This is a genomic window from Mucilaginibacter sp., assembly GCF_039921305.1.
In the GTDB taxonomy this organism is placed as follows: Bacteria; Bacteroidota; Bacteroidia; order Sphingobacteriales; family Sphingobacteriaceae; genus Mucilaginibacter.
The window spans coordinates 1-98,386 of the sequence record NZ_JBDSCA010000027.1; the positions used below are offsets into that span (position 1 = coordinate 1).

Consider the following 98,386-nt stretch of genomic DNA (forward strand, 5'->3'; position numbering starts at 1 on the left):
CAACAAATCCTAAATCACCATCCGCGTCAACAACCAAAGCTTCCGGCTTCAAGCTTCCCGCTTCCTGCTCTTTTTTGTCTTGATTCTTGGCTCTTGATTCTTGAGTCTCAAAGAAACCCAGGTGCCTGGCAATCTTATCCAGCGCAGCCATCTTATTATGAAGTTTTATCTTAGTAACCGCGCCAACAATATATCCATCCGGCTCCGCGATGTTCCTCGTCTCCAAAAAACTAATAGCCGCCATCTCAGTCTCGGTCAATTCGCAAGCCGGTTTCAAATCACCACGCTCATCATAATAATTAGCCATGCTGCTAAACGCTATCTTAGCATACTCCCGCAGTATCATATCGTGCGTAATTTCCATCCGGTCACTCCGCTCCTGCATCCTCATCCGCAAATACTCCTGTATTTTAGGGTAGTGTAAAAGCTCACCCTTCCGGGCTGTATTCTCACTATATCCTGCACTAATAGCGCTCCGGTAAGCATTAAAGCTAACCAGGTATTCATCACAAAAGCAAACCTGTTGCTCGCTCAAATTTGGGGTAACACGTATCATAAAATATATAATTAAATTGGTTTAAAAATTTCAGAAAAGAAAAGCCGAATGGCAAAACAAACGCATCAACACAAAAGAAATAAAAAACTGTGTCATTGCGAGGTACGAAGCAACCGCACGGAGAAGAGCGGCTATAAAAGTTCACAACCAACCAAAAGCGTTGGTCTTGTGCGATTCCCCTCTTGAGAGGGGCGGAGGGGTGTGTTTAACCAGACGACAAATTCGTCAACCAAAGGCTATTCCCTCACCGCAAATCATCAAACTCAATCGATCTGAGTCTATAATTACAAAGATACGTAACTATCTAATAATAAACAAGATAATAACCAAAATTACCATAATAACAATTAACTCACAATTCAAAATCTTATATTATTTGGATTTTGGATAAATAAGTATATTTAAAAAATTACGAAGATGCTTTGATGAAAGTGATTCATCTATTTTTGCAGAGTCAGAAGTACGCCACGCACCTTGCCGGCGCTGCATACTTGCGCCAATGGGGGGCCATCTTTTGATACTTTATTTAAAAAATATACGGATGCGGGCAAAACTAACGAAGAAGTATATCAGGAAATAATAAACGCAGCAAAGAGACCTGATCCGGCAGCAAATGCGAAATATAAGAAGTAATGAAATTAAAAGATAATCCAATCGGGTTTAAAGAAATAGTTGTGGTTGATAGTTGTGATTTTGAAGAGTTTTATCTTTATGCGGAAAAGTTAAAGAGTCATTTAGGTATAGTTTATACAAAGCAAATTGATGATTTTGACTCATTATATTGGCAGTTTGTTTTTGAAGACTCGATAATAGTTTTGTCATATGATACATTTTTGGGTATTAGTATCTATCCTCAAGACGGTAATAAATCTACGCTAATTGATAATCAAAGAATAGAGGAACTTTATAAATTAATCAAGTCATTATAATAATATGTATTTAACACCCCCTTAACTGGCGCAAGTATGCAGCGGTTGAAATGAGCGGGAGGGTACTTGTGCCTCTACAGCAGCAATAATTTTCCCTGTTTCATCTGTTTAAATGAAATTCTATTAGGTCCCTGGTCCCCTCCAATACGACTTGTGACTGTGTAAGTGATGTTGGGTTTTAATTTTAGTACGTAATCGTATACTACAGAGTCATAAGAGATTGTTGTACATGCGATCAGATTTTTTTTGTTAAAATATATAATAAAAGGAGTGCCTTCCAAGATTATACTACTGGAGTCGTTTTTAATTTCAAGGTTTTTAAATCCATGACTTGTACAGCTTACTATCGCCTGCTTTTTAATGTCGATGTATACCATTAGGTTCTCCGCAAGAGTACATCGTGATAATTAGGAGAAATAAACATGCCGTAGTTAAATCCTTCTTAATCATAAGAGAGTATTTGATTTGTGAATATTAATCGTAGGCCAAATAAGTTTTTTCTGATTATTAAGTTACTGAATTTAGTGTCGATGTTATGCTCTAAATGATATAAGCCGCTTTTAATAAATATTTTTTTTGAGTTTGGCGGGATCGATAAGAAATCAGTAGCCATGTTAGAGGATTCATTTGTTGTGATGGTTTTTGAAATGAAAGGTTTATCGTCGATCAAAACTATTACCTGGCTGTTGTTAAAGCCGCTCTCAAATACCAATGAGGAATTGGCTTTAGTGTTGGTTCCTTCTGAATCATAATAAACCTGGCCCATCCAGCATAGTTTATAGCCTAAGATGCATAAGACTAACACTATAATCAGTGTGAATTTTATAAGGGTGTTTTTCTTCATTAACAATTGATCTGTTTCATTACCCCGAAATATACTTCCCAAAAGGTATCCTACTAATCACATACACTAACATCAGCGATAAGCCCAAGCTGTTCGAAGTCTCTGACTTCGAACCAATATGCCTGTAGTCTCCGACTACAGTAAAAGCCCCTAACTAACATAAGTATGCCGCGTTGGGAATAAGCCCCAGAGTACTTGTCACATAACCAACATATTTTTTACCCCGAAACATACTTCCCAAAAGGTATCCTACTAATCACAAACACTAACATCAGCGATAAGCTAAAACAAACAATAGCGATGCAAGGAATGCTTACCCAGGGGTTGTAGAGTTTGTAATTCATATCAAGATAGTCGTTCAATAGCGTGAGTATCAAAGCGTGACTTAAGTAAATGCCGTAATTGTATTTCCCCGCAAAATCGCGGAAGCTGATAATTATCCCGGGCACTTTGGGAACCCATAAGCGGCCCAGCATAAATACGCTTGTAGCCATTAATACGATAGGCGGACTCAATGGCTCGTATAGCAAAGTGCTGATGCCGTTGTAATGCTGATAAAGTAAATAGGTGCCAAGGCTAAATCCGCATAAGCAGGCTAAAAATACAAATGCCCATAAGCCAACGCGTTTATTGGGTAATGGCTTAAAGGCGAGGTAATGGCCGAGTACCAAATAGCCAACAAAGCCTTCAAAATAGCGTAGATCTAACGATGGTTTAAACCTTGACAAATAAGGCTGACCCAATAACATAACGATGAACCAAACGATGAGGAAGTAAAGTATCTCGTTTGGAGTAGCATTGCGAACAAATTTACTGATGATGGGTACGAATAAGTATAAGCCAATAAGCATGTATACGTACCAAAGGTGGTATGAGCTTCCGTATTTCAGCAGGTGTAATGCTTGTTGAATAGTTTTCCAGTTGAGGCCTGTGTAGGTTAAATCTTCGTTGTAAAACTCGTAGCTTATGTAGATGCAACTCCAGAACAGAAATGGGATAACGATGCGGACGAGGCGCTTTTTCAGGAAATCGCTTAACTCATATTCGCGGTGTAACAGTAACGCCCCGCTTATCATTACAAAAACGGGTACTGCAAAGCGGGTTAAAGTATTATAAAAATCGCCAATGAGCCAGATGGATAGCGGGCCTTTGTTATAGGTTTCTAATACCGGCGATGTGGTGTGCAATATAATAACGGCGAACAAGGCGATAACCCTGAGGTTGTTTATCCACTCGATATTCTCTGTTTTGGTTGCTGCCACTCTGCAATTTAATTTTGTTAAAAATAGGATTATTAAGCGGAATGGACGATTTGATGTGCAAATTGTTATTTCCGGAATAATTATCTCAAAAATGTTACACAAAGTTTAATTTTCATTTTGATTTCATGTTGGCACTGTAGGTTTATATCATAATTATAGAGAAACCCTATTTAACTTATTTTTAAACTTAAATCATTATGAAAAGATTATCCAGACTTAACTGCTTACTACTCTGCGGATTTTTTGCTTTAACGGCATTGTATTCCTGCCAAAAAGCCAACGTAAAAAGTACCGACACCGAAGATGCCAAACTTGATATAGCTATTTCGGCGGCGCAGGCTATACAGATAACTAATGCAGGTGCATCGTTAGCAGGTTCATCAACCGATGCTATTTATGCTGTTAACGCTTATCCGGCAGGAGGCAAAAAAGATTCGGTAACGTTTGCCAGTTTACCGGCAGCAATAGGTGTTTATTTAACCGCGAATTATGCCGGTTATACCGTTCAAAAAACATTTAAGGTTTCAACAGCGGCCGGTGTGCTTGATGGTTATGTGGTTGTTATACTATTTAACGCCAAGCCGGTAGCTTTAAGGTTTGATGCTACGGGTACTTTTGTTTCTGTACTTAAACAATGCGAACGCCATGATATGGGCGGTGGCCCGGGATGGCACGAAGGTGGCCGTTTTGGCGATCGTGATGGTAAGCACCGCGATACGGTTGCGTTATCTGCATTGCCAACGGCTGTTAAGGCTTACTTTACTGCCAATTATGCAACTGATACCCTGCTGCACGCGGCTTTGAATATGGATGGTAGTTATTCGGTTATCAGCGCTAATAAGGCTTTGTATGTTACTACGGTTTCGGCAACGGGCACTTTGCTTAGTCGTATCCAGATCTCTCCTCGTCCGGATAGCCGCACCGCAGTTACTGAGAGTGCTTTATTATCGGCCATTACTACTTACTTAACCACAACCTTCCCGGGTTATGTGTTTGATAAGGCTTTTGTAGAAAAAGCAGGTACAACAGTGATAGGCTATGATGTATTCATCACGGTGAACGGAACAAGGCATGCGTTGTTGTTTGATGCCACAGGCAAATTTTTTAAGAGTATTTGTATACGATAGTTAATAATAGATGGTTAGTTAGAACCCGGCATTTCTATTGTGCCGGGTTTTTTTGTGAGATGGTATGCTTACAGCTTCATCTCATTTTCATAAAGGGCGGGTACTTTTGTATTGTTAAAAGTATGCTCTAAACAAAAATCTATATGCTTAATTTAAATTCTCTTTCCCCTATAATGGTTGTTCATAGGCGCTTAACGCGCCTGGCGGGCAATGCTTTCGAGATCAGTGTGGTTGCAGGTGATAAACAATGGGCCGAAGAGCGGATTGATAACGCGGTTGCCGAAATTAACAGGGTGTTTGATTTACTATCTGTATCAGATATGGATAGTCCGATCAACCAGATCAACGCTAATGCTGGTATTAATGCTGTTAAAGTTGATCAGGAGGTTTTTAATCTGGTGAACCGCTCCCTCAAAATATCCGATCTAACCCGTGGCGCTTTTGATATTACACATAATTACCACAATGTGATTATGGATGCTAAAAAGAGTACTATCTATTTATCTGAACCAGATATGCAGATCAATCTGGGCAGTATTGTTAAAGGTTATGCTACAGACAGGGCTAAGTACGTATTGCAAATGCAAGGTGTGTTAAGCGGCGTAGTTAACGCTTTTGGCGATATGATAACCTGGGGAAGCCAACCGGGTAACAAACCATGGACGATAGAAGATGCCTCTCCCAACCAGTTATTTGGCGGCCCATCAAACCTGAATATCAGCAATATGGCTATTTCAACATTAGGTAAATTAGAGTATCATATAAATGATGCTGGCGTGATGGACGAGTTTGTACTTAACCCTAAAACGGGTTTGCCATTGCATAGTTTTGATAGTGTAAGTGTGTTTAGCCCGAGTGCTGAGTTGGCGGCAGCTATGTCGGCGCCGGTTAAGGTGATGGGGGTTAAAATGAGTTTGAACTTATTTAACAAACTCAACCAATTGGTTTGCGTAATAGTTAACAAACGCAAAAAGGTTTATACCTCAAAAAGTATAAGCCTGATGATGTTTTAACAGATGTTCCTTTTTAATTACGAGTACCCTATTGTTTTTTTAAATTAGCATCGCATATAATGTGGGTGCTATTTTTTTATTGATTAAACTAAAATAATTTTTAAGTATCAGGTGTAGATGATAAAGCGGTTGGTAAACATATTTTTGATGATGATGTGCATGCAATGCGCATCATACGCGAAATCTGTTTGCGGCAGGGCATCTGTACTCAATATTGCCGAAATTAATTTAAGCGCTGCTCCGTCTTATTTTTCGGTTACGGATACTACCAAAAAAAAGATCAAAGAAATCCCACAAGCAAAACGACAAGCCAAACCCGAGAAGCTGGTACTTACACCGCTTGATACATTAGGTAACCGAGGTAAAGTTAAGCCGCAAAGGCAACGAAGGCCCGATGGTTTGGTGCGCCCTCCGGAAATACCGAGAAGGAATAATTAATGTTGGATAAGTAAAATATAACCGATGAGATATATTATCGCTTTGCTTTTTTTGGTAACCCTGGGTTCGGTAAATACGTTTGCCTGGTCGGCGCGTAGTTCAAAGTTAGGTAGTTTGAGCTTGCAGGCAGATTCGGATAGTACATCTAAAAAACAATCGCTATCGGTAGGGGTAAGTTATGGTAGCGATGCCAGCTTTTTTGGCCGTACCAACCAGGTTAAATATCCGTTTTATACGGCCGATGCGATATACAATACCAAATTCGGAATGTTTGTATATGGTTCAGCCTGGAAGGTTATCAAATCAATACCTACTGTTGATGAGTTTGACCTTGGTTTGGGATACTCTTATAAATTATCAAAAAACTTTCAAGGCTCTATAAGTTATACCAGATTTTTATTTAATAATGATACCCAGATATTAAAATCGGCATCGTCAAACGATATTAACTTTAAGAATACTTTTGATTGGAAGATACTGAAATCGGGAGTTACAATGGATTACCTTTTCGGCAAGTCCGACGATTTTTTTGTGACCATTAGCCAGTCGCATTATTTTGAGAGCAGCTTTGGGGTATTTGATAATAAAGATTATTTAACTTTTACGCCCGCTTTTAATGTGATATTAGGTACACAGAATTTTGTGCAACGCTTTTCGCGGGATCATAATTACTTTGGGAATATGAACGCGATCGGGCCGGGTGGCCCAGGCGGTTATGTGCCACCACCAATACCACCAAACGAAGACGATTACCGTAATGCCAACCGCAATTTTGCTGTGCTAAATTATAATTTTAAGATACCTGTAGCTTATAACAGGCCGCATTACACGTTGGAGGCTTCGTACAAATATTCTATCCCAATTAATGTGCAGGGTTATCTAACAACCAAAAACCAGTCGTTTTTTAATTTAACTTTCTATTACGTTTTTTATTGATCAGTTATGAATGTTTTGATAGTTGAGGATGAGGTATCGCTGGCGCGTGAACTGGAAATATTCCTGAATGGTGCTAATTACATATGCGAGACAAGTCATAACGGCAAAAGCGCATCAGAAAAGATAGCGGTTAATTTATACGATTTTATATTGCTTGATCTGGGTTTGCCTGATTGTGATGGTCTTGATCTGCTTAAAAAAATAAAGACCCATAACGCCGAAGCTGCCTGTTTAATATTAACAGCACGTACCGAAGTTAACGACCGGATAAAAGGGCTTGACCTGGGAGCAGATGATTACCTGCCAAAACCCTTCAGTATGCTTGAGTTACAAAGCCGTATGCAGGCCATTACCCGCCGCAAATTTGGTTTAAAACATACTATAATAAATTTAGGTGAGTTTGTAATTGATATGAACGAGCGTAGCATTACACATAATGGCAATACGGTAAGCGCTATCACCAAAAAGGAATATGATTTGATAGCTTACCTCATCCTACATAAAAACCGTACCCTAACCCGCCCGCAATTAAGCGAACATATTTGGGGCAGTGTAGTGAACGATGATTATGATTCGAATTATATTGATGTCCACATAAAAAATATCCGCAAAAAGTTGAGTGTTTACGCGCAGCCCGAGTGGCTGGAAACCGTGCGCGGGTTAGGTTATAAAATTAAAATGTAAGCAATTTGGCACTAAAGCTTCAAACCAAACTTACGCTGTTCAATACCCTGTCAAAATTGGTTATTGTGCTTTTGTTTGTGCTATTGCTGCCTATCCTGATCAAAAATATTAATCATACTTATAACGATGGTCGCTTCCGTAAACAGCAGGCTAAATTGTTGCAAATTGTTAAAGACCAGGGTATAGGGTATTATATTCAGAATGATGAGGCTTATGGCGCTTATCTCCCTTTAAAGGAAGAGTACATCAGTTTAGAAGCGGATTCCAGCGCTCACTTAGATACTATCCGGAACGAAAAGCGGAAGGTTGAGAAAGATACTATTGAGTACCGCATTTTGAGCCATTCGTTTAAAGTCAATAATAAAACCTACCTGCTCGAAATTGGCAAGAGCGTGAACACACTTGACGAAACCAGCGGCCCTTTGCAAAGTATTGCCTTGCAAATATTGCTTGGAATGATATTGCTCACCATATTGGCCGATTTCTTTTTCTCCAATTATATACTTGGTCCGTTATATACCATTATCAAAACCAAGCTTATTGGGCATAAGTTCCCCAACTTTGGTTCGTATGAGGAAGTTAAAACCAGTACCTCCGATTTTCAATATCTGGATCAAAGTATCCATCAGATGATAGAAACCATTGAAAGCACATTCCAAAAGGAGCGTGAGTTTATATCAAATGCATCGCACGAGTTGATGACGCCTATTTCAATTTTGCAATCTAAAATTGAGAACATGTTTAACCGGGAAGATATTATTGATGACGTAAAAGTGCGCCTGCTTGAGATGCAGAAGATTTTGAACCGGTTAAAAAGTATCACAAAAACCTTATTGCTAATATCGCAGATAGAGAACGAGCAGTTTATTAAGGATGATACTATTGGTATAAAAGAGCTTTTGCAGGATATTTATGATGAGATCTCTATTCGTTTAGAAGAGAAGAATATTGCGTTGGATATTGAGATCGCGGAGGATGTGGCCTTGGTTAATGTAAATAAGTTTTTGCTGTATAACTTGTTTTTTAACCTGATCAATAACGCTATCAAATATAACAAAGAGGCGGGTTCAATTATGGTTAAAGGCTTTCTGCAGGGTGGCAGATTGATAGTGGAAATCAAAGATACCGGCATCGGTATATCCGAAGAGCAGTTGCCATTCATTTTTAACCGGTTCAAAAAATTCAGACAATCCTTACAGCAAGAGAGTTTTGGCCTGGGCTTACCTATTGTAAAATCAATTGCCGATTTCCATAAGATCACCATTACGGTAACTTCCGAATTAAATATGGGTAGTACGTTTACACTGGTCTTTCCTGCTTAACCGAGGGATGGGAACGATATTCCCTTGATCTTACGGAAAAGCTCTACCGCGTATAGATCGGTCATGCCGGATACAAAATCTAATACGGTTTGAATTTTTGAATAATCGTCAGTGGCCTTGGTGAGGAATTGTTTGGGTATCAATTCAACCAGTTTGCTGTGATATTTAGAATTGTTGACGAGGTAAGCCGGGATAAACTCTTCCAGCAGCCCGCCCATTACTTTATAACCCGCCACTTCTATCTGTACAACAGACGGATAGTTATAGATCTTTTTAACCGATACACCACTTATCTTTTTCATGATGGAGCGAAAGGGTTCGTCTAATACATCGATCAATGAGTGGTTAAAATCGCCTTTCATAATGCTGTCCTGTTCTTTGTAAAATATATCAGAACATTCCTTGATCAACGAATTAATAGCCCGGGCGCGCATATAGCTTACTTTAGCATCTTCATCATCCATATCAGCAAGGTATTTTGGCATGTTGGCACTGTTGCAAAGTGGGAGTAACAAGTCTTCAACTTCCTGATAGGATAGAATGTTTAAACGATGCGCATCTTCCAGATCGATGATGTTGTAACAGATGTCATCTGCCGCTTCAACCAGGTAAACTAAGGGGTGGCGTTTGTAAACTACAGGGCTATCCTGCACTTTGGCGATACCTAACTCCTGGGCTACCTTTTCAAAATCTTGCTGTTCGGATTGAAAGAACCCGTATTTTTTTTGATGCAATTGAGCCTTGTTCCCACCAATAACCGATGCGCATGGGTATTTGGCTATAGATGCCAGTGTGCTATAAGTCAAAGCGAAGCTACCATTGCCACGGCCATTAAAGGGGTGTATCAATATGCGTAAGGCATTGGCGTTACCTTCAAAATTGATCAGATCTTTCCATTGATGTTCGGTAACACGGTCTTTGTAAATTTTGCCGGGGCCATCGGTAAAGTAATAAGATATAGCGGCTTCGCCCGAATGGCCGAAAGCCGGGTTGCCCAGATCGTGCGCCAAACAGGCCGCAGCTATAATATCACCAACTTCGGCAAGGAGTGGCAGGCGGGTATCAATAGCCGGTTCCTGCGATTTTATTTTGTTGTAGAATATCCTGCCCAAAGAGCGGCCAACGCTGGCTACCTCTAAGCTATGTGTTAAACGGTTATGTACAAACACACTTCCCGGCAAAGGGAAAACCTGGGTTTTATTTTGAAGTTTACGGAAAGGGGAGGAGAAGATCAACCGGTCATAATCCCGTTGAAATTCGGAACGGGCATCGGCCTGGTCAGCATTATACCTATCCTCGTAACCCCATCGTTTTGCCGAAAGCAATTGTTCCCAGTTCATCATATTCATAAAGCCCAATATTAAGCAAAATTGGCAAATTTATGCAGATTACTTAGTAGCTGGTTGTGCTTGTGCTTCGGCCTTAGCTTTCTTTTTGAAAAAACCTTTTAGTAAAAAGTTATGCTGTACGGCTTCAAGGTCATCATTCAATTTAATGCTGCTTTGATTCAGGTAGTTTAGCGTGCCTTTCATTTGCTCGGCCTGTTTAGGGTCGTTTAACAGCACGCCTAAAACATTATCGGTTGTATTGAGCTTATTGCTGGCACGGTTTAAGTTTTCGGTAAGGGTACTTGCATTAGCCGTAGTTTGGCGCAATTGTGCTATCGCGATCTGTAATTGACGGAAGGTAGCGGTATCGGTTAACAGCTTATCAGCCAGGCCACCTTTGGTGTTCATCTTATCCGAAAAGGTATGTAACTGGCCAGCCATTTTTGCGGTGCTGCTGGTGGTTGATTGCAGATTGCCTACTATCGTTTTAAAACGGATAGCGAGCGTGCTGTCTGCCATAAGTGCGCCAACCAAGCCTTTGCCCTGTACTATCTGGTTGCTTAATTTTTTAAAATTGGTAGTAATAGCCAATAGGTTATCATTATTTTTTTGCAGGGTTTTCATAATATCATCGGTTGATATGCTGTTTTCAACCTGTAGTACATCCCCATCTTCAACCACAGGCGCGTTGGGGCTGCCCGGTTCTATCACAATGATCTTGTTACCGATCAATCCATCCGAACTTAGTTTAACACCCGCGTTGCGGTGTATATAACTTTGTACGCTTTGGTCAACATCCATATTAACGGCAACTTGTGCAACACCGGTAAAACGGATGGAGCTTATAGTGCCCACTTTAACACCCGAAAACCAGATGTTGTTACCCTTTTTTAATCCTTCCACATCGTTAAATATGGCGGTTAGGTGTATGTTTTTCACAAAGGTTTTTTGCTGCCCGCCCAAAGTGAATATGCCCAATATAATGAGTGCAATGCCCAGGAATATAAATACTCCAACTATAATGGCACGCTTATTTTCGTCTTTTTCCATGTGTCTCTACTTAATAAAATTATAATCGTAAAAAGGTTTCACCCTTTCATCGTCGGTATCAAAAACTTCTTCAAAACTGCCCTGGCGTTCAAACTTTCCGTCCAGCAGCATGGCAACCCTGTCGCCGGTCATTTTAGCGCAGGTTAAATCGTGTGTAATAATGATAGACGAAGTTTTGTACCGTTGCTGCACCTCGTTGATCAGGCTATTGATCTCGATAGATGTTATCGGATCTAATCCGGCTGTGGGTTCATCATACAGCATTACTTCGGGGTTCAATATCAAAGTACGTGCAATACCTATCCGCTTACGCTGACCGCCCGATAGCTCCGCTGGCATTTGGTTAATGGCCTGTAACAATCCCACAGCATCAAGCGTGCCTTCTACAGCATCGTTTATTTCCTTCCGGGATAATTTTGTCCGGTTACGTACCAGCGGGAACTCCAGATTTTTACGCACCGTCATACTATCATACAAGGCGCTGTTCTGGAAAGAAAAACCTATCCGTACCCTTATCTCTTGTAATTGCTTTTCGGTAATGTGCGTTATTTCCTGGCCAAACACTTTTACCTCGCCGGCATCAGGTTTTAATAGCCCGCATATGATCTTGATCAAAACGGATTTCCCGGTTCCCGACCGGCCTAACACTGCCAGGTTTTCGCCCTGGTACAGATCAAGGTCGATGCCCCGGAGAACAGTATTCTGCTCAAAAGATTTTTCTAACCCCCTGATGGTGATAACCGGATCTTTATGCGCTATTGTTGTTTTTATTTTAACCATACTTTACGCTTAACGCAGCCATCCAAATATCTGTACAACAATAACCTCCTCAATAAAAACCAGAAACATGGCAGTTACAACCGCTCCGTTTGCCGCTTTACCCACACCTTCCGTTCCGCGTAGCGCATTATAACCCTGGTAGCAACCTACTATACCAATAGTAAAACCAAACACAAGCGATTTAGTTAGCGTAGCCCAAAAATCAATAAAGGTAATTGGGTCAAAAGCGTTTTGCATAAAAGTGGTAAAACTGATTCCTTCGTTTTGAGCTACATTTAAATAGCCTCCTAACAGAGCAATAAAAGCGGTATATGTGGCCAGCAAAGGTACCGTGATAGATGTAGCTATAACCCGTGTGCAAACCAAATATTTAAAGGGTTTGGTGCCAGATACTTCCATGGCATCTATCTGCTCGGTAACCCGCATTGAACCCAATTCGGCACCGATGCTTGAACCTACTTTACCAGCAGCTATTAAAGCGGTTACCAACGAAGCCAGCGCACGCAAAATAGCGATAGATACCAGTGAGGGTAACCATGATGTAGCCCCTATAGTTACCAACGATGGCCTTGATTGTTTGGTAAATATCCACCCAACAATAAAACCGGTTACTGTTATTAGTGTAAAAGAGCGTACGCCAACATCATAACATTGTTTAATAACCTCTTTAAACTCGTAAGGAGGCATAAACAACTCTTTAAAAAAGCGCGCTATAAATTTGCTTACCTTATATAAGGTAATAAACATACCCGTTAACCACCTGTAAAATGATGAATGTTTTTTGACTGTAATTGCGCTGGTTGAACCCGACATTAATTGTGATTGTGTTGATTACTACGGTACTTTACAAAATAAACCGCATGTTGTTTTATATTTTAGCCTGATACTTAATTTAAGACTTAATTATGGCAATAATGTTAAACTATGCAACGGCATTTATTTTAATATCAATTAATTAGCCACTCCATTACTACTAATACGAACGGGCTCTTTGTATGCCTGTCAAGTTGGATTAACGGGCGCAAATTTAAACGGATATGTTGGTATAATATTCGGTTTCGTGTCAAAAATGAAATATCATTATTCTTAATCACTTAAATAATTGCATATTGCGGCATGTCTGCTCACAAACTGCCTTTTTCTAAACAGCTTGCTTATGCTGCGGGTATGATGGGCTGGAGTATCATGACGAATATCATCATCGTGATGATACCCTACTTTTATTTAGCTCCGTCAAACTCGGGCCTCATGCCGCTTATACCGCAGATCATGGTCTTTTTTGGTTTAAACATTATGAGTATCATACTTGCATCTGGCCGTTTGGTTGATGCTTTTTATGACCCGTTTTTGGCCTCTTTGAGTGATAAAAGTCAGAATCCCAAAGGTAGGCGTATTCCTTTCATGAAATATGCTATTATACCGGCTGTTCTATTTTGTTGCCTTACCTTTCACCCTTTAGTTACGGGACAAAGTATGCATAATGCCTGGTGGCTGATATTTACTCTGGTAGGCTTTTTTATGTCTTCTACAAGTTACATAATCCCTTACAATGCGTTGTTGCCCGAACTTACCGAAACGGCCAAAGAAAAAGTTAAGTTATCATCTTTTCAGCAGATTGGTTTTGTTCTCGGCATGATATTCTCGGCTCTGGTTAACAATTTTGCTGATTTGATACAGCATTTTGGCCATGTTGGCAATCGTACAATTGCATTGCAATATACTATTTGGGGGCTTTGTGTTTTTGCCGGTATAGTAATGTTGATTCCGGTTTTTGCCATCGACGAAAAGTTATATTCCAGCAGCAAGCCGTCACATTTGCCTTTGTTTAAGGCTATAAGCGCTACCTTTAGTAACCGCAATTTTAAATATTACCTGATATCTGATTTTTCATATTACATGGCCATTAGTATTATCTCAAGTGGTTTACTGTTTTTTATAACGGTGTTGCTGCATCTTCCTAAATCAATGGGGGGATTACTGGTGGGGGTTATGGTAGTTGTATCTGTAATGTTTTACCCTCTTATTAATTTTATATCGGCAAAGTTTGGTAAAAAGCCATTGGTATTAGTGTCGTTTTTGATATTGGCACTTGTTTATGTAGCCATATATTTTTTAGGATTATTCCCGATATCGGCTAAAGTGCAAATTTATACGCTTGTTATTTGCGCTGCTTTTCCGTTAGCTGCCTTGGGGATACTACCTAATGCCATATTAGCCGAGATAGCTCAAAACGATGCCGAAAAAACCGGTGAGAACCGCGAAGGGATGTTTTTTGCGGTAAAGTACATGTTTGTTAAGCTGGGGCAAACATCGGGTATTGCCTTGTTCGCTTTCTTAACTATTTATGGTATAGATGAGGGGCACGATTATGGTTTGCGCCTCAACGGAATTTGCGGTTTTGTGCTTTGTTTGCTGGCATTGGCATTTTTTAGCCGTTTTAAGGAAGTTAAGCCAGTTAGGCAAGAGGAATAAGCTACTGCTTCCTTGCCGACTTTTCCCAAACCGCGCTTTGCGATTTTTTGAAGTAGCGGATTATACCAGCCAATACCGCGTAATTCATTACACAAAAATAGTAGGGGATAAAGAGTATCTTGATGCGAAGCTCGCGTTTCTCTAATATAAAGCCTAATGCCGCCATGGCGTAAAATAGGATTTGCGCGGCCAATAAAAGCTGGTAAAATACCAAACCTTCACAAGCTAATGCTATGTTTAGAATGAACGAGAGGATAAGCAGGAATGGTGTAATAGTCCAGCGTAAAACGCGGTGACTGATGTATTGGAACGAGAGTAGTGGGTAAGCAAAAGGGTTCAGTAATTCTTTTAACCAGATGATGGATTGAATACCACCTGCCGCGATACGTACCTTTCTTTTTAATTCTTCGGTTACGTTGGCCGATGATGTTTCGAGGGCGTAGGCTGATGCATCATAAACTATGCGGTAGCCCTGTTTGGCTATCAGCATGGATATCATAAAATCATCCAGAATGGCATCAACAGATACGGGTTTGTAGAATGCGGTACGCACGCTGAATAATTCTCCGGCAGCGCCTACTACCGAATATAATTCAGAATCCCATTTTTTGAGTGTTGATTCGTATTTCCAATAGAAACCTTCACCGGCGGCGCTGGCATCAGCATTTTCATCAACCTGAACACGCTTTTCGCCGGCGACTGCACCCACGGTTTGATCGGCATAATGGCGGCATATGTTTACGATGGCATCTTCGTTTAAAAAGGTGTTGGCATCGGTGAATACAGTAATTTCGGTATTCACATTTTTCATGGCGCGATGGATGGCCACTATTTTACCACTCCGGGCGGGCTCGTGCATTAATTCGATCTGAGGGTATTCGCGGATGATATCCGGCGTACGGTCGTTAGAGCCATCAGTAATGAACAGGAATTTGAGCTTGCCTGCGGGGTATTTCAGTTCAAGCGTGTTCTTGATCTTTTCGGGCATAAAATGCTCCTCGTTGTAGGCGGCTACTACCAGGGTGCAGGTGGGGAGCAGATCATAGTTCACCTCCATTTCGCGGGGTTTGCCTTTTACCATCCGCTTAATACGGATGATGATATAGAGCAAAATTCCATATCCCACGAAAGTGTAAATAACTATGAAAAGGCTAAGCCATAAAGTAATTTCCATGCCCGGTATTTAAATATTGTATCCTAATTTTTTACTGTTTTTGCCTTGTGCAATATTCCACCAAATGGCGCGGAAAAGTACCGGTATAAAGCTAAAGTTTTTTTGTTTGATGTATACCAGTATGTTGCGCGGTACTACCAATAGCATAAAGTATACGTAAAATACCAGGGCTTTGTTCAGCGGTGCATTGCGGCGGATGAAAAGGATGCGATTACGGTTCATGAAGAACTCTTTAAGCGGGCTTCCTTGCCCTACCGACACCGATTCTTTATGGTAGATCATCGCGTCGGTATTAACCCAGGCCTGGTAACCAGCGCGTTTGATGTGCTCGTTCCAATCCATCTCTTCGTAATAAAGGAAGAAGTTTTCGGTCATTAATCCGGCTTTATCTACGGCTTCTTTACGGAGCATCATGGCGGCGCCGTGGCAAAAGCCTGTGGGGGCGCTGATATGATCGTACTGGCCCTTATCTTTTTCAAACTGACCCACGCATTTGTTGGCGCAGGTGTAATAATTCATCGGCGTAAAGCCAACGTATTGTAAGGTATCAGGGTATTGATGGTAGATTATTTTGGGTGAAACTATACCAATGCTTTCGTCATTATTTAAGGTGTTTACAAGTGTTTCGGTTAAGTCGGGGGTAAATTCGGTATCATTGTTCACCAGGAAATAATAACCACCTGTAGCGGCTCTAATGCCTATGTTGTTGCCGCCTGCAAAACCGAGGTTGGCTTCGCTGCGGATAAATTTTACAGTAGGATATTCTTTTTCCCAGCGTGGTACTTCGTTGGTTTTGCTGCCATTGTCAACAACAATGATTTCGAGATCAGGATAGGTATTGAACTTGAAGATGGAGGCCAATAAAGCTTCGGTAACAGCGGGCTGGTTAAAGTTTACGGTAATTACAGAAACTCGCTTCATTGACTAAATTAAATACTATGAATGGATTGAAGATAGGTTTTTTGAGTAACAAGCAAAGCAGACAGTTAAGAAAATGTTTTATCAAGATAGTCGAATATTGCAGGTTCTTTAGATAGATCAAATTTGCGGGCAAACAGGCAGGTTGAATTAACTAAAGTATCGGCATCGGCCATGGTTAGTGTTTTTGGGCTGGCGTTTTGCTCGCTCCAGTCAATATATCGGTAATTATTGTTTTCTATTTTATCTTTAAAAGGCGAGTCATGTAAAATAGATTGGATCGCGATCTCATCCGATCCCCAGGTTAGTCTGAAAAAGCTGCGTATTTTTGGGTTATCCCGAAGATAATTTACCACGTATTGAGCGCTATCGGCTGTGATGGTCATCCATTGTGAACGACCTACAAGGGTTAGTGATGTTGGTAAGATACGCTCAGGTAATATTTTATTGATGAATATTTGCGCCCAATAAGAACCGGGAAAATGAAAATCTGTTAAATGGTAGCAGGTAACGCGGGTTTTTATTTTTTGCCACCATTCAGAATTTTGGGTAACATATTCCATAAAGATACTATGGGGATGCTGGTTGAAAAATTCGTGAATTTGGCGTGTGCTTTTAATAGGATAATCATTGCCGCTTAACAGGTTGATGTGATCATAAGTTTTATGTGCAGCCAGTATCTCGGTAAAACTATTTATGGTTGCCTGTACAATACTGTACGATCCCCAGTAAACTTTGGTGCGATTTTGTATAAAGTGAACCTGTGGTATTTTGGATAATTGGGTAAATTGCTCCGCATCGGCTTTGCCATCCAGATGGATATAGATATCAGCATCGGGATGTTGCAACCTGCTAATTAACCTGGCTAACTGAACAGGGTTATTATGTGCCAGAATTAAATGAGCAATCTTCGACATTTAAAAATTAATAATAAGTTTAAGCAATATAACTAATTGGGGTAAGTTATTATTCTATTGACCCATTTATACGTAAAAAGTTTAATTTGGGTTTTTACTTTTACTCTTTCCGGTAACGTATTCGCCTAAACCACTACCATGACTTTTGAACCTGTTTTTAAAAGCCGCCCATATACCACCATCGTACATTAAACGGCGTGGCGATGTAAAGGCACGGGCGTTTTTACTGAGTATAAGTTTAAGATCGCCTTTCTTTTTTAGGTTTACGGCCATGCGGCCATCCTCGGCTTCTTCAACAAAATATTCGCTGCCGGCGGCGTTGTCAAACATACGTACCCCCGTTACTTTAAAGCCACCTGTTGTGCGGCCAACTTCGGTAACAAAGCCCATGTTAAAACCAAGGGTATTCATGTACTCACGTTTGCGTTTGCGAATCTGAACCAGTATGCCGGTTATCATTTCGTAAAATATCAAACCGAAACGGCTTTGGCCCTCGGGTGGGATAAAGGAGTAACGGCCGTATACACCCACTATATTAGTATCCTTAACCATTGGCGCTACCATGGTATCTATCCATTTTGGAGGATAAAATGTATCCGAATCGGCACATAGGTGATATTTACCACGGGCCATTTCCAGGCCCATTTGGCGGGCATGCGGCGTACCCTGCTCTGGTTGTAAGTAACTGCGTACACCAATCTCATCTAACACCTGTTGGGTATTATCTTTTGAGTTATTGTTGATCACCACAATCTCGACCTTGTAATTGGTTTGATTGGCCGATAGTGCCGATAGCGTGCGGAATATATTATCGGCCTCGTTCCATGCCGGTATCACAACCGAAATATCGGGCTGCTCATGTTTGAATTTGCTGATGCGGTTTTTCAGATCAGCTAATTCAACTGCCGTTAAGTCGGCAAATTTTTTACCGGTATATAAATGTGGTTTGATCCACTCGGGGAGGCCAAATATCGACATACTCTAAATTTAAAAGCTAATTACTATAAATATACAACCAGTTTTTTTATAATCGGAACGTATTAGGCTTTTTCCCAGTTGTTTGTTTCAAAATTGTACTTCTTTACCACCTTGGCAGGATTACCTACCGCTACCGAATAATCGGGAATGCTTTTGGTAACTACGCTGCCACCGCCTATAATAACATGTTTACCCAATGTTACCCCAGCTGTAATTACGCTGTTGGCACCAATCCAAACATTATCGCCAATGGTTATCTGGGCCGTTTCAACCTTTTGTACACTTGGCGGGGTTGTTACATCCTTGTAACCGTGGTTTAAACCGGATACGGCTACGTTTTGCGCGAACATCACATCGTTACCAATTTTAACCGGACCTATTACCACGTTTCCCATCCCAATTATAGTTCTATCGCCAATAAATACATCGCCTACGCCATTGTTGATGGTTGAAAAATCTTCGATCACAGAGCGCTCACCTAAATCAAAATGGTTATACGGAAAAACATCAAGCCTGGTTCGGTACCTGATGATAGAATTTTTACCGCGCTTGTGTTTAAATGGATTTACGATCATCCTGATCCATAGCCGGGGCCTGTGCTGCCCGGTTGGTATCATTAGCCAATGCGCTATTTTTTTGAACGACGGGTTCGATTTTATTTTATCTGATAGCGACATTTCGGGCTTATTGTTTAAAGGTATTTATAGCTTGGTAAATTTCGGCAACATTGTTTTCCCAGGTGTGCGATGCAGCAAAATCCTTGCGCTTTTGTTGCAATAGGGCATTATCTTCATCCAGGGCCTTTTGTATCAGGGTTACATAGTCTTCTTTATCTTTCCCAAGATAGGTATGTTTATCGAATATTTCCATAGCACGGGTTGCGGTTGCCACTACGGGTTTGCCCATAGCCAGATACTCGTCTATTTTGCGCGGATAGTTACCGATGGTTATCGGGTTAACCAGTTGCGGGTTAATGCATACGTTGAAGATATTGATGTATGCGGGTAACATTGAGCCATCCTTTGAGCCTAAAAAGTGGATGTTAGGTATATCGTGCAGCTTGCTTGCCTTAAACTCATTATCTTCGGGGCCAACCAGTACTACACTCCAATCAGGGCGTTTGGTGGCGATGTGAGCGATAAGATCCATATCTAAACGGATGCTTTGTAAGGCGCCAACATAACCAATGATCGGGTTTTTGATCATCCGGATATCATCGGGAATGCCAAAGCCTTCGGTATGGCTAAACAGGCTCAAATCACAACCTTGACCAACGTAATATGATTTTGAATTGTATTGTCTGCAAACATCGGCCAGGTAGGTTGAGTTGGCTAAACAGAGGTCGCTTTTGGCCATTAATTGCGGCTCCAGCGTTGCGCCATGTTTTTTCCAGTAATCAACACCCAACATATAATCGCGGGAGTAGTAGATGCTTACATCCGGGTGTAAAAACTCTTTTAAATAAAAGGCTTTGAACATCTCCGAATCGTTAAAAAGGATATAGTTTTTAAAGCCAAGCTGTTTAATGGCATTTTGGATGGATGCCGCGAATTTTTTATTGTTGATCTTGTTAAAGAAACTGAAAACCGATGTGGGTTTCATCCAATTGATGGATGCTATTTTAACATCGGGATAATATGTCCACAGGTTATCGGCAATTTGTTCTAAGCCATTTTGCTTTTTTTGGATAATGGCCAGTCGCTTTTGGGTGCGCGGGTCGTCTTTTGTGGTCATGAGGGTTTTGGTATCCAGCGGAGAGTTTACGTAGAGTACACGGTTATTCCGGCTGAATTCCAAAGCGATGTTTTTGCAATTGCTGCCAATTTCGGTGTCCCAGGGTTGCTGGCCCACTATAATGATATCCCTGCCTTCAATTAGATTGTCCTTCATCGGTTTGAGCAGCTAATTGCAGTTGTTTTTTATCATCCAATATTTTAGTAACACGGGTTAAAGCGATACAAAGAACGAAGATAACACTCGATGGGTACTGTGCAATAGCCTCTTGCGGATAGTTACCCACATTGTAAGCAAAAATAACCATGGTTACCGCCATGCAGTAGTTTTTAAGTTCGGGATCTTTAATGAGATAAAAATTATTGATCCCGGTTAGTAGCGCCACAAATATCAATGTACAGATCATGATCAAACCAATGATACCTGTTTCTACCGCTACACGAACGTAACCGCTGTCGGGAGGGAAACTTGCCAGAAAAGAGCCAGGTGCAAAACGTTGCCCCCAAACCCCGGTTGCGCCTAAGCCACCACCAATAGGGTGCGAGCGGATGTAAGGCCGGATACGAGCCTGGTTAATTTTACGAGCCTTGTATGACTGATCTTCATTGGGGCGGAAGGCGGTTTGAAATCTTAATATATTTTGGTTGCTGGTTGGCACAAATATCATGAATACAAATAGTACCCCTACCACTAATGAAAAAATTAATACCCTTTTATTATAGTTTAACACAGCGAATAAAGCTAAGGCAGCCGGTACTAAAGGGAAGGCCCCGCGTGTGCCCGAAAATAGCATGGTGAATAAGAAGAAACATGCCAGAATTACCAGGACTACTTTTTGATATGTTTTGATGGGGCCAAATGCCAGGGCGAGGCATAAGGTTGCGGCCGAAGCCATGTTGTAGCCAAAGGCAACAGGATCGGCCATGATGGAGAATTTGCGCATGTGGCCACCCTGGAAATAGAGTTCAACACGGCCAGGATCAGAGAAGAGCCAGGTTTTTTCGAAGTCGAAAAAACCGAAGACCTCTTGCTTAAAACCATCACAAGCGGCAATAAACGCAAGGCAGATCCAGAGTTTGAAAATTAATTTGATAAAAGAAGTTTCCCTGATCTGGAAAACAAAAATGTAGTAAGTTAATAGTATCCCGGCTATACTGCGGATGGTATACATCCAGGCCTGGCCCGAAATGGATGCAGGGTTTGCAACCTGGGCAAGGTTATAAAGTATCCAGGCTAATATCAGGATAGATAGTGGGTCGGCAAAGATCTTCCAATCCCTTTTTACTTTTTGCGAGAAAAAGAAACCAAGAATAAGCAGATAGACCAACAGATCCATCAATGTTCCTAAAGGGAAATCAATGGGGAATTTTAGCGGAACAAAGAGGAGATATGCACCCAGAAATAATACAATGATACCGAACCGGGGATAAGCAACTACACCACAAACGGTGATAATGCCTACCATAGCCACAATAAAGAGTACGCTTGGAATTAAATTACCACCCGACATTGAGAATACCAGCAGTAGTGAGAGTATCAGGGCAAAACCAATAACCAGCGGCGCCGAAAATTTGCCCAATATGATTCCCCTCCAGAACCCTTTATTACGGTTTGGGTTTATATTTTGAACATGGTCTGTTTCGACACGCATTTACTAAAACATGATCTTGAAAAGCCATACAAATACACCAACAAATGCCAGGGCAATAGCTACTTTACGGGTCATTTTATGTGTTGGTGTAAGATCTTTAAACCGATCTACTTTTTCGTTCTTTACCGGTTCGATTCTCATTTTTGTTGGTTTATATCATCAATATGAGTTTCAACATAATGTTTGGTTGCTACATTATTACCTTGTGGTGTAAATATTTTTAACAACGATAGCACTTGCAAAAACATAAATTTAGGTATGTTAACCAACGATCGGTAGATCTTTTTATCGGTATGTGATAAGGCCAGTGCCAGGCCGAAGCCCAATACAAATATCAACAAGCCCGCCATCCATAAGCCAAAAGCCAAAAGATTGCCGGTTAACAGGTTGATAAAGGCAAATACTACGGATAAGATGAGGAACATAAACAATGGCGGCCTTACCAGTATTAAACCAAATACAAATTTATTACGGTTAAAGGTTATCAGGCCGCGGCCTATCATACCAAAACCATACTTGAAATATTTGAACCAGGTATTTATCCAACGAGAGCGCTGGCTTACCAATTGGGTTGATTTGGATGTTTTTTCATCATAAACTATGGCATCCATAGTAAAGGCAATGCGTTCATTCCGGTTAATGATGGCGGCTTGTAAAACTTTATCAAACCCGGCACCGGTTATATCCAAATGCTCCAGGCATTCGCGGTAAAGCTGGGTTGTGAAGGCCATACCGGAGCCTGCCAGTGTTGCCGATGAACCTGCGCCGAAAAGTACCTTACCATCATAAAAATGATAATAGATATCGCGGGCGGCATCTAAACAGGCAAAAGTGGTATCTAAATTTTTGGCTTCGCGGATACCTTGTACGGCTTTAAAACCCTTATTGAACCATGGGTTGAGGCGGTTGAGGTAATCGGGTTCAACCAAATTATCGCTGTCAATAATGGTTAAACATTGGTGCGGGCGAACGAAACGGTTAATAGCGTAAAAGTGCGAGCGGGTGTTACTGGCTAATGTTTCTTCGGGGCGTAATAGAACTACGCGTTCATCGCTAAAACTGAGATTGCTGATATCGCATTTATCGGCAACAATATAAACTACATAGTTGCTGTAGTTAAGTTGCAGCAATGATTTTACTACTGCGGGCAAGGTATGTGTTTGCTCGTAAGCGGTTACTATAATACCGTAATCAATTTCGGGGGGTAAAATGGTGCTTTGTTTCGAATCACTTTTTTTAACGATGCTGTAAAATAAATACAGCACAAGCGGAAACACCAGATTAAAGCCAATTATAACCTGGACAACGATCCATATATCTGATAGAATAACTTCGATCATATGTAATAATTACTTTTCCTGAGAGGCTGCTTTATTAAATACCCAGCCAGCAAACCTTGTGCCCAACGTTTTAAAATATTTAACTGATGCCAATTTAGAATCATCAAGTTTTTGATTGGCTTCAAACACAGCTATGGTTTTATCGGCAAATAATAACCACTCTTTAGCCTTGTTCATTTTTGCCATATCCTGAACTTCGATAATGATGATATCATACATTGATTTCAGTTTCAAAAATTTTTGCTGAATGATCCTTTCGTTTTCGATCTCTAATAAAGTGATATCGTTACCCTGATTACCTAATACACTAATGTTGGTGTTTAGGATAACATCTCTATAATCGGGATCGTCCCTGAAATAATCTTCGATAAACAGCTTAGGTTGTACGGTGGAACTGATGGTTGGGTTACTAAAGTTACCATCAATTAGCAATACTTTTTTGTTGATGATGGAGTAGGAGTAAGCCAAACTGATAGCCAGTAACGTTTTACCATCGCCATCGCCTAAACTGGTTATGGCCAGTATTTTGTTGCCATGCAATTCCTGATCGATCTCAAAACGGATAGAGCGAAGCAAATCTTTAAATTGCTGCATTTTACTCCGGTTTTCTATATCCCAGATCTTACGCAGATCGAGCGTGGTGCCTTTGATCACGTTAAGGTGACCTAAAACAGGCAGGCCGCTTTTATTGGCCAATGCTTTTGGTTGCTTAATGGAATCGTCAAGATAAAATAAGATGAACATGATCAAAAGGAGCACTATCTCGGTAACTATACCTGCACCTATAGTAAGCAGCATTTTTTTAGATGGTGCAGGGCCACCCGGCATGGCCATATCAACCTGACGTATTTTTGTGGAAAACTCGTTGGCAGTGGTAGCCTGGTTATATTTTCCTAATATATCAAGATAGTCTTTGCTATCGCGTTCAATACCGCTTTGAAGGGATTCTATCACGGCCTCAAAAGGTACTAATTTATCTAACTGAGACTTGAGGTTTGCCAATTCGGCGTGAATAGTTGGGACACTTCCTTTTGCAATATCGCGATCAATTTCTAACCGTAATTTTTGTGATATTAAATTTTGCTTGGTAGATAGCGGATTATCTGCAGATTGAGACACTGATTCACTGATCTGGTCGGTTAGTATGCTTTGTATCGAATCAACCTTTGCTTTATAGTAAGGGTTGTAGCCGCTTTTTATTAGCCTGTCGGTAAATGTTTTTAGAGCTTCCCGGTTGGATATGATTTTAGCCGGGAGGGCGTGATTCCTATCGGTTGGCCCTAATTTATCGTTCAGATTATTAATGGCGCTGTTGTTGGCGGCTATTTGCTGCTCGGCTAACTGTTGGCGGCCCTGATAATCGGCTATTTGTGAGTATAAGCTTGATGCCTGATCGGTTATATTTAAAATATGATTGTCAATTTTATATTTTTTCAATGAATCATTCTTTACATCCATTGATTTTTTCTTATCCTGCATCAAACTATCCAGCAAGTGAATAGATTTACCATGGCTTTGCTTATCATTAGCGCCCTGGAAAGTAATAAACTCGCTTACCAGTTTATTAACTACAAAAGCAGAAAGCTGTGGGTTTTCTGATTCAAAACTTACCTGGATAAAATCACTATTCTCATTACGATATATCACGGTTTTGGCTAATAGCGAACCCATATCATAATGCATAGATGATATTAACTGATTTAAACCCGCCTGATCTACATCATAAGTTTGCAGTGCACCGTGGGTGTTATACATTTTTGTAAAAACATCAATGGCGTGCTGCTTTGCACTCGGAACCAGATCATGAAAGAGCTTGCTATGTTTGCGGAAAGGCACATCACTTGTCAGATCATGCAGTATCAGCAGGTATGAAACCTGGTTTTGTACCTTTTGCATTTTCATCATGGTGATGAGGTTGCTGAACTTGATAAAAACCTGAGACTCCTGATCGATTGCAACATCGGGTAATTTTTGCGACTGATCAACTATACCTGTTGCAATAAGTGTTTGTGATACGTAGCTATCTGGTAGGTTGCGTACCATATAATAGCAAACCACAACCATTAGTACCGGAACAATTATGAGTATAAGCTTATAACGTTTTAATAAGGCAACAAAATCAGCTAATTCCATTTATTTTATTTCTTCTAATTTCTTCCCCACAATCTCTTCGAGCGCTGTTTTGGCATTGAGCACAGCTACTTCAGCCTCTATTTTGGCCTGGTTAACTTCGGAAAAAGCTGTTGTTGCCCGGGTATAATTTTCTACAGTTTCGTTTCCTTTTTCAAACTGGCGTTTGGCAAGGTTGAGCGATATGGCCAGATCCTGAGCTGTTTTAGTGCGGATACGTAAAGTAGCATTCATTTGAACATAGGTTAAATAAAGTTTTCTAACCTGGGTTTCAAGTGAGTTTAAAAGCGCTTCCTGCTCAAGCAGGGCAATGTTATAATTGGCTTTGGCATTTTTTGTGTTTGATGGATTACGCAAAATACTACCAAAATTTACAGCAACAGCAGCCTGGTAACCTTGAAATATATTGGGGTTTACCGTGTTGCCGGTAGATGTGCCTGATGATATATTGTTATTTGATGTTAGGTTAATGGCATTAGCAGGGCTATATACGTATGAAACAGATAAGCCATCAAACCAAGCCAGTTTGGTTTGGTTATAGGTGGTTTTTGCAATATCAACCTGGGCCTGTCGTATTTTGACTGCGCTGTAATTTTGCTTGGCAGAGTTAATGAGCTTTTGCAAAAAAGGGTAGTCAATATCGTTCATTATACTCTCTTGGGCAAGGCTTTTAGTAAGGGGTAATAAAAGCAGAATGAGTGATAATGTATAAACCAGATTTTTTTTCATGTACAAATTAAACTTTTTCTTTTTGGAACAAGGCAGGAAATGTTCCTAAAAGAATTTTTAGGTCGAGCCAGAACGAATAATTTTGCGCGTAAAAGTTGTCTAATTTCTTTCTTTCGCGCTCACTCATATCTTCTTTACCGCGTTTACTTACCTGCCAAAGGCCGGTTAGGCCGGCAGGACCGAGGAAACGCATCGACCATTCGTTAGAAGTTAACATCTCTGCTTCGTACAAAGGTAGTGGACGATTGCCAACTAAAGACATATCTCCTTTTAAAATATTAAATAATTGCGGAAGCTCATCTAAACTGGTATTGCGAATAAAGTTACCCACTTTGGTAACGCGCGGATCGTTCTTGATCTTCACGAAAGCCGCTTTTGAGCTGCCTTCTTCTTCGGCGCTGTATTGGTTAAGGTCCGACATTTGGGCTATCATCTGATCGGCATCGGTACGCATGGAACGGAATTTGTAAAAATCAAATACCTTGTAACCGGTACCTACACGTTTACTTTTATAGATCATTGGCCCTTTTGAGTCGAATTTTACGACAAGCGCGACAACTAACATTACCGGTGAAGCCAGTAAAATAGCGCCACTTGCCGATACGATATCAAAGAAACGTTTGCTTAACGGCATTTTGTATTCAACATCAACCTGGTTTAAAAGTTCCGACAATTTTGGGCGGATGAGTTTAAACTTGATGAGGAAGTTAAGGCGCTCGCAAAGGTGATCTATTGGCAACGGATAGGTATAAAGATCATTAACCTTTAAATGCAGGGCTTTATTTTTCCAGGTTTTGTTTGGCGTTTTGGCCAGCAATACAATGAGTAAACCATGTAACATGGGGTTTTTTTTGATCTTTTCGACCAGGGTAAAACAGTACTCATCTTCATCAACCTCCATTAATAAAATATCGGGGAGGGTTAATATAGATTGCTCTGATAAATAATCTTCAAAGGCGTTGAAAGATACCAGGTGCTTAACAAAAAAATGTTGTTTTAATTCGCCAACCAAATGTTCTTCGGTATCAGAACTAACGTATGCAACCTTGTTCTGTGCCTGACTTGAACTATCCCAGTTGGTTGGTGTATTCGGGCTCATCATATATACTTAATACCTTGCTTATAGCGGTTTTTAAAGAAGTTGGGTTGAATGGTTTGTGCAAAAAAGCATCGATCCTGAAAGGCATTTCGCCTACAAGATCTTCAAGATTATCGGCTCCAGAAAGAACAATGATAGGAGTATCTTTATAATAACCACTTATTTTTAAGTTACGAACAAAGGTTAACCCGTCGATATAAGGCATCTGCAGATCGGAAATAACCAAACCTGGGTCGTTACCTTCTTCGAGCCAGCTCAGGGCTTCTAATCCTGAGTTTTTTATGATCAGATCATAATCTTTTGACAGGATGAAATTTAAGAGCTTAAGGATGCTCAAATCATCATCAACTATAAGTATTTGTGTCTTCATTCACTCGGGTATAATAAAACGATGCTGACTGGCTTTTAAGCTCAATTTACATCAATTTTAAATAATCAAAATAGTTATTCTAAAATTAACTAAACATAAATAATTAAAACGGATTAACCAATGTTAATATGGCATAAGTTATACCAAGCCATAACATGTGGAAAATTACTAATATAAGTAGTTGTTTTATACTAAAATGAAAAATTAATATTTATTAGTTATTAATAGGGCGTTTATTTTATAAAAGATGTTGTTGTGGTGTGTAAACCAGGTAAATAAAACCGTGTTTATTTATTGTTCAATTACATTAATGTTAAAGTAGTAATTAATTATCGTTTAAGGTCATAATTTTTATTGTTTACGACAAAGCGATATAGGATGTTTCAATATTATCCACAAAAGGCAAAGCGCATTTTGTATTATTAGTAATTACGAGATTGCGTAGTTGTGTAAAGAGTAAATAATTTCAACCAGATAGCAGAACAACTTAGTTGATTTACCTGTTGGGAATGGGCAGTAATTTAAGCGATTTTTAATTTAGAGAATGATTGCATCACGCTAAACTATGACTATAATTGTAAGTCTGATTAGTGCCAATTAAACTATAAATAACCACGGGAATATATATTTATGAGTAGCATCAGTATTGTTAAAGGTGCTGTACGTCCGGATTTGCTTTTGGAAGAAACACTGGTTGTTTTATTCAGAACTTCTGCGGCGAATTTTGCGGATAAAACCGCACTGATATTCGGTAATGAAACATTAAGCTATGCCGAGCTTGACCGCTGGAGCGATGCTGTTGCGGCCGACCTGGCCGGTAAAGGGATTAAGCGCGGCGACCATGTGGGTGTTTGGTGGCGGCGTGGGCTTGAACTGCATGTTGCCATTTTGGGTATCATTAAAGCCGGGGCAACCTATGTTCCGGTTGACCGGGAAATACCTGCCGAGCGGGTTGAAACTGTGATGACCGAAGTGGGCGCCAATGCCTGCTTTAGCATGGAGCCGCTTAATTTAACCTGCCCGTTGTTTACTATCGCCGAAAGGCCAACTACGGAAACCATAATTGCAATACCGGAAGGGCCACAACCTGATGATGGGGCCTATGTGCTGTACACATCGGGTAGTACGGGGACGCCTAAGGGGATACCTATAAATCACAGGCAAATTTGCCAGTTGGTGCGTGCCGAACAAACCGTTTTACATATTGAGGCCGCGGATAAAGTTTATCAAGGTTTTTCGGTATCGTTTGATATGTGGTGCGAGGAAACCTGGGTGAGCTATTTTGCAGGCGCTACCATTTGGGTGGCTGATAATACAACATCTAAGGCGATTGATGAATTGGGCGATGTACTTCGCGACCAGAAAATAACCATATTGCATGCCGTACCCAGTTTGCTGGCTGTAATGGAGGATAATAATCCGGATATCCGCGTTATTAATGCTGGGGGCGAGGCTTGCACGCCGCAGGTACTGGCACGTTGGGCCAAGCCCGAAAGGCGCTTTTATAACAGTTATGGGCCCACCGAAACTACGGTGAGCGCAACCTTTGCCGCTTTAAAGTTTGGTGATATTATTACCATTGGCGAACCTTTACCTAATTACAATTTGGCTGTGGTTGATGAGCAACTGAACCCTTTGCCGCGTGGTGAGCGTGGCGAACTGGTAATTAGCGGGCCGGGATTATCTAATGGTTATGTAAAACTGCCTAAACTAACTAAAGAGAAGTTTGTTGCCAAGCCAGCCGCATTGGTTGATATGCCGGGCGAAATGATATACCGCAGTGGCGATGCCGCTATTATTAATGAAGACGGTAGCATTGATGTGCAGGGCCGTTTTGACGACCAGATCAAGCTGCGGGGTTTTAGGATAGAACTGGGTGAGATTGAAGTTAAACTGAACAGTTTGGCTGGAATTGCTTCGGCGGCTGTTGCGGTTAAAAAGGATAGCAACGGGACCGACCATTTGGTGGGTTATGTTGTACCGGAAGATGCATCGGATATTGAAGAAACCGTTTTGCGTGCTGAGCTGGCTAAGGTACTGCCTACTTATATGGTGCCGAGTGTGATTATGGCTATGCCCGAAATGCCGAGGATGCCAAGCGGAAAGATCAATCGCAAGGCATTGCCTGTACCGGAAGCTTTAACGATTAATGATAACGGGCCTGAGGAAACATTGGATATGAATGCCCCGGTGGCAGATAGGTTTTTGGCTATTTTGAATAAGATATTCCCGAACAGGCCGATAGACCTATCGATGGATTTTTTTAATGACCTGGGCGGGCACTCTTTGCTGGCTGCTTCGCTGGTATCCAGGTTGAGGCGGGATGCCGGTATTCCGCAGGCATCATTAAAAGATATATACCTGCACCGTCCGCTTGATAAACTGATAGAGAATTGGGAAGCCAATGTTAAAACCGAAAAGAAACAACGTACCTATTTTAAAATAGAGACCTGGAAATATTTGCTATGCTGGTTTGGACAAACACTGGCATTGGGAATTATTTACGGGATGTTTGCTGTGGAGATATTTGCTCCCTATTTAGGTTACTACTATACAGAGCAGGAAACTGATAATATTGGTTATGGGGTTTTGATAGCCATTGCCCTGTTTTGCATTATTCCACCTTTGTTTACGGCTGTGGCCATTGGTGCTAAATGGGCGGTTATTGGTAAGATGAAGGAGGGCGATTATCCGTTGTGGGGAGGGTATTATTTCCGCTGGTGGTTTGTGAAAAAGATGATGGATATATTGCCGGTTCAGTTTTTGAACGGTACGCCGCTTTACCCTAAATTTTTGCGATTGCTGGGCGTTACGGTAGCGGCCGACGCGCAACTGAGTTCGTTAACTATCGGGGCCGAAGATCTGGTGACCATTGGTGTCGATGTGAGCATTAGCTCACAAGTAGTATTGAATAACGCTTTTGTTGAGGATGGGATGCTTAAGTTACGAAGCATACATATTGGTGATCACGCTTATATAGGTAGTAGCGCCGTGATATCGGGCGGGGCGAGGATGGAAGCATGGACGGAGTTGCAGGACCTGAGCCATTTACCGGCCGGGAAGGTGATTAAACCGGGGGAGGTTTGGCATGGCAGCCCGGCGCAATTAAAGGAAACCAAGAAGATAGAAGACTTGCCGCAACCGCTGTTTACGTCGCGCGGGATGCGGCGTAAGTATGTGGTGATATTTATGCTGATGGTGTTCGCGTTTCCGTTCATTATTTTGCTGCCGCTTATCCCAACCATTATAGCGGTTAATAAACTGGATAACGCTGCCGATGATTACGATTTTACTTATTTGTGGTTAGTGCCGGTACTGGCAACGGTTTATATTGTACTGTTCGCGCTTGAAACCATTTTGCTGACGCGGATATTGCAGCGCGGTATTAAGCCGGGCAAGTACCCTATTTACAGTATGTTATATGTGCGCAAGTGGATGGCCGATCAATTGATGTCGTTATGTTTGATCGTATTGCACCCTATTTTCGCGAGTGTATATGTATCTACGTTTTTCAGGCTGCTTGGTGCGAAGGTGGGTAAGAATACCGAGGTATCTACCGCGAGTAGCGTAACACACCCGCTGCTGGAAATTGGTTCGGGCGCCTTTATTGCCGATGCCGTTACTTTGGGTGAGGCCGATGTGCGCGGGCAGCAATTGATATTGGAGAAGACCATTATTAACGATAGCAGTTTTGTAGGTAATAGCGCACTCATCCCGCAAGGGTATGAACTGCCCAGTAATATGCTGGTTGGGGTACTTTCTACACCACCAAGTAAAGAGCAATTGGAAGATGGCAAAACACACGATTGGTTTGGTTCACCGGCTATTGGGATGCCGAGGAGGCAGGGTAGCCAAACCTATCCGGATGAGTTAACTATCACACCTAAAAAGCGCCGGAGGCTGGCCCGTGGAACTGTTGAGTTTATCCGGATCATTCTGCCGGAAACGGCTATTATTTGTTTTACGGTGTTGTTTATCGCATACGCTCACGATCTGATTATTGACGAGCCTCTGTGGAAGATCATTGTTGAGTTTCCGCTATTTTATTTGTGTTATATGGGGGTGCCTGCTTTTATGCTGACCATGTTGCTGAAATGGGTATTCATCGGTAAATATACCCCTCGCCAAAAGCCCATGTGGACCTGGTTGGTATGGCGGAGCGAAGCGGTAACATCCACTTATGAAGCTTTGGCTGTTCCGTTTTTGCTGGATTTTTTGAGGGGGACACCTTGGTTACCGATGTTTTTACGCCTGATGGGGGTGAAGATAGGGGACAGGGCATGGCTGAATACAACGGACTTTACCGAGCATGATATGATTACGATGGGTGATGATGTTGCATTGAATGAAGATTGCGGTCCGCAAACGCATTTGTTTGAGGATAGGGTGATGAAGATCGGTCCGGTTAAGATCGGATCGCGAACGAGCATCGCCGTAAGGAGCATTATTTTGTATGACAGCGATATTGGGAACGATTGTAATATTGACGCGCTTTCGCTGGTGATGAAGGGGGAGACCTTATCGCCGGAAACGGATTGGATAGGAAGCCCGGTTAAGCCAGCTTAGTTATTTTGGTTGGTGTGGTAAGTTTGGTATTTCAGTTTGAACAATTAGTTGATTATCTTTGTATTGACAGAAGATAACGATTATAAAGATGTCGTTTGATTGATTGAAATATTCTTACTTTATCCCCCTCTTTATAATGATTGAAGGTGTGAGTGAGTGAAGGATTGAATGACTGAGGGATTGAATAAGTCGAATAATTCCCCCCTTAATCCCCCTCTGATTAGTCCATTGGTTATTCTGCTTCTACAAATATTGGTGTTTCGGTTACGGGCATGTTGAATTTGCCGTTGGTGGTTGGTTCTTTGATGCTTTCCATAGCGGAGTCGCCAATTTTTAATGGATGGATGATGATGTTTTTGGCTGTGCCTAAATCGAGTGTATAGTTGCCTGTTCGGCCCTTTTCGTCGGGTATGAGCAGTACGTACATTTTTTTGCTGCCGAGCTGGTATACATCAACTAAGGGATCCTGACTGATGGTGGCTTTGTATTCGTAGTTACCCATTAGTTTGGTAACCTGCAGGGCATAATCGGCAGCGGGGCGGCGTTCAAGCGTTTTTTCGTCGGCCAAACCAGACGTGCTGTATTGAATGGCGCTTGTATTATCATCAAACAACTGATAGTAAAAGGCGCGTTTAATGCCGTGGCGGTTGTAGAGCAATGCGGCTCTTAATAACCAATCGCCCTGTACTTCTACTGCTGATTTACCATCGATTGCCATAACCCTTTGCGGACTGCCGGGGTTAATATCATAACACGTTTCGGTGATCCATACAGGAGGGTGCTGTTTGAGGCTGTTGGCAAGTGATACAAAGCCATCGGCCACTGCGCCGGCTTCGCTTAGTTCGGGCGCAAGGCCACGTGTAGCCTGGTCGTTAACATGCGATTTATGGTCGTTAGGGGCAAAGTGGTAGTTAATCACATCAAAGCATAAGTCTATACTGCCATCGGGTTTATAGCCACGGTTTTGTTTGCACCATTCTACCATATCGGCCACAAATTTTACGTTGGCTGTGGCAAGGCCGGTCATGACAACCTGCATACCCGGGTCGGCATTTTTAACGCCTGCGCCTTTACCCAGTTTGCCTTTATTACCATCATAAAAGGCGGATAGGTTGGCCGCGTACTCGCTACCATTTTGCTGGGCCTTTTTGCCTTTCCACCATTTATCGCGCTCGTTATCGCACTCAATGTATTTGATGAGGCCCATGCCTATTTTAAGTTCGTTAACCTGATCGCCATTCCAGCGTTGGCGGGTGCTTACTTTAACCAGGGCTGGGTTAACTTTGGTATTGTAACCGTAGCGTGCCGCGAACTGGAAGCCCGCACGGGCCTGTGCTATGTAGGATGCCGGGTCGCTGTGGCTCATCCCGTAAGGTGCCGGAACGTTTTCGGCATCACGCTCATTAGGCGGGAAGTCTTTTACTAACCAGCCGGGGCAGGTTTTAAGGCATACCAATACTTCGATACCCGCGTTTTTGCAGCCCTGGTAAATGGCATCAAAATTCCAGCCGCCGTTGTTTGTGGGGTTAAAGGTATAACTGCCCTCGGTAGCTTCTATTTTGCTCCAGTCCATATAATGGCGAACACCGGTGAAGCTTTTGATCACAGCCATTTTGGGCTGGTAGATGTGGCTCGCGTCGTTATTGTTATTGGGATCGTTCAGGAAGTTCCATTCGTAGCAGTTGATGCCAAACATGTTGCGGATAGCATTTGGTTTAACCGCATACTTGCTCACCATTGATGGAACGGGGTTGCCTATAATAGCATTGGCAATGTTATGGTTGTTTTTTGAAAAATGCCTGTATGCTTTGAAAGCGACGGCACCTGATATTAAAAGCAGGACAAGGACAATGAGGTACTTCTTCTTCATTTGGTTGTAGTTGGCAACCGGTAAAAGGTAAAGTTCCATATTAAAATGAGGAAGCTACCAGTTTATCGGCGCGTTTTTTCTGTACATACCTTTTACCCCAATTCATGAAAAAAAGTTCGAAATAATTGTAACTAATGTAACTTAAAATTAAAGTAAGAGTTACAGTTAGTGTTATCATAACAACAGGAGTACTGTGTACAAAGCGTTGCAAACCTGCATAAATTATCTGGTGGAGCAGGTAGATCGAATAGCTGCATTCGGCCAGAAACTTTAATATGACCTTGATAAAGCCGGGTAGAAACTCAAAATCGCAATTGTAAAACAGGTAGCAAACGGCAACGGTTAACAGGCTTAACGCTATGCGGGTAGGGCCCACTACCAACTGGATAGGTTCGCCGGTAACGGGATAATAAGTAAATAACAATACCAATATAATGATGAATACGGGTAGATAGTTTTTGAATTTGACCAATGCCGGCTGGAACGTTCCGAAAAGTATCCCGATAGCGAAATAGATGAACTGATCGAACGAGTTGGCGTAAGTATCCCATTGATGGCCCAAAGTTACGGCAGGGTTTAAGCCTTTAAAGGTATAGTAAAAGAAGGGTGCTGCAATGATCAATAAGGCTAAGTAGAACAGTTTGATATTCTTCACAATGAGCCATACCAATAAAGGGAACAACAGGTAGAATAAGATCTCGTTCCCGATAGACCATGCGCCGCCAACCAAAAAGGTGCTGGGCTTGAATGAACCGTAGAATACGGTAACATTGGTGGCTATCTTTTTTAAGGGTGGCCAACCGTGGTTAGAGTCGATCAATACCTGTAAAATGGTGGCGAGCCATAGCAGAGGGATAACGCGAACGGCTCTTTTAAAGTAAAAATCGCCGATGCTGGCTTTGTTGAACTGCAGTTTATTTAAGTAAACAAGGCTAAGCGTTAAACCACTGATTACGTAAAATATGGCAACACCGTAAATTTTGATCTTGGCTAATATGGATGACGAATCGGCTTCGCCAAAGTTGAACAGGTACATGTGGTAACAAAGGATACCGGTTGCGGCAAGGCCCCGTAAATAGTCGATAGATATGTTTCGCTTTGCAGAGGTATTGGTACCTGTCATTTATATAAGGGTATTGTTAATGGTAAATATACGTTTTGAAATTTGATCTGCGAAAGTATATCCAAAACCAATGCCATTTAATTTATGGCTGTTAGCGAACTAAATGAACGCTGTGTTGTTACATCAGCACTTGTTTACTTTCAACCCCAAATCCTGAACTTTATGCATGCCTTAACTTTAAAAGAGCGGACGCTCTTAGCCGAGAAACTCAATACCACCAATAAGTTTTTAGTTTACTTTATTAAGGTAGCCATGTTACGGCCGGAGCTAAGCTCATCCTCTGTTAAAAATGGGAATGACCTATTAGCATATTTAGAAAACATCCCCCAAGTGCTACCTAAAGGTTTTGGCTTTAACGTGATAGTTAAAATATATAATTATGCTAAAGATAGTGGCTTGGATACCGAACCGGGTGTATATTGGATAGCATGGCAGGCAGAATTAAGCCGGAATACTTTGGCTTATTGCACCCATACGCATACGATAGATGCGAATCGCCGGAAGGAAAAAAAGGCTGAATACGAGTATAAATTTAAAGTTTGGGATGACGGCTTACAGATTGAAGAAGACCTGCCACACGATTTTGACAGTTACGAAGTAACGTTTTTGCATAAAGCGGCCAACGCTATGGATTTTAAAAGCAAAGGATCGTGGTTGAGCGCCGATATTACCTTTGATAAAGGGGAGGAGTTTACAGCGTAGTTACATACATTACAATTGTTCTTTATACCTTTGCCCACCTGAATAATTGATGTAATGAAGATAGCTATAAATGGTTTTGGAAGGATAGGCAGGATATTTTTACGGTCGGTTTTGGAGCTACCCAATATTGAGGTTGTTGCTATTAACGATTTGACGGATACCGCTACGCTTGCCCATTTGTTTAAGTATGATTCTGTACATCGCGGCTTTAAGGGTGAGGTTGGTTTTGATAAGCAAAATCTGATCATCAATCAAAAAGCTATCCGCGTTTACGCTGAAAAAGAGCCTTCTCAATTACCCTGGAAGGATTTGGATATTGATCTGGTTATTGAATCGACAGGAAAATTCACATCCCGCGAAGGTGCAACACAGCATTTAACGGCAGGCGCCAAACAAGTAATTATATCGGCACCGGCTACCAATAAAGATATACCAACGGTTGTTTTGGGTGTGAATGATGGTATGGTCGATCTGCGTTCGCCAATACTATCCAATGCATCATGTACCACAAACAATGTAGCCACTATGGTGAAGGTTTTGGATGATAACTGGGGAATTATTGATGGTTACATCACCACAGTACACTCCATGACGGGCGATCAAAACCTGCACGATGCTCCGCATAAAGATCTGCGCCGGGCACGTGCGGCTTCGGCATCCATTATCCCAACAACAACGGGTGCCGCTAAGGCTATTACCAATATATTCCCGCATTTGCTGGGCAGGTTAGGCGGAGCAGGTATCAGGGTACCGGTATTGAATGGTTCGTTAACCGATTTTACATGTAGTTTGAAGGTAACGCCTACGGTTGCCGAAATCAATGCGGCTTTCAAAAAGGCATCGCAAAATGGCATGATGAATGTACTGGAATATACCGAAGACCCAATTGTTTCAGTTGATATTCTGGATAATCCGCATAGCTGCATATTTGATTCGCAACTTACGTCGGTAGTTGGCGGCTTGGTTAAAGTGGTTGGTTGGTATGATAACGAAATGGGTTATTCAAGCCGTTTAGCTAATTTAGTTGAGGAAATAAGCCAGTTAAAATGATCAAGTTCATCCCCTTAGCGCAAGTATTTGATGTGCGTAACATTGTGTTGCGCGAGGGTAAAATGCCGCCGGGGCAACCACGTTTTCCCTCGGACGATGCAGAAGGCGCTTTCCATTTGGGATATTTTGATGGCGATAAACTGGTTTGTGTAGCGTCGTTCCATCCCGAAACCTATACAGCCTTTCCCGGCAAGGCTTATCAATTACGCGGCATGGCTACGCTGGAAGAATACAGGGGTAAAAGCATAGGTAACCAGTTGCTCAACTTTGCCATAGTTTACCTGCGCGGACAAAAGACTAATTACATTTGGTGCAACGCACGCAAAAAGGCTTTGAAGTTTTACGAGAGCATTGGCTTCGAAATTGTATCACCAGAGTTTGATGTACCGGGTATTGGCCCGCACCATGCTATGTATTTAAAAATACAGTAGTCCATTGCAAAACCAACACTGAAATTATGAGGTGTGGAAATTATTGCACAGATGGGTCAAAACTTACTCAATTTGATGTGTACACCAAAGTTGAACTACTTTTAACAGTAGCCGAAACTCCCGTAGTAGTGTTCATGTAAGAAGAGAAATAAATGGTTTCTTTATTGTTCAGTAAGTAGTCGTACTGCACGCCGGCCTCGGTGCTGGTATTAAATGTTCCGGTAAATATAAAGTTGCGATTGAACGAGATCTTGGTATAAACAACGCTATTCATCGTAGTATCTTTTGTGCCACTTATTGTTACATTATTCAAATTGTTTTCGGCATAGTTAGTAGTTATCGTACCGTCCTTACTAAGGGTGGTATAACTATATTTGCCTAACTGGATACTCTTAAAATCCTCTTTAAATATAATAGAGAACGATTTTGCCAAACTATCCTTACGTATTAACAGGTTAATGCTTTCGTGCAAATTCATAGTAAGTGTTTTATTGTTTACGCTTACTTTTACAACTTGGTTACCATTGTTAAACGAGATGTCATATACGGGCGTTGGAGTTGTGGTTGAGCCCGAGCCTGGCGCATTCCCCCTGCTGGATGTAATAGTTGTGGTAGTTGTTGAGCTTGTGGTAGTAGATGAACGGCTCGAAGTTATATAGGTATCGGTACCGGATTTGGAGCAGGCCGAAAATGCTATGGCAATAAATAAGATAGTGTAAAGGTTATTTCTCATCTCGATTTTAAATCTGCTCGAGGGAATGCAATACAAGTGCCATTTATTTATCCACGGTTATTGAAACAAATATTCCATATACTTTTTATATGTACCAATTATTTCGGAATTTGGCGGCTTACAATTTTTGACCCGTAAAATATTTATGAAAACAATAGACCAGATCAGCTTTTCAGGAAAACGCGCCCTTATTCGGGTTGATTTTAACGTTCCCTTGGATGACAGCTTTAATATAACCGACGATAACCGGATGACCGCCGCTTTGCCAACCATCAAAAAGATATTGCAAGATGGCGGCTCGGTGATCTTAATGTCGCATTTAGGACGTCCAAAAGATGGACCGACCGATAAATACTCTTTGAAACATATCATACCTCATCTGGCTGATCTATTAGGCCAGCAGGTTGAGTTTGCCGATGATTGTATTAGTGAAGATGCCGCTAAAAAAGCAAAGGACTTAAAACCTGGAGAAGTATTGCTTTTAGAGAACCTTCGTTTTTACAAAGAAGAAGAAAAGGGCGATGTTGCTTTCGCCGAAAAGCTATCAAAATTGGGCGATATCTACGTTAACGATGCTTTTGGAACCGCACATCGCGCGCACGCCTCAACATCTATCATTGCTCAGTTTTTCCCTAATGCCAAATACTTTGGTTACCTGATGGCTGGTGAATTAGCTAATGCCGAAAAGATATTGAACGGTGCTGCTAAACCATTCACAGCTGTAATGGGTGGTTCTAAAGTTTCGGATAAGATACAGCTGATCGAAAAACTATTGGACAAGGTTGATAACCTCATCATCGGTGGTGGTATGGCTTATACCTTCGCTAAAGCTGCAGGTGGTAACATTGGCAACTCGTTATTGGAAGCGGATAAGTTAGATCTGGCTAACGAATTGGTGCAAAAGGCAAAAGCCAAAGGCGTTAACTTGTACCTCCCATCCGATACCATCATAGCTGATAAATTCGCTAACGATGCTAATACAGGCGTGGCTCCAACCAAAGATATTAAAGATGGTTGGATGGGTTTAGATATCGGTCCGGATACGATAGCGGCCTTCAACAAGGTGATAGAAGGTTCAAAAACTATTCTTTGGAATGGCCCGGTAGGTGTGTTTGAAATGGAAAGCTTTGAAAAAGGAACCCGCGCAATTGCCGATGCTGTAGTTAAGGCGACTGAAAACGGCGCTTTCTCATTAATAGGCGGTGGTGATTCAGCCGCGGCAGTAGCTAAGTTCGGCCTGACCGAAGAGGTTAGCTATGTATCAACAGGCGGCGGCGCTTTGTTGGAATACATGGAAGGCAAAGAGTTGCCAGGCGTTAAAGCGATAAACGAATAGTTAATTTTAAGTAATATTGAGAGGCAGGCCAAATTGGTCTGCCTTTTTTTGTGTGATATAATTCCTATTTTTATACCATAACTGATTCCCGATGAAGAAATACCTCCTCTTATCACTTGGCCTGATAATAGCTGCAACGTCGTTTGCACAGCGCCCAACTTTTGTTGCTCCCGATGCGCAATACATTAAAGATAACTATCAAAAGTTTGAGTACAATATCCCCATGCGCGATGGCAAGAAGCTATTTACCTCGGTATATGTACCTAAGGACAAAACAAAGAAATATCCCTTCATGATGGATCGTACCTGTTATAGCGTTGCCCCTTACGGCGCGGATGCTTATAGGCCATCACTTGGCCCATCTTCCACTTATACCCACGATGGTTACATCTTTGTTTACCAGGATGTTCGTGGCCGCTTTATGAGTGAGGGTATCTACGAAGAGATGACCCCTGAACTCGAAGTTCATAAAACCAAAAACGACGTTGACGAGGGCACCGATACTTACGATACCATCGATTGGCTTTTGAAAAATATATCCAACAACAATGGTAAAGTTGGCGTATGGGGTATCTCATACCCGGGTTTTTATACCACCACAGCTTTATTGAGCCGCCATCCGGCTTTGGTTGCGGCATCGCCACAAGCGCCTATTGCCGATCTGTGGCGCGATGATGGCTGGCATAACGGTGCCTTCTTTTTGGTGGCTAACTTTGATTTCTACCCATCGTTCACCAACCGCCAGGATGATAAGCCTAGCCAGCGCAGAGGTAACCCTTTTGATATCGGTACCAAAGATGGTTATGACTTCTTCATGAAGATGGGTTCGATGAAGAACACTAACGACAAGTATTATAAGGATACCATCCGCCTTTGGAACGAAATGATGGATCACCCCAATTACGATGCGCACTGGAAAGCAAGGAACGTATTAACCCATTTACACGATATTAAAACCGCCGTACTGGTAACCGGTGGATGGTATGATGCCGAGGATTTGTACGGAGCCATTAACACTTATAAAACTTTAGCCAAAAACAATCCTAAAACCCCCGTTTACTTTGCCATGGGGCCTTGGGTGCATGGTGGCTGGGCACGCGGCCCGGGCGATCATTTGGGCGATGTTGACTTTGGCGGGCCAACCGGTCCATTTTATCGGGATAGTATTGAGTTCAAATTCTTTAGCCATTACCTTAAAGGGACTACTATGGGTAAAGTAGCTAAGGTCAATACATTCCAAACAGGCGTAAATAAATGGAAAACCTATAATACATGGCCGCCCGTCCAGGCTAAAGAAAAACGGTTATACCTGTTGCCGGGTGGTAAGTTATCATTCACCGCGCCAAAATCAAGTACAAATAGCTTTGATCAATACGTATCCGATCCCAATAACCCGGTGCCGTTCGTGGTAGATCGCGATCAAACCAGCGGTATGCAACGCGAATACATGACTGCCGACCAGCGCTTTTTAGCCGACCGTAAGGATGTATTAAGCTATCAAACCGATGTACTGGATCATGACGTTACCATAGCCGGAAACATCTGGGCCAACCTCAAAGTATCCATCACCGGCACCGATGCCGACTTTATAGTTAAAATATTGGATGTATACCCCGATACAGCATCAAACAATAAATGGATCGGTTCCAATGTTAAAATGGGTGGCTACCAACAAATGGTACGCAGCGAGCCTATGCGTGGCAAATACCGCCAGGCTTTTGATAAACCAGTTCCGTTTATCCCGGGAACGGTAACTCCCGTTAACTGGGAATTACAGGATGTGTTGCACACCTTCAAAAAAGGCCACCGTATTATGGTTCAGGTTCAAAGCACATGGTTCCCTTTGATTGATCGTAACCCGCAGGTTTTCACTGATATCATGAAAGCTAATGATGCTGATTTCAAAAAGGCAACCCATAAAGTTTATACCTCTAAACTTCACCCAAGCTATTTGACTGTGAAGGTAATGTAGACAATTTTGTCGGTATATTCAATGTTTCTTTTTTCATTTATCATATACCTTTTTTCAAATGGTCATCTGTATTTGTCGGTGTTTTAACAAGGTGCGGAGGGGGTAATCCTGAATCGGCAGTCGAAGGACGGGGCGAAGGCCATATCCGATATGCAACTTTTAAGTATTGCTCACTGCAAGTACTAATAACCAGTGATTAATGAACCAGTGACCCAGATACAAAAACAAGAATAACACCGCGAAAACAGTACTAAATCAAAACAAAAAGCCTCCCGATTTTAAAATCGGGAGGCTTAAAATATAAATTAAAGATCAGCTTATCGCAGATCCTTTTTACCAAAGTCAACAATAACCGGTGTAGCCACGCAGATAGAAGAGTATGTACCAAAGCACACACCGATCAACAACGCGAACGAGAAACCGCGGATCACGTCACCACCAAAAATGAACAATACAACCAATACAAATATTACCGTTAAAGCGGTAATAATGGTACGGCTTAAGGTACTGTTAATAGCCTGGTTAATTACTTCCTCTGGTTTATCGGTTTTAGAATGGTGTAAGTTTAAAAACTCACGTATCCTGTCAAATACCACAACCGTATCATTAATAGAGTAACCAATTACCGTTAATATCGCCGCGATAAACTTCTGGTCAATATCTAACGAGAATGGTAACATATCCTTAAATATCGAGAAGAACGATAATACCAGCAAGGCATCATGCGCGGTAGCCACCATCGCACCTAAGCTGAACTGCCATTTGCGGAAACGTAACAGGATATAAACCGAGATGATCAAAATTGCGAACAATACCGCGTACACAGCTGATGTTTTCAAATCGCTCGCGATAGTTGGTCCAACCTTTTGCTGACTCATGATCTGGAATTTACCGGCTACCTTAGATAAACCTTCGTTCAATTTTTCCTGAACCTTAGCTTCTGCTGCAGCGGTATTATCATCAATCATATAAGTACTAGTCACACTTACCTGTTTACCATCAGTACCAAAAGTTTTAACAATAGTTTCTTTATTTAGTGTAGTAGTTAATGCTTCGCGAACTTTTTCAGATTCTACCTTCTGATCATAACGAACAACAAACGTACGGCCACCCTGGAAATCAACACCGTAGTTAAAACCACGTGTCACCATTGAGCCGATACCTATCAAAATAAACGCACCTGAAAAGATATAGAATTTAAAACGGTTTTTTACGAATGCGTAATTAGCGCCTTTAAAGGTATGTGAGCTCCATGGGTTAGAGAAGCTGATCGGTTTATCTTTCTTCAATAACCACTCAAATATTAACCTCGAGATCAATAACGAACAGAATAAGGAAGTTACGATACCGATGATCAAAGTAGTAGCAAAACCTCTGATCGGGCCTGACCCAAATACATAAAGAATGATACCCGTTAATAAAGTACTGATGTTTGAATCCAGGATAGACGATAAAGCGTGTTTAAAGCCATCTGCAATAGCAATACGTAGTGATTTGCCATGCTCCAACTCTTCACGTACACGCTCGTATATCAATACATTCGCATCAACCGCTATACCTAACGTTAACACAATACCTGCAATACCCTCAAGCGTTAATACAGCGTTTAAGCTGGCCAGTATGCCCAGCAAAAAGAACACGTTAACCAATACCGCAACAACGGCTACAGTACCCGCACGGTTGTAGTAAGCGATCATGAAGATTAATACCACTAAGAAACCGATCAGCGACGAAGTTAAACCAGCGCTAATAGCTTCCTGACCTAATGACGCTCCAACAATCTCCTCACCAATAATGTGAGCAGGTGCTTTTAAACGACCCGATTTTAATACGTTAGATAAATCTTTAGTATCCTGTATAGTAAAGTTACCGCTGATAGATGAAATACCACCCGCGATCTCGTTTTGTACAGTAGGGGCACTGTATACGTTGTTATCCAAAACAATAGCAATCGCTTTTTTAGGTTCTTTAGCAGCAGCCTCGGCCGTTACTCTTCTCCATTTAGCAGCGCCATCGCTGTTCATAACCATACGTACTTCAGGGCTACCTTTTTGGTCTGTGCTTGGTCCGGCGTCTGATATTACATCACCAGCCAATACAGGTCCGTTTTCTGCGCCGGTTAATTTAACAGCATACAGGTCAAATATTTTTTTGTCGCCAGCTTTAACACCCCATAGTAGTTTAGCATTGTGTGGTATTATTGCTCTAACAGCCGGGCTGTTTAAGTAAGCGTTAACTTTAGCGGTATCTTTTTGGAAGGCACGACCAACAATAGGGCCCGGTACCAATTGCGGCTGACCGTTTTGTCCCTGGTAAATGCTCAATTGTAAAATTGATAACAATGGGCTTTGCGCCGATTGTTCTTTTTTACCAAGCGTTGAGCTATCCTTAGCGCTCTTCTGTACTTTATTCAACAAGCTCAAAGCTTCAGCTTTTGCCGAAGTATCTTTTTTAGTTTCGCCTGTAGTTGCAGCGGTTTTAGCGGTAGTGTCTTTTGCAGCAATTTTAGCTTTAGCGGCTAAAAGCTTATCAGCGTTCATTAACACCTGGTAAAAATCAGCGTTCTCAAAAGTTTCGTAAAACTCTAAGTTAGCCGATCCTTGCAACAGCTTATCAACACGCTCTTTATCAAACACGCCGGGTAGCTCAATCAAAATACGGTTACCTTGTTGTAACTGTATGTTAGGCTGGGTAACACCAAACTGGTCAATACGGGTGGTCAATACTGTTTTAGCTTGTCCAACCGCAACATCGGCCTGATCTTTCAAAAATTTCTTTACTTCGCTGTTCGAAGCATTGAACTTAATATGCTCCTGGTTTTCTTTTGTCGAGAAGATAGCGGCAAGCTTAGCGTTTGGAGCCAATTTTTCATACTCCTCAACAAAAAGGGTAATAAAATCGGTAGTGCTGGTTTTTGATATATGATCAGCATTGGCCAAAGCCTGGTTCATGGCAACATCTGGGTTGTTGTTTGATAACGATTTTACCAACTCAACTAACGATATCTGCATGGTAACATCCATACCGCCTTTCAAATCCAAACCTAAAGCAATCTCTTTTGATTTGCAGTACTGGTACGTGTGTTTCAATACCGGGTAAACTGGTATTGTAGCCATCGAATCCAGGTAGCTTCTTTCTTTAGCCAAGTCGCCTTTTGCATAATCTCTGGCTTCGCGTTCAACCTTCTGCGTAGCTAACGTCAGCGAAAGCTGATATAAGCACAATATGCCCAACAGAATGGCGAAAAATTTAATAATCCCTTTACCTTGCATCGTAAATTAAAAATGTGTAATCAATTAGTCTATAAGCGTTTTTAAACAAGACGGCAAATCTAATAAAATTTCGCAAAACGAATTTTTTAAATCACACAAAATAAAACATTAATTGTTAGGGTTTTTCTAAAGTGATAAAAGAGTACGCAAAAGCGTGTTTTTCGTCCGTTTCGTGGTCTTCCCGTTCAACCACTTTCCAGTCATTATAATCAATTTCCGGGAAAAACGTATCCGCGTCAAAAGAATGGTGCACTATAGTAAGGTATATCCGGTTAGTAATATGCATAGCTTGGCGGTAAATTTCGGCCCCCCCAACAATGAAAACTTCTTGCTCATCCTTGCACAAAGCAATCGCGGCATCCAACGAGTTAACCACCTCGCAACCTTCAATTTGAATATCCTGCCGGGTAATTACAATATTCCTCCGCTTAGGTAAAGGCCGCCCAACAGAGTCATAAGTTTTGCGTCCCATAATTACCGTACCGCCAGCGGTAATATCTTTAAAGTGCTTTAAATCCTTGGGCAAATGCCATAAAAGCTGGTTGTCTTTCCCTATGGCGTAATTTGATGCGATGGCTACTACTATGGTGATGTACATTGGTTGATTATGTGATTAAATCAAAATTGTTTAAATTTGTATCAATGAGTTTTTATGACAAATATCCGCAACTAAAGCAAAAACAATTTTTGCATGATCTGCTTTCAAAAACGGTTTATGCCACCATGGCTTTAGAAGATCAAACGGTATCTATGCAAGATATTGAGCGTATTGTTTCATCTGCCATTAAAAAGGAAGAATTACAGCGCGATCAACTCTTCTTTAATTAATTCTTTTAATTGCGAAAAATCTCCATTATCACATTTCCTTAACGCTTTTATATATTTTGTTCTTGAATCGCCTTCACGGTGATAAAGCTCAAGGGGTTTATATCCCAGTTTGAGCGCCACTAAGTTCATTAATAATCTACCTGTTCGGCCATTGCCATTATTAAACGGGTGGATTTTCACAAATTCATAATGGCAGTAAGTTAACGCTTCAATCTGTTCAGGTGAATCTGTAGCTATTGATAATTTGTAATTTAAATTATCAATGTATTGGTAGATCAGATTAAGAATTTTTGTTGGTTCTGGTGGTGTCAACAAACCAACCTGTACATTAACTTTCCTCCATGAACCTGCCCAGTCATATAGTTCACCAAATGCTATTTTGTGTATTTGAAGTATAAGTTGAGCAGTAAGTACTATATCTTCATCAAGCGAAAAAATGTATAGTTCTGCATTTGTAATACCCGCTGCCTCCACCAAATTGATTTGATGATTGTCTGTCAACCCAAGCAGGTTGTCATTTGAGGATGGTGTCCAGCCGGTATTATCAGTAACCATCGCTAAACCGCTACTATTCCCTTAATATGCGGCCATGGATCATAATTCTCCAATTCAAAATCATCAATCGTAAATCCAAAAATATCCTTCACCTCCGGGTTGATCTTCATGGTAGGCAAAGCCCTCGGCTCACGGCTTAACTGTAAATGCGTTTGCTCAATATGGTTATTATACAAATGCGCGTCACCCAGAGTATGGACAAAATCCCCATAATCCAGATCACATACCTGCGCCACCATCATGGTTAACAAAGCGTACGATGCGATATTAAAAGGCACGCCCAAAAATATATCCGCGCTGCGCTGGTAAAGCTGGCACGAAAGCTTACCCCTCGTTTCACCCTTAGTAACATCCGCGGGCTGCACATAAAACTGGAACAAACTATGGCAAGGCGGCAAAGCCATCTGCTCCACATCCGCAACATTCCATGCCGAAACCATAATTCTGCGCGAATCCGGATTGTTCTTCAAAGTTTTAATAACCTGACTGATCTGATCAATATGCCCGCCATCCGGCTTGGGCCAGCTTCTCCACTGGTAACCGTAAACAGGTCCGAGATTGCCCTCTGCATCCGCCCACTCATCCCAAATGCGTACACCATTTTCTTTCAGGTAACGGATATTTGTATCCCCACTCAAAAACCAGATCAACTCATGGATGATCGATTTCAAATGCAGTTTCTTAGTAGTCACCAACGGAAAACCATCCTGCAAATTAAAACGCATCTGGTAACCAAAAACGCTAATGGTTCCGGTTCCGGTACGGTCGTGTTTTTGAGCGCCGTTATCCAGAACGTGGCGCATCAGGTCTAAATATTGTTTCATTTTTTAGTTCGACTTGAAAAAAAATAATTTCAAATGTTTCAAATTGAAACATTATCACACAAAGAAAAAAAACTAATTTTGGTTTCCTACGGATTGTGCAAAACTACAGTCTGTTGTTAGCATTTATCATGATCAATTTTCCAATCGCAAAAATAAACATCGGACTAAACATCACGGCTCGCAGGCCAGATGGCTACCATAACCTCGAAACCGTTTTTTATCCCATCAAAATAAACGATGTGCTCGAAGTGATCAAAAGCGACCAGCTAACTTTCGAAGCATCAGGCTTGGGCATCCCCGGCAGGGTAGAGGATAACCTATGTATCAAAGCCTACCACTTAATAAAGCAAGATCATGATATCCCACCCGTAAGTATCCACCTGCACAAGCATATTCCGATAGGCGCTGGTTTAGGCGGTGGTTCAGCTGACGCCGGGTATTTTATCAGACTCATCAATCAAACCTTCGATCTCAATCTTTCCATCGAAGCCATGAGCGATTACGCCCGCAGGCTTGGTGCCGATTGCGCCTTTTTTATTGAAAGTAAACCCGTGTTCGCATTCGATAAAGGCGATCAGTTTGAATCCATCGAACTCGACTTATCTAAATATCACATCGCGTTAGTAATGCCGCCAACCCATGTTTCAACCTCCGAAGCCTATCGCGGCGTAAAGCCCGCGCCGGTAACCAGATCATTAAAAGATTTAATACAGCTCCCGGTAGCCGATTGGAAGCATCACATCAAAAACGATTTTGAAGATCACATCTTCAAAGCTCATCCCGAAATAAGAGGAGTAAAAGCCACCCTATACCAAACCGGAGCCCTATACGCCAGCATGAGCGGGAGCGGAGCCTCCGTATTCGGAATATTTGACAAGAAACCCGACCTGGAATTTTTAGAAGAAGATACCGAGGTGTTTTACGGAGTATGATAGAGCTTCAGGTTTCAAGTCCCAAGCTACAAGTAAAATAAAAGCTTCAGGCTCCAAGTCTCAAGCTCCAAACTTTTGTTTTAAGACTTGCGGCTTGAAGCTTAACGCTTATAGCTCTAACTAAATTCCCGCATCATCCGTAACACCCTTACCAAACGCCTCAACCCAATCCCTGTCACCACCACCTTTGGCTACGGCTGTTAATAAGCGGTTGTGAGCAAGTGTAGCCAATGGCATAGGCGTCTCGCTCGTTTGCGATAGTTTAACCGCAAGGCGGGCATCCTTTAAGCCTAAGCGTGCTTTGAAACCCACAGGTTCGTATTGCTTGTTGGCGATAAGCTTGCCGTAGTTATGGAAAATAGGCGCGTTAAATATGGTAGCACCAAAAAAGTTAGCTACATCAGTACGGTTTAGTCCGTTCTTTTCGGCAAGGGTAAAGGCTTCGGCCATCATCTCCATCGCTCCAATAATCATAAAGTTACCCGCAACTTTAAGCACGTTAGCGCCGCCAACATCCCCACCAAAATCTGTTACGCTTTGGCCAAGCGCTTCCAGTATCGGGCGGGCACGTTCCTTAGCTTCGGTATTGCCCGATGTGCATACAAATAATTTCTTCGCAGCCGCGGCTTCGGGCCTTCCAAAAACCGGGGCTGCAATGTAGTGGCTGCCGGCCAAATGGTGCAGGCCAGCCAACAGTTGGGAAGTTTCGGGTGAGATGGTACTCATGGAAATATGCACACCTCCCTTAGGCAATGTATGCAGCAATCCATGCTCACCCGAAACAGCTTCTTTCAATATCTCATCTTCCGATAACATCGTCACCACAAACTCAACATCGGTGGCTGCTTCGGCAGGCGTTTTGCATTTTGTAATGGCCGATTGGTCAAGTTCGTCGGCCTTGCTTATGGTGCGGTTGTAAACCTGTAAATGGTATCCGGCTTTGATTAGGTTTTGCGCCATTGGCGTACCCATATTTCCAAGTCCTATAAATCCTATTTTCATATTAGTGTTTCCTTTTGGGATGATAAATATTCAGCTATAAATTACAGTTGCAACTGCAAAAAAACCTGCCACTGTTACTTACCCAAATACTCCTTATCCTCATCACTTAGTGTATCGTTCTTGGTCCCGGTAGGATTATCCATAGATGGGTGCGTAGTATCAAAAGTTGATCGCCTCGGTCGGCCTATCATAATGCCGATCACAAAACTGATGATGGCCGTAAGCGCCAGCATAACTAAAATTGAAAACCTCGGACTCCAGAACAAAATACTGAATGTTACATCCTGGTTGTTCTGCATAATAATGATGGTAAGCAGAATGGTTACTACAATGAGGAAGATAGTTTTGATGCGCATAGTTACAGTGTTGAACAGTTATACGAAGATGCGGTTTTAAAAATCTAATTAAAACTACACTCTAATAAAATTAGCTAATGCTGACAAATTTTCATTTGAGCAGGATAGGGGCTCTACACAAAATTTAACTCTTGTTTTTTTTAGAACTGTGTCGGAATTATTAAACCGGATTATTGGCATCGCTAATAGCTGAGAAAAAACTCTAAAAATCCGATCCGAAAACACGCGATAAATCAGAGTGAAATTTCAAGAGCCCAAAAGCGGAGGTATATTCTCTGATTTTTCTTAAATAGCCATTTCTTATTTTGATACACTATCCCGCTTTTAAGGCTTGTTTTTCTCTTGTTTAGTATTTGTTCATTTAATGTGCCGTAAAAATCTCATTTACAATAATTAATATGATTTTAAATCACGGTTTTTTGGTAGTGCTAAAATTTTTAGTTTTTCAATATGCGAATTAGTGCGTTTTACATCAAATTATACTTGAGTTGTATTTCATAAGATATCTGATTTATAAATAAATAAGAAATTTAAGTATTGTAAAATTAAAATTTATTTTTTGAAAATAACGAATATATAACTCGCTGAAATAGAGAATAATGATCTTATATGCCGGGAAGGGTAATTTACACTAAGTTAAAATTGAATTTTACACCTGTCTAATTGTTTTATATCGCGATGATATAGGCTGGGTAATTGAAAATTTAAGCGCTTAAATCGGCTTAAAATACGTCGCTTGTATACTCCAAATTCCCCTACCCTACCGGGGGGATTTGATCAATCAATAAAATTGGAGTTAATAATTACTTTTTGCGTGCAGCTATCCGCTTTTGAGCAAACGGAAACAGAAAGATAGTAGAGAGGATGATCAAAGCCCCAACCCAGAAACCGGCTGTCATCTTGTCCATCTCGTTGAAGAAAATGAAGGCCATCACTATCCCATAAACAGGTTCCAGGTTAGTGATCAATGCCACCCTGAAAGCCGAAAATTCTTTCATTACGGATACCCCCGCAACGTAAGCGAGCGAGGTGCAAACCGTACCTAATATAATAAGATAACCAATGTCCGACGGTATTAATTTCATCTCGCTGTTAAAGCCGCCGGTAAATAAAAGGTAAAGCGTTATCCAGAATAGAGCACCCATCAGCTCGTAAAAAGCGATCACCGGAGCCTCGCGTTGCTTAACCTGCTTGGAGTTGATGATAGCAAATAAGCTTGCAAAAGCCGCGCTTAGTAAACCTAAAACAATACCCAAAGTGTAATGAGTTTCAAACTTGAAGATCAAAAATATACCCGATATAATGAGCAATCCAGACAGAACCTCCAGCTTCGAAATTTTAGTTTTATTGATCAGCGGTTCAAACACCGCGGTGAATAAAGTGAGCGAAGAAAGGCACACTAAAGTAACCGAAACGGTGGACAATTTAATAGCCTGGAAGAACAATATCCAGTGCCCGCCAACCAATGCACCGGTAAAAAAAAGCTTCAAAAAAGGATTCCTCGTAACCTTGAAATCGGTACGGTTAAACTTAAAATAAAGGAACAAAGTAACAAAGGCGATAGCCACCCTATACCATACCAGGTATACCGATTGTACATGGATAAGCTTCCCCAAAATGCTGGTAAAGCCCCATATAAAAACTGTAAAATGGAGTATAATAAGGTTCTTGTTCAGGCCGGGTTTTTGACTTGTACCAACCATTATTTAGGCGCCTTTCGTAACAGGTAATAGCCCAGTAATCCAAAAATGAGGTTAGGGATACACACCGCTATCATAGGATGTAAGCCACCCTTGAGCGAGAAAACATTGGCAAATCTGTCCACTACAATATAAGCGAAACAGAGGAAAAATCCTATCCCCAAAGGCAATCCAACCCCGCCCCGTACTTTTCGGGATGATAACGAAACCCCTATTAAAGTGAGCACGAATGCCGCGAAAGGGTGCACAAAACGATAGTATTTCTCAAACAGCATATCGTATAAATTACCGGTACCCCGTATTGTTTCTTTATCAATATTTGTGTTCAATTCCTTTAGCGACATGGCGCTGTAAATGTTATTATGGAGCACAAAATCGGCAGGCTTCATCTCTAAAACCGTATCCTTTTTTTCGCCATGTATCATCTTTTCGCGCATGCCGTTAATGTAACGTACATCATATCCGCGGATAGACCATACATGTTTTAACGAGTCGTAAGCGATACTTGCAGAGGTTAATTTCTGCGTCATCGTATCCCCATTAAACTTCTCCATGGTAAACTGATAACCTGTTCTGGTATTACCATCAAACGATTGCATGTACACAAAGGTGTGCTTATCCAACTGGATATGCACATCACTTTTGGTCGGGTCGTCCAGCACCACATACGAGTTTTCGAAGGTTATTTTAAGCTTATTGGTGAATGGGATCAGATAAATATCGGCGAACAACGATACCGTAAATATCAGCGTGGCACAAATAAAGTAGGGCCTTAAAAAACGGTTAAAACTTGCGCCGCCACTTAATATCGGTACTATTTCAGTTTGATTAGCCATCTTAGCCGTAAAGAAAATTACCGCCAAAAAGTTGATCAGGGGCGATAGCATGTCGATATAAAAAGGTATCGACCCGGCGTAGTATTGAAAAATGATCTGATTTAACGTAACGTTGGCCTTTAAAAAATTATCCAGCTTTTCCGATACATCAAACACCACAATAACCACCACAAAAATGGCTATTGTGAATACAAAAGTACCCAGGTATTTTTTGATGATATACCAGTCGATTACTTTGATGTATTTGTTCAGCATCTGTTATAAACGTTGCGCAAGTGATTTAACCATCATGTTTTTCCAGGCATAAAACTCACCTGCAATTATTTTTTCGCGGGCCTCTTTAACCAGCCAAAGGTAAAAGTGCAGGTTATGCAGGGTTGCAATCTGTGCCCCCAGCATCTCGCCCGAGTGAATTAAATGCCTAAGATAAGCTTTTGAATAACTCACATCAGCAAACAGGTCACTATCGGGGTCAATAGCACTAAAATCGTTCTTCCACTTCTCGTTCTTGATATTGATGATGCCATTTTTGGTAAATAACATCCCATTACGGCCATTACGCGTTGGCATTACACAATCAAACATATCAATACCTAACGCTATATTTTCCAAAATATTTACCGGCGTACCTACACCCATTAAATAACGTGGTTTTTCGGTTGGTAATATATTGCACACAACTTCTGTCATGGCATACATTTCCTCAGCAGGCTCACCTACCGATAAACCGCCTATAGCATTGCCCTCGCGCTCAAAAGAAGCGATAGCTTCTGCCGATCTTACCCTCAGATCCTTATAAACCGAACCCTGTACTATCGGGAAAAGCGTTTGGCTGTAACCATATTTAGGCTCCGTGCTGTCAAATCTGTCGCAGCAGCGTTTAAGCCAGCGGTGAGTCATCTCTATCGATCGGCGCGCATAGCCATAATCGCAAGGGTAGGGGGTACACTCATCAAAAGCCATAATAATATCGGCGCCAATAGTACGCTGAATATCCATCACATTTTCGGGAGTGAACAAATGCTTTGAGCCGTCAATATGCGAACGGAAGGTAACACCCTCCTCCTTAATTTTTCGCACTTCGCTCAGCGAATACACCTGGTATCCGCCGCTATCGGTTAATATCGGGCCATCCCAACCATTAAACTTATGCAGCCCGCCTGCTTTTTCAAGCGTATCCAAACCGGGGCGCAAGTATAAATGGTAGGTGTTCCCTAATATAATTTCGGCCTTAATATCATCTTTTAATTCGCGCTGGTGTACTGCTTTAACGGTTCCGGCGGTGCCAACAGGCATAAAAATAGGCGTTTGTATCGTACCATGATCCGTTGTTACCTCGCCTGCGCGGGCCTTTGAATGCGGATCATTTGCTGTTAATTTAAATTTCATCTTTAGGAGGGCGAAAATAACAAATAAAGCCCTTATTATTAAGCCGAATTATTTTATCATTACGCACGCAAATTCGTTACTTTTTACAGAAATTTGCACGTCAACTTAAATACTGGTTTTGGAAGTTATAAAGTACATATTATTCGTCGTTTTTCAGGTTTGTTTCATTACCCAACTATACTATTTAATTGCTAAACACAGGCGTCTCACTTCTTATAAACCCGTTAATGATATCCCTGCATGTAATTTGCCAATATCGGTTATCATTGCAGCGCGTAACGAACACGATAATTTAAAAAACTATCTACCCCTTATTTTAGATCAGGATTACCCCGATTACGAAGTTGTTGTTGTTAACGATTGCTCGTCAGATCTATCCGAATTTCTGCTAAAAGAGTACCAAGAAAAATACGCGAAACTTAAAGTTGTTACCGTAACCGAACACCCACGCTTTAAAACCGGAAAGAAATTCGCCCTAACCATGGGTATAAAAGCCGCCAAAAACGAACATTTATTGTTTACCGATGCCGATTGCGAACCTGTATCTGATCGATGGATCAGCCGTATGGCTAATAAGTTTAAGGGCAGTACCGCCATTGTATTGGGATACTCACCTTATAAAAGATCATCCGGATTTTTAAACCTGTTTATCCGGTACGAAACCTTAAAAACCGGTATCAATTACCTGTCTGCAGCCCTAAACGGCGAAGCTTACATGGGCATCGGGCGTAATTTGGCTTATACCAAAACGCTGTTCTTCTCCAATAAAGGCTTCGCTGCGCACATGCATGTAATGAGTGGCGATGATGATTTATTTGTGAACCAAAATGCCACGCCCAATAATGTAGATATCGAAATTCATAAAGAGGCTCATGTATACAGCGACTCTAAAGAAACCCTGGCAGGATACTACTGGCAAAAAAAGCGCCACATGGGTGTGGGCAAGCTCTACAAAAACCGCGATAGGCGCCATTTGAGCTTTGATGCCATAAGCGGGTTTTTCTTTTATACCGTATTGATCTATCTGGCGGCAATAAATTTTATGCCGTTTATGTTGCTTGGTGTATTCATATTCAGGCTGTTATTTCAAATATTGATATATAATAAGATCTATCGTAAGTTACGTTCGGCCGATTTGATATGGTATATGCCCTTTTTTGATATTATTTATTATATATATTTAAACTTGTTTGGCTTAATAGGTACCTTTACTAAAACAAAGCAATGGAAGTAAATGCTAATTTTTCTGATAATGCCAAAAACGACTTTAAGTTAGTTGGCCGCGCTCGCGAGGGCGATCAGAAGGCATATGCCGACCTGATGCACCGCTATAAAGATTCCATCTATTTTATGGCCCTTAAAATGGTGAACAACAAAGAGGACGCTATGGACCTCACTGTTGAAACCTTTGCCAAAGCCTTCGAAAAACTGGATAAATACCAACCCGAATATGCTTTTAGCACCTGGCTCTTTAGGGTAGCTACCAATAACTGTATCGATTTTATCCGGAAGAAAAAGCTCAACACCACATCTATCAACGGTATGGTTGACGATGATGGCGACGACAGGCCGCTTCAAATTAAATCGGACACGCTGAACCCCGAAGAGGTTTCCATGAAGCGGGAACAAACACAACTACTCAAACTTTTGATTGATAGCTTGCCGCCACGTTACCGTAATCTCATCGTTCTGCGCTATTTTGATGAACTATCATACGAAGAGATCTCCGAACAGCTTGATTTGCCCTTAGGTACCGTTAAAGCACAATTATTCAGGGCGCGCTACCTGCTAAGTAATATCGTAAACGCCCGTAACCGCGATGACATCTGATCTCATAACCCAGTACTTTCCTAATCTAACCCAGCAGCAACAAAGCCAGTTTGCCCAGCTTTTTGATCTGTATACCTTTTGGAATAACCAGATTAACGTAATATCCCGTAAGGATATAGATCTGCTATACGAACGCCACATACTGCATTCTTTAGGCATAGCAAAGATCATAACTTTTTTACCCGGTGAGCAGGTTTTAGATGTAGGTACAGGTGGCGGCTTCCCCGGCATACCCTTAGCCATTCTGTTCCCCGAAACACAATTTCATTTGGTTGATTCTATCGGGAAAAAGATCAAGGTAGTACAAGAGGTAGCCAGTGCCCTGGGATTACAAAATGTAAAAGCCTCACACGCCCGGGCCGAGCAAATAACCAGTAAGTTTGATTTTGTGGTATCGCGCGCCGTAACCCAGCTCAAAGATTTTTATCCATGGATCAAAGATAAGTTCAACAAAACCTCCAAAAATACACTTCCAAATGGTATCCTATACCTCAAAGGCGGAGACCTGACACAAGAAATTGCCGAATCCGGTTTAAAGGTTCAGCAATTTCATTTGAAAGATCACTTTAGCGAGGAGTTTTTTGAAACCAAGCAGGTTATTTACATTAAAGGTTAATTCCTCGGTCCATAGCCAACTACTGTAACTTCGTTAAGCATAACTTTTTCAGTATTCTTTAAATTTGAACGGTTAGCAACAGGGCTTGGATTAACTGCAGAGGCAATTTTAGCACTGCCATTATTAATGGAATAAGTTACCGGGATAGTATAGGTAACATCAGCCTTGCCATCGGCAAAGGTTTTAAAGCCGGCAACAACCCTTGTTATCTCATCACTTAGCAATTTATCGGGGCTTTTTAAAACTTCGATATTTTGTATGTTTTTGTTGGCATCCACAGTAAAGTTTATTAACGATTGGCCTTGTATGTTTCTCTCTTTGGCAATTGCGGGGTATCTTACATGATCAAGAATGTATTTATAAAATGCTTTGGTGTCTTTTAATCCATCACCATCAGCCAAACTAAAATTGATAGGCACAATATATTGTACCCTAACAACTTCGCCCTTATTAATTCCCGGAGTCCATTTAGGCGATAAACCAAGAACTCTCATCGATTCGGCGCCTAAACCGGTTCCGGGATCACGAACAACTTTAAAATTAGATAAACTACCATCCTTCTCAACAATAAATTGTGTAAAGGTTTTACCTTGTACATTGTTTTCCTTTGCTACCCTTGGATACCTGATATTATCACGCAAAAATTTACCAAAAGCTGCCTCACCGCCCGGGAATTTAGGGTTTATTTCTACCGCTCTATATACCGAATCGGGATCTGGGGCGCTTGTAGTGGCATCCTTTTTATCGCTCGGAGCTAAACTGAAATTAACAGGTACCGTATACATTACCCTTACTTTTCTGCCATTTTGTTCCCCTGATTTCCATTTTGGTGATAGTTTTAAAACCCGTAAAGCCTCGGCACCTGTGCCATAGCCCGGTTCGCGCAATATCTTAATGTTGGATAATGAGCCGGTAGGTTCTACAATGAATTGTAAGAATACTTTGCCCGATATGTTGTTATCTCTTGCCGTTTGCGGGTATTTAATATTCTTGGCCAAAAACTTATCAAAACCATCTTCATTACCGGGAAAGGATGGATTCTTTTCAACTGCATTAAATACAACTCTATTATTATCTGTCTTTGAAATAGATGTTTCTTCTGTCGCAACAGATTCGGAACCTACGCCATCTTTAAAGTCGAATACTACAAATGATCTTGAACTTACCGCTTCGCCATTGCGTGTAGCCGGTATCCATTTGGGCCCGTTATTTAAAATCCGGGTAATTTCGGCAACAGTTTCCGGCTTAAACTCACCTTTTGGTGAGCGTTTTATTTCCAGGTTTGATACGCTGCCATCTTTTTCAACCCGGAACGTCAGAAATAGGTGATTTACAATAGCCCCGCTTTCTACTTTTGAACGATCAATATGATCATTCAAAAATTTATGCAAAGCCTGAGCCCCACCCGGAAATGAGGGTGTAGACCTGCTAATTGCCGTTGGCTTTTCAACTTCATTAACAATATGCTTAGGTACCAAATCAACCACGCCATAATTTTTAGTAGTAAATGCCAATGTTGATAGGCATAACAAACCGCATATCAACGGTAAGGTTAACAGGTATTTCAGCCTTGCTGCCCTGCCCGATTTTTTTTGGTATAACATAATGATCCTTCTTTTTAATAGGTTTTTATTGAAAAATGAATTAGTTAATTGGTTTTGAGTAATGCCATAAGCATTGCCGATCAAAAAGTCGGCATAGTCTGCCGCGCCATTTTCGTTAGCAGCAACATGTTGGTCGGCAATAAATTCATGCACTTCCTTTAAACTTCTTTGCAATAAATAAACAGCCGGGTTAAACCAGTTAAATATTTTAAGCAGTTCAACATAGATCACATCCCACGAATGTTTTTGCCTGATGTGAACTTCCTCGTGGTGCAATATAGTTTGCGATGCCGATAGCTCCGTATTCACAAACAAATAACCAAAAAACGAGAATGCCACGTTTTCGCCAGGTACTTCTATTACTACAAAACCGTTCTGGCGTTTAGAATAACCTTTTTTAGATAAGGACACCAGCCTTACAATTTTATATACCAATAACATAAACATAACCAGCGTTACAATTCCATACATTGTAAGCGCGTAATCAACCACTGTCCATTTAGGCGCTTGTATAGCAACCGCGGCAGGTATAACAGATACCGAAACCAGGTCCATATCAACTGATGCTATACCCGCATTTACCGAATGCACAATTTCTGGCTTCAATATCCCTAACTGTAGCATCGGGATAACAAAGGCCAGCAAGCTTGTACCCAATAAATAGGCACGGTTAAGCTGATAAAGTGTTTCGCTCCTCAATAACAGCACATACAACAGGTAGAAGGCAACCAGGTACAGGTTGGCCTCTAATAAATAGTGTATCAGGCTCATTGCTTTTTGTTTTTAAGGTTTTCGGCCAGTTTGGTTAATTCTTCCAATTCATTGATCCCTAAATTCTTCTCGCTCACTAAAAATGAAACCAAACTTTGGTACGAGTTACTGAAGTAATTATTCATGATCTTATCCAGCGCGAATTTTTTGTAATTCTCTTCGCTGATGGTAGGGAAGTAAACGTAGGAGTTTCCGTAAGCCTTATGATCAATAAAGCCCTTACCCTCCAATACCCGTATCACGGTCGATACCGTGTTATAAGCAGGCTTGGGCTCAGGCATTTGCTCTACCACATCTTTAACAATAGCTTCGTTTAATTGCCAAAGTATGCGCATTACTTGTTCTTCGGCCTTGGTGAGTTCTTTGATGCTTTCCTTCATTGCTAACTAGTTTTATAGTTTGGTTAAATGAAGGTATAAACTATAATTGTAGTTTGCAAACTATTTTTATAGTTTATTTAGAGTGGCGGATAGAAAGCGCCTTGTAATGTATCAGAAAGCCTTTTATGAAATGAAGATTTATTCTGCCAAACTAAAATTAATCGGAACAGTGTAAGCTACCCTAACCGGTTTGCCATTTTTGATACCAGGTATCCATTTAGGCGAAAGGCGTAATACCCTCATGCTTTCGTCTCCAAGGCCCTTGCCCGGATCGCGCACCAAATGGGCATGAGATAATGATCCATCCTCTTCAACTACAAATTGAATAAATACCTTACCGGTAACATTTTTTTCCTTAGCCAGTTTAGGGTACCTGATGTGATCTCGTAAAAATAAACCAAAACCATTTTCGCCGCCTTCAAACGCAGGGTTGGTGTCAACAGCAGAAAACAAAATATGGTGATCAATGGAATCTTGTGTGGTACGGATCTCTGGTACAGATATGCTGTTTTTTGCAAAATCAATTGGTAATACAAACAGTGTACGTTCAAGGCTGCGTACATTTTTATATTCGCTAATACCCGGTACCCAGTTATTGTTTGCGCTTAACAGTCGGGCAATTTCACGGGTAACATCATTTTCGGTGTTATTAAACAGTTCGATATTTGATACATTCCCATGCCGTTCAATTATAAACTGAAATACAAAATGCTCTGTAGTGGTATTATTCTTCAAGCCTTTAGGCAGATGAAAGTTTTGACGTAAATACTCGTTTAATGCAGCATTCCCTGTTTTATAAACCGGGACAAATTTAGCACTTAAATAGTAGGTCGTGTCCGTTAATGAGTCAACCCTGCTCGCAAAACTTTTCATGGTTACTGCCAGTGACTGTTCGATAAATAATAGTGATTGCAAGGCAATAAGTACCAAAACAAGTGTAAAAGAACGCTTCATATTATTTCGATAAACTAAAGTTGACAGGCACCGTGAACTGTACCCGTACAGGTTTGCCATTTTGCGAACCCGGTTTCCAACGTGGCGATAGCTTCATTACACGTACAGCTTCATCGCCCAAACCACTACCCGGATCGCGAATTATGTTGATATAACTTAAGCTCCCGTCGGCTTCAACTACAAATTGTAAAAAAACACGTCCGGTAACGTTATTTCGTTTGGCTTCTGCTGGATATTGAATGTTCTCTAATAAAAATTTACTAAAGCCAGCTTCGCCACCCGGAAACACAGGATTGATCTCAACAGCAGAATACACCTTACCCTTTGTGGTATCGTATTTAGTGACCATGCGCGATTGTATAAGTGGTCCACCCAGGTTAAAGCTAACAGGCACAACATATTTAACCCTCACATACTTGCCGTTTTGTACACCCGGTGTCCATTTTGGCGAAAGTTTTAAAACGCGCACGGCCTCATCACCAAGTCCAGATCCTGGGTCGCGTAAAATATTAATATCATTTAAGCTGCCATCTTTTTCGATGATAAAGCTGGCAAATACCCGGCCTTGTACGCCACTTGTTTTGGCCTGCGCCGGGTAAACGATACTGGAACTCAAAAATTTAGAAAAGCCTACATCGCCACCCGGAAACGTAGGTCGCTGCTCAACCTGAACGTAAACTGCATTGCTGGTATCCTGAGGCAAAGTTTCAGTAATTTGCCCGAACGATAAGTTGAACGAACAAACCAATATGGCTAATCCTGTAAGCGTTTTTAAATGTTTCAAGTTGTCGATTTTTAATAGGTACTAATGTAGCCGAAAGCTAATTATAAAAAAGGAGAATGAGCAGTTTTGCAAATTAAATTGGGGGCGTAATACTTGATTTTAAGATTGACTATCAAGTTGTTTAAATAAGCTCTTAAATTTTTTAATAAACAATGCTAATATTTATAGTATTATTTATACTTTAGTTGGCAACATTGGTATATACAGAAGATAATAATTAAGCACCTCTTCTATCTTACCTGATACGTCTTCCATCTTCTCTATGTCAACACTCCACCAGATCGCCCTAACGTTCACCAAAAATATAGGCGACCATTTAGCCAAGGTTTTAGTAAGTTATTGCGGCAGTGCCGAAGCTGTTTTTGAAGCATCACCCAAAAAGCTGATGCAAATACCCGGTATCAGCCACAAAACCATAGAATACATCAATACGCCCGAGGCCATGGAGCGTGCCAAACGGGAAATGGATTTTATTGAAAAGAACAATATTCAGGTACTGTTTTATACTGATGCCACTTATCCCAAAAGGTTAAAAAACTGCAGCGACTCACCGGCATTGTTATATTATAAAGGCACCGCCGATTTAAACCAGCCCCGCATAGTAAGCGTAGTTGGTACCCGTAACGCTACCGATTACGGCAAACAACTCTGTCGGGATCTGATCGAAGACCTTAAAGCCTACGACGTAATTGTAGTAAGCGGTTTAGCCTATGGCATTGACGTTGCCGCTCACAAAGAAAGCCTCCGTATGGAGATTCCCACCATAGGCGTTTTCGCGCATGGATTGGATCGGATCTATCCCGCACAAAACCGCCCAACCGCTGATAAAATGTTGAGCAATGGCGGTTGGCTAACCGATTTCCCCTCAGGCACTATCCCCGATAGGGAAAACTTTCCCAAACGTAACCGTATTGTAGCCGGCATGGCCGATTGTACTATTGTGGTAGAGGCCAGCATAAAAGGCGGCGCGCTCATTACCGCCGAAATTGCCAACTCCTATAACCGCGATGTTTTTGCCTTTCCGGGACGTATTTCTGATGAATACTCCACAGGCTGCAATTTTCTTATCCGGAATAATAAAGCCGCCTTGTTAACATCGGGTGCCGATCTGGGTTATGTTTTAGGCTGGGAGAAAACCCACGGCGATATCAAAAAGCAAGCCCAGTTAATGATGCCTATCGACTTATCTGCTAACGAACGCCTGATATTCGAAACCATCCAGCAAAACGCGGGGACTTTAGGTATTGATGATCTGGCAATTAAAACCAACTTGCCTTTAAGTCAGTTAGCCATGAACTTATTAAACCTCGAAATGCAGGGATTCGTTAATTCCCTTCCCGGAAAAACGTATAGCATCAATCATTAATTTAAGAAGGTACGCGGGGTATTTTGAGGTACGCATAGAGCGCAGGGGCTTGTACGTGCGATTTAATAACTCATCAATCCCCATTCTTCGGGTAATCATAAAACGATAAACTCCCGGTATCACCACTAACCATTTTCCACTCTTCCAAATCAAAATCAACAATAGCAATAGCGCAGGTTGGCATATCATAGATTTGCCCGGTAAGTTGATAAAGCAGATCGCTAAAACCTGGGTTGTGCCCAAACAGGGCTACAAAATCATAAGCATCAGGTAAGCCGTTTACAATTTTAAGCAGGCTAGGGTAACTGGCTTCGTAAATAGAACGATTGTATGATGGCTCGGCCAAGCCCAGTGTTTTAGCAAAAATATTGGCCGTAGTTTTAGCCCTCACTGCCGGGCTGCTCAGTAAGTATTGCGGAATGATATGCTTTTTAAGCAGGCGTTCGGCCATATCAGGCGCGGCTTTTTTGCCACGATGGTTTAGGGTTCTGTCAAAGTCGCTTAAAGAAGCATCATCCCAGTCAGATTTTGCGTGACGAACGATCATCAGCCTCTTCATAACCAAAAACCTAAGCCAATGGTAAATATTCTATTCTTAACGCTTTTGGCATCCAGGTCCGCATCCGATGCAATATTGTTTAAACCTAAGGCGTACCGCATATTAAAGGTTAAGTGGTTGTTGAGTTCCAACCCGCCGGCAAAATTAACGCCGAAATCTAATTTACGGTAATCCTGATCGTTACCAAACTTAACATCACTGCCCGATATGATACTTACACTTTCCACCTGGTTATTGCCGCTCAAACCTATCGAGGCATAGGGGCCCGCACCAACATACAGTTTACCCAGAGTACGCAGGTTGAACTTATAAATAGCCGTTATCGGGATATCCAGATAGGTTAACGTAATGGTATTGGTTTGTGCTTCCTGGTATTGTTTAACACCCTTACCTACCAAATTTAAACCCGGTTGCAGGTAAAACATTTTAAAGGGTATATCAACATATGCAGATATGGAATAAGTAGTTACCGAATTTGTAGACAGAATAGTGGTATTATCCATGCTTTGCGATGCAAAACCCAAAGCAGCCTTTAAACCGTATTGTAAATTTTGAGCCCTTACCGATGTTATTCCAATTGAAATAAAAATTAACGAAAATAGCAGCCTGCGCATTTAATTTTTTAATTAGTAACGCTATTTACACATTATTAGCATAACTAACAACAACATTTTCAGGTATTTCGTTCATACACTTAAAATGACCGAGCGGGCACTTTTCTAAACCGAATTTTGAGCAGGGCCGACAGGGTAATTCAATCCCAATAACCTCGGCACCTTTAACCTCATATGGCTGTACACCAAGCAATTCGGGAACGGTGCTACCCCAAATTGAAGCGATAGGCACATTAAAAGCCTCAGCAATATGGGTTAACCCAGTATCAAAACCAATTACCTTACGGGATTTTGAAACCAGATAAACCGATTCATCCAGCGATGTTTTGCCGCAGGCATTATAAACCTTTGCGCCAACAGCCGCCTCAATTTCGTCAGCATTACCCTTTACATCGTTACCTCCTAATAAAACTACAGGCAGTTCAATTTGCTTGCATATGCTGATGATCTTTTCGTTAGGCATGCGCTTGGTAAAGTGGGTTGCCCCGATAATGAACGAGATGTACCCCTGCTGGTGCGATTGGGGCAATAAGTCAGTTAATTGATGATCTGCCTTTACATAATAATCAATAGGTTTGCCATCATTCTTCACACCCAAAAAGCCAACCGTTTGCATATACCGCTCTACCAAATGGGTATGCGGAACGAGGTTTTTCAAATGCAACTTAAGCGATAACCATTTGCGAACGCTCTGCTTGTTATAGGTTGATGATTTGATCCCCGTTTTAAATTTGATGATAGCAGTACGCAGGTTATTATGCAGATCAATAATGTAATCAAATTTTTCAGCCTGAATATCCGCTATGGTCTCTTTTAGCGTGGGTTTTAGCAGGTGCAGTTTATCAACGTAAGGGTTATTATCGTAAATATATTTAAAAGAGGGTTTGGTCAAAAAATGGACCTCGGCACCCGGCAATTGTTGCTTCAAACAACGCACAACAGGCGTGGTATAAATCACATCACCCATCGAGCTCAGGCGGATCACCAATATTTTGAGGCCCTTTTCCAAATTATTTGCTGCTGTTGATATGAGCTTTCCGTTTTTCAAATACTTGTTTTATCTCATCTAAACTCAATGCATTCAAACAACGCTCCTTGTATAAACCACCTTTACGCGCGGATAAAACACCATAATGCATATCCAGATGGCCTTCATTACGGTGAGCATCGGGATTAATGGATAGCCAAACACCCTTATCTAAAGCATATTGGTGCCAGCGCCAATCCAAATCTAAACGCAATGGGTTAGCGTTGATCTCTATCACCACCCCATTATCCGCGCAGGCGTCAATCACCTTTTTATAATCAATACTATAACCATTACGGCTTAGTAAAAGCCTGCCCGTGGGGTGCCCCAAAATTGTAGTGTATGGATTCTCAATAGCTTTAATTAATCGGGCCGTGGCCTTATCCTCGGCCATCTTTAAATTAGAGTGTACCGATGCCACAATAAAATCAAAGCGCTGTAATATCTCATCCGGATAATCCAACGAACCATCGTTCAATATATCCGATTCTATCCCCTTAAAAATATGGAAATCTGGCGTTTTTTTATTGATATGATCTATCTCCTCATGCTGTTGCAACACCCGCTCAATGCTCAAACCCTTGGCATAAAAGGCACTTTTGCTATGGTCGCAAATACCTAAATATTCCAGTTTTAGTTCATCACGCAAGTAGGGTACGATCTCTTCCAATGTATTCACCCCATCGCTCCAGGTACTGTGGTTATGTAGTGTACCTTTCAAATCATTATAAGTGATCAGTTCTGGTAATTCGCTTTCAATAGCTTTCGCGATGATATCAGTACCCTCACGCAGTTCCGGCTCAATAAAAGGTAAACCTGCTTTTTCATAAATATCTTCCTCACTTTCAACGCGTAGGTTACTTTCTTTTATCCGATTTAAAACAGCTTCAACATGTTCCGCATTACCGGTTTGGATAAATACCTGCGTATTAAAATGAGCTATATCCACAACATGGATATGCGTTAATAAACCGCTCTCCGTGTCGCCACTGATAATATTTTCGTTTACACGGATGTTTTGCAAAAAGGCATCCTGCTGCAAAATACCGATAGCCTCATCCGTATCACCGGTACCAATTACAAAACAAAGCTCATTGATAATTTCCAACCTGCGGCGATACTCCCCACATATCATAATATCGGCTTCGGGCAAAAGCTTCTGCATTAGCTCTTGCATATCAATAGCCAATTGCTCAACCCGGGCATACAAAAACTTGCCATTGCTGGCCATTTTAAATTCAATGGCTTTGCGTATCTCTTCCTGCGTTTTTAAACCGAAACCTTTGGCTTCAATCAGCCTGTTCTCGTTACAGGCATAATATAGCTCACCAATGTTCTCAATATTCAGCTCATGCCAAATGATCGCTATCTTTTTCGGACCAATACCTTTAATAGCCAGCATTTCCACCACACCAGGCGGGGTAGAGGCTAATAGCTCTTCCAGTTCAAACATTGTACCGGTAGTTAGCAACTCAACAATTTTACCTGCCAGGCTTTTACCTATCCCGTCAATCTTCTCCAACTCGTCAAATGGTTTATCCGCCAATTTGAAAGGTAGCTTATCCACCTTAAAGGCAGCATTCGCTACCGATTTTATTTTAAAAGGATTAACCTCATGCAGTTCCATTAACTGTGAGAGCAAACGCAGGGTACGGGCTATAGGTTTATTTTCCATTGAGCTATTCAATGTGGTAAAAATACGAATTTTGATCTGAGATAAGGTGGATTTGGAAATACATTAACGCCTATAGAACTCTTATAATAATTTAATTATCTTTCCAAAAATTGACAATTATGATGTATGTAGTGGAACATCCCGAATTAATTTTATTTTTTTCTACTTTTCCAATATTAGGCCTGTTAATAAAGGATAACTTTTCTGATAAAGTGATTTTATATATTTTAATTGCTGCGGCAGTTTTGCTTTTGCCAGCCTTAACAGGTTATTCTTATATCGTATCAAACGGATATGCTATTTTAATTTATATTTCACTTGCGTGTGGTTATAGTTTTTATTTGAAAAATATCATACGTAAAATAATCAATGCCCTAACTACTACATTCTTTTTATTTCTGATTTGTGGGTTTATCTCATTCTTTGGTGCAATGGGAGGATCTATTACTGTCATCCAGAAATGGAAATTAAACGGTTATAATATTGAATATAAACAAGACCAAGGTTTCGCTGGTGGAGCTTTAATGACTTACCGTTTGAGTAAATATGCAATTATTCCCATTTTTTTAAAAGAAGTAGATTCCAAAGTTGATAATGATACAATCAATCGTTGTCAAATAAAATTTGATGAGGAAAAGCTAATATTTGATAAGTGTAAAATCGAATTGAAATCCATGAACAAGTGATTGAAGTTTTATAACAACAAAAAAAGCCACCCGCAACGCGAATGGCTTTAAAAGTCTTGATTCCTGATTCTAACTTCTTGCTTCTTACTTGATCACCACCTCATAAGGCATCCGCATCTGCACGCCGCTGCGTTGCACAGCTTCTTTAACCTGGTTGTAGTATTTGTAGTTATCGCCTAATTCGGCCTTAACCATTTGCGCGCGCATTTCTACGCTGAAGGTTTTGCCTAAGTTTTTAAACTTGCTGGTTTGCTCGGGGTATGGCACTACGCTGTAATCTTTTAGTTTAGCTTTTTTTGCTGCCGATTTTACCGCGTCGTTAATATTGCCCAGTTTATCAACCAAACCTATTTTAATAGCCTGGTTACCTGTCCAAACACGCCCTTGACCAATGCTGTTTATATAAGCCTGACTTTTATGTCGCCCGGCGGCAACCGCTTTGGTAAAAGTATCATAGCCACGGTTAACCTGGTTTTGTAGTATCAAACGCTCTTCGGGAGTTAATGGGCGCGATACATCGCCCAGATCGGCAAACTTGCCGGTTTTTACACCGTCAAAAGTTAAGCCCAGTTTATCATTAAAAAATTTCTGCAGGTTAGGCAGCATCGCAAAAATACCTATCGAACCGGTAATGGTATTTGGCTCGGCATAAATAGAATCTGCCGCGCAGGCAATGTAGTAACCACCGCTCGCCGCGTAATCACCCATCGATACAATAACAGGTTTCACCTTCTTGGTCAGCATTACTTCGCGCCATATCACATCACTCGCTAACGAGCTGCCTCCCGGGGAGTTAACACGTAATACAACCGCTTTAACCTTATCATCCAAACGCACCTGGCGCAAGGCTTTCGATATTTTTTCCGATCCGATACTGTTATCATCCCCATCGCCGCCATTAATTTCGCCAGCCGCGTAAACTATTGCAACACGGTTGCTGCTCGTATCTTTATCATCATTTCCATTGGCTTTAGTATAATCACCAATATTAACCGATTTTATATTTTTCTTTTTATCAACTCCGGTGCGTTGTTTTAACTCGTCAAGCAGTTCGTCTTTGTATTTCAGACCGTCTAACAGTTTGTATTTTACCGCATCTTCCGGGTTTTGTATCAACATATTGTTAGCGATGTTAAACAGCGAATCTTTATTCACATGTCGGCTCGCGCTTATTCCCGACAAAAAATGATCATACATCGAACCTAAATAAGCATTCACCTGTAAACGATTGGCATCGCTCATTTTGGTTAAAAAGAAAGGCTCAACAGCGCTTTTAAAAGTACCTACTTTGATGATCTGCATATCAATGCCTAATTTATCAAGGGCGCCTTTGTAAAACATAACTTGTGAGCTAAAGCCATGAAACTCAAAAATGCCTTTCGGGTTCATGTAAACCTTATCCGCAACCGATGCTAAGTAGTAAAAGCTTTGAGTATATATTTCGGAGTAAGCGACAATAAACTTACCCGATTTTTTAAAGTCTATCAGCGCGTTACGTACTTCTTCGGTAGTGGCCTGGCCGCTCATCATGTAGCTCTCGTCCAAAAAGATACCTTTAATATTGTTGTCTGTTTTTGCCTTTTTAATGTTGGCCAAAATATCATTCAAGCCTATCACTTTATTATCGTCAAAGCCTAAAAAGCTTAACCCGGCTAACGGGTTATCGGGCGTACGTTCGTTTATGGGTGCGGTAAGCGCTATACGCAAAACCGAGTTTGAAGCTACGTCGGTAGGTTTATCGCTGGTAGCGGTAGCAACAATTGCAACTAAAACAATGATGAGCAAAAAGAAAGTAATAAAGAGGCCAAGTATTGTGGCGAAAACAAATTTGAAGAATTGTTTCATGAAATATTAAAAAGCGTTAACTATGCAAAATTACTAAATAGATATGGATAAGAGCATTAACTGCGATATTTGTTACAACAATGATTAGTGTTTTTTTACTATTGGGAAGTAATATGGGCCAAAGGGCTTCTTTTTTAAATTCGGCTATAGCCGAAATAGAAAAACAGGTGGGCCCGGTACTCAAAGCATCAACTGTGCATCAAACTTTGGCATGGGGCAAAACCGATGAACCCGATTATTTGAACCAGGTATTAGAAGTTGAAACTCTGCTTACCGCACAAGCCGTTCTGCATACCATATTAGGCATAGAAAAACAATTGGGCCGCGAGCGCAAAGAAAAATGGGGCTCCAGAACTATTGATATCGACATCCTTTTTTATGGCAACGAAGTGATCAGCGAGCCCGATCTGATCGTTCCGCACCCGCAATTGCAACACCGCAAATTTACCTTAGTGCCGCTTAACGAAATTGCGCCCGACCTTATTCATCCGGTATTAAACCTGAGCATTGCTGAGTTGAATAAAGCTTTAGATATTTAAAAGCTTAACACTAACCCACTCGCCGCGGCAATCTTCATCACCACCCCATGCTTCACATCAATGGTATGATAAACCTTTTCACCCAGCATATCTTTAAAAGCAATGGCACCATCCATGCCCCATTTCTCCAATAACTCAGCCGGAAGCTTCACATTAAACTCGTGTTCAGTACGGCTAAAATTGGTCACCACCAAAATTCTTTGCTTATCCGTATAACGCACATAAGCATAAGTATGCTCATCAAAACCATATCCCTCGTGCAGGTTAAGCAGCATTAACTCATGAAATTCTCCTTTGGTAATAGCCTCATTATTGGCCGCTACATTCAGTAACCGGCTATAAAATTCACGCAATTGCTTTTGCGAATCAGACAAAGCTCCGCCATCAAATTTGCCACCGTTAACCCATTTCTGATGCTCGGGTAATCCCCAATAATCAAATATGCTGGTCCGTCCATCGGTCCCGCTAAAACCTTCTGTACCATTTGCCGGTTCCCCAACTTCCTGGCCAGAGTAGATCATAACCGGCCCTGCAGACAAAGTGGCCGTAACTATCATAGCCGGAACAGCCAGCCAGGCATCCCCGGCAAAATGAAGTGAAGCAATACGCTCCTCATCATGGTTCTCCAAAAACCTTAACATATGCTCCGGAAACTCCGCGCTTTCGTGGAAACAAACCTTGTTGATATCCCAAATGGTACAAGCAGGTTCGTTACGCATTAAGCGCTTCAATCCATCATACAAACCAACCTTATCATATAAGTAATCAAAGTGCCCGGTAAAAATATAGGTACCGTATTTTGATGTATCGTACGCCTCACCAATAAATACCAGATCAGGATATTCGGCTTTTAGTTTCGTAATTATCCAACTCCAAAACTCAACCGGAACCATCTCCACCATATCACAACGGAAACCATCCACACCCTTAGTTGTCCAGTAATGCAAAATATCAAACATCTTTTGCCAAACGGGTGGGGTAGGGTTAAAATGCCCTTGGCGGCCGTTCATATAATCAACACCATAATTCAGTTTAACGGTTTCAAACCAATCGTTAATACTTGGTGTAGCGCTAAATACATCGTTCCCGGTTGCCTTGGCGGGATTTTCGTCAAAGACCCCCGTTTTCAACGGACTATGAAACTCATCCCCACCCGGATTATATCCCTGCGGAACAGCAAAAGCCTGCCCCGGTGTATAATATAGGTCATTAGTCGGACTAAAACCTTTCGTTTTATCATCGTCCGCACCAAAATCACTCACACCTTTAGGCTTCGCGTCCGAGTTATAGGTACGGGCAATATGGTTAGGCACAAAATCAATAATAACCTTCAATCCATTGGCATGAGTTCGTTTTACCAAACTTTCAAACTCAGCAATCCTGTTCTTTACATTCACCGCCAAATCCGGGTCAATATCATAATAATCCTTAACCGCGTACGGCGAACCGGCCCTGCCTTTTACTACATCAGGGTCGTCCAGCTTAATACCAAATTTGGAATAATCCGTCATGGTAGCGTGTTCAATAATACCGGTGTACCAAACATGACTAAAGCCCATCGCCTTGATTTGGTGCAGGGCTTTATCACTAATATCATTCAGCTTACCAACCCCGTTTTCTTCAATAGAACCGTAAAATTTATTAGTAGTGTTAGTGTTCCCAAACAACCGCGGTAACATCTGATAGATAATAAGCTTATGATTAACGTTTTGATCCATTCTGTTTTTTATTGGTAGCTATATAAACTGCGCCCTCAAATTTACTGATACAGTAACAAAAGGTATACAAAATAAGGTAGTTATGGAAGGGAGATCGCACAAAGTATGCTGTAGCCGCCTTATTTATGCTTGAAAAACTTGCCGAAAACGCCCAGCGGTAATTTTGAACCCGCGGTAGCTTGTAAATACAATTCGCCAATCTCCAAATTCTCCACTTTGGGGTAAGCGCTTTGAATAAGGTTCTGCACAATAACCGATGAAAAGCCCAATGAGTAAGTATTCAATATTAAAAAGTGCTCTTCGGGGTCAAGTAGCTTAACCACGTCGTGCATCATTTCGTTCAGGCTATCTTCCAGTTTCCACTTTTCGCCGTTAGGGCCATGGCCGTAAGCCGGTGGGTCCAGAATAATGCCGTTGTAAGTTTTGCCACGTTTAACCTCGCGCTTCACAAATTTCAAGGCATCTTCAACCACCCAGCGGATATCTTTAATACCCGATAATTCCATGTTCTCGTTACCCCAGGTAACTACCTGTTTAATCGAGTCTACATGTGTTGTATCGGCGCCGGCCGCTTTCGCGATAAGTGATGCGCCACCTGTATAAGCAAACAGGTTCAATACCTTAGGCTGTTCGGCCTTAAACATTTTCACATGCTTGCTGATATAATCCCAATTTACGGCTTGCTCCGGGAACATGCCCACATGCTTAAACGATGTTAAAGCCATGCGCAAATTGATCTTCACATCATTGTTTTTATATTCAATGTTCCACCTATCCGGCAGGTTATGGTTCTTTTTCACCCACTCGCCCGATGTTGCCGAACGGCCCTTAAAACGGATGTGATGCTGTTTGGTCCACTCAGCTTCGCTTAAACCCTTATTCCATACCGCTTGTGGCTCCGGGCGGATCAGGATCAGATTGCCAAAGCGCTCCATTTTCTCAAAGTCGCCGCAGTCAATCAATTCGTAATCTTTCCAGTGGGTAGGGGTAAGTAGTTGGATCATTCTTTTAATGTGTTGTATTTGCGGCTGCAAATATAGGCAAAACTATTTTGCATGATTTTTTTGATACATATTATGAATACATCTTTATTTATATACCTTTAACTAATATTATAGTTAAACCTAAACCTATCTATATAATGAACATTTACCCGGTTACAATACGGATTTTTGGTGCGAGTATATTTTCAAAGCAGCCCAAAATCTAAATGAAAAATATAACATTTTTAATTATCACAATTTTATTGGGTGGGAAGCTGTTTGCCCAAACCCAATCCCCTCCCAGGGCAAAGCCAACAGACCCGCCCCCATTACCTTTTAGGGAGGTAAGCGGTATTGTTAAAGATTCATCTGATAATTCTATTCCCGGCGTAACCATTACGCTTATCTCTAAAAAAGACACACTACATGTTTCAAGTAATGAGCGGGGGATATTTGTTTTTAAAAATGTAAAGCAAGCCACATTCAGCATTAGTTTTAAGGCTATGGGTTTCGCGCCAACGGTGCGTAAGTTTCTATTGAGTGATCTAGATCGCAAGCTTGTTTTAAACCCCATTATATTAGGACAGGGGCAGCATGTATTAAACGAGGTGAAAATTAACGGTACACCAGATGTGATATACAAAACGGATACAGTTGAATACCGTGCCGCAAATTACAAGGTGAGGCCCGATGCAACGCTTGATGAACTCCTCAAAAAAATGCCAAATGTAGAAGTTGATAAAAATGGTAAAGTAACCTTTATGGGCGAAGAGGTGAAAAAAGCACGCCTAAACGGTAAAGATTTTGCCGGTGGTGATGTGGCCCAGGCTGTAAAAAATCTGCCTGCCGCCATTGTAGATAAGGCCCAGTTTGTTGACGATTACGGACAACAGGCAGCCCGTACCGGTATTAAAGACGGCGACCCAACCAAAGTATTGAACATTACCACCAAGGCCGATCGATCGATAGGTAACATGGCACGCCTTAGCGCATCAGCGGGGAATAATGACCGCAGTGATGGTAACGCGTTTGTACAGCGTATTAATGCTAACCAGCAAATAGGGTTTAATGGCTCGTTCAATAGTACGGTAAACGGTGTAGCTGGTGATAATTCCAGCGGCGCATCTGGCGGCAGCAACAGTTATGGCAGGCCCAGTATGGGCTATCGCGATCAATGGGGTAAAAAGGTGCAGTTTAACAGCAGCTATTCGTACAACTTTTACAACAGCAATAATATTTACGATGCCGATGGGCAATCCTTTAGTTCAAACGGTACTACCAATTTTGTGAGCAGTAGTTCGGGTGAAAGCGGTAGCAAGGGACATAATTTATACATGCAATTGGATATCAATGCCGATAGCTCCAATTTTATCCAGATCACACCAACATTTAATTATTCGGGTTCGAACTCATCCAATACATATTCAAACACGTTGTTTGGGTATCAAAATCAAATTGCAAATGGTACAAGTTTAAGTTCAAGCGATTATGCAAACTACGGTGGTACTGCCTTTTATCAGCACCTGTTTAAAAAGAAGAAGCGTAATTTTTCGGCACAGTTCTCGGCCAACTGGAGCACCCAAAAGCAACGTAGTGAAAGCAATACACGTACCCTTTATCAGGATTCATTATTGGCAACTAAAAGGGATTCGATTTATCGGCCAATTACAGCACGTAATAGCCCTAGTAACAGCTACTCAACCAATTTAACTTATGTTGAACCCTTAAGTAAAACCGAATTGCTGCAATTTAATGCCGTACTTAACTATCGCGGCTATGCCAATACCGCGGTAACCGATAGTATTAACAGGGCCAATCAAATTGTGCATGTACCTTCGTTAAGCAGCATCTACAACTATTCATTTTCCGAAACGCGCCTGGGGGTAAATTACACAGTTAACAAACCCAAATACAATTATTCATTAGGTGTAACTGCTATCCCAACACTTTTAGAAGGCACCCAGGTTACCCTTAACGCAACAACATCACGTACAAATTTTACCATTATACCCATCTTCAGGTTTCAATACGTTTTCTCTAAAACGCATAGGCTAAGCATGAATTATAACGGTAGCCCAACCGAGCCAACGTTTTCGCAGATCCAGCCTGTTGCCGATAAATCAAGCCCTCAAAACGTCATCGTGGGTAATCCCGATCTGCGGCCATCATTCAGGCATACGGTGAGTTTGCAGTATAATAATTATATCCCAAATTCAAAGCTAACCTTATCGGCTACAGCCAATACCAGTATGGTTAACAGCCAGGTAGTGAGCAACGTTTTGCAGGTACCACTACCTGCTATCAGCAGCTTTTATAACGAAACGCACTACCTTAACCTCAACGGCGCTTATTCGGTTAGTGGCAATTATGGCATAACTAAACAACTGAGCGATCAGAAATATAGCCTGCGTTTAAATGGCACCATGAGTTATAACCACAATATATCTATGAGTAATGATATTGGTTACCATGCCGATAACTGGCGCTTTAGCGAAGTATTGGGGCCACAGCTAAACCCCACTGAAGCCATCGAGATCAACCCATCGGTATCTTACACGCTTGCACGATCATTTTTTACACAGCCTAATGCCCGCAACACCGATACCAAAACTACAGCCTTAACTATTGATGGTGTATTCACCTATAAAAAATGGAAATTAGGCTACAACGCCAGCAAAAACTATGTGGAGGGTATAAGCGCCAATTTAACCCATAACCCTTTTGTTGTAGATGCTTACCTGCAACGTACACTGTTTCCCAAAATTCAGGGCAACTTAAAAATTCAGGCATTTGACATTTTTAACCAGAATAATTTTATTAACCAAACGGTATCAACAACATCCATCACCAATACAAAAAGTAATGTGCTGAGCCGCTATGTATATATAAGTTTTTCGGTTTTTCTGCAAAAATGGAGCGGATCGCCTAAGCGTAACGGAGCACCAATGATGCGCCGCGGCGATGGCAGTTTTGTTTACTAACTAATTAACTATCCGGAAAAATGAGAACCATTAAATATACTTTGTCAGGAATAATTTATTGCTGTCTGCTTTTCGCGATAAGCATAAGCGCCCATGCACAGCGTTTGCCAGCCGTTCAGAAAGACCCATTACGAGCCCCCGCCAATGTTAAAATTGACGGCAAGGCTACCGAATGGGGGCAATACCAGGCTTATAACAAAGCTACCGTAGTATATTACAGCATAGCTAACGATAATGAAAATTTGTACTTGTTAGTTAAAGCCGAAAAAGCCAACATGATCAAAAAAAGTATAATGGCGGGCATTACGCTTATCATTAATCGCTCGGCAAAAAAGAACGATACCCTGGGCCAGGTAAGTATCACCTTCCCGCTCATACCGCGAAAGGAGCAGTTCAGAATCAACGAAGATGTGGATAAGATGCACCGGGATGTTAAGGATACAGCCTCGATGTCGCGCCGTGCAGATACTTTGATGCGATTGGCTAACAAAGATATTGATGCAACATCAAAATTGATATTGATAAAAGGTGTTAAAGATATTGCCGATACGCTGGTATCTATTTATAACGAAGAAAATGTACAGGCTTCATCAAGGTTTGATAACAAAATGAATTACATCTATGAGCTATCTGTCCCGCTCAAATACCTCGGTTTCTCGATGGATAAACGCGGCCCCTTTGCTTACCATGTTAAGTTAAATGGCGCCAGTAGCAGGTATGTTTACGAGGGGAGTTTTACGATAAGATATGTTAACGGCCAGCAAACTATAAGTGGCAATCAAATTAACCAGGATTGGGTTAACACCACCGATTTTTGGGGCGAGTATACCTTAATAAAATAAAACCTCCGGTCTTACGGACTTTCCCGACTTTCGGACTCTCCTACAATTTCTCCCTCGCGGCCTGCATAAACTTGCTGGCAAATACAAAACTATTCAGTTCGGGGTTATCGGTATGGGCAATTTCTTTGCTGCTGCCTTCCCACCATTTTTGGCCGTCGTTTAAAAAAATAATGTGATCGCCAATACCCATTACCGAGTTCATATCGTGGGTAACCACAACGGTTGTAGTTTGATATTCCTGGGTAATTTCGGCAATCAACTCGTCAATTAAGATAGATGTTTTTGGGTCGAGGCCCGAGTTGGGTTCATCAACAAACAAATACTTGGGCTGCATGGATATTGCACGGGCAATACCTACACGTTTTTTCATTCCTCCCGATAGTTCTGAAGGATATAAAGCGCCTTTCCCGGCAAGGTTGACCCTTTCTAAACAAAAATTGGCACGGTCTACCTTTTCGGCATAAGGCATTTTGGTAAACAAATTAAGCGGGAAAATAATATTGTCCTGCACCGTCATCGAATCAAAAAGGGCAGAGCTTTGAAAAAGCATACCAATTTGGGTACGTATGGGTACACGTTCCACAAAATCCATACTGGTAAAATCCTGACCGTCGTATATAATTTTGCCTTGTGTGGGTTCGTGCAAGCCAACAATACATTTAAGTAAAGTAGTTTTACCTGAGCCTGAGCCACCAATAATAAGATTGTTCTGACCTGGTTTTAATTGCACGGTGATACCTTTCAATACTTTGTTTTCACCGAAGGTTTTATGAACGTCTTGTATATCAATCATAAGAATATCCGTGAAATAACTAAGTCAAAAAATAAGATCATCACACAACTATAAACCACACCACGCGTTGCCGACTGGCCCACTTCTAAAGCGCCACCCGAAGTATAAAAGCCCTGAAAGCTGCAAATTGATGTAATTATAAAACCAAACACGGCCGCTTTGGTTAAGCAAACCGTAACAATTACCGGGTTAAAACCATCGCTCAAACCGGTTAAAAAATCAGAAGCTGATACTTCGTTTGATAATGAGCAAGCAATTAAACCACCTGTAAAACCCAGCAATACCGATACAATAACCAATAAAGGTATCATTAACGTGCCTGCTATAATTTTAGGAGATATTAAAAAGCCCGGCGAGTTAACGCCCATAATTTCTAAAGCGTCTATCTGCTCGGTAACGCGCATGGTGCCAATTTGCGATGCCATGCTTGAGCCTACACGCCCGGCCAGTACCAGTGCAGATATGGTTGGGCTAAACTCCAGTATCGTACTATCGCGGGCAATACTGCCTACAACACTTTTAGGTATTAATGGATTGATGAGTTGGAAAGCGGTTTGAATAGTTACCGCAGCACCAATAAATACCGAAATAATGGCAATGATACCCAGCGAGCCAATACCTACTGATACCATTTCGTGCATTACTTCTTTCCAATAAACGGTAAACTTTTCCGGCTTTTTAAAACTTAGCCGCATTAATAAAATATATTTCCCTAAGCTGTGTAGTAGCATTATTAAATTTTAATTGTGGTAAAAATACGTTTTTTCATCTAATCATTTGTCCTGCCGGGTTTATTGGCTGGTACTATTTACAATTCCTATTATTTGCACATTATCAAATTTGCACATCCGCATCTATACATTACATTATAATAGCTAATTTTAAAGCGCGGGCATAACAATCCGCATCATCCTCAATTTTACCATGGAAAACGTAATTATCACCGGAGCAACAAAAGGCATGGGCCGCGCCATAGCTATAGCATTTGCTAAACAAGGTTTGAACATAGCAGTTTGTTCCCGAAACAATGAAGAATTATTGCTTTTACAGGATGAGCTCAAAAAAATAAACCCCGGTATCCGCATAATTATTCGCCAAACCGATGCCAGCCGTAAAGAAGAGGTGATGGCCTTTGCCGGATTAGCAGAGCAGGAGTTGGGTTTCATTAGTGTGATTGTTAACAACGTAGGTATATACGAACCATCGAGCATACTGGATGATGAAGACGATACCTTTACACGGCTGATGAATACCAACCTCATGCCATCGTACGAGTTGTACCGTTACTTTGGTAAAACCATGATGGCTTCTGCCCGTGGCCATATCTTTAATATCTGCTCTGTAGCGGCATTAAGCCCTGTTGTTGAGGCCGGAATGTATTCTGTAACTAAATCTGCCTTGTTGTGTCTAAACAATATAATGAGGCTCGAAATGCAGACATACGGCGTAAAAGTAACAGCGATATTGCCGGGATCGACATTAACAGATTCGTGGAAAGGTACAGATGTTAATCCGGACAAGTTTGTATCTCCTGATGATATTGCTTCGGCAATAATTTGCGCCTATAACATGAGTGCGGGCGCCAATGTTGATGAGATCGTAATAAAACCTGTAACGGGCCAGGTTTAATTATTAACAAAATAAAACTAACAATTATGAGCAGTAACAGATTATACCGCGACGAACAATATAAAAAAATAGGAGGTGTTTGCGCAGGTTTAGCAGAGTATTTTAATGTGGACGTATCATTGGTCCGCGTGTTATTTGTATTAGCCGCGGTATTGGGCGGCGGTGGCGTATTGGGCTACTTTATTTTATGGATAGTGGTGCCTGCCAAACCAATGGTATCACCATCAGATGATTTTTTTAATTCGTCGCAATCGCAGCCTCAATACCAAGCCCAACCAATTACTGGGGTTAAAAGAAAAGATCATACAGGCAGATACATTGGTGGCCTGATCTTAATATTTTTAGGAGTTTACATTATGCTTGAGCAATATGATCTGATCCCCGAGATCAGACTTAGAGTTGTTGCGCCGGTTGTGTTGATCATCATTGGTTTGGTATTGATGTTTGGTTTCTGGGTAAAGCACCCTGCGGATAAGCAAGCTACCGATTTTAGCAATAACGATTCCTCATCAACTGATAATTCTCAAACTTTATAGTCATGCGTAACGATAAATTAATTCCGGGCACGGTCCTGGTCATCATAGGTGTACTTTTTTTATTAAACAGTATTAATGTAATAGATTTTGATTGGCTCAGCCTGATCCGCCTATGGCCAATATTGCTGGTAATTGGTGGTGTGAACCTCATATTTGCCAACAACCGTACAGGCACGGCAACCGCTGTAAAAATTGTTGTGCTTATAATTGGTATGGGCATACTGATAGTTACAGGCTTAAGTCATCATAATTATCCCCATAACGATTGGAGATACGCTTTCAGTAATTTTGACAATGATAACGACTCAACCGACAGAGATGATATCCATATTGGAGATAAAGGCACCGCGCACTTTAGCGAAGCCTATAAACCCGCCATCCAACAAGCGGTTTTAAATATTAATGGTGGCGTTACAACTTATACCATAAGCGATACTACCAGCAATCTTTTTGAAGCCGATACTAAAGCTCATGGTGGCAATTATAACCTAAACACAAGTGTTGACTCGTTAACCGAAACTTTAGATTTTGGCCAGGATGGTGGCGAGAACCATCACCGTGGCTTCACGTTCAACTTTGGTAATCACAGTACCAACAAGGCTTTTATTAAGTTAAATACCAAACCCATTTGGGAGATCAATGTTGAAACCGGAGTATCAAACGTGAACTTTGATTTGAGTAAATTTAAAGTGCAAAAGGTAAATATCCAGGGCGGTGTGGCATCATTTAAAGTGAAAATGGGTCAGCCACTTGCCGAAACTAATATTGAAGTAGAGACCGGTGTATCCAAATTGACTTTAGATATACCTCAAAACGCGGCCTGCCATATCACCAGCGATTCTGGCTTATCATCAAAAAGGTTAGAAGGTTTTGTAAACGTAGGCGATAATGAATACGAAACCCCTGGTTTTGAAAAGGCTGCTAACAAAATGTACGTACGCTTAAGCGGTGGTTTATCTAAATTCAAGGTGACTCAATACTAAGCATCTTAAAAATTGATTATAAGTAAAGGGAGCAATATTATTGTTCCCTTTACTATTTTTGAGCTATGGACGAAAAATACCTGCTTGTAGTGAATGGCAAACCCGAAGGCCCGTATAGTATTGACGAGCTTAAAGCCATGCGCATTAAAGCCGGTGATTTTGTAAAGACCGCCGCCATGGACGATTACAAAGAAGCCCACGAGATTGCCGAACTGCGCTCCATTTTCGGTTTCCGTTTGCAAACGGTAGCCCCGCAATACTTTGGCGCTTTTGATCAGCGTGTGCTTGCCGCGATAATTGACTGGCTGATAGTAGGAGGGATAGCTATAGCGATAACCTATATCCCGGTTATCCTGATCAGCAACGCTATGATCAAAGCCACGCTAACAGCCAGCCTATTAGTTGTTGTGCCAATAGCCTACCTTATTTATCACATTGTAATGGAAGCTTCGCCCAAACAAGCTACCTACGGTAAAATGATTTTAAAAATAAGGGTTTGCAATATGGATGGCTCGGATATAGATACTTCAAAAGCCATTAAACGCAATGTATATAAAATACTTTCGGTGCTGACATTCTTTGTTGGCTACCTCATGAGCTTCTTCAACAAAAAACAACAATGCCTGCATGATGTGATTGCCGAAACGCTGGTGATGCGGGATAGGTTGGTATGATTAATAGACCCACAGCGTTATTGCGAGCGATAGCGTGGCAATCTCTACGTAGGCAAATCGATAATACAAGCTCTACACTTAGCGCCCGCCTCTGTAAAATATAGAGCTCGCCGCGTCGTTCCTCCTCGTAATATCGCTTTTTTATCCAATACGCCCCTTCTTGTTAAAAATTGTTAAATTTAACTAAGGTATTAGTTGTTTAACTAAGTAATTAGTTATATTTGTTTTATGATTGATGATCATCCCCAAAAGGGGCAACAAAAACAATAAACTTATAACCTGCAATTAATATGAAACAGCAATTACTTATCCTGTTAGGCATCGTGCTGGCTATCCCGGCATTTGCTCAAAAGCCCGATTCAACATTGGCTATAGTACACTACAAGTTTAGCCATATACGCGATACCAACGCCCGCGATAAGCCTTATACCGAAAACATGGTATTGCTGGTAGGTCAAAACGCCAGCGTGTATAAAAGCTATGATAGAAAGATGCAGATGGATGCCATGAGGAAAGATGCCATGGCACAAATGCAAGCCGGTGGCCCGATAAAAATAACATCGCGCGGAGGAAGTACCAGTTCCGAATATTTTCAATATCCTAACGAGGGTAAAATGATCAGGAAAGAAAGCATCATGACTACTTACTTAATAGATGAACCTTTCCCGGTTATTCAGTGGAAGATTAGCGCAGATACCATGACTATCCGCAATTTGAATTGCCAGAAAGCTACCGGCCATTTTAAAGGCCGTGATTACACTGCCTGGTTTTGTGCTGAGTTGCCTTACCGGAGCGGCCCGTGGAAATTATCGGGTTTACCGGGTTTAATTGTTGAGGCTTACGACACTAAAAAGGACGTTGAATTCAAATTTGATGGCATTGAGCAGGTTGCCAAATCAACTAAACCTGCCGAAGAAACAGCAATGGCAGCCCCCGGTGGAGCGCATGTGTTTATTAATGGTATGGGTGGGGGTAATGACAACCCTGCGATAATTGCTTTGCCAGATAATGGCGTACGCACTACTCCAAAAGAGTTTGATAATTTGCGCGAAGCGATGCGTAAAGATCCCAACGCGTTTATGCAATCGGCAATGGCTGGCTCTGGTATGAATGTTAGGCCTGGTGGTGGGCAAATTACAACCAACATCAGAAGAGCTGACGGCCCCGTTACCGTGATCAACAATCCGCTTGAATTACCCGAAAAGAAATGAGAGCGGCCATAAAATATCTGGTGGTGTGCCTGTGGTGCACCATGGCTTCGGCTGCCTGTTTGGGCCAGAGTATTACGGGTACCGTAACCGATAGTTTGGGCAAAAAAGTAGGTTTTGCCAGTATTACATTAAAAAGCGGCAATGTTATTCTGGCTTATACCACAACAAGCGATAAAGGTTTATATACGCTTGCCATACCTGCCGATGCAGCTAAAACAGGTTTATCTGTAGAGGTAAGCTGCGTGGGTTTTAAAAAGCAAAGCCGTGCTTTAACGGATTTGACTACTCCGGTTAACTTTAAACTATCGGCAGGCAGTAAACTGCTTAACGAGGTTACTATTAAAAACAGTCGCCCGCATTTAAAGGTAAGCGGGGATACGCTGAGTTATAAAGCTTCGGATTTTAGCAGTCCGCAGGATAGGGTGATTGGGGATGTAATTAAAAAACTCCCCGGTGTTACAGTGGCTAATGATGGTAAGATAAGTTACAACGGCAAAGCCATCACAACCGTAAATATTGGCGGCGATAACTTGCTTGATGATAAATACAATATAGCGACGAACAGCATCCCCAATAAGGCGGTAGACCAGGTGCAGATACTGGAGAACAACCAACCCATTAAAGCCCTGAAAGATAAAGTGGTGAGCGACGATGTAGCCATGAACCTTACCTTTAAACCCGAAGCCAAAGTGCACATGGTAGGGCAGGAGAGTGTAGGCGCCGGTGTGCCGGGAAAATACGACCTGGATTTGAACGCGATGGCTTTTAAAGATAAATACAAAGCCATTAACTATCTTAAAGGCAACAATACAGGGTACGATGTTAAGTACGATCTCACCTCGTTTAATATGTCATCGTACCTGAGCAGGTTGGATAATGATAAACCCAATACGGTACTTTCCTTAGGTACGGCTGGTGATCCGGATTTGCCGCGTAACCGGTATTTGTTCAATCAATCGGGTATCATCAACCTCAATAACTTATACCATCTGAAAAAGGATGTTACCGTAAAGGCCAATCTATCATACCTGCACGATACTCAAAATCAAACTTATGAGAAACTGACGGAGTTATACTCAACCAATGGCACCATCCGCTACAGCGAGCTACAGCAAAATAAACGCCAGCCCGATCTGTTTCACAGTCAGATCACGTTGAATGAGAACAAGGATAAGTACTATTTGAACAATACTTTTATTGCAGATTATAACCACAATACCGCTACATCTGGTTTGAAGACTAATGGGGTATCTGCCGGGCAGGTTTTTAAGGATAACGCTTTTGATGTATCGAACGAGTTTAACCTGATCTATACCACCAAAAGCAACAAGATATACGAACTGTACTCGTACCTTAATTACATGAGCGAACCCGAAACCCGAAGCATTGAACCGGGATTAACACCAATCCTGTTTAACAAAGGTGTGGCCTACTCAAATTTATTGCAGACAACCAACATCCCAACATGGTTCACTAATAACTATGTATCGTACAAAATACCTACCGATTTTTTTACGCAAAGCTATAAGGTAGGTTTTAGCGTACAATCGCAAACTTTACAATCATCGTTGGATGCTGTTCAATATAACAATTCGATAACGGCAACATCGGATAGCAGTATCAATAATTTGGATTGGAACAGGACTAAATTATATGCCGGTGCCAGTTATGATATACCGGGCAAAAAGCTCAAAATGACGATTGATCTGCCATTGAGCTTGCAATTACTAAGCTACTCGGATGGTTTATATAAGCTGGATAGATCGGTAAATCGTTTATACTTTAACCCCCGCGTATCGGGTAAATACCAAACTGGTATCGAAAACTACATTAGCTATGGCTACAGTTTCCGTAACGATATTGGGAATATACAGGATGTTTACCACGGCTATATCCTGAAAAATTACCGGAGCCTATCCACCAACAATGCCGACCTTACCGAGCGCCAAACACAAAATGCATCGTTAGGATTCAATTACCGTAAGGCCATTACCTTATTCTTTTTTGGTGTGAATGCCGGGTATACACATTCGGTGGCTAATAATATATCATCGAGCGTGGTTACGCCAACTTTAACCCAGCGTATTGTTTTATCTTTCGAGAATGGTTATGATTCGTGGCAGATCAGCTCCAGTATCAGTAAGTATAACTTTAGTTTGCGTACAACTTTCAGCGCGGGAGCAGCCTGGCAAACCACTCGTTCCAACCAGATACAGAACGGAATTATACTGCCTTATAATACCGTTGCTACAACACTGAACGGAGGCGTTGAATCGAAGGTTAGCGACAAAGTTAATTTTAGCTATAAGGCTTATTTAACTCAAACTACCAGTAAATCGTCGGCGGTAACTACCTCGTCAAAAGTGGAGCAATTGCAGCAGCAAGGAGCTATTAACTATGCGCCGTTAAACAACCTGTTTTTCAAACTATCCGGAGATCATTACTTTTCGCACCAAAACCAGGGTAATGATCTGAAATACTTTTTTGCCGACGCTTCTGCCAAATACAAACTCAACAAAATTAAAACCGATTTAGAACTGGTAGCTAATAACCTGTTTGATACCCGCACTTACAGCGCCTTATATCTATCGGCAAATACATTTACATCAAACACATACACCATCCCCGGAAGGTTGTTTATATTAAAAGCTTCGTTTAATTTGTAGGAAGCGATGTGAATAATGCCATTTCGATATGAGTCGGGATGGCGTTATTCATTTTATCGGGATTGGTTAAAATTGATTTTTCAAACAATTTGTTAATGGTGTTTGTAATACTACCAAACATTGCATCATGTTAACAAAAAGTGCTACATTCCAGTTAAATACCGATGGTTTGCTCCGTGATATCAGTATCACGCCCTTATTCTTCAAAAGTGAAAATGAATCGTGGCGGCCTAACGAGATCTACGAATTAACGGAAGGTGAAACTGAACCTCAAAGCTTAGGGAAGATTATAGTTGATGATCATATGGATTGGCGCTATGAAGGCGACCACGGTTTATCGGAAGAAGAAATTGAGCAATTAGCGAGATTTGTGTTTTTGCAAATATGATATGTGAATAGCGATGTGAAGCTGTTAAGTATAAGGTTTTGACGTTATCAAATGAATTGAATAAACAGCCTTTCAATTAAAACCCTTACTTTTGCCTTCACAAACATGGATAACGAATATTATATTTTAGATAACGGCGAAAAGCTGGGCCCGTTTACTGCCCGTGAGTTAATGGACAGGCCGCTTGAGCCCAGCGATGTAGTTTTACAGCCAACGGAAACACAAGGCACTTTCGCTTTTAACCTCCCTGAGTTTACGGCTTATTTTAAGAGTGAAGGCATTTATTTCCCTACACAACAAAATACAGCCAGTTATTTGTTAAGGCTGCCGGCATTTATTATTGATTACCTGATGATAGTGTTTGGGACAATGTTGTTAGCGATGATATTCTTTCCACAATATGTGATCGGTTTGCAACCCGATATTACCCCCGGCACTTCGGTAGCTTATCAGGACCTGATCAAGAAAACAACAGACAATATGTTGAAGCATCAAACCGAGTTTATCATTATCCAGTTAGGCTTATTTGTAATAATGGTTTTATACAATGCCCTTTGCGAATCGGGCCGCTTACGGGCATCGGTAGGTAAATATGCTATGGGACTGGTTGTTGTTGATGAGTTGGGCTATAGCTTAACTTTTTGGCACGCTTTAAAACGTAATCTGGGAAAAACCTTATACCAAGCTGGTCAGTTTATTGTTGGCCCATTAATTTTTATAGCCTATTTACGCATGATATGGGGCGACAGGCACCAGGCTTTCCACGATCTGTTTTCGGGTTGTTATGTGGTGAAGAAGAACGCTTAATAATTCAATATTGAGTTTTTGACCTAAAAGGTTGAAAATGTTCTTACAATCCCCCCTGCTGGTTACTGTGGTTATTGGAGTTTGTATCTAAAATCTCATATCTCAATACTCAAATCTAACTCACAGCTAAATTTACTATTTTTGCACTATGGATGCTGAAGCGATAAAAGCCTTAAAAGGCCGTTACTGTAACTCGTTGACTGATTACTCGCGTTTTGTAACTCGTGAGGTTTTTATTGGCGATGTGCCAATGGGGGGCAACAACCCTATCCGTATCCAAAGCATGACTACAACCAATACCATGGATACCATAGGTACGGTTGAGCAAACCATCCGGATGGTTGATGCCGGTTGTGAGTATGTACGTATTACAGCGCCCAGCATTAAAGAGGCCCAAAATTTGGCCGAGATCAAAAAGGAACTATTGAAACGTGGCTACAAAGTGCCATTGGTAGCCGATATTCATTTTACCCCAAATGCCGCCGAAGTTGCGGCCCGTATAGTTGAAAAGGTTAGAGTTAACCCGGGCAATTATGCCGATAAAAAGAAATTTGACCAGTTAGAATATACCCCATCAGAATACCAGGCCGAGCTGGATCGTATTTATTCCAAGTTTACCCCTCTGGTTAAAATTTGTAAGGAGTATGGTACCGCTATGCGGATAGGTACCAATCATGGTTCACTGTCCGACAGGATCATGAGCCAGTACGGCGATACGCCCCGTGGCATGGTAGAATCGGCCATGGAGTTTATGCGGATGTGCGAGGCACTGAATTATTATAACCTGGTGATCTCCATGAAATCGAGCAACCCACAGGTTATGGTGCAGGCCTACCGGATGCTGGTTGAAACTATGGTTGCCGAAGGGATGAACTACCCGCTGCACTTAGGTGTTACCGAAGCCGGTGATGGCGAGGATGGACGCATAAAATCTGCTGTAGGTATTGGTACTTTACTGGAAGATGGACTTGGAGATACGGTACGCGTATCGTTAACCGAAGAACCTGAGTATGAATCGCCGGTGGCTATTGCGTTGGTGAACCGGTATGAAGAGAGAAGTAAGAATCAAGAGTCAGGAATCAAGGATCAGGATGCCAACTCACAACTCACAACTGAAAACTCACAACACTCCCCTTACGAATACGTAAAGCGTGAAACCTATGAGGCCAATGCTTTTATTGGCGGGCACATGGTGCCGCGTGTAGTGGTTGATATGTCGGCGAAAAATTTGAAAGACCCTGCTGTGCTGAACGATGCAGGTTATTTATACACCCCCCTGCTGGATAAATATAATATGGCCGAGCAATCTGTCGATTTTGTTTATTTGGCTGATAGTTTGCCATCGTTTACCTTACCCGGTAATTTGAAGCAGTTATACAACTATAGAACATGGCAATCGCTGCAAAGCAAAACCAATTGCCACCCGGTTTATAGTTTGGCCGAGTATGTATCCGCCACCGAGCGTGATCATGCTTTGAACCTGGTAAGCATTAAACCTGCCGATATTGAAACAGATCAGTTTGGTGCGATATCATTAGATAAAACATTGGTGTTTGTATTGGAAACAGATGTGATGAATGGCATGCAGGATCAGCGGGGTTTATTTTTCAAGTTGCAGGAATTAGGTTTAGATGTTCCGGTGATCATCAAACGCAGTTATCCTGATAGTGAATTTGATATGGCAAAACTGGGCGATATTACCAGCCCAGATGAACCTATATCTAAATTACAACTGTATGCCGCTACAGATCTGGGCGGTTTACTGGTTGATGGCTTTGGCGATGGTATCTGGATAGATGCACCTGCTATCCCAACTAAAACAATAACCTCAACCGCTTTTGGTATTTTGCAGGCTACCCGCTCGCGCATCTCCAAAACAGAATATATATCGTGCCCAAGCTGCGGCCGTACCTTGTTTGATCTGCAAGAAACTACGCAGATGATCCGCAGCCGTACCAGTCATTTAAAAGGCTTAAAAATTGGTATTATGGGCTGTATTGTAAACGGTCCCGGCGAGATGGCAGATGCCGATTATGGTTATGTAGGCGCCGGTCCGGATAAAATTACTTTATACCGGGGTAAAGAGGTTGTACAGAAAAATGTGAGCGCCGCCAACGCTTTAGATCAATTGATCGGTATTATTAAAGGCGATGGTAACTGGATAGAGCCAGCATTGTAAATAGAACCCTGTTATCGTTATATTTCAAATCAATTAAAACCTGTTGGCTTCTGTAGGGTTTATCAGAGTAATAATCTGATAAAAACATGTCGAAAAATGTAGCCGACCAATTGGTTGAAATGCTGGTAGATGCCGGTATCAAAAGAATATATGCCGTTACCGGCGATAGCTTGAACCAGGTAAATGATGCCGTAAGGCGCAACGGAAAGATCCAGTGGATACACGTGCGGCATGAAGAAGCCGGTGCTTATGCGGCCGGTGCCGAAGCGCAGTTAGAAGGTATAGCTTGTTGCGCTGGCAGTAGTGGCCCCGGCCATGTGCATCTGATCAATGGCTTATATGATGCGCATAAATCGGGAGCTTCCGTTATCGCCATCGCGTCAACTATACCGAGTTTTGAATTTGGTACCGATTATTTCCAGGAAACAAACACCATCAAATTATTTGATGATTGCAGTTATTATAATCAGATAGCCACTACGCCAAAGCAATTTCCACGCATGTTACAGGCGGCTATACAGAATGCTATCCATCAAAAGGGAGTAGCGGTGTTAGGCCTTCCCGGCGATCTGGCATCGATGGATGCCGAAGAAAGCGCTACCGGAACCAAAATATTTAAGAACGAAGGTGTAGTAAGGCCAACAGATACTGATCTGCAAAACTTAGCCGATCTGCTCAATCAGCATAAAAAGATCACCATCTTCTGCGGCATAGGTGCTAAGGATGCACATGATGAAGTAGTTGAGTTAGCAGGAAAATTGAAAGCTACAGTTGGCTATTCCTTCCGCGCTAAAATGGGCATCCAATATGATAATCCTTACGAAGTTGGGATGACGGGTTTGCTTGGCCTACCTGCCGCTTATCACAGTATGCACGAGTCGGACTTGCTTTTACTGTTAGGTACCGATTTTCCATACACGCCGTTTATGCCGGTAGATGCCAAAATAATTCAGATAGATTTAAAGCCCGAACGCATTGGCCGCCGTGCAAAGGTTGATGTTGGCCTTTGCGGCGATATTAAAGATACTTTAAAAGCATTGCACCCATTGTTGCACCGTAAAGAAGACGAAAGCTTTTTACAGGCGCAGCTAAAAGTATATGCTGATGTAAAGGACAAAATGCAAACCTACATTGATGATAAAGGCCAAAAGGATGCTATACACCCCGAATACGTAGCGGCTGTAATTGATAAGCAGGCCGATAACGATGCCATATTTACTGTTGATACGGGAATGAGTTGCGTATGGGGAGCACGCTATATTAACGCTACCGGCAAGCGTATTATGTTGGGCTCATTTAACCATGGCTCAATGGCTAACGCTATGCCCCAAGCCATTGGCGCTCAATTAACCTATCCCGAAAGGCAGGTGATTGCCCTTTGTGGGGACGGGGGAATATCCATGCTTTTAGGTGATATGGCAACCATAGCACAATATAACCTACCCATTAAAATTGTGGTTTTCAACAACCGCTCGTTAGGCATGGTGAAGCTTGAAATGGAAGTGGCAGGTTTACCTGATTGGCAAACCGATATGGTAAATCCAGATTTTGCCGGTGTAGCCAAGGCGATGGGCATAAAAGGTGTAACGGTGAATGATCCGGATGATGTAAAACAAGCTATTCAGGAAGCGTTTGCATTTAATGGCCCGGTATTGATCAACATCATGACGGATCCTAACGCTTTGGCCATGCCACCCAAAGTAGAATTTGAACAAGTAAAAGGCATGGCCCTATCTATGACGAAATTGGTTTTAAATGGTAGGATGGAAGAAGTTTTAGATACTGTAAAAGCAAATTATAAACACTTGAAAGACGTTTTTTAGCCCTTCAAAAATTCCACACTCTTTTCGCAAAACTCTAAAAGCGGTTTAGGCAAAACATTATCCCCATAAGGATGCGAAGCTCCAAAAACGTGATCGCCACCTTTTATCACAACCAGTTTGGCATTTGGTTGTGCCGAGTGGATTTCTTTAGCCTGCGAAAGCGGTACGCTTGTATCCTTGTCACCATGAAAAATAACCCAGGGTTGAGCGACCAGGGATGCTTGTTTTACGATGTTTAAGCGCAATGGGTTCTGCTCCACATCTTGTAATAAACTAACATTTACAGGCATTTGCTGACCAGTTCGTGAATTATTGACATACATAATACCCTGTAACCTCCATTGTACTTCGGCCTCTTTGGGCCACAAATTATAAAAACTGGAGATGGAAGCAAAAGTGATCAGTTTAGCAATACGTTTATCTTCGGCAGTTTTTATAATGCTGATACCGCCACCCATACTATGGCCTATCAAAAACACTTTTTTAGCTGCCGGGAAAGATGTTCCGTTGCAGGCAAAATCTATTACCGCGTTCAGATCATCCAACTCTATCGAAAAGGTATTATCAGCAAAAGCTATCAGATCAACAAAATCTACAGGCTGCTCGGGCGTAGTACCATTGTGCGAAAAATTGAACTTTAAGAACCTGAAACCATGTTCCGCAAAGTAATTGGCAACCAGGTTATGAGTACCCCAATCTTTAAACCCCCTAACCCCATGCGCAAAAATAACCAGCGGCGCATTGCGATGGGTACTGTCAAAAGTTAGGTCCATCAGCATATTGCGGCCTTTTGCCCCGGGAATAGTATAAGTTTCTTTTTTGATCATAAGGTGTAGCTGTATTTATCAAAGCTACACATCTTCCATCTTACCTTTCACATCTTCCATTATTTCTTTGTATACCACCATGCCCCGGCCGCAAACAAAAATTGGAAGGGTATCCTTACCCAGGCGATTAAAGGTGTTATGGTAAGTCCGCCCATTTTCATTGGCGCGTTCTGTATCATGTAAATATGGGCAGGCATAAAAGCAATCAGCATTAAAACAATACCCCAGGCAGCAAAGGGCCTTGTTGTGGGGAATATCAGCATTATACCAAAAGCGATTTCAAAAATACCCGCCAAGATATTTAACAAGGCCGGATAGGGCATATACGGCGGTATTATTTTGATATAGCCCCCGGGACTTTTAAAATGATTTGCTCCTGCAAGGATGTATGCAATGATCATAACCACGAGCAGGATATTCTTGATTGTCGGCATAGTATAATATTTTAATTTAAGCTGAGTGCTTACCAATGTATTTACGTTAATTTATGGACTAGTAATTCAAGTAAACTGCGTTTAGAGTTAATTTATAAACATTCTAAATTGAAGTTGTTTGACAAAGGGTTGACATTGCATCCCCTACAGGATATTACTTTTGTGGGGTCTTATTTAAACTGTTTTGAAGTATCTAAAAATAATAGCTTTTACGCACAAGCAGATCGAACTGAAAGAACTTGGGAAACTGGTTATCTGTCAGGAAAATCTCACTCCAAAACTTCAGCAGCTTAAAGCCGAATTTGAAATTCCAGAGTTATTTTATTTAGCTACTTGTAACCGTGTAGAATTTGTAATGGCAACATCGCAGGTTATAGATAAAGACTTCACTAAGAAATTTATCGACGCGCTTGAAATAGGCATATGCAACCACTACATGGGTGCATTTTTAGATGGTGTTTCTATTTATCAGGATCAGGAAGCATTGAACCACCTGCTGCGAATGTCGTGCTCTTTAGAGAGCCTGATCGTTGGCGAGAAAGAAATTCTGGCCCAGGTACGCAAAGCCTACGAATGCTGCAAGGAAGCGGGCCTTACCGGTGATTACTTACGAATGGTGATGAGCCGTGTGGTCAAAACAGCCAAAGAGGTTTACACCGATACGCTGATAGCACGAAAACCAATTTCGGTAGTATCATTAGCCTATCGCAAACTTAAAGACCTCAAGCTCTGCACTAACGCCCGGATACTCATCATAGGGGCAGGAGAAACAAACCGTAACATCTCCAAATACTTACAAAAACATAAATTTTCAAACTTCTCGGTATTTAACCGCACTCTATCAAAAGCGCAGGAACTGGCTGCCGACTTACGTGGCGAAGCGTTTGACCTGAGCGAGTTGAAAAACTACAATAAGGGTTTTGATGTGATCATCACCTGCACATCGGCGGTGAGCCCTATTATCACTCCCGAAATTTACGCTACCTTATTAAACGGCGAAACAAACAAAAAAACCATTGTTGATTTAGCCATCCCTAATGATACCGCTCCCGAAGTTTTAGAACAATTCCCGGTAAACTTTATCGAGGTTCATTCATTAAACGAGGTTGCTAAAAATAATTTGCAGGAGCGTTATCAGGAATTGGTACATGCCGAGCGCATCATAGAAAACAATATCGAAGAATTTATTCCTCTGTTAAAACAACGTCAGATTGAATTGGCTATGCGTTGTGTTCCCGAAAAGATCAAAGAGATCCGCCAGCGTGCCCTTACATCAGTTTTTGCCGATGAGGTTGAAACTCTGGATGTACAAAGCCGCGAGGTTTTGGAAAAGATAATGGATTACATGGAGAAGAAATACATTAGCGTACCTATGGTAATGGCTAAAGAGATTTTTGTGAAGAATAGCGTTAATTAAATATCCTGTCCAGTTTCGTTTTAATTTCCAGATTGTTTATTGTGTTATATTGATAGATATATTTCTATGAATAACTCCAATCAACTACTTACAACAAAACAAGAGCTTTTTATAGACGATCCTCTTATTCCTCCTGAAACGCGAATATATTATTCCCAAAAAGAGGCTGTCATCTGGCTTGCTATTTCTATAATAAACCTTGCCGGAGTGATTTATGCTGCTTTTACTGATGATAACAGTTATTTGGCTCTTGTTATTATCTGGCCTGTATTTTCGTATGTGTTATTTAGCAGTGGCAAAAGTTTAGTAAATAGGAGACCTCAAATAATACTAAACGCAAATGGCATTCAGTCCGGAAAACTCCCATTTTATTTTTGGAATGAAATAAAAAACGAAGAGGTGGTTATTAGGATAGGAAAAGGGCCAGCCTATTTTCTCAAATATTACAACCCATCCGGTGTAAATGAGCTTCATTTAAATGTTTTGGCTATCGATCATCGCAAATTAGAGAAACTGCTGATCATTTATAGAGGTCGTAATAACTGTAAAGTTTCGTAGTCTACAAGAATTCTTTCCCCATAGGTTAATTCTCCGTCAAACTTTCCTCACATTCTAACAAAAATTGTACATAACTCTATTTAAAAGTTAAATTTGCGGTGCAAAAAAATTAAATGTTCGACAGGAAAATCATAATAGGTACGCGGGGGAGTGATCTGGCTCTATGGCAGGCAAATTTTGTTAAAGACAAGCTGGCTGAAAACAATATTGAAGCTGTGTTGAAGATTATCAAAACCCAGGGCGACCGTATACTTAATTTAAGTTTTGATAAGCTTGAAGGTAAAGGCTTTTTTACTAAAGAGCTTGAAGAAGAGTTATTGGCTGGCACTATTGATCTGGCTGTGCACTCGCACAAAGATCTGCCAACTGAAAATCCTCCGGGACTCACTATCGCAGCAGTTTCAGAACGGGAAGACCCGGCTGAACTGTTGTTGATTCTGAAAGATTGTGTTGATGTTCACCAAAAGCTATCTGTTAAATTTGGTGGTGCTGTAGGTACATCGTCTAATCGCCGAAAGGCACAGTTGTTGGCTTTACGCCCGGACCTGGAAATTCAAGAACTCCGTGGTAATGTTCCAACACGTATTGGCAAGCTCCGTAACGAAAGCTACGATGCCATTATGATAGCCAAAGCAGGCGTTGTAAGATTAGGCTTGGATTTGAGCGAGTTTCATGTTGAAGATATTGCCGCTACCGAATTAATACCGGCGCCCGCGCAAGGTGTATTAGCCATACAAACCCGCGAAGATTATACCGAACTGATTGAAGCTCTACAGATTTTAAACCATCCGGATGTTGCCAAAGAATTGGCTGTTGAGCGTAGGCTTTTACAACTATTTGGTGGTGGTTGCCACCTGCCTTTAGGTTGCTATTGCCGCAAACACGATGGTGTTTACCAGGTATTTACCTCTAAAGCTGATGAGGGCGATGGATTTCCGGATCGTTTATATTTGGAAGCCAATACTACCGAAGGATTGGCTGAAAAGATAGTTAGCTATTTTGATAAGGATAGGAAGTTTGTTAAATCAGTATTTATATCAAGAGATTTATCCGAGCAAAGCTATTTTCGCAGGGCGATAGAAAAACTTGGTATAGAGGTTGAGGCACGTTCGCTGATTCGTACTGTTCCGGTTATAACCAAGCTGGATGCTTTTATATTAAAGAATGTAGACTGGATATTTTTCACCAGTAAAAACGCGGTAGAATACTTTTTTGAACTGAAACCGGCTTTTCCTAAAAAAGTAAAATTTGGGGTGATGGGCAGTGGATCTGAAGATACATTACGCCGTACCGGTCACTTTGCCGATTATACAGGAGAAGGTATTGATACTGCCGATGTAGCAGGTGATTTTGCCAAACTGGCTAATGGTACAACGGTGTTATTTCCGGGAGCCGAAAGCCCAATGCGAAGTATCCACCAGGGCTTATCTGCCAATACCAGGATCATTGACCTGCCGGTGTACGAAACAGTGGCCTTAGAGAACGTAGAAAAGACTTATGCCGATATTGTGGTTTTCACAAGCCCGTCAAACATTGATGCTTATTTTGAAGATAACTTATTAGAACCTAATCAAAAAGTAGTTGCCATAGGTAAATCAACTGGTAAAAAGTTGGACGAAATGGGTATCAAATATAAACTGCCTTTTTCGCCAGATGAAGTTGGACTGGCGGAAGCGGTGTTTGGGATTTTTTAGTTCATGGTTAATAGATCATAGTTCATAGTAAAAGGAATAAAATAGTTAGAAGTAAAATGATTAGTCTGTGTGTTCACTATGAACCATTAACTATGATCTATGAACAACTAACAAACAACAATGTAATGCTACAACGACCACGGAGAAACAGGAAAAGTGAGGTGATACGCCAAATGGTGCAGGAAACACATATTAGCGCGGCTAATATGATATTCCCGCTATTTATTGTTGATGGCGTAAACAAGAAAACGGAAGTTGCATCAATGCCCGGTATTTACCGTTACTCCATTGATAATTTATTGCGCGAGGTTGAGGCCTGTGCCAAGCTTGGTTTAATGAGTTTCGATCTATTCCCAAACATCGAAGAATCGTTAAAAGACAAGCTTGCTACCGAAAGTCACCGTGAGGAAGGTTTATATTTGCGTGCTATCCGCGAGGTGAAAAAGAACTTCCCCGAAGTTTGCATCGTAACCGATGTTGCTATGGACCCTTACAGCAGCGATGGCCATGATGGTTTAGTGGAGAACGGTGAAATATTAAACGACGAAACCTTAGAGATTTTAGGCAAAATGGCTTTGGCGCAAGCACAGGCTGGTGCCGATATCATTGCCCCGTCGGATATGATGGATGGCAGGGTAGGGTACATTCGCAATGTATTGGACGATCATAAGTTCACTAACGTTTCAATTATGTCATATTCAGCTAAATATGCCAGCGCGTTTTATGGCCCGTTCAGGGATGCTTTGGAATCGGCCCCTAAATTTGGTGATAAAAAAACTTACCAGATGAATCCAGCTAATCAGCGCGAAGCATTGATTGAAGCCAATTTAGATGAAATAGAAGGAGCTGATTTTTTAATGGTAAAACCTGCTTTAGCCTATTTGGATGTAATTAAATTACTAAAGGATAATACTGAATTGCCCGTTGCGGCGTATAATGTAAGTGGCGAATATGCTATGATCAAAGCGGCAGCGCAACGTGGCTGGCTTAACGAAGAACGCAGCACGGTTGAAGTATTAACCAGCATCCGCCGCGCAGGTGCTACAGCTATATTAAGCTACCACTCTAAAGAGGTTTTGGAGAAAGGCTGGATTTAGTGAGCTATAAGCTTTAAGCCACAAGCTTCAAGTTTTAAATTTTGACTAAATAAACTCTAAATAATACAAAGAGGCTAAAAGCTTGAAGCTTGCAGCCTGAAGCTAAAAAACAATGTTCGATACTTTTAAAAAAATGTTTTCGGGAAATGAAGGTGATATGCCGGTTAACACCAGTAATAAGCCTGATATCAGTAGAGAGAAATCGGCTGAACTTTACGAAAAAGCTAAAACCTATTTTCCCGGAGGAGTTAATTCTCCTGTAAGGGCATTTAAATCGGTATATGGTACACCGTTGTTTATTCAAAAAGGCGATGGCTGCCATGTATGGGATGCCGATGGTAACCAATTTATTGATTTTTGCTGCTCATGGGGACCGCTCATTTTAGGCCATAACAACGCCAAAGTTCGTGAGCGGGTAACCGAGGTGATGCAAAGCGGTATGTCGTTCGGTGCGCCAACAGCTTTGGAAAATGATTTAGCCGAACTGATTTTAAAGAACAATAAATACTTAGAGAAGATACGCTTTGTAAGCTCGGGTACCGAGGCTGTGATGTCGGCCATACGTTTGGCCCGTGGCTATACCAAGCGCGATAAAATATTAAAGTTTGAAGGCTGTTATCACGGTCATGTTGATTCGCTGTTGGTAAAAGCAGGGTCTGGTTTAGTAACCTTTGGCGAAACTTCATCAGCAGGTGTTCCTAAATCTTTTGCAGATGAGACTATCGTGGTATCGCTGAACGACAGGAATGCCTTGAAAAAAGCTTTCGAAGAGTTTAAAGATCAGATAGCCGCTGTTATCATCGAGCCTATCCCGGCAAATAACGGTTTGCTTTTGCAGGAGAAAGAATACCTTCAGTTTTTACGCGACATCTGTACCGAAAACAAAACCTTATTGATATTTGACGAGGTGATATCAGGTTTTCGTGTAGGTTTTGAAGGCGCGGCTGGTTTTTACCAGATCAAGCCAGATATGGTAACTTATGGTAAGATCATCGGCGGTGGTTTACCTGTTGGTGCTTACGGTGCATCAAAAGAGATCATGAGCAATGTATCTCCGGAAGGATCGGTTTATCAGGCTGGTACTTTATCTGGTAACCCTGTGGCTATGGCGGCGGGTATCGCACAGTTATCAGAGCTATCCCGTTTAGGTTTCTATCGTGATCTGAATGGTAAAACTCAGGAATTTGTTGATTCCATACAGCGTTTTGCTACGGCACGCAACTATAAATTTAAAGTATTTAGTGTAGGATCTATATTCTGGTTCGCATTTACCGATAAAGAAGCTATCCGCAGTGCCGAAGAAATTGATGCCTCAAGCATGGAGAAATTCAAAGTAATGCACCGCGAATTATTGAACAGGGGTATTTATTTAGGTCCATCTGGTTACGAGGTAGGCTTTATTTCGTCCGCTCACAGCAAAATTGAATTAGAGAAGGCTAAAAGGGCTATATTTGAAAGTCTAGATTTGGTATTCAGAAGTAATAGTAAAATATAACGTTAACTGAAATGAAAAAGCCATTAGTCATATTTTATTTCCTGATCATTTACGCTTGCGCGGAACTAACCTGGTGGGGAGTATTATTGATACGCGCACGGCCTGGTAAGTTTGCCATGATCTGTGGCGAGCTTTCTGTGTTTTTATTTGTATTGTTGGTTGGTGCTTATCATTTGCATAAATCAATCAACAAGCAAAAGCAGCTGCAAATGCGTCAAAAAAACTTTTTGCTATCTGTTACACATGAGTTAAAATCGCCTTTGGCATCAATCAAGCTGTTTTTGCAAACTATGCAAAAACGTGATCTGGATAAAGAGCAGCGCCTTAACTTTTTAGATAAATGTTTGCAGGATATTGAGCGTTTGGACGACTTGGTTGAAAACATGCTGCTGGCCACAAAAATTGACAGCCAAACGTATACATTCCCTAAAGAGAAGATCAATTTTTCGCTATTGGTTGATACCGTAGTTAACCGTTTGCAGATCAATAAATGCGATTGTAACCAGCAATTGATCAATGCCGAAATTGAACCACAGGTTGAACTGATGGGTGATAAATTCACCCTAACATCTGTAGTAAACAACCTGATAGAAAATGCCGTTAAATACTCCGCACCATGCGAGGTAGTGAACGTAAAACTATTCCGCAAAGACGATGAGGTGCATTTAACCGTTGCCGATAACGGGATAGGAATAGCCGATTCGGAAAAGCTGCATATATTTGATAAGTTTTACCGTGTAGGCAACGAGGATACCCGCAATACCAAAGGTACCGGTTTGGGTCTTTTCATTGTAAAACAAGTATTAGATAAACACGAAGCAAGTATTAACATCCGCGATAACCGACCTAAGGGAAGTGTGTTTGAAGTCGTTTTCGGGTAAAACATAAACCATATAATAGAAACCATGATGCCGAATAAAAAAAGAATTTTACTGGCAGAAGACGAAGAGCATTTACTCGAAGCCATCAAGCTAAACCTCGAACTGGAAGGTTACAAGGTTACCACTGCCAACAACGGAAAAAAAGCTCTTCAAAAATTTAAAGAAGAGCGCTTTAATTTAGTGATACTGGATGTAATGATGCCCGAGATAGACGGCTTTGTAGTTGCCGAAACTATCCGTTTGGAGAACTCGGAAGTACCGATCATGTTCCTTACCGCTAAAAATACAACCGAAGATAAGGTTGCCGGCCTTAAAAAGGGTGCCGACGATTATTTGACTAAGCCATTCAATCTGGAAGAGTTAATACTTCGTGTAAACAACTTAGTGAAACGCAGTTTGAAAGGTGATGACTTGAAAGAGTTTAACAGCTATAAAATTGGCGATAAAACCATCCACTTCAACTCGTTTGAGTTAGTGAACGCTGATGAATCTATCACACCTTTAACCAAAAAGGAAACCATGTTGCTGAAGCTTTTGATAGAGCGCCGCAATGATGCCGTATCGCGTGAGCAAATATTGGAAACCGTTTGGAACTATGATGTGTACCCCTCAACCCGTACCATTGATAATTTTATATTAACGTTCCGTAAATATTTTGAACCAGATCCTAAAAACCCGGTTTATTTTCACTCCATACGTGGCGTAGGTTATAAATTTACTGATACAGCGCATTAATGTTCACTAACCAGGCACGGATACTTGTTATTGGCTTGTTTGCCGTTGCTCTGGCTTTTTTTGTATACCAGCATAATTACCAACTGGCAGCGGCCAGCGGTGGGTTTATTTTGATTTTGATATGGGGATATTTTAGGGAGGGGCCAATTATACTGGCAGCCAAACATTACCATAACAACGATTATGAGCGTGCCGAGGAGCTACTGAACCAAATACACAAACCGGAGTGGTTAAGCAGTAAACGACGGGGTTTTTATGAGTTTATGCTTGGTGGAATTTGCCTGAAGCGGAACGACTTTAGCCAGGCCGAAAAACATTACGAGTTAGCAGCACAATTCCCGCTACGATCGGCAAACGACCATGTGGCGGCACTGGCCCACGTAGCCAATATTGGTTTACGACAAAATAATTATGAGAAAGCCGAAGCCTATTTAAAACTGGCAACCCGGCAAGAGGAAAAGATAAGTGCCAAAATGAAGGACGTTATCGCCCGCCTCGAAAAAGAATTAAAAAACCAAAGGGCAAGC

The 98,386-nt window shown here is 41.4% G+C and carries 89 protein-coding genes; 42 read left to right on the top strand and 47 right to left on the bottom strand.

Annotation, left to right across the window (positions count from 1 at the left end; all coding sequences use genetic code 11):
* On the bottom strand, positions 1–556 hold a 556-nt coding region (locus tag ABIN91_RS07865), incomplete at its 3' end, for a terminase small subunit (RefSeq protein ID WP_348050241.1).
* A gap of 632 nt (positions 557–1,188) precedes the next feature.
* Here ABIN91_RS07865 and ABIN91_RS07870 point away from each other — a divergent pair.
* A complete protein-coding gene (locus tag ABIN91_RS07870; RefSeq protein ID WP_348050243.1) occupies positions 1,189–1,485 on the top strand; it encodes a DUF3630 family protein in 297 nt (98 codons plus the stop codon).
* A 442-nt stretch (positions 1,486–1,927) separates the two neighbouring features.
* Here the strand turns inward: ABIN91_RS07870 and ABIN91_RS07875 are convergent, their stop codons facing one another.
* Together ABIN91_RS07875 and ABIN91_RS07880 are read right to left on the bottom strand one after the other, a co-directional pair.
* Entirely contained in the window at positions 1,928–2,329 is a 402-nt protein-coding gene (locus ABIN91_RS07875; protein ID WP_348050245.1) for a hypothetical protein, read from the bottom strand.
* Between the two features lie 218 nt (positions 2,330–2,547).
* Positions 2,548–3,591 (bottom strand): acyltransferase family protein, encoded by a 1,044-nt coding sequence (locus tag ABIN91_RS07880; RefSeq protein ID WP_348050247.1) that lies wholly within the window; start codon positions 3,589–3,591, stop codon positions 2,548–2,550.
* Between the two features lie 197 nt (positions 3,592–3,788).
* On the opposite strand from ABIN91_RS07880, the gene ABIN91_RS07885 reads away from it, so the two are divergent.
* The 6 genes from ABIN91_RS07885 to ABIN91_RS07910 all read left to right on the top strand — a co-directional run bounded on the left by ABIN91_RS07885 (position 3,789) and on the right by ABIN91_RS07910 (position 9,111).
* Positions 3,789–4,718, top strand: coding sequence for a PepSY-like domain-containing protein (locus tag ABIN91_RS07885; protein ID WP_348050249.1), 930 nt, complete (start codon positions 3,789–3,791; stop codon positions 4,716–4,718).
* Positions 4,719–4,891: 173 nt separating this feature from the next.
* Positions 4,892–5,731, top strand: coding sequence for an FAD:protein FMN transferase (locus ABIN91_RS07890; protein ID WP_348050251.1), 840 nt, complete (start codon positions 4,892–4,894; stop codon positions 5,729–5,731).
* 117 nt (positions 5,732–5,848) lie between these two features.
* Positions 5,849–6,169 (top strand): hypothetical protein, encoded by a 321-nt coding sequence (locus tag ABIN91_RS07895; RefSeq protein ID WP_348050253.1) that lies wholly within the window; start codon positions 5,849–5,851, stop codon positions 6,167–6,169.
* A gap of 24 nt (positions 6,170–6,193) precedes the next feature.
* Entirely contained in the window at positions 6,194–7,105 is a 912-nt protein-coding gene (locus tag ABIN91_RS07900; RefSeq protein WP_348050255.1) for a hypothetical protein, read from the top strand.
* A gap of 6 nt (positions 7,106–7,111) precedes the next feature.
* The gene (locus ABIN91_RS07905; RefSeq protein ID WP_348050257.1) at positions 7,112–7,789 is read left to right on the top strand and encodes a response regulator transcription factor; all 678 of its coding nucleotides are present in this window, start codon (positions 7,112–7,114) and stop codon (positions 7,787–7,789) included.
* A gap of 5 nt (positions 7,790–7,794) precedes the next feature.
* Positions 7,795–9,111 (top strand): HAMP domain-containing sensor histidine kinase, encoded by a 1,317-nt coding sequence (locus ABIN91_RS07910; protein ID WP_348050259.1) that lies wholly within the window; start codon positions 7,795–7,797, stop codon positions 9,109–9,111.
* Here ABIN91_RS07910 and ABIN91_RS07915 read toward each other — a convergent pair.
* Genes ABIN91_RS07915 through ABIN91_RS07930 form a run of 4 tightly spaced genes read right to left on the bottom strand, consistent with a single transcriptional unit; the run spans position 9,108 to position 13,016 of the window.
* Complete coding sequence (locus tag ABIN91_RS07915) at positions 9,108–10,451, bottom strand: deoxyguanosinetriphosphate triphosphohydrolase (protein ID WP_348050419.1); 1,344 nt, start codon at positions 10,449–10,451, stop codon at positions 9,108–9,110. The two genes, ABIN91_RS07910 and ABIN91_RS07915, sit on opposite strands and share 4 nt — an antisense overlap.
* Positions 10,452–10,499: 48 nt before the next feature.
* Positions 10,500–11,489 (bottom strand): MlaD family protein, encoded by a 990-nt coding sequence (locus ABIN91_RS07920; RefSeq protein ID WP_348050261.1) that lies wholly within the window; start codon positions 11,487–11,489, stop codon positions 10,500–10,502.
* A 6-nt stretch (positions 11,490–11,495) separates the two neighbouring features.
* Positions 11,496–12,269 carry an ATP-binding cassette domain-containing protein gene (locus tag ABIN91_RS07925; RefSeq protein WP_348050263.1) on the bottom strand — a complete coding sequence of 258 codons (774 nt, stop codon included), beginning with the start codon at positions 12,267–12,269 and terminating at the stop codon, positions 11,496–11,498.
* 9 nt (positions 12,270–12,278) lie between these two features.
* The gene (locus ABIN91_RS07930) at positions 12,279–13,016 is read right to left on the bottom strand and encodes an ABC transporter permease (RefSeq protein WP_348050265.1); all 738 of its coding nucleotides are present in this window, start codon (positions 13,014–13,016) and stop codon (positions 12,279–12,281) included.
* A 369-nt stretch (positions 13,017–13,385) separates the two neighbouring features.
* On the opposite strand from ABIN91_RS07930, the gene ABIN91_RS07935 reads away from it, so the two are divergent.
* Positions 13,386–14,741, top strand: a complete 1,356-nt coding sequence (locus ABIN91_RS07935; RefSeq protein WP_348050267.1) for an MFS transporter — start codon at positions 13,386–13,388, stop codon at positions 14,739–14,741.
* Position 14,742: 1 nt separating this feature from the next.
* Here the strand turns inward: ABIN91_RS07935 and ABIN91_RS07940 are convergent, their stop codons facing one another.
* The 13 genes from ABIN91_RS07940 to ABIN91_RS08000 all read right to left on the bottom strand — a co-directional run bounded on the left by ABIN91_RS07940 (position 14,743) and on the right by ABIN91_RS08000 (position 27,781).
* Positions 14,743–15,915 carry a glycosyltransferase family 2 protein gene (locus ABIN91_RS07940; RefSeq protein WP_348050269.1) on the bottom strand — a complete coding sequence of 391 codons (1,173 nt, stop codon included), beginning with the start codon at positions 15,913–15,915 and terminating at the stop codon, positions 14,743–14,745.
* Between the two features lie 9 nt (positions 15,916–15,924).
* Complete coding sequence (locus ABIN91_RS07945) at positions 15,925–16,836, bottom strand: glycosyltransferase family 2 protein (protein WP_348050271.1); 912 nt, start codon at positions 16,834–16,836, stop codon at positions 15,925–15,927.
* Positions 16,837–16,901: 65 nt separating this feature from the next.
* Entirely contained in the window at positions 16,902–17,750 is an 849-nt protein-coding gene (locus ABIN91_RS07950) for a beta-1,6-N-acetylglucosaminyltransferase (RefSeq protein WP_348050273.1), read from the bottom strand.
* 81 nt (positions 17,751–17,831) lie between these two features.
* Positions 17,832–18,728 carry a glycosyltransferase family A protein gene (locus ABIN91_RS07955; protein ID WP_348050275.1) on the bottom strand — a complete coding sequence of 299 codons (897 nt, stop codon included), beginning with the start codon at positions 18,726–18,728 and terminating at the stop codon, positions 17,832–17,834.
* Positions 18,729–18,790: 62 nt separating this feature from the next.
* A complete protein-coding gene (locus tag ABIN91_RS07960; protein WP_348050277.1) occupies positions 18,791–19,405 on the bottom strand; it encodes an acyltransferase in 615 nt (204 codons plus the stop codon).
* A 7-nt stretch (positions 19,406–19,412) separates the two neighbouring features.
* Positions 19,413–20,618 carry a glycosyltransferase gene (locus ABIN91_RS07965; protein ID WP_348050278.1) on the bottom strand — a complete coding sequence of 402 codons (1,206 nt, stop codon included), beginning with the start codon at positions 20,616–20,618 and terminating at the stop codon, positions 19,413–19,415.
* Positions 20,599–22,113, bottom strand: coding sequence for an O-antigen ligase family protein (locus ABIN91_RS07970; protein ID WP_348050280.1), 1,515 nt, complete (start codon positions 22,111–22,113; stop codon positions 20,599–20,601). The genes ABIN91_RS07965 and ABIN91_RS07970 overlap by 20 nt, the downstream gene beginning before the upstream one ends.
* A 3-nt stretch (positions 22,114–22,116) precedes the next feature.
* Positions 22,117–22,254: a hypothetical protein gene (locus tag ABIN91_RS07975; RefSeq protein ID WP_348050282.1), complete on the bottom strand. Its 138-nt coding sequence runs from the start codon at positions 22,252–22,254 to the stop codon at positions 22,117–22,119.
* Positions 22,251–23,453 (bottom strand): glycosyltransferase, encoded by a 1,203-nt coding sequence (locus tag ABIN91_RS07980; RefSeq protein WP_348050284.1) that lies wholly within the window; start codon positions 23,451–23,453, stop codon positions 22,251–22,253. Before ABIN91_RS07980 ends, ABIN91_RS07975 begins: the two co-directional genes overlap by 4 nt.
* 9 nt (positions 23,454–23,462) lie before the next feature.
* Positions 23,463–25,586: an AAA family ATPase gene (locus ABIN91_RS07985; protein WP_348050286.1), complete on the bottom strand. Its 2,124-nt coding sequence runs from the start codon at positions 25,584–25,586 to the stop codon at positions 23,463–23,465.
* The gene (locus ABIN91_RS07990) at positions 25,587–26,312 is read right to left on the bottom strand and encodes a TolC family protein (protein WP_348050288.1); all 726 of its coding nucleotides are present in this window, start codon (positions 26,310–26,312) and stop codon (positions 25,587–25,589) included.
* Between the two features lie 7 nt (positions 26,313–26,319).
* The gene (locus ABIN91_RS07995; RefSeq protein ID WP_348050290.1) at positions 26,320–27,414 is read right to left on the bottom strand and encodes a sugar transferase; all 1,095 of its coding nucleotides are present in this window, start codon (positions 27,412–27,414) and stop codon (positions 26,320–26,322) included.
* Complete coding sequence (locus ABIN91_RS08000) at positions 27,380–27,781, bottom strand: response regulator (RefSeq protein ID WP_348050292.1); 402 nt, start codon at positions 27,779–27,781, stop codon at positions 27,380–27,382. Before ABIN91_RS08000 ends, ABIN91_RS07995 begins: the two co-directional genes overlap by 35 nt.
* A gap of 630 nt (positions 27,782–28,411) precedes the next feature.
* Between ABIN91_RS08000 and ABIN91_RS08005 the strand changes: the two genes are divergently transcribed.
* Positions 28,412–32,347, top strand: a complete 3,936-nt coding sequence (locus ABIN91_RS08005) for a Pls/PosA family non-ribosomal peptide synthetase (RefSeq protein WP_348050294.1) — start codon at positions 28,412–28,414, stop codon at positions 32,345–32,347.
* 232 nt (positions 32,348–32,579) lie between these two features.
* Here ABIN91_RS08005 and ABIN91_RS08010 read toward each other — a convergent pair whose 3' ends face one another.
* A complete protein-coding gene (locus tag ABIN91_RS08010) occupies positions 32,580–34,256 on the bottom strand; it encodes a hypothetical protein (RefSeq protein ID WP_348050296.1) in 1,677 nt (558 codons plus the stop codon).
* A 1-nt stretch (position 34,257) separates the two neighbouring features.
* Complete coding sequence (locus ABIN91_RS08015) at positions 34,258–35,340, bottom strand: acyltransferase (protein ID WP_348050298.1); 1,083 nt, start codon at positions 35,338–35,340, stop codon at positions 34,258–34,260.
* Positions 35,341–35,424: 84 nt separating this feature from the next.
* Here ABIN91_RS08015 and ABIN91_RS08020 point away from each other — a divergent pair, with 84 nt between their 5' ends.
* Genes ABIN91_RS08020 through ABIN91_RS08030 form a run of 3 tightly spaced genes read left to right on the top strand, consistent with a single transcriptional unit; the run spans position 35,425 to position 37,523 of the window.
* Positions 35,425–36,042: a hypothetical protein gene (locus ABIN91_RS08020; protein ID WP_348050300.1), complete on the top strand. Its 618-nt coding sequence runs from the start codon at positions 35,425–35,427 to the stop codon at positions 36,040–36,042.
* 54 nt (positions 36,043–36,096) lie between these two features.
* On the top strand, positions 36,097–37,092 hold the full coding sequence (gene gap / locus ABIN91_RS08025; protein WP_348050302.1) for a type I glyceraldehyde-3-phosphate dehydrogenase: 996 nt from the start codon (positions 36,097–36,099) through the stop codon (positions 37,090–37,092).
* Positions 37,089–37,523 (top strand): GNAT family N-acetyltransferase, encoded by a 435-nt coding sequence (locus ABIN91_RS08030; RefSeq protein ID WP_348050304.1) that lies wholly within the window; start codon positions 37,089–37,091, stop codon positions 37,521–37,523. The genes gap and ABIN91_RS08030 overlap by 4 nt, the downstream gene beginning before the upstream one ends.
* Before the next feature lie 67 nt (positions 37,524–37,590).
* Here ABIN91_RS08030 and ABIN91_RS08035 read toward each other — a convergent pair whose 3' ends face one another.
* A complete protein-coding gene (locus ABIN91_RS08035; protein WP_348050306.1) occupies positions 37,591–38,256 on the bottom strand; it encodes a hypothetical protein in 666 nt (221 codons plus the stop codon).
* Positions 38,257–38,401: 145 nt separating this feature from the next.
* Here ABIN91_RS08035 and ABIN91_RS08040 point away from each other — a divergent pair, with 145 nt between their 5' ends.
* Together ABIN91_RS08040 and ABIN91_RS08045 are read left to right on the top strand one after the other, a co-directional pair.
* Positions 38,402–39,592 carry a phosphoglycerate kinase gene (locus ABIN91_RS08040; RefSeq protein ID WP_348050308.1) on the top strand — a complete coding sequence of 397 codons (1,191 nt, stop codon included), beginning with the start codon at positions 38,402–38,404 and terminating at the stop codon, positions 39,590–39,592.
* 91 nt (positions 39,593–39,683) lie between these two features.
* Positions 39,684–41,564 (top strand): CocE/NonD family hydrolase, encoded by a 1,881-nt coding sequence (locus ABIN91_RS08045; RefSeq protein ID WP_348050310.1) that lies wholly within the window; start codon positions 39,684–39,686, stop codon positions 41,562–41,564.
* A 317-nt stretch (positions 41,565–41,881) separates the two neighbouring features.
* Here ABIN91_RS08045 and secDF read toward each other — a convergent pair whose 3' ends face one another.
* Both secDF and ABIN91_RS08055 read right to left on the bottom strand, forming a co-directional pair.
* Entirely contained in the window at positions 41,882–44,836 is a 2,955-nt protein-coding gene (secDF, locus tag ABIN91_RS08050; protein WP_348050312.1) for a protein translocase subunit SecDF, read from the bottom strand.
* Between the two features lie 115 nt (positions 44,837–44,951).
* Positions 44,952–45,434, bottom strand: a complete 483-nt coding sequence (locus ABIN91_RS08055) for a dihydrofolate reductase (RefSeq protein WP_348050314.1) — start codon at positions 45,432–45,434, stop codon at positions 44,952–44,954.
* 44 nt (positions 45,435–45,478) lie between these two features.
* Between ABIN91_RS08055 and ABIN91_RS08060 the strand changes: the two genes are divergently transcribed.
* Complete coding sequence (locus tag ABIN91_RS08060) at positions 45,479–45,664, top strand: hypothetical protein (protein ID WP_348050316.1); 186 nt, start codon at positions 45,479–45,481, stop codon at positions 45,662–45,664.
* Here the strand turns inward: ABIN91_RS08060 and ABIN91_RS08065 are convergent.
* Positions 45,635–46,219 carry a Fic family protein gene (locus tag ABIN91_RS08065; protein WP_348050318.1) on the bottom strand — a complete coding sequence of 195 codons (585 nt, stop codon included), beginning with the start codon at positions 46,217–46,219 and terminating at the stop codon, positions 45,635–45,637. The genes ABIN91_RS08060 and ABIN91_RS08065 overlap by 30 nt on opposite strands.
* A 2-nt stretch (positions 46,220–46,221) precedes the next feature.
* Positions 46,222–47,043, bottom strand: a complete 822-nt coding sequence (locus ABIN91_RS08070; protein WP_348050320.1) for a thymidylate synthase — start codon at positions 47,041–47,043, stop codon at positions 46,222–46,224.
* Positions 47,044–47,171: 128 nt separating this feature from the next.
* Between ABIN91_RS08070 and ispE the strand changes: the two genes are divergently transcribed.
* A complete protein-coding gene (gene ispE, locus ABIN91_RS08075) occupies positions 47,172–47,975 on the top strand; it encodes a 4-(cytidine 5'-diphospho)-2-C-methyl-D-erythritol kinase (protein WP_348050322.1) in 804 nt (267 codons plus the stop codon).
* Between the two features lie 120 nt (positions 47,976–48,095).
* Here ispE and ABIN91_RS08080 read toward each other — a convergent pair whose 3' ends face one another.
* The 5 genes from ABIN91_RS08080 to tgt form a co-directional block, all read right to left on the bottom strand.
* Entirely contained in the window at positions 48,096–48,977 is an 882-nt protein-coding gene (locus ABIN91_RS08080; protein WP_348050324.1) for an NAD(P)-dependent oxidoreductase, read from the bottom strand.
* A gap of 74 nt (positions 48,978–49,051) precedes the next feature.
* Positions 49,052–49,333, bottom strand: coding sequence for a LapA family protein (locus ABIN91_RS08085; protein ID WP_348050326.1), 282 nt, complete (start codon positions 49,331–49,333; stop codon positions 49,052–49,054).
* 803 nt (positions 49,334–50,136) lie between these two features.
* Positions 50,137–51,036: an EamA family transporter gene (locus ABIN91_RS08090; protein WP_348050328.1), complete on the bottom strand. Its 900-nt coding sequence runs from the start codon at positions 51,034–51,036 to the stop codon at positions 50,137–50,139.
* Positions 51,036–52,124 (bottom strand): LptF/LptG family permease, encoded by a 1,089-nt coding sequence (locus tag ABIN91_RS08095; RefSeq protein ID WP_348050330.1) that lies wholly within the window; start codon positions 52,122–52,124, stop codon positions 51,036–51,038. Before ABIN91_RS08095 ends, ABIN91_RS08090 begins: the two co-directional genes overlap by 1 nt.
* Positions 52,125–52,127: 3 nt before the next feature.
* Positions 52,128–53,258: a tRNA guanosine(34) transglycosylase Tgt gene (gene tgt, locus ABIN91_RS08100; RefSeq protein WP_348050332.1), complete on the bottom strand. Its 1,131-nt coding sequence runs from the start codon at positions 53,256–53,258 to the stop codon at positions 52,128–52,130.
* 118 nt (positions 53,259–53,376) lie between these two features.
* On the opposite strand from tgt, the gene ABIN91_RS08105 reads away from it, so the two are divergent.
* From ABIN91_RS08105 to rsmG, 3 genes are read left to right on the top strand one after another with little or no spacing between them, the layout of a single operon-like run.
* Entirely contained in the window at positions 53,377–54,492 is a 1,116-nt protein-coding gene (locus ABIN91_RS08105; RefSeq protein WP_348050334.1) for a glycosyltransferase, read from the top strand.
* Complete coding sequence (locus ABIN91_RS08110) at positions 54,483–55,088, top strand: sigma-70 family RNA polymerase sigma factor (protein ID WP_348050338.1); 606 nt, start codon at positions 54,483–54,485, stop codon at positions 55,086–55,088. The genes ABIN91_RS08105 and ABIN91_RS08110 overlap by 10 nt, the downstream gene beginning before the upstream one ends.
* Positions 55,078–55,704: a 16S rRNA (guanine(527)-N(7))-methyltransferase RsmG gene (gene rsmG, locus ABIN91_RS08115; protein WP_348050340.1), complete on the top strand. Its 627-nt coding sequence runs from the start codon at positions 55,078–55,080 to the stop codon at positions 55,702–55,704. The genes ABIN91_RS08110 and rsmG overlap by 11 nt, the downstream gene beginning before the upstream one ends.
* On the opposite strand, the gene ABIN91_RS08120 is transcribed toward rsmG, so the two are convergent.
* The 4 genes from ABIN91_RS08120 to ABIN91_RS08135 form a co-directional block, all read right to left on the bottom strand.
* Positions 55,701–58,079, bottom strand: coding sequence for a TonB family protein (locus ABIN91_RS08120; RefSeq protein WP_348050347.1), 2,379 nt, complete (start codon positions 58,077–58,079; stop codon positions 55,701–55,703). The genes rsmG and ABIN91_RS08120 overlap by 4 nt on opposite strands.
* On the bottom strand, positions 58,076–58,459 hold the full coding sequence (locus tag ABIN91_RS08125) for a BlaI/MecI/CopY family transcriptional regulator (protein ID WP_348050349.1): 384 nt from the start codon (positions 58,457–58,459) through the stop codon (positions 58,076–58,078). Before ABIN91_RS08125 ends, ABIN91_RS08120 begins: the two co-directional genes overlap by 4 nt.
* Positions 58,460–58,597: 138 nt before the next feature.
* Positions 58,598–59,413, bottom strand: a complete 816-nt coding sequence (locus ABIN91_RS08130; protein WP_348050351.1) for an energy transducer TonB — start codon at positions 59,411–59,413, stop codon at positions 58,598–58,600.
* A gap of 1 nt (position 59,414) precedes the next feature.
* Entirely contained in the window at positions 59,415–60,197 is a 783-nt protein-coding gene (locus ABIN91_RS08135; RefSeq protein WP_348050353.1) for an energy transducer TonB, read from the bottom strand.
* A gap of 262 nt (positions 60,198–60,459) precedes the next feature.
* Here ABIN91_RS08135 and dprA point away from each other — a divergent pair, with 262 nt between their 5' ends.
* Positions 60,460–61,563, top strand: coding sequence for a DNA-processing protein DprA (gene dprA / locus ABIN91_RS08140; RefSeq protein WP_348050355.1), 1,104 nt, complete (start codon positions 60,460–60,462; stop codon positions 61,561–61,563).
* Between the two features lie 73 nt (positions 61,564–61,636).
* On the opposite strand, the gene ABIN91_RS08145 is transcribed toward dprA, so the two are convergent.
* The 4 genes from ABIN91_RS08145 to ABIN91_RS08160 are packed head-to-tail and all read right to left on the bottom strand — an operon-like array spanning position 61,637 to position 65,438.
* Positions 61,637–62,122 (bottom strand): histidine phosphatase family protein, encoded by a 486-nt coding sequence (locus ABIN91_RS08145; RefSeq protein ID WP_348050357.1) that lies wholly within the window; start codon positions 62,120–62,122, stop codon positions 61,637–61,639.
* Positions 62,119–62,736, bottom strand: coding sequence for a porin family protein (locus ABIN91_RS08150; protein WP_348050359.1), 618 nt, complete (start codon positions 62,734–62,736; stop codon positions 62,119–62,121). Before ABIN91_RS08150 ends, ABIN91_RS08145 begins: the two co-directional genes overlap by 4 nt.
* 25 nt (positions 62,737–62,761) lie before the next feature.
* A complete protein-coding gene (locus ABIN91_RS08155; protein WP_348050361.1) occupies positions 62,762–63,784 on the bottom strand; it encodes a glycosyltransferase family 9 protein in 1,023 nt (340 codons plus the stop codon).
* Complete coding sequence (locus ABIN91_RS08160) at positions 63,747–65,438, bottom strand: helix-hairpin-helix domain-containing protein (protein WP_348050363.1); 1,692 nt, start codon at positions 65,436–65,438, stop codon at positions 63,747–63,749. The genes ABIN91_RS08155 and ABIN91_RS08160 overlap by 38 nt, the downstream gene beginning before the upstream one ends.
* Positions 65,439–65,569: 131 nt before the next feature.
* Here ABIN91_RS08160 and ABIN91_RS08165 point away from each other — a divergent pair, with 131 nt between their 5' ends.
* Positions 65,570–66,124, top strand: a complete 555-nt coding sequence (locus ABIN91_RS08165; protein WP_348050365.1) for a hypothetical protein — start codon at positions 65,570–65,572, stop codon at positions 66,122–66,124.
* An 84-nt stretch (positions 66,125–66,208) separates the two neighbouring features.
* Here the strand turns inward: ABIN91_RS08165 and sppA are convergent, their stop codons facing one another.
* Positions 66,209–67,969, bottom strand: a complete 1,761-nt coding sequence (gene sppA / locus ABIN91_RS08170; protein ID WP_348050367.1) for a signal peptide peptidase SppA — start codon at positions 67,967–67,969, stop codon at positions 66,209–66,211.
* Between the two features lie 80 nt (positions 67,970–68,049).
* Between sppA and folK the strand changes: the two genes are divergently transcribed.
* Positions 68,050–68,508 carry a 2-amino-4-hydroxy-6-hydroxymethyldihydropteridine diphosphokinase gene (folK, locus tag ABIN91_RS08175; RefSeq protein ID WP_348050369.1) on the top strand — a complete coding sequence of 153 codons (459 nt, stop codon included), beginning with the start codon at positions 68,050–68,052 and terminating at the stop codon, positions 68,506–68,508.
* Here folK and ABIN91_RS08180 read toward each other — a convergent pair.
* Both ABIN91_RS08180 and ABIN91_RS08185 read right to left on the bottom strand, forming a co-directional pair.
* Positions 68,505–70,226 carry an alpha-amylase family glycosyl hydrolase gene (locus ABIN91_RS08180; RefSeq protein ID WP_348050371.1) on the bottom strand — a complete coding sequence of 574 codons (1,722 nt, stop codon included), beginning with the start codon at positions 70,224–70,226 and terminating at the stop codon, positions 68,505–68,507. The two genes, folK and ABIN91_RS08180, sit on opposite strands and share 4 nt — an antisense overlap.
* Before the next feature lie 119 nt (positions 70,227–70,345).
* Positions 70,346–71,230, bottom strand: a complete 885-nt coding sequence (locus tag ABIN91_RS08185) for a class I SAM-dependent methyltransferase (protein ID WP_348050373.1) — start codon at positions 71,228–71,230, stop codon at positions 70,346–70,348.
* 206 nt (positions 71,231–71,436) lie between these two features.
* Between ABIN91_RS08185 and ABIN91_RS08190 the strand changes: the two genes are divergently transcribed.
* Complete coding sequence (locus tag ABIN91_RS08190; protein ID WP_348050375.1) at positions 71,437–74,190, top strand: TonB-dependent receptor; 2,754 nt, start codon at positions 71,437–71,439, stop codon at positions 74,188–74,190.
* Between the two features lie 20 nt (positions 74,191–74,210).
* On the top strand, positions 74,211–75,032 hold the full coding sequence (locus ABIN91_RS08195) for a hypothetical protein (RefSeq protein ID WP_348050377.1): 822 nt from the start codon (positions 74,211–74,213) through the stop codon (positions 75,030–75,032).
* Positions 75,033–75,072: 40 nt separating this feature from the next.
* Here ABIN91_RS08195 and ABIN91_RS08200 read toward each other — a convergent pair whose 3' ends face one another.
* Together ABIN91_RS08200 and ABIN91_RS08205 are read right to left on the bottom strand one after the other, a co-directional pair.
* Positions 75,073–75,825, bottom strand: a complete 753-nt coding sequence (locus ABIN91_RS08200; protein ID WP_348050379.1) for an ATP-binding cassette domain-containing protein — start codon at positions 75,823–75,825, stop codon at positions 75,073–75,075.
* Complete coding sequence (locus ABIN91_RS08205; RefSeq protein ID WP_348050381.1) at positions 75,822–76,556, bottom strand: ABC transporter permease; 735 nt, start codon at positions 76,554–76,556, stop codon at positions 75,822–75,824. The genes ABIN91_RS08200 and ABIN91_RS08205 overlap by 4 nt, the downstream gene beginning before the upstream one ends.
* Positions 76,557–76,749: 193 nt before the next feature.
* On the opposite strand from ABIN91_RS08205, the gene ABIN91_RS08210 reads away from it, so the two are divergent.
* The 10 genes from ABIN91_RS08210 to ABIN91_RS08255 all read left to right on the top strand — a co-directional run bounded on the left by ABIN91_RS08210 (position 76,750) and on the right by ABIN91_RS08255 (position 88,721).
* The gene (locus ABIN91_RS08210; protein ID WP_348050383.1) at positions 76,750–77,454 is read left to right on the top strand and encodes an SDR family oxidoreductase; all 705 of its coding nucleotides are present in this window, start codon (positions 76,750–76,752) and stop codon (positions 77,452–77,454) included.
* A 26-nt stretch (positions 77,455–77,480) separates the two neighbouring features.
* Positions 77,481–77,990: a PspC domain-containing protein gene (locus ABIN91_RS08215; protein WP_348050385.1), complete on the top strand. Its 510-nt coding sequence runs from the start codon at positions 77,481–77,483 to the stop codon at positions 77,988–77,990.
* 2 nt (positions 77,991–77,992) lie between these two features.
* Complete coding sequence (locus ABIN91_RS08220) at positions 77,993–78,973, top strand: DUF5668 domain-containing protein (RefSeq protein WP_348050387.1); 981 nt, start codon at positions 77,993–77,995, stop codon at positions 78,971–78,973.
* 65 nt (positions 78,974–79,038) lie between these two features.
* Complete coding sequence (locus ABIN91_RS08225) at positions 79,039–79,647, top strand: RDD family protein (RefSeq protein WP_348050389.1); 609 nt, start codon at positions 79,039–79,041, stop codon at positions 79,645–79,647.
* 290 nt (positions 79,648–79,937) lie between these two features.
* Positions 79,938–80,858 (top strand): GLPGLI family protein, encoded by a 921-nt coding sequence (locus tag ABIN91_RS08230; RefSeq protein WP_348050391.1) that lies wholly within the window; start codon positions 79,938–79,940, stop codon positions 80,856–80,858.
* Positions 80,855–83,524 carry a hypothetical protein gene (locus ABIN91_RS08235; RefSeq protein WP_348050393.1) on the top strand — a complete coding sequence of 890 codons (2,670 nt, stop codon included), beginning with the start codon at positions 80,855–80,857 and terminating at the stop codon, positions 83,522–83,524. Before ABIN91_RS08230 ends, ABIN91_RS08235 begins: the two co-directional genes overlap by 4 nt.
* A gap of 127 nt (positions 83,525–83,651) precedes the next feature.
* The gene (locus tag ABIN91_RS08240) at positions 83,652–83,912 is read left to right on the top strand and encodes a hypothetical protein (RefSeq protein WP_348050395.1); all 261 of its coding nucleotides are present in this window, start codon (positions 83,652–83,654) and stop codon (positions 83,910–83,912) included.
* A gap of 105 nt (positions 83,913–84,017) precedes the next feature.
* A complete protein-coding gene (locus ABIN91_RS08245; RefSeq protein ID WP_348050397.1) occupies positions 84,018–84,719 on the top strand; it encodes an RDD family protein in 702 nt (233 codons plus the stop codon).
* A 148-nt stretch (positions 84,720–84,867) separates the two neighbouring features.
* Positions 84,868–86,898, top strand: a complete 2,031-nt coding sequence (ispG, locus tag ABIN91_RS08250; RefSeq protein ID WP_348050399.1) for a (E)-4-hydroxy-3-methylbut-2-enyl-diphosphate synthase — start codon at positions 84,868–84,870, stop codon at positions 86,896–86,898.
* 86 nt (positions 86,899–86,984) lie between these two features.
* Positions 86,985–88,721, top strand: coding sequence for a thiamine pyrophosphate-dependent enzyme (locus ABIN91_RS08255; protein ID WP_348050401.1), 1,737 nt, complete (start codon positions 86,985–86,987; stop codon positions 88,719–88,721).
* On the opposite strand, the gene ABIN91_RS08260 is transcribed toward ABIN91_RS08255, so the two are convergent.
* Positions 88,718–89,548 (bottom strand): alpha/beta fold hydrolase, encoded by an 831-nt coding sequence (locus tag ABIN91_RS08260; protein ID WP_348050403.1) that lies wholly within the window; start codon positions 89,546–89,548, stop codon positions 88,718–88,720. The two genes, ABIN91_RS08255 and ABIN91_RS08260, sit on opposite strands and share 4 nt — an antisense overlap.
* A gap of 59 nt (positions 89,549–89,607) precedes the next feature.
* Entirely contained in the window at positions 89,608–89,982 is a 375-nt protein-coding gene (locus ABIN91_RS08265; RefSeq protein ID WP_348050405.1) for a MauE/DoxX family redox-associated membrane protein, read from the bottom strand.
* A gap of 184 nt (positions 89,983–90,166) precedes the next feature.
* Here ABIN91_RS08265 and hemA point away from each other — a divergent pair, with 184 nt between their 5' ends.
* The 8 genes from hemA to ABIN91_RS08305 form a co-directional block, all read left to right on the top strand.
* Positions 90,167–91,399, top strand: a complete 1,233-nt coding sequence (gene hemA / locus ABIN91_RS08270) for a glutamyl-tRNA reductase (RefSeq protein ID WP_348050407.1) — start codon at positions 90,167–90,169, stop codon at positions 91,397–91,399.
* A gap of 66 nt (positions 91,400–91,465) precedes the next feature.
* Positions 91,466–91,957, top strand: a complete 492-nt coding sequence (locus ABIN91_RS08275) for a hypothetical protein (protein WP_348050409.1) — start codon at positions 91,466–91,468, stop codon at positions 91,955–91,957.
* 113 nt (positions 91,958–92,070) lie between these two features.
* Positions 92,071–93,651 carry a hydroxymethylbilane synthase gene (gene hemC / locus ABIN91_RS08280; RefSeq protein ID WP_348050411.1) on the top strand — a complete coding sequence of 527 codons (1,581 nt, stop codon included), beginning with the start codon at positions 92,071–92,073 and terminating at the stop codon, positions 93,649–93,651.
* Positions 93,652–93,776: 125 nt separating this feature from the next.
* Positions 93,777–94,748 (top strand): porphobilinogen synthase, encoded by a 972-nt coding sequence (gene hemB / locus ABIN91_RS08285; RefSeq protein WP_348050420.1) that lies wholly within the window; start codon positions 93,777–93,779, stop codon positions 94,746–94,748.
* A gap of 112 nt (positions 94,749–94,860) precedes the next feature.
* Positions 94,861–96,243 (top strand): glutamate-1-semialdehyde 2,1-aminomutase, encoded by a 1,383-nt coding sequence (gene hemL / locus ABIN91_RS08290; protein WP_348050413.1) that lies wholly within the window; start codon positions 94,861–94,863, stop codon positions 96,241–96,243.
* A gap of 11 nt (positions 96,244–96,254) precedes the next feature.
* Positions 96,255–97,124, top strand: coding sequence for a HAMP domain-containing sensor histidine kinase (locus ABIN91_RS08295; protein ID WP_348050415.1), 870 nt, complete (start codon positions 96,255–96,257; stop codon positions 97,122–97,124).
* Positions 97,125–97,151: 27 nt separating this feature from the next.
* Positions 97,152–97,859: a response regulator transcription factor gene (locus tag ABIN91_RS08300; RefSeq protein ID WP_348050422.1), complete on the top strand. Its 708-nt coding sequence runs from the start codon at positions 97,152–97,154 to the stop codon at positions 97,857–97,859.
* A partial coding sequence (locus ABIN91_RS08305) for a hypothetical protein (protein WP_348050417.1) occupies positions 97,859–98,386 on the top strand: 528 nt, incomplete at its 3' end. The genes ABIN91_RS08300 and ABIN91_RS08305, both read left to right, overlap by 1 nt.

Coding starts and splice junctions, on each gene's coding strand:
- ABIN91_RS07870 (WP_348050243.1), top strand. CDS start 1,189: ATGAAATTAAAAGATAATCCAATCGGGTTTAAAGAAATAGTTGTGGTT.
- ABIN91_RS07875 (WP_348050245.1), bottom strand. CDS start 2,329: ATGAAGAAAAACACCCTTATAAAATTCACACTGATTATAGTGTTAGTC.
- ABIN91_RS07885 (WP_348050249.1), top strand. CDS start 3,789: ATGAAAAGATTATCCAGACTTAACTGCTTACTACTCTGCGGATTTTTT.
- ABIN91_RS07890 (WP_348050251.1), top strand. CDS start 4,892: ATGGTTGTTCATAGGCGCTTAACGCGCCTGGCGGGCAATGCTTTCGAG.
- ABIN91_RS07895 (WP_348050253.1), top strand. CDS start 5,849: ATGATAAAGCGGTTGGTAAACATATTTTTGATGATGATGTGCATGCAA.
- ABIN91_RS07900 (WP_348050255.1), top strand. CDS start 6,194: ATGAGATATATTATCGCTTTGCTTTTTTTGGTAACCCTGGGTTCGGTA.
- ABIN91_RS07905 (WP_348050257.1), top strand. CDS start 7,112: ATGAATGTTTTGATAGTTGAGGATGAGGTATCGCTGGCGCGTGAACTG.
- ABIN91_RS07915 (WP_348050419.1), bottom strand. CDS start 10,451: ATGAACTGGGAACAATTGCTTTCGGCAAAACGATGGGGTTACGAGGAT.
- ABIN91_RS07920 (WP_348050261.1), bottom strand. CDS start 11,489: ATGGAAAAAGACGAAAATAAGCGTGCCATTATAGTTGGAGTATTTATA.
- ABIN91_RS07925 (WP_348050263.1), bottom strand. CDS start 12,269: ATGGTTAAAATAAAAACAACAATAGCGCATAAAGATCCGGTTATCACC.
- ABIN91_RS07930 (WP_348050265.1), bottom strand. CDS start 13,016: ATGTTTATTACCTTATATAAGGTAAGCAAATTTATAGCGCGCTTTTTT.
- ABIN91_RS07935 (WP_348050267.1), top strand. CDS start 13,386: ATGTCTGCTCACAAACTGCCTTTTTCTAAACAGCTTGCTTATGCTGCG.
- ABIN91_RS07940 (WP_348050269.1), bottom strand. CDS start 15,915: ATGGAAATTACTTTATGGCTTAGCCTTTTCATAGTTATTTACACTTTC.
- ABIN91_RS07945 (WP_348050271.1), bottom strand. CDS start 16,836: ATGAAGCGAGTTTCTGTAATTACCGTAAACTTTAACCAGCCCGCTGTT.
- ABIN91_RS07950 (WP_348050273.1), bottom strand. CDS start 17,750: ATGTCGAAGATTGCTCATTTAATTCTGGCACATAATAACCCTGTTCAG.
- ABIN91_RS07955 (WP_348050275.1), bottom strand. CDS start 18,728: ATGTCGATATTTGGCCTCCCCGAGTGGATCAAACCACATTTATATACC.
- ABIN91_RS07960 (WP_348050277.1), bottom strand. CDS start 19,405: ATGTCGCTATCAGATAAAATAAAATCGAACCCGTCGTTCAAAAAAATA.
- ABIN91_RS07965 (WP_348050278.1), bottom strand. CDS start 20,618: ATGAAGGACAATCTAATTGAAGGCAGGGATATCATTATAGTGGGCCAG.
- ABIN91_RS07970 (WP_348050280.1), bottom strand. CDS start 22,113: ATGCGTGTCGAAACAGACCATGTTCAAAATATAAACCCAAACCGTAAT.
- ABIN91_RS07975 (WP_348050282.1), bottom strand. CDS start 22,254: ATGAGAATCGAACCGGTAAAGAACGAAAAAGTAGATCGGTTTAAAGAT.
- ABIN91_RS07980 (WP_348050284.1), bottom strand. CDS start 23,453: ATGATCGAAGTTATTCTATCAGATATATGGATCGTTGTCCAGGTTATA.
- ABIN91_RS07985 (WP_348050286.1), bottom strand. CDS start 25,586: ATGGAATTAGCTGATTTTGTTGCCTTATTAAAACGTTATAAGCTTATA.
- ABIN91_RS07990 (WP_348050288.1), bottom strand. CDS start 26,312: ATGAAAAAAAATCTGGTTTATACATTATCACTCATTCTGCTTTTATTA.
- ABIN91_RS07995 (WP_348050290.1), bottom strand. CDS start 27,414: ATGATGAGCCCGAATACACCAACCAACTGGGATAGTTCAAGTCAGGCA.
- ABIN91_RS08000 (WP_348050292.1), bottom strand. CDS start 27,781: ATGAAGACACAAATACTTATAGTTGATGATGATTTGAGCATCCTTAAG.
- ABIN91_RS08005 (WP_348050294.1), top strand. CDS start 28,412: ATGAGTAGCATCAGTATTGTTAAAGGTGCTGTACGTCCGGATTTGCTT.
- ABIN91_RS08010 (WP_348050296.1), bottom strand. CDS start 34,256: ATGGAACTTTACCTTTTACCGGTTGCCAACTACAACCAAATGAAGAAG.
- ABIN91_RS08015 (WP_348050298.1), bottom strand. CDS start 35,340: ATGACAGGTACCAATACCTCTGCAAAGCGAAACATATCTATCGACTAT.
- ABIN91_RS08020 (WP_348050300.1), top strand. CDS start 35,425: ATGGCTGTTAGCGAACTAAATGAACGCTGTGTTGTTACATCAGCACTT.
- gap (WP_348050302.1), top strand. CDS start 36,097: ATGAAGATAGCTATAAATGGTTTTGGAAGGATAGGCAGGATATTTTTA.
- ABIN91_RS08030 (WP_348050304.1), top strand. CDS start 37,089: ATGATCAAGTTCATCCCCTTAGCGCAAGTATTTGATGTGCGTAACATT.
- ABIN91_RS08035 (WP_348050306.1), bottom strand. CDS start 38,256: ATGAGAAATAACCTTTACACTATCTTATTTATTGCCATAGCATTTTCG.
- ABIN91_RS08040 (WP_348050308.1), top strand. CDS start 38,402: ATGAAAACAATAGACCAGATCAGCTTTTCAGGAAAACGCGCCCTTATT.
- ABIN91_RS08045 (WP_348050310.1), top strand. CDS start 39,684: ATGAAGAAATACCTCCTCTTATCACTTGGCCTGATAATAGCTGCAACG.
- secDF (WP_348050312.1), bottom strand. CDS start 44,836: ATGCAAGGTAAAGGGATTATTAAATTTTTCGCCATTCTGTTGGGCATA.
- ABIN91_RS08055 (WP_348050314.1), bottom strand. CDS start 45,434: ATGTACATCACCATAGTAGTAGCCATCGCATCAAATTACGCCATAGGG.
- ABIN91_RS08060 (WP_348050316.1), top strand. CDS start 45,479: ATGAGTTTTTATGACAAATATCCGCAACTAAAGCAAAAACAATTTTTG.
- ABIN91_RS08065 (WP_348050318.1), bottom strand. CDS start 46,219: ATGGTTACTGATAATACCGGCTGGACACCATCCTCAAATGACAACCTG.
- ABIN91_RS08070 (WP_348050320.1), bottom strand. CDS start 47,043: ATGAAACAATATTTAGACCTGATGCGCCACGTTCTGGATAACGGCGCT.
- ispE (WP_348050322.1), top strand. CDS start 47,172: ATGATCAATTTTCCAATCGCAAAAATAAACATCGGACTAAACATCACG.
- ABIN91_RS08080 (WP_348050324.1), bottom strand. CDS start 48,977: ATGAAAATAGGATTTATAGGACTTGGAAATATGGGTACGCCAATGGCG.
- ABIN91_RS08085 (WP_348050326.1), bottom strand. CDS start 49,333: ATGCGCATCAAAACTATCTTCCTCATTGTAGTAACCATTCTGCTTACC.
- ABIN91_RS08090 (WP_348050328.1), bottom strand. CDS start 51,036: ATGGTTGGTACAAGTCAAAAACCCGGCCTGAACAAGAACCTTATTATA.
- ABIN91_RS08095 (WP_348050330.1), bottom strand. CDS start 52,124: ATGCTGAACAAATACATCAAAGTAATCGACTGGTATATCATCAAAAAA.
- tgt (WP_348050332.1), bottom strand. CDS start 53,258: ATGAAATTTAAATTAACAGCAAATGATCCGCATTCAAAGGCCCGCGCA.
- ABIN91_RS08110 (WP_348050338.1), top strand. CDS start 54,483: ATGGAAGTAAATGCTAATTTTTCTGATAATGCCAAAAACGACTTTAAG.
- rsmG (WP_348050340.1), top strand. CDS start 55,078: ATGACATCTGATCTCATAACCCAGTACTTTCCTAATCTAACCCAGCAG.
- ABIN91_RS08120 (WP_348050347.1), bottom strand. CDS start 58,079: ATGAGCCTGATACACTATTTATTAGAGGCCAACCTGTACCTGGTTGCC.
- ABIN91_RS08125 (WP_348050349.1), bottom strand. CDS start 58,459: ATGAAGGAAAGCATCAAAGAACTCACCAAGGCCGAAGAACAAGTAATG.
- ABIN91_RS08130 (WP_348050351.1), bottom strand. CDS start 59,413: ATGAAGCGTTCTTTTACACTTGTTTTGGTACTTATTGCCTTGCAATCA.
- dprA (WP_348050355.1), top strand. CDS start 60,460: ATGTCAACACTCCACCAGATCGCCCTAACGTTCACCAAAAATATAGGC.
- ABIN91_RS08145 (WP_348050357.1), bottom strand. CDS start 62,122: ATGAAGAGGCTGATGATCGTTCGTCACGCAAAATCTGACTGGGATGAT.
- ABIN91_RS08150 (WP_348050359.1), bottom strand. CDS start 62,736: ATGCGCAGGCTGCTATTTTCGTTAATTTTTATTTCAATTGGAATAACA.
- ABIN91_RS08160 (WP_348050363.1), bottom strand. CDS start 65,438: ATGGAAAATAAACCTATAGCCCGTACCCTGCGTTTGCTCTCACAGTTA.
- sppA (WP_348050367.1), bottom strand. CDS start 67,969: ATGAAACAATTCTTCAAATTTGTTTTCGCCACAATACTTGGCCTCTTT.
- folK (WP_348050369.1), top strand. CDS start 68,050: ATGATTAGTGTTTTTTTACTATTGGGAAGTAATATGGGCCAAAGGGCT.
- ABIN91_RS08180 (WP_348050371.1), bottom strand. CDS start 70,226: ATGGATCAAAACGTTAATCATAAGCTTATTATCTATCAGATGTTACCG.
- ABIN91_RS08185 (WP_348050373.1), bottom strand. CDS start 71,230: ATGATCCAACTACTTACCCCTACCCACTGGAAAGATTACGAATTGATT.
- ABIN91_RS08190 (WP_348050375.1), top strand. CDS start 71,437: ATGAAAAATATAACATTTTTAATTATCACAATTTTATTGGGTGGGAAG.
- ABIN91_RS08195 (WP_348050377.1), top strand. CDS start 74,211: ATGAGAACCATTAAATATACTTTGTCAGGAATAATTTATTGCTGTCTG.
- ABIN91_RS08200 (WP_348050379.1), bottom strand. CDS start 75,825: ATGATTGATATACAAGACGTTCATAAAACCTTCGGTGAAAACAAAGTA.
- ABIN91_RS08205 (WP_348050381.1), bottom strand. CDS start 76,556: ATGCTACTACACAGCTTAGGGAAATATATTTTATTAATGCGGCTAAGT.
- ABIN91_RS08210 (WP_348050383.1), top strand. CDS start 76,750: ATGGAAAACGTAATTATCACCGGAGCAACAAAAGGCATGGGCCGCGCC.
- ABIN91_RS08215 (WP_348050385.1), top strand. CDS start 77,481: ATGAGCAGTAACAGATTATACCGCGACGAACAATATAAAAAAATAGGA.
- ABIN91_RS08220 (WP_348050387.1), top strand. CDS start 77,993: ATGCGTAACGATAAATTAATTCCGGGCACGGTCCTGGTCATCATAGGT.
- ABIN91_RS08225 (WP_348050389.1), top strand. CDS start 79,039: ATGGACGAAAAATACCTGCTTGTAGTGAATGGCAAACCCGAAGGCCCG.
- ABIN91_RS08230 (WP_348050391.1), top strand. CDS start 79,938: ATGAAACAGCAATTACTTATCCTGTTAGGCATCGTGCTGGCTATCCCG.
- ABIN91_RS08235 (WP_348050393.1), top strand. CDS start 80,855: ATGAGAGCGGCCATAAAATATCTGGTGGTGTGCCTGTGGTGCACCATG.
- ABIN91_RS08240 (WP_348050395.1), top strand. CDS start 83,652: ATGTTAACAAAAAGTGCTACATTCCAGTTAAATACCGATGGTTTGCTC.
- ABIN91_RS08245 (WP_348050397.1), top strand. CDS start 84,018: ATGGATAACGAATATTATATTTTAGATAACGGCGAAAAGCTGGGCCCG.
- ispG (WP_348050399.1), top strand. CDS start 84,868: ATGGATGCTGAAGCGATAAAAGCCTTAAAAGGCCGTTACTGTAACTCG.
- ABIN91_RS08255 (WP_348050401.1), top strand. CDS start 86,985: ATGTCGAAAAATGTAGCCGACCAATTGGTTGAAATGCTGGTAGATGCC.
- ABIN91_RS08260 (WP_348050403.1), bottom strand. CDS start 89,548: ATGATCAAAAAAGAAACTTATACTATTCCCGGGGCAAAAGGCCGCAAT.
- ABIN91_RS08265 (WP_348050405.1), bottom strand. CDS start 89,982: ATGCCGACAATCAAGAATATCCTGCTCGTGGTTATGATCATTGCATAC.
- ABIN91_RS08275 (WP_348050409.1), top strand. CDS start 91,466: ATGAATAACTCCAATCAACTACTTACAACAAAACAAGAGCTTTTTATA.
- hemC (WP_348050411.1), top strand. CDS start 92,071: ATGTTCGACAGGAAAATCATAATAGGTACGCGGGGGAGTGATCTGGCT.
- hemB (WP_348050420.1), top strand. CDS start 93,777: ATGCTACAACGACCACGGAGAAACAGGAAAAGTGAGGTGATACGCCAA.
- hemL (WP_348050413.1), top strand. CDS start 94,861: ATGTTCGATACTTTTAAAAAAATGTTTTCGGGAAATGAAGGTGATATG.
- ABIN91_RS08295 (WP_348050415.1), top strand. CDS start 96,255: ATGAAAAAGCCATTAGTCATATTTTATTTCCTGATCATTTACGCTTGC.
- ABIN91_RS08300 (WP_348050422.1), top strand. CDS start 97,152: ATGCCGAATAAAAAAAGAATTTTACTGGCAGAAGACGAAGAGCATTTA.